The sequence below is a fragment of the Streptomyces virginiae genome, assembly GCF_000720455.1.
In the GTDB taxonomy this organism is placed as follows: Bacteria; Actinomycetota; Actinomycetes; order Streptomycetales; family Streptomycetaceae; genus Streptomyces; species Streptomyces virginiae.
On sequence record NZ_JOAK01000009.1, the window covers coordinates 173,015 to 284,155 of the forward strand.

The 111,141-nt window shown below is 73.1% G+C and carries 102 protein-coding genes and 2 pseudogenes (1 of these 104 running past the window's edge); 52 read left to right on the top strand and 52 right to left on the bottom strand.

The window, feature by feature from the left end; all coding sequences use genetic code 11:
* The 4 genes from IG86_RS0116400 to IG86_RS0116415 form a co-directional block, all read right to left on the bottom strand.
* Positions 1-545, bottom strand: partial view of a polyprenyl synthetase family protein gene (locus IG86_RS0116400; RefSeq protein ID WP_030820761.1) — the 5' portion only. It extends 490 nt beyond the left edge of the window; the window shows 545 of its 1,035 coding nt (coding positions 1-545); the start codon lies at positions 543-545; its stop codon lies off the left edge, out of view.
* Positions 538-888, bottom strand: coding sequence for a hypothetical protein (locus IG86_RS0116405; protein ID WP_051785218.1), 351 nt, complete (start codon positions 886-888; stop codon positions 538-540). The genes IG86_RS0116400 and IG86_RS0116405 overlap by 8 nt, the downstream gene beginning before the upstream one ends.
* Positions 889-1,102: 214 nt before the next feature.
* Positions 1,103-3,367 carry an alpha-N-acetylglucosaminidase gene (locus IG86_RS0116410; protein WP_030897497.1) on the bottom strand — a complete coding sequence of 755 codons (2,265 nt, stop codon included), beginning with the start codon at positions 3,365-3,367 and terminating at the stop codon, positions 1,103-1,105.
* A 28-nt stretch (positions 3,368-3,395) separates the two neighbouring features.
* Complete coding sequence (locus IG86_RS0116415; RefSeq protein WP_234316028.1) at positions 3,396-5,084, bottom strand: alpha-galactosidase; 1,689 nt, start codon at positions 5,082-5,084, stop codon at positions 3,396-3,398.
* A gap of 155 nt (positions 5,085-5,239) precedes the next feature.
* On the opposite strand from IG86_RS0116415, the gene IG86_RS0116420 reads away from it, so the two are divergent.
* Entirely contained in the window at positions 5,240-5,881 is a 642-nt protein-coding gene (locus tag IG86_RS0116420; protein WP_030897500.1) for a TetR/AcrR family transcriptional regulator, read from the top strand.
* A gap of 14 nt (positions 5,882-5,895) precedes the next feature.
* Positions 5,896-6,873, top strand: a complete 978-nt coding sequence (locus IG86_RS0116425; protein ID WP_030820771.1) for a serine/threonine dehydratase — start codon at positions 5,896-5,898, stop codon at positions 6,871-6,873.
* A gap of 36 nt (positions 6,874-6,909) precedes the next feature.
* Here IG86_RS0116425 and IG86_RS0116430 read toward each other — a convergent pair whose 3' ends face one another.
* Positions 6,910-7,383 carry a universal stress protein gene (locus IG86_RS0116430; RefSeq protein WP_030820773.1) on the bottom strand — a complete coding sequence of 158 codons (474 nt, stop codon included), beginning with the start codon at positions 7,381-7,383 and terminating at the stop codon, positions 6,910-6,912.
* Positions 7,384-7,573: 190 nt separating this feature from the next.
* On the opposite strand from IG86_RS0116430, the gene IG86_RS0116435 reads away from it, so the two are divergent.
* Positions 7,574-7,939, top strand: coding sequence for a hypothetical protein (locus IG86_RS0116435; RefSeq protein ID WP_030820775.1), 366 nt, complete (start codon positions 7,574-7,576; stop codon positions 7,937-7,939).
* A gap of 5 nt (positions 7,940-7,944) precedes the next feature.
* Here IG86_RS0116435 and IG86_RS41235 read toward each other — a convergent pair whose 3' ends face one another.
* Positions 7,945-8,763: an AraC family transcriptional regulator gene (locus tag IG86_RS41235; RefSeq protein WP_244305897.1), complete on the bottom strand. Its 819-nt coding sequence runs from the start codon at positions 8,761-8,763 to the stop codon at positions 7,945-7,947.
* Complete coding sequence (locus IG86_RS44400; protein ID WP_051785220.1) at positions 8,700-9,002, bottom strand: hypothetical protein; 303 nt, start codon at positions 9,000-9,002, stop codon at positions 8,700-8,702. The genes IG86_RS41235 and IG86_RS44400 overlap by 64 nt, the downstream gene beginning before the upstream one ends.
* Before the next feature lie 201 nt (positions 9,003-9,203).
* On the opposite strand from IG86_RS44400, the gene IG86_RS0116450 reads away from it, so the two are divergent.
* From IG86_RS0116450 to IG86_RS0116485, 8 genes are all read left to right on the top strand, one after another.
* Complete coding sequence (locus IG86_RS0116450; protein WP_030897508.1) at positions 9,204-10,619, top strand: serine hydrolase domain-containing protein; 1,416 nt, start codon at positions 9,204-9,206, stop codon at positions 10,617-10,619.
* 330 nt (positions 10,620-10,949) lie between these two features.
* Complete coding sequence (locus tag IG86_RS0116455) at positions 10,950-12,287, top strand: ABC transporter substrate-binding protein (RefSeq protein ID WP_234316030.1); 1,338 nt, start codon at positions 10,950-10,952, stop codon at positions 12,285-12,287.
* A gap of 14 nt (positions 12,288-12,301) precedes the next feature.
* Positions 12,302-13,177, top strand: coding sequence for a carbohydrate ABC transporter permease (locus tag IG86_RS0116460; protein WP_045936531.1), 876 nt, complete (start codon positions 12,302-12,304; stop codon positions 13,175-13,177).
* The gene (locus IG86_RS0116465; RefSeq protein WP_030820785.1) at positions 13,174-14,022 is read left to right on the top strand and encodes a carbohydrate ABC transporter permease; all 849 of its coding nucleotides are present in this window, start codon (positions 13,174-13,176) and stop codon (positions 14,020-14,022) included. Before IG86_RS0116460 ends, IG86_RS0116465 begins: the two co-directional genes overlap by 4 nt.
* 73 nt (positions 14,023-14,095) lie before the next feature.
* Positions 14,096-17,125, top strand: coding sequence for an alpha-mannosidase (locus IG86_RS0116470; protein ID WP_030897510.1), 3,030 nt, complete (start codon positions 14,096-14,098; stop codon positions 17,123-17,125).
* A gap of 313 nt (positions 17,126-17,438) precedes the next feature.
* On the top strand, positions 17,439-19,463 hold the full coding sequence (locus IG86_RS0116475) for an NADPH-dependent 2,4-dienoyl-CoA reductase (RefSeq protein ID WP_030897512.1): 2,025 nt from the start codon (positions 17,439-17,441) through the stop codon (positions 19,461-19,463).
* 46 nt (positions 19,464-19,509) lie between these two features.
* Complete coding sequence (locus tag IG86_RS0116480; protein WP_030897514.1) at positions 19,510-19,923, top strand: PaaI family thioesterase; 414 nt, start codon at positions 19,510-19,512, stop codon at positions 19,921-19,923.
* A gap of 81 nt (positions 19,924-20,004) precedes the next feature.
* Positions 20,005-20,457: an SRPBCC family protein gene (locus IG86_RS0116485; RefSeq protein WP_030820796.1), complete on the top strand. Its 453-nt coding sequence runs from the start codon at positions 20,005-20,007 to the stop codon at positions 20,455-20,457.
* 14 nt (positions 20,458-20,471) lie between these two features.
* Here IG86_RS0116485 and IG86_RS0116490 read toward each other — a convergent pair whose 3' ends face one another.
* The 5 genes from IG86_RS0116490 to IG86_RS0116510 all read right to left on the bottom strand — a co-directional run bounded on the left by IG86_RS0116490 (position 20,472) and on the right by IG86_RS0116510 (position 26,408).
* Positions 20,472-22,043 carry an alpha/beta hydrolase gene (locus tag IG86_RS0116490; protein ID WP_030820798.1) on the bottom strand — a complete coding sequence of 524 codons (1,572 nt, stop codon included), beginning with the start codon at positions 22,041-22,043 and terminating at the stop codon, positions 20,472-20,474.
* 154 nt (positions 22,044-22,197) lie between these two features.
* A complete protein-coding gene (locus IG86_RS0116495) occupies positions 22,198-22,794 on the bottom strand; it encodes a hypothetical protein (protein ID WP_051785221.1) in 597 nt (198 codons plus the stop codon).
* Positions 22,795-22,924: 130 nt separating this feature from the next.
* The gene (locus tag IG86_RS0116500; protein WP_030820802.1) at positions 22,925-23,953 is read right to left on the bottom strand and encodes an SCO0930 family lipoprotein; all 1,029 of its coding nucleotides are present in this window, start codon (positions 23,951-23,953) and stop codon (positions 22,925-22,927) included.
* 137 nt (positions 23,954-24,090) lie between these two features.
* Complete coding sequence (locus IG86_RS0116505; protein WP_234316031.1) at positions 24,091-25,509, bottom strand: NADH-quinone oxidoreductase subunit NuoF family protein; 1,419 nt, start codon at positions 25,507-25,509, stop codon at positions 24,091-24,093.
* A gap of 29 nt (positions 25,510-25,538) precedes the next feature.
* Positions 25,539-26,408 (bottom strand): hypothetical protein, encoded by an 870-nt coding sequence (locus IG86_RS0116510; RefSeq protein ID WP_063761535.1) that lies wholly within the window; start codon positions 26,406-26,408, stop codon positions 25,539-25,541.
* A gap of 764 nt (positions 26,409-27,172) precedes the next feature.
* Between IG86_RS0116510 and IG86_RS0116515 the strand changes: the two genes are divergently transcribed.
* A complete protein-coding gene (locus tag IG86_RS0116515; RefSeq protein WP_385872635.1) occupies positions 27,173-28,306 on the top strand; it encodes a PucR family transcriptional regulator in 1,134 nt (377 codons plus the stop codon).
* A 446-nt stretch (positions 28,307-28,752) separates the two neighbouring features.
* Here IG86_RS0116515 and IG86_RS0116520 read toward each other — a convergent pair whose 3' ends face one another.
* The 3 genes from IG86_RS0116520 to IG86_RS0116530 all read right to left on the bottom strand — a co-directional run bounded on the left by IG86_RS0116520 (position 28,753) and on the right by IG86_RS0116530 (position 32,019).
* Entirely contained in the window at positions 28,753-30,135 is a 1,383-nt protein-coding gene (locus tag IG86_RS0116520) for a DUF1996 domain-containing protein (protein ID WP_030820812.1), read from the bottom strand.
* 9 nt (positions 30,136-30,144) lie between these two features.
* On the bottom strand, positions 30,145-30,786 hold the full coding sequence (locus tag IG86_RS0116525) for a DUF4142 domain-containing protein (protein ID WP_037848045.1): 642 nt from the start codon (positions 30,784-30,786) through the stop codon (positions 30,145-30,147).
* Positions 30,787-31,020: 234 nt separating this feature from the next.
* Positions 31,021-32,019 carry a helix-turn-helix transcriptional regulator gene (locus IG86_RS0116530; protein WP_030897525.1) on the bottom strand — a complete coding sequence of 333 codons (999 nt, stop codon included), beginning with the start codon at positions 32,017-32,019 and terminating at the stop codon, positions 31,021-31,023.
* Between the two features lie 96 nt (positions 32,020-32,115).
* Here IG86_RS0116530 and IG86_RS0116535 point away from each other — a divergent pair, with 96 nt between their 5' ends.
* Positions 32,116-32,517 carry a RidA family protein gene (locus IG86_RS0116535; protein WP_030820818.1) on the top strand — a complete coding sequence of 134 codons (402 nt, stop codon included), beginning with the start codon at positions 32,116-32,118 and terminating at the stop codon, positions 32,515-32,517.
* Positions 32,518-32,587: 70 nt separating this feature from the next.
* Here the strand turns inward: IG86_RS0116535 and IG86_RS0116540 are convergent, their stop codons facing one another.
* Together IG86_RS0116540 and IG86_RS0116545 are read right to left on the bottom strand one after the other, a co-directional pair.
* Positions 32,588-33,280, bottom strand: coding sequence for a sigma-70 family RNA polymerase sigma factor (locus IG86_RS0116540; RefSeq protein WP_045936528.1), 693 nt, complete (start codon positions 33,278-33,280; stop codon positions 32,588-32,590).
* Between the two features lie 211 nt (positions 33,281-33,491).
* Positions 33,492-34,193, bottom strand: coding sequence for a hypothetical protein (locus IG86_RS0116545; RefSeq protein ID WP_234316032.1), 702 nt, complete (start codon positions 34,191-34,193; stop codon positions 33,492-33,494).
* Between the two features lie 194 nt (positions 34,194-34,387).
* Between IG86_RS0116545 and IG86_RS0116550 the strand changes: the two genes are divergently transcribed.
* On the top strand, positions 34,388-35,599 hold the full coding sequence (locus IG86_RS0116550) for an MFS transporter (RefSeq protein WP_030897528.1): 1,212 nt from the start codon (positions 34,388-34,390) through the stop codon (positions 35,597-35,599).
* The gene (locus IG86_RS0116555; RefSeq protein ID WP_051785222.1) at positions 35,596-36,696 is read left to right on the top strand and encodes a hypothetical protein; all 1,101 of its coding nucleotides are present in this window, start codon (positions 35,596-35,598) and stop codon (positions 36,694-36,696) included. Before IG86_RS0116550 ends, IG86_RS0116555 begins: the two co-directional genes overlap by 4 nt.
* Positions 36,697-36,810: 114 nt before the next feature.
* Here the strand turns inward: IG86_RS0116555 and IG86_RS0116560 are convergent, their stop codons facing one another.
* On the bottom strand, positions 36,811-38,319 hold the full coding sequence (locus IG86_RS0116560) for a DUF4246 domain-containing protein (RefSeq protein ID WP_030897533.1): 1,509 nt from the start codon (positions 38,317-38,319) through the stop codon (positions 36,811-36,813).
* Between the two features lie 80 nt (positions 38,320-38,399).
* The gene (locus IG86_RS0116565) at positions 38,400-39,596 is read right to left on the bottom strand and encodes an acyl-CoA dehydrogenase family protein (RefSeq protein ID WP_276329188.1); all 1,197 of its coding nucleotides are present in this window, start codon (positions 39,594-39,596) and stop codon (positions 38,400-38,402) included.
* A gap of 202 nt (positions 39,597-39,798) precedes the next feature.
* Here IG86_RS0116565 and IG86_RS0116570 point away from each other — a divergent pair, with 202 nt between their 5' ends.
* Both IG86_RS0116570 and IG86_RS0116575 read left to right on the top strand, forming a co-directional pair.
* On the top strand, positions 39,799-41,631 hold the full coding sequence (locus tag IG86_RS0116570; RefSeq protein WP_030897539.1) for a CoA transferase: 1,833 nt from the start codon (positions 39,799-39,801) through the stop codon (positions 41,629-41,631).
* Positions 41,628-43,286 carry an AMP-binding protein gene (locus tag IG86_RS0116575; RefSeq protein WP_030820836.1) on the top strand — a complete coding sequence of 553 codons (1,659 nt, stop codon included), beginning with the start codon at positions 41,628-41,630 and terminating at the stop codon, positions 43,284-43,286. Before IG86_RS0116570 ends, IG86_RS0116575 begins: the two co-directional genes overlap by 4 nt.
* Before the next feature lie 530 nt (positions 43,287-43,816).
* Here the strand turns inward: IG86_RS0116575 and IG86_RS0116580 are convergent.
* From IG86_RS0116580 to IG86_RS0116590, 3 genes are read right to left on the bottom strand one after another with little or no spacing between them, the layout of a single operon-like run.
* Positions 43,817-44,623, bottom strand: a complete 807-nt coding sequence (locus IG86_RS0116580; RefSeq protein ID WP_030820838.1) for a metal ABC transporter solute-binding protein, Zn/Mn family — start codon at positions 44,621-44,623, stop codon at positions 43,817-43,819.
* Entirely contained in the window at positions 44,581-45,450 is an 870-nt protein-coding gene (locus IG86_RS0116585; RefSeq protein ID WP_030820841.1) for a metal ABC transporter permease, read from the bottom strand. Before IG86_RS0116585 ends, IG86_RS0116580 begins: the two co-directional genes overlap by 43 nt.
* A complete protein-coding gene (locus IG86_RS0116590) occupies positions 45,447-46,082 on the bottom strand; it encodes a metal ABC transporter ATP-binding protein (protein WP_030820844.1) in 636 nt (211 codons plus the stop codon). Before IG86_RS0116590 ends, IG86_RS0116585 begins: the two co-directional genes overlap by 4 nt.
* 250 nt (positions 46,083-46,332) lie before the next feature.
* On the opposite strand from IG86_RS0116590, the gene IG86_RS39985 reads away from it, so the two are divergent.
* Both IG86_RS39985 and IG86_RS0116600 read left to right on the top strand, forming a co-directional pair.
* On the top strand, positions 46,333-47,751 hold the full coding sequence (locus IG86_RS39985) for a tyrosinase family protein (protein WP_051785223.1): 1,419 nt from the start codon (positions 46,333-46,335) through the stop codon (positions 47,749-47,751).
* Positions 47,752-47,798: 47 nt separating this feature from the next.
* On the top strand, positions 47,799-48,566 hold the full coding sequence (locus IG86_RS0116600; RefSeq protein WP_157854837.1) for a DUF2182 domain-containing protein: 768 nt from the start codon (positions 47,799-47,801) through the stop codon (positions 48,564-48,566).
* 6 nt (positions 48,567-48,572) lie between these two features.
* Here the strand turns inward: IG86_RS0116600 and IG86_RS0116605 are convergent, their stop codons facing one another.
* Together IG86_RS0116605 and IG86_RS0116610 are read right to left on the bottom strand one after the other, a co-directional pair.
* Positions 48,573-48,989: a VOC family protein gene (locus IG86_RS0116605; RefSeq protein WP_030897545.1), complete on the bottom strand. Its 417-nt coding sequence runs from the start codon at positions 48,987-48,989 to the stop codon at positions 48,573-48,575.
* Between the two features lie 84 nt (positions 48,990-49,073).
* On the bottom strand, positions 49,074-49,730 hold the full coding sequence (locus IG86_RS0116610) for a DUF2278 family protein (protein WP_030897548.1): 657 nt from the start codon (positions 49,728-49,730) through the stop codon (positions 49,074-49,076).
* Between the two features lie 189 nt (positions 49,731-49,919).
* On the opposite strand from IG86_RS0116610, the gene IG86_RS0116615 reads away from it, so the two are divergent.
* Positions 49,920-50,339 (top strand): TOBE domain-containing protein, encoded by a 420-nt coding sequence (locus IG86_RS0116615; RefSeq protein ID WP_030663451.1) that lies wholly within the window; start codon positions 49,920-49,922, stop codon positions 50,337-50,339.
* Positions 50,340-50,377: 38 nt separating this feature from the next.
* Here IG86_RS0116615 and IG86_RS45515 read toward each other — a convergent pair.
* Positions 50,378-50,473, bottom strand: a pseudogene (locus IG86_RS45515) (molybdopterin-dependent oxidoreductase); the annotation flags it as partial.
* 215 nt (positions 50,474-50,688) lie between these two features.
* On the opposite strand from IG86_RS45515, the gene IG86_RS0116620 reads away from it, so the two are divergent.
* A complete protein-coding gene (locus IG86_RS0116620; protein ID WP_030897552.1) occupies positions 50,689-51,141 on the top strand; it encodes an iron chaperone in 453 nt (150 codons plus the stop codon).
* 77 nt (positions 51,142-51,218) lie between these two features.
* Here the strand turns inward: IG86_RS0116620 and IG86_RS0116625 are convergent, their stop codons facing one another.
* Both IG86_RS0116625 and IG86_RS0116630 read right to left on the bottom strand, forming a co-directional pair.
* Entirely contained in the window at positions 51,219-51,644 is a 426-nt protein-coding gene (locus tag IG86_RS0116625; RefSeq protein WP_051785225.1) for a DUF732 domain-containing protein, read from the bottom strand.
* A 139-nt stretch (positions 51,645-51,783) separates the two neighbouring features.
* Positions 51,784-52,089, bottom strand: coding sequence for a hypothetical protein (locus IG86_RS0116630; RefSeq protein WP_030820865.1), 306 nt, complete (start codon positions 52,087-52,089; stop codon positions 51,784-51,786).
* A 156-nt stretch (positions 52,090-52,245) separates the two neighbouring features.
* On the opposite strand from IG86_RS0116630, the gene IG86_RS0116635 reads away from it, so the two are divergent.
* Positions 52,246-52,659 carry a hypothetical protein gene (locus IG86_RS0116635; RefSeq protein ID WP_051785226.1) on the top strand — a complete coding sequence of 138 codons (414 nt, stop codon included), beginning with the start codon at positions 52,246-52,248 and terminating at the stop codon, positions 52,657-52,659.
* Here IG86_RS0116635 and IG86_RS0116640 read toward each other — a convergent pair.
* Together IG86_RS0116640 and IG86_RS0116645 are read right to left on the bottom strand one after the other, a co-directional pair.
* Positions 52,622-53,086: a GNAT family N-acetyltransferase gene (locus IG86_RS0116640; protein ID WP_030897561.1), complete on the bottom strand. Its 465-nt coding sequence runs from the start codon at positions 53,084-53,086 to the stop codon at positions 52,622-52,624. The two genes, IG86_RS0116635 and IG86_RS0116640, sit on opposite strands and share 38 nt — an antisense overlap.
* Positions 53,087-53,217: 131 nt before the next feature.
* Positions 53,218-53,634, bottom strand: a complete 417-nt coding sequence (locus tag IG86_RS0116645; RefSeq protein ID WP_030820874.1) for a VOC family protein — start codon at positions 53,632-53,634, stop codon at positions 53,218-53,220.
* A 192-nt stretch (positions 53,635-53,826) separates the two neighbouring features.
* On the opposite strand from IG86_RS0116645, the gene IG86_RS0116650 reads away from it, so the two are divergent.
* The 3 genes from IG86_RS0116650 (at position 53,827) to IG86_RS44405 (ending at position 55,672) form a co-directional block, all read left to right on the top strand.
* Positions 53,827-54,486: a DUF4232 domain-containing protein gene (locus IG86_RS0116650; RefSeq protein WP_030897563.1), complete on the top strand. Its 660-nt coding sequence runs from the start codon at positions 53,827-53,829 to the stop codon at positions 54,484-54,486.
* Positions 54,487-54,597: 111 nt separating this feature from the next.
* A complete protein-coding gene (locus IG86_RS0116655; RefSeq protein WP_030820880.1) occupies positions 54,598-54,873 on the top strand; it encodes an isoamylase early set domain-containing protein in 276 nt (91 codons plus the stop codon).
* Positions 54,874-55,081: 208 nt separating this feature from the next.
* A complete protein-coding gene (locus IG86_RS44405; protein ID WP_051785227.1) occupies positions 55,082-55,672 on the top strand; it encodes a DUF5133 domain-containing protein in 591 nt (196 codons plus the stop codon).
* On the opposite strand, the gene IG86_RS0116665 is transcribed toward IG86_RS44405, so the two are convergent.
* Entirely contained in the window at positions 55,630-56,670 is a 1,041-nt protein-coding gene (locus IG86_RS0116665; protein WP_078905930.1) for a nucleoside hydrolase, read from the bottom strand. The two genes, IG86_RS44405 and IG86_RS0116665, sit on opposite strands and share 43 nt — an antisense overlap.
* Positions 56,671-56,867: 197 nt before the next feature.
* Here IG86_RS0116665 and IG86_RS0116670 point away from each other — a divergent pair, with 197 nt between their 5' ends.
* Entirely contained in the window at positions 56,868-57,647 is a 780-nt protein-coding gene (locus IG86_RS0116670) for a VOC family protein (protein ID WP_030820887.1), read from the top strand.
* 150 nt (positions 57,648-57,797) lie between these two features.
* Here the strand turns inward: IG86_RS0116670 and IG86_RS0116680 are convergent, their stop codons facing one another.
* Positions 57,798-58,247: a methyltransferase gene (locus IG86_RS0116680; RefSeq protein WP_107056246.1), complete on the bottom strand. Its 450-nt coding sequence runs from the start codon at positions 58,245-58,247 to the stop codon at positions 57,798-57,800.
* 38 nt (positions 58,248-58,285) lie between these two features.
* Here IG86_RS0116680 and IG86_RS42985 point away from each other — a divergent pair, with 38 nt between their 5' ends.
* The gene (locus tag IG86_RS42985; RefSeq protein WP_157854838.1) at positions 58,286-58,456 is read left to right on the top strand and encodes a hypothetical protein; all 171 of its coding nucleotides are present in this window, start codon (positions 58,286-58,288) and stop codon (positions 58,454-58,456) included.
* A gap of 28 nt (positions 58,457-58,484) precedes the next feature.
* Here the strand turns inward: IG86_RS42985 and IG86_RS0116690 are convergent, their stop codons facing one another.
* From IG86_RS0116690 to IG86_RS0116710, 5 genes are all read right to left on the bottom strand, one after another.
* Positions 58,485-59,282: a VOC family protein gene (locus IG86_RS0116690; RefSeq protein WP_030897572.1), complete on the bottom strand. Its 798-nt coding sequence runs from the start codon at positions 59,280-59,282 to the stop codon at positions 58,485-58,487.
* Positions 59,283-59,318: 36 nt separating this feature from the next.
* A complete protein-coding gene (locus IG86_RS38785; RefSeq protein WP_157854839.1) occupies positions 59,319-60,068 on the bottom strand; it encodes a hypothetical protein in 750 nt (249 codons plus the stop codon).
* Positions 60,069-60,143: 75 nt separating this feature from the next.
* Positions 60,144-60,449 carry a mycothiol-dependent nitroreductase Rv2466c family protein gene (locus IG86_RS45520; RefSeq protein ID WP_420894089.1) on the bottom strand — a complete coding sequence of 102 codons (306 nt, stop codon included), beginning with the start codon at positions 60,447-60,449 and terminating at the stop codon, positions 60,144-60,146.
* Positions 60,450-60,663: 214 nt separating this feature from the next.
* A complete protein-coding gene (locus IG86_RS0116705; protein WP_385873243.1) occupies positions 60,664-61,698 on the bottom strand; it encodes an ABC transporter substrate-binding protein in 1,035 nt (344 codons plus the stop codon).
* Between the two features lie 253 nt (positions 61,699-61,951).
* Positions 61,952-64,798, bottom strand: a complete 2,847-nt coding sequence (locus IG86_RS0116710; RefSeq protein ID WP_078905922.1) for a SpoIIE family protein phosphatase — start codon at positions 64,796-64,798, stop codon at positions 61,952-61,954.
* Between the two features lie 175 nt (positions 64,799-64,973).
* On the opposite strand from IG86_RS0116710, the gene panD reads away from it, so the two are divergent.
* Genes panD through IG86_RS0116725 form a run of 3 tightly spaced genes read left to right on the top strand, consistent with a single transcriptional unit; the run spans position 64,974 to position 66,398 of the window.
* Positions 64,974-65,393, top strand: coding sequence for an aspartate 1-decarboxylase (gene panD, locus IG86_RS0116715; RefSeq protein ID WP_030897579.1), 420 nt, complete (start codon positions 64,974-64,976; stop codon positions 65,391-65,393).
* 13 nt (positions 65,394-65,406) lie between these two features.
* Complete coding sequence (locus IG86_RS0116720; protein ID WP_030897582.1) at positions 65,407-65,766, top strand: GNAT family N-acetyltransferase; 360 nt, start codon at positions 65,407-65,409, stop codon at positions 65,764-65,766.
* Positions 65,763-66,398, top strand: coding sequence for an aspartate/glutamate racemase family protein (locus IG86_RS0116725; protein WP_051785229.1), 636 nt, complete (start codon positions 65,763-65,765; stop codon positions 66,396-66,398). The genes IG86_RS0116720 and IG86_RS0116725 overlap by 4 nt, the downstream gene beginning before the upstream one ends.
* A 313-nt stretch (positions 66,399-66,711) precedes the next feature.
* On the opposite strand, the gene gndA is transcribed toward IG86_RS0116725, so the two are convergent.
* Entirely contained in the window at positions 66,712-68,157 is a 1,446-nt protein-coding gene (gndA, locus tag IG86_RS0116730; protein WP_030897589.1) for an NADP-dependent phosphogluconate dehydrogenase, read from the bottom strand.
* A gap of 184 nt (positions 68,158-68,341) precedes the next feature.
* Here gndA and IG86_RS0116735 point away from each other — a divergent pair, with 184 nt between their 5' ends.
* The gene (locus IG86_RS0116735) at positions 68,342-69,643 is read left to right on the top strand and encodes a transglycosylase family protein (protein WP_030897592.1); all 1,302 of its coding nucleotides are present in this window, start codon (positions 68,342-68,344) and stop codon (positions 69,641-69,643) included.
* Between the two features lie 102 nt (positions 69,644-69,745).
* Here IG86_RS0116735 and IG86_RS43610 read toward each other — a convergent pair.
* Positions 69,746-70,480 (bottom strand): annotated as a pseudogene (locus IG86_RS43610) (DMT family transporter); the annotation flags it as partial.
* Between the two features lie 290 nt (positions 70,481-70,770).
* Here IG86_RS43610 and IG86_RS0116745 point away from each other — a divergent pair.
* Complete coding sequence (locus IG86_RS0116745; protein WP_030820910.1) at positions 70,771-72,258, top strand: SDR family NAD(P)-dependent oxidoreductase; 1,488 nt, start codon at positions 70,771-70,773, stop codon at positions 72,256-72,258.
* Here the strand turns inward: IG86_RS0116745 and IG86_RS0116750 are convergent.
* Positions 72,230-72,760 (bottom strand): HD domain-containing protein, encoded by a 531-nt coding sequence (locus IG86_RS0116750; RefSeq protein ID WP_420711491.1) that lies wholly within the window; start codon positions 72,758-72,760, stop codon positions 72,230-72,232. The two genes, IG86_RS0116745 and IG86_RS0116750, sit on opposite strands and share 29 nt — an antisense overlap.
* A 328-nt stretch (positions 72,761-73,088) precedes the next feature.
* Between IG86_RS0116750 and IG86_RS42990 the strand changes: the two genes are divergently transcribed.
* Both IG86_RS42990 and IG86_RS0116760 read left to right on the top strand, forming a co-directional pair.
* On the top strand, positions 73,089-73,262 hold the full coding sequence (locus tag IG86_RS42990) for a hypothetical protein (RefSeq protein ID WP_157854840.1): 174 nt from the start codon (positions 73,089-73,091) through the stop codon (positions 73,260-73,262).
* 187 nt (positions 73,263-73,449) lie between these two features.
* Positions 73,450-74,433 carry an NAD-dependent epimerase/dehydratase family protein gene (locus tag IG86_RS0116760; RefSeq protein ID WP_030897598.1) on the top strand — a complete coding sequence of 328 codons (984 nt, stop codon included), beginning with the start codon at positions 73,450-73,452 and terminating at the stop codon, positions 74,431-74,433.
* Here IG86_RS0116760 and IG86_RS0116765 read toward each other — a convergent pair.
* Positions 74,419-75,858, bottom strand: a complete 1,440-nt coding sequence (locus IG86_RS0116765; protein ID WP_030820916.1) for a lipase maturation factor family protein — start codon at positions 75,856-75,858, stop codon at positions 74,419-74,421. The genes IG86_RS0116760 and IG86_RS0116765 overlap by 15 nt on opposite strands.
* A gap of 203 nt (positions 75,859-76,061) precedes the next feature.
* On the opposite strand from IG86_RS0116765, the gene IG86_RS0116770 reads away from it, so the two are divergent.
* The 5 genes from IG86_RS0116770 to IG86_RS0116790 all read left to right on the top strand — a co-directional run bounded on the left by IG86_RS0116770 (position 76,062) and on the right by IG86_RS0116790 (position 82,125).
* Positions 76,062-77,342 (top strand): DUF6777 domain-containing protein, encoded by a 1,281-nt coding sequence (locus tag IG86_RS0116770; protein WP_051785230.1) that lies wholly within the window; start codon positions 76,062-76,064, stop codon positions 77,340-77,342.
* A gap of 7 nt (positions 77,343-77,349) precedes the next feature.
* Positions 77,350-79,413, top strand: a complete 2,064-nt coding sequence (locus tag IG86_RS0116775) for a SpoIIE family protein phosphatase (RefSeq protein ID WP_030897603.1) — start codon at positions 77,350-77,352, stop codon at positions 79,411-79,413.
* A gap of 164 nt (positions 79,414-79,577) precedes the next feature.
* Positions 79,578-80,831: a tetratricopeptide repeat protein gene (locus IG86_RS0116780; RefSeq protein WP_030820925.1), complete on the top strand. Its 1,254-nt coding sequence runs from the start codon at positions 79,578-79,580 to the stop codon at positions 80,829-80,831.
* A gap of 20 nt (positions 80,832-80,851) precedes the next feature.
* Positions 80,852-81,712, top strand: coding sequence for an Fpg/Nei family DNA glycosylase (locus IG86_RS0116785; RefSeq protein ID WP_030820928.1), 861 nt, complete (start codon positions 80,852-80,854; stop codon positions 81,710-81,712).
* A gap of 26 nt (positions 81,713-81,738) precedes the next feature.
* Positions 81,739-82,125, top strand: a complete 387-nt coding sequence (locus tag IG86_RS0116790; RefSeq protein ID WP_030820931.1) for a hypothetical protein — start codon at positions 81,739-81,741, stop codon at positions 82,123-82,125.
* A 3-nt stretch (positions 82,126-82,128) separates the two neighbouring features.
* On the opposite strand, the gene IG86_RS0116795 is transcribed toward IG86_RS0116790, so the two are convergent.
* Positions 82,129-82,593, bottom strand: coding sequence for a hypothetical protein (locus tag IG86_RS0116795; protein ID WP_045936538.1), 465 nt, complete (start codon positions 82,591-82,593; stop codon positions 82,129-82,131).
* A gap of 230 nt (positions 82,594-82,823) precedes the next feature.
* Positions 82,824-83,363: a sigma-70 family RNA polymerase sigma factor gene (locus IG86_RS0116800; protein WP_030820935.1), complete on the bottom strand. Its 540-nt coding sequence runs from the start codon at positions 83,361-83,363 to the stop codon at positions 82,824-82,826.
* 302 nt (positions 83,364-83,665) lie between these two features.
* On the opposite strand from IG86_RS0116800, the gene IG86_RS0116805 reads away from it, so the two are divergent.
* Positions 83,666-84,862 carry a CapA family protein gene (locus tag IG86_RS0116805; protein ID WP_030897605.1) on the top strand — a complete coding sequence of 399 codons (1,197 nt, stop codon included), beginning with the start codon at positions 83,666-83,668 and terminating at the stop codon, positions 84,860-84,862.
* Between the two features lie 56 nt (positions 84,863-84,918).
* Here IG86_RS0116805 and IG86_RS0116810 read toward each other — a convergent pair whose 3' ends face one another.
* Positions 84,919-85,380, bottom strand: a complete 462-nt coding sequence (locus IG86_RS0116810) for a universal stress protein (protein WP_030820939.1) — start codon at positions 85,378-85,380, stop codon at positions 84,919-84,921.
* An 83-nt stretch (positions 85,381-85,463) separates the two neighbouring features.
* Between IG86_RS0116810 and lysX the strand changes: the two genes are divergently transcribed.
* Both lysX and IG86_RS0116820 read left to right on the top strand, forming a co-directional pair.
* On the top strand, positions 85,464-88,766 hold the full coding sequence (lysX, locus tag IG86_RS0116815) for a bifunctional lysylphosphatidylglycerol synthetase/lysine--tRNA ligase LysX (protein WP_030897606.1): 3,303 nt from the start codon (positions 85,464-85,466) through the stop codon (positions 88,764-88,766).
* Between the two features lie 90 nt (positions 88,767-88,856).
* On the top strand, positions 88,857-89,771 hold the full coding sequence (locus IG86_RS0116820; protein ID WP_030820945.1) for a polysaccharide deacetylase family protein: 915 nt from the start codon (positions 88,857-88,859) through the stop codon (positions 89,769-89,771).
* 32 nt (positions 89,772-89,803) lie between these two features.
* Here IG86_RS0116820 and IG86_RS0116825 read toward each other — a convergent pair whose 3' ends face one another.
* On the bottom strand, positions 89,804-90,466 hold the full coding sequence (locus tag IG86_RS0116825; protein ID WP_030897607.1) for a class F sortase: 663 nt from the start codon (positions 90,464-90,466) through the stop codon (positions 89,804-89,806).
* A gap of 513 nt (positions 90,467-90,979) precedes the next feature.
* Here IG86_RS0116825 and IG86_RS0116830 point away from each other — a divergent pair.
* Positions 90,980-91,360 (top strand): hypothetical protein, encoded by a 381-nt coding sequence (locus tag IG86_RS0116830; protein WP_308217981.1) that lies wholly within the window; start codon positions 90,980-90,982, stop codon positions 91,358-91,360.
* Positions 91,361-91,477: 117 nt separating this feature from the next.
* Here IG86_RS0116830 and IG86_RS0116835 read toward each other — a convergent pair whose 3' ends face one another.
* On the bottom strand, positions 91,478-92,134 hold the full coding sequence (locus IG86_RS0116835; RefSeq protein ID WP_030897608.1) for a hypothetical protein: 657 nt from the start codon (positions 92,132-92,134) through the stop codon (positions 91,478-91,480).
* Between the two features lie 183 nt (positions 92,135-92,317).
* Positions 92,318-93,088 carry a bestrophin-like domain gene (locus tag IG86_RS0116840; RefSeq protein ID WP_030897609.1) on the bottom strand — a complete coding sequence of 257 codons (771 nt, stop codon included), beginning with the start codon at positions 93,086-93,088 and terminating at the stop codon, positions 92,318-92,320.
* 1,075 nt (positions 93,089-94,163) lie between these two features.
* Here IG86_RS0116840 and IG86_RS0116850 point away from each other — a divergent pair.
* Positions 94,164-94,994 (top strand): SAM-dependent methyltransferase, encoded by an 831-nt coding sequence (locus IG86_RS0116850; protein WP_030897611.1) that lies wholly within the window; start codon positions 94,164-94,166, stop codon positions 94,992-94,994.
* A 98-nt stretch (positions 94,995-95,092) separates the two neighbouring features.
* Positions 95,093-97,234, top strand: coding sequence for a putative bifunctional diguanylate cyclase/phosphodiesterase (locus tag IG86_RS0116855; protein ID WP_037942613.1), 2,142 nt, complete (start codon positions 95,093-95,095; stop codon positions 97,232-97,234).
* A 72-nt stretch (positions 97,235-97,306) separates the two neighbouring features.
* On the opposite strand, the gene IG86_RS0116860 is transcribed toward IG86_RS0116855, so the two are convergent.
* Positions 97,307-98,386 (bottom strand): FAD-dependent monooxygenase, encoded by a 1,080-nt coding sequence (locus tag IG86_RS0116860; protein ID WP_030897615.1) that lies wholly within the window; start codon positions 98,384-98,386, stop codon positions 97,307-97,309.
* Positions 98,387-98,491: 105 nt separating this feature from the next.
* Between IG86_RS0116860 and IG86_RS0116865 the strand changes: the two genes are divergently transcribed.
* Positions 98,492-99,145: a TetR/AcrR family transcriptional regulator gene (locus IG86_RS0116865; protein WP_030897617.1), complete on the top strand. Its 654-nt coding sequence runs from the start codon at positions 98,492-98,494 to the stop codon at positions 99,143-99,145.
* Between the two features lie 28 nt (positions 99,146-99,173).
* On the opposite strand, the gene IG86_RS0116870 is transcribed toward IG86_RS0116865, so the two are convergent.
* Entirely contained in the window at positions 99,174-100,052 is an 879-nt protein-coding gene (locus IG86_RS0116870; protein ID WP_030820971.1) for a LysR family transcriptional regulator, read from the bottom strand.
* 72 nt (positions 100,053-100,124) lie between these two features.
* On the opposite strand from IG86_RS0116870, the gene IG86_RS0116875 reads away from it, so the two are divergent.
* From IG86_RS0116875 to IG86_RS44410, 4 genes are all read left to right on the top strand, one after another.
* On the top strand, positions 100,125-100,820 hold the full coding sequence (locus IG86_RS0116875; RefSeq protein WP_030820973.1) for a succinate dehydrogenase: 696 nt from the start codon (positions 100,125-100,127) through the stop codon (positions 100,818-100,820).
* 2 nt (positions 100,821-100,822) lie between these two features.
* Complete coding sequence (locus IG86_RS0116880) at positions 100,823-102,772, top strand: fumarate reductase/succinate dehydrogenase flavoprotein subunit (RefSeq protein WP_030820976.1); 1,950 nt, start codon at positions 100,823-100,825, stop codon at positions 102,770-102,772.
* The gene (locus IG86_RS0116885) at positions 102,769-103,515 is read left to right on the top strand and encodes a succinate dehydrogenase/fumarate reductase iron-sulfur subunit (RefSeq protein WP_030820978.1); all 747 of its coding nucleotides are present in this window, start codon (positions 102,769-102,771) and stop codon (positions 103,513-103,515) included. Before IG86_RS0116880 ends, IG86_RS0116885 begins: the two co-directional genes overlap by 4 nt.
* A 127-nt stretch (positions 103,516-103,642) precedes the next feature.
* Entirely contained in the window at positions 103,643-104,293 is a 651-nt protein-coding gene (locus tag IG86_RS44410; RefSeq protein ID WP_234316338.1) for a hypothetical protein, read from the top strand.
* A gap of 49 nt (positions 104,294-104,342) precedes the next feature.
* On the opposite strand, the gene IG86_RS0116895 is transcribed toward IG86_RS44410, so the two are convergent.
* The 3 genes from IG86_RS0116895 to IG86_RS0116905 form a co-directional block, all read right to left on the bottom strand.
* Positions 104,343-105,038 carry an alpha/beta hydrolase gene (locus tag IG86_RS0116895; protein WP_030820982.1) on the bottom strand — a complete coding sequence of 232 codons (696 nt, stop codon included), beginning with the start codon at positions 105,036-105,038 and terminating at the stop codon, positions 104,343-104,345.
* Between the two features lie 42 nt (positions 105,039-105,080).
* The gene (locus IG86_RS0116900) at positions 105,081-107,504 is read right to left on the bottom strand and encodes an excinuclease ABC subunit UvrA (protein ID WP_030820984.1); all 2,424 of its coding nucleotides are present in this window, start codon (positions 107,502-107,504) and stop codon (positions 105,081-105,083) included.
* 88 nt (positions 107,505-107,592) lie between these two features.
* Positions 107,593-108,588 (bottom strand): LLM class flavin-dependent oxidoreductase, encoded by a 996-nt coding sequence (locus IG86_RS0116905; protein WP_030820986.1) that lies wholly within the window; start codon positions 108,586-108,588, stop codon positions 107,593-107,595.
* Between the two features lie 110 nt (positions 108,589-108,698).
* Here IG86_RS0116905 and IG86_RS0116910 point away from each other — a divergent pair, with 110 nt between their 5' ends.
* Positions 108,699-109,193 carry a phosphatase domain-containing protein gene (locus tag IG86_RS0116910; protein WP_030820988.1) on the top strand — a complete coding sequence of 165 codons (495 nt, stop codon included), beginning with the start codon at positions 108,699-108,701 and terminating at the stop codon, positions 109,191-109,193.
* 58 nt (positions 109,194-109,251) lie between these two features.
* Here the strand turns inward: IG86_RS0116910 and IG86_RS0116915 are convergent, their stop codons facing one another.
* On the bottom strand, positions 109,252-109,467 hold the full coding sequence (locus IG86_RS0116915) for a dodecin (RefSeq protein ID WP_030663252.1): 216 nt from the start codon (positions 109,465-109,467) through the stop codon (positions 109,252-109,254).
* Positions 109,468-109,631: 164 nt separating this feature from the next.
* Here IG86_RS0116915 and IG86_RS0116920 point away from each other — a divergent pair, with 164 nt between their 5' ends.
* Positions 109,632-110,894, top strand: a complete 1,263-nt coding sequence (locus IG86_RS0116920; RefSeq protein WP_030820990.1) for an extracellular solute-binding protein — start codon at positions 109,632-109,634, stop codon at positions 110,892-110,894.
* Positions 110,895-111,141: the final 247 nt, after the last annotated feature.

A 111,141-nucleotide genomic window follows, 5' to 3' on the forward strand; every position in this document is an offset into this window, starting at 1 on the left:
AGGGACTCCGCCACCAGCGGTTGCCGGTGCGCTCGCGCATCGGTGCGCAGCACCTCCAGGAACTCGCCGGCCATCGTCTCGCGCAGCAGGGTCGACCAGAGCGGAACGGTCCGGGCCAGGTAGGCGCCGGGCAGCCCGCAGGAGGTGAAGACGTGCCCGGCGTACCCCATCAGCAGGTCGCCGAGGATCATCGCGAGGGCGGTGGAACGCTGCCCGTTCGCGGCGAAGGCGGCGTGCGCGGTGAGCTGCCCGTGCCGCATCCGGCTGTCGTCGATGATGTCGTCGTGGGTGCAGGCCGCCGCGTGGACGAGCTCCATCGCGGCCGCGGCCCGGATCACCCCTTCGCAGTCCGGCTGCCCGGCCGCCCGCCACCCCCAGTACAGGAACGCGGCCCGGATCCGCTTGCCGCGGGCCAGGGACCGGCGTAACTGCTCCGAGAGCGGCGTGAGTTCGGCGTGCAGGCCGAGCAGGGCCCGCTCCTCCTCGTCGGCCAGCCGGACCAGCACCTCGTCGATGCGTTCCTTGAAGCCGGTGTGGTCATGCACAGGGGCGGCCCTCGGAGGTGGTCCGCTCCGCGGCGCGCCGGGCCATGGTCTCCAGGTAGTTCTCGTTGCCCATGCCCGCCCGGCGGGTGGCCAGTTCGCCGCGCTTGCGCAGCTCCACCACTCCGTCGGTGAGCAGTTCGCGCAGGTCGGCGCGGCGCAGCGCGTCCTGTGCGCGGTCGGCGGTCTGCCGCAGCTGGTCGAGGGCCAGGTCGGCCACCCCGGCGGCGAGCAGCGTCAGGAGTTCCAGGGACGCGGCGGCGGAGCCGGCGCCCGCGGACCGCTCCTGCCGCTGCCGCTCCTGTTCCCGCTGGTGGGCACTCTGGTCGTGTTCGGTCTGGGACATGCTCGGGTGCACTCCTGGTCGCGTCGTGGCATCGGAAGGGGCGGCCACCGGATTCCTCCGGTGGCCGCCCCTGGTCTTCTCCGGGCCAGTCAACCGAGTGCCGTCCCCGCACGACGAACCGCGGCCGGGGATCTCCCTCGCACGAGCGCGGACTTTCCTCCTGGAGGGTGATCATCACCGCGTTGGACGATCACCACCGCCCCGGTGGTGTAGGTCAGCCGGTGGCCGCGGCCGGGAGGGCCGCCGCCACGGCCGTGGCCAGCCGGTACGGGTCCCCGCCAGGCCGGTCCGGGTGCCGGGTGGTCCGCCCGGCCCATTCCTCCTCGAAGGCGTGCCAGTCGATCTCCCGCGGCGCGGCCCCGCCGACCAGTGCCTCGTCCAGCGTCGCGAAGTAGGCCGTCCACCGGCGGGCGTACAACTCCGAGATCAGGCCGCTCCATTCACGGTTGGCGTAGTCGTGCAGGAAGCCGCCCTCGCTGGTGCTGCGCCGGCCCCACACGCTCAGCAGCGAGCGGGCGTCGTACTCGTACCGGTCCTGCTCGGCCCGGTCGGCGCCGTGGGAACGGGCCCGGGACAGCCACGTCCCGAGGAGGAGGTTCGGGTCGGAGCCGGTCACCTGGTCGAGCAGCCGCATCCCGTCCTGCCACTCGGCCGTCAGCGTGCGGAAGCGGGCCAGGTCCTTGGCCTCGTAGGCCGCCTTGATCTTCGGCAGCAGTACCCGCGAGTGGTTGGCGAGGGCCTGCCGCGCGGTGTCCACCAGGTCGAAGCGGTACGCGCTGGAGCGGCGCAGCGCCGGATCCACCCTCAGCAGGTGGTCCAGGGCCCTGCGCACCGAACCGGCCGGATACCGCATGGACTTGGGGCTCCAGTACGCCGCCCCCACCGCGGACAGGCTCGGCCGGGCGCTGAACAGGCTGTCCTGCGACTCCGACCACAGCCCCGAGGAGGTGCTGTACGGGCCCTTGCGCAGCTCCTCCCAGGCGGCGGCGGCCTCGGCGTCGGGGCGGCCGTAGCGGCGGGCCGCGAAACCGGCGAACCACGTGCGCTGGTCGATCGGCCCGGCATCCCAGGCGAGGTCGGTGAAGAGGTCGAACGCCGCCGGATTGGTCCCGGTGGCCTCCGGCAGGTAGGCGATCCCGGTCAGCGCGCTGTTGTTCTTGGCCCGCCAGGGGCCGAAGCGTTCCAGCCACACCGAGGTGTTCGCGCCGATCGTGGTGTGTCCGCCGAAGTTGTAGATGGTGCCCATCGCGTACGGGGCGCCGCCCCACCGGGTCTCGCGGTCCAGCCGGTTGTACCGGTCGGACAGCCCGTCGAGGATCAGCAGTTTCGAGGTGTCGACCCCGGCCAACAGCTCCGCGGTCGGGTCGTCCTGCCAGCCCAGAACGGCCCACAGCGCCCCCGGGTGGGCGGCGTGCAGCGCGCCCTGGATGGCGCCCGCCGCCGCGCCGACGTCGACGGAGCCGGTTCGGCCGCCCTCGTGCAGCGGGCTCATCCGGTACATCGAGCTGTCGCCGAACACCGCGCGCTGCTCCGCGTAGTAGGCGGCGGCCAGCTTGGTGAAGACCGGCGAGGCGGGGTCCAGCCAGTCCGGGCGGTCGAAGCCCGCCCAGTCGCCCTGCGCGACCGTGGCCGCCCCGGCGTTGCGCGCGGCGAAGCCGGCCGGCACGGTGCCGAAGTAGCCGGGCAGCACCGGGGTCATGCCGAGGCCGCGCAGCTGCTCGGCGATCCGGCCGCCGAGCTCGGCGCGTTCGCGCATCAGCCGCTCGGTGACCGGGCCGCCGAAGCCGCTGAGGTTCTGCAGCAGCCACCAGCTCTGGTGGCCCGGGCCGGGGATCCACTGCCGCAGCTCCTCGGCGGAGTATCCGAACCGCTGGAGCGCCCGGTAGTACGGGTACTCCGCCCCGACCTGCACGAACACCTCGTTGATGCCGTGCAGGGCGAGCAGGTCGATCTGCCGCTGGTGTTCCTCGAAGGTGCGGTACGGGCCCGAGTACCCGTCGTCGGTGTCGTTGAGGGCGTACCGGTGGGGGACCTGCGCGCTGCGGGTGACCGGCGCCGGTACGGCCGGCAGCCGGGCGGGCAGCATGCCGATGCTGTCGCCGGGCCAGCCGATGTCGGCGCCTGCGACGTGCTGGAGGTACCAGCCGACGCCCGTGAGCAGGGTGGCTCCGGTGCTGCCGCGCACCGTGACGGCCCCGGCGGTCCCGGACACCGTGAAGGTGTCGGCGCCGGCGGCCGGGTCGGGCACCAGGGTGAACTGCCCGGCGTGCCGCGGGAGAAGCCGCTCCAGGGCGGCGCGCGCGGGCGCGGTGTCGAAGGTCGCGGCACTGGGGGCACCGGTGTGCGCATGCGCCCCCGCCAGGGGCCGTACGTCGGCCCGTGCGGGCGATCCCGCGCAGATCACGGCCAGCAGCGCCGCGGGGAGCGCGGCGAGGGCGACCGGGCGGGTGGCGGGCAGGCGGCGCCCGCTTCGTGGCATCGGGTTCCTCATCCGTTCGCTCGGGTCGTCAGACCGGCAGGGACCAGGCCTGGTCGACCCGGTGCTCGCCGCAGGGGGTCAGCCGCAGCCGTTCGGCCGGGGCGTCGGGAGTGGCGGCCCGGGCGGGCGCGGTCAGGCACAGGCCGCCGGCCTCCTCCACGAGGGTCCCGTCGCGGCGGTGGGACCAGCTCTGGCCGGGCTGCCCGCTGTTCCCCGGTGCGCAGTCGGCCAGCTCCACGAGGCCGTCCTCGCCGGCGGACAGGCATTCGCCGGCCAGCCGCAGGCGGGAGTCCTCGCCCAGGAACCACCGCTGGTCGGGGGCTCCGGTGCAGCCCGCCATCACGACCGCGCCGACACCGCTGGTGTTGGCCCCGTCGGCGCACCGGGCGCCGTCACCGACGATCTGCCCGGTCGGCACGGCCTCGGAGCAGCCGCGCGGGCTGAGCCGCCACACGGCGGTGTCGTGGCCGGCCAGCTTCCCGGTCAGCGCGTCGGAGACCTCGGTGCGCGCACCGCTCCACAGGTCCTGGGCGTCGGCCGTGCAGTCGTTCAGGCCGATCTCGTCGAGCGGGACCCTGATGTCGCGGGTGTTCGCCGAGCGGTTGAGCACGGCCACCGCCCGGTCGCCGTTCGCGAGCGGACGGACCAGGATCTCGAAGGTGGCGTTCGAGGAAACGACGGCGCCCTGACGGCCCATCGGGTCCTGGTCCAGCGCGATCAGCCGGGTGTTGCCGAGGGCGGCGAGCCCGGCGGGGGTCAGCTTCGAGACGTCGGAGGACAGGATGAAGGGGGCCGCCATCATGGACCAGAGGGCGACCTGGCTGCGGCTCTCGGCCGCCGTGAGGCCGGGGGAGCCGGCGATCAGGAAGTCGGGGTCGTTCCAGTTGCCGGGGCCGGCGTACCGGCCGAGCCAGCGGTTGTAGCCGTAGTTGCCCAGCACCGAACTCCACCGCGAGGTGGCGGGCGTGGCCGGGTTGTAGACCTTGATGTCCTTGCCCTCGCGCCACAGCTGGCCGGTCTCGCCGACCCAGCCGAGCACCTTGTGCCAGTCGGAGCCGCCCCACTCGCCCTGCTGGAAGTAGGCGGGCGCGGAGGCCGACAGGACCATGTCCCGGCCGCTCTCGCGCAGTGCCTTCGCGACGGCGTTGTAGGCGTCCCGGTAGGCCTGCTCCTTCGTGCGGCCCTCCGGCACCCACAGGTTGCAGCCGTCCATCTTGACGTAGTCGACCTTCCAGGACGCGAACTGCCGTGCGTCCCGGGCGTAGTGGTCGGCTCCGCCGCCCTCGGGGGAGCCGCTGCCGGGGTACTTCTCGCACGTGAGGGAGCCGGCGTCCTGGTAGATGCCGAACTTCAGTCCCTTGGCGTGCAGGTACTCGCCGAGCCAGGCCATGCCGTGCGGGAACTTGGCGGTGTCGACCACCAGGTTGCCCCGCGCGTCGCGGCTCTTGGTCATCCAGCAGTCGTCGACGGTCACCGTGTCGTAGCCCTTGGCGGCGAGCCCCGTCGAGACGAGGGCGTCGGCGTTGGCGACCACCTTGGCCTCGTCGATGTCGCACATGTAGTGCGCCCAGTTGTTCCAGCCCATGGGAGGGGTGAGCGCGAGCGGGGTGTCCGAGGTCGCCCGGGGCTCGGCCGCCACCGGGGCGGGGGAGAGCGCGAGGGCGAACAGGGCGGCCGCGGTCAGGCAGGGGAGCGTTGCGCGCAGGCGAGGCGGCACTGGGTCTCCTTGACGGATGGACAGTCGTGCGACCAGTGCAGCGAGGCGACTACTCAGTGTCAACACAAGTCGCCGGTTGTCGTGTGATGACCAGCAATATGGCTGCAATTGATGTCACACCAAAGAGTCGATACGTCGTATGATACGGTGTATCTATGCCGAGGAGATCCGAAGCCCTGGACCGTGCGACCCCCGAGGCCGTCGCCGTCGCCGCCCTGCGGATCCTCGACGAGGAAGGGCCGCAACGGCTCAGCTTCCGCACCCTCGCCGACCGGCTCGACGTCTCCCACGCCACCGTCCAGCGCCGCTGCGTCGACCTCGCCGGACTGCTCGACCTGTGCACCGAGCACCTGGCCGCACAGCTCCCCGAGATCCCCGCCGGCACCGACTGGGCCGAGGCCACCGAGCAGCGGTTCCGCGCGCTGTACCTGCTGCTCACCGCCCACCCCGGCCTGCTCGTGCTGCGCGGCGGCCGGCCCTGGCTCGGCTGGCAGCTGCTGGCCCGGCTCGTCGAGCCCGCCCTCGCCGACAGCGTCGCCGCGGGGATGACCGTCACCGGGGCGTTCACCGCATACCGCCGCATGTACCTGCTCACCCTGGGCAGCGCGGCCTTCGTGGACCACCGGGATCCGGCCGGCGTCACCTCCGCCTCGCGCGCCGCCCTGGCCGCGCTGGATCCCGAGGAGTTCCCCGTGCTCTCCGGCGGACTGCCCGACGTACTGCCGGCCCTGACGGACCACGAGGTGTACTACGGCGCCTTGCGCCAGCTGATCGAGGCCGCCCGGCCCGCCACCTGATGGGGAGACCGACCATGGAACGTCCGCAGCATCCGCAGCATCCGCGGCATCCGCAGCAGCTCGACTACGCCGCCGTGCGCGCCGCCGCCGCGCGGATCGCCGGCGGGGTACGGCCCGTCACGGTGGCGCCCGCGGCCGACGGCGTCTGGTACGCCCTGGAGTACCTCCAGCACACCGGTACCTTCAAGGCGCGCGGCGCCCGCAACTTCCTCGCCGCCCACCACGAGGCCGGCGCCCTCCCGGCCGCCGGTGTCACCATCGCCTCCGGCGGCAACGCCGGGCTCGCCTGCGCCTGGGCGGCCCGCGCGCTGGCCGTGCCCGCGACGGTCTTCCTGCCCGCCAACGCCCCGCGCGTGAAGGTGGAACGGCTGCGCGGCTACGGCGCCGACGTCCGGCTCGTCGGCGACCGGTACGCCGAGGCGCAGGCCGCCTGCCAGGAGTTCGCCGCCGCGAGCGGCGCGCTGAGCAGCCACGCGTACGACCACCCGCTCATCGCGGCCGGCGCCGGGACCCTGCTCGACGAGATCCGCGAGGCCCTGCCCGGGCTGGACACCGTGGTCGTCGCGGTGGGCGGCGGCGGACTGTTCGCGGGAGTGGCCACGGCCGCGCGCGAACACGGCGTACGGGTGGTCGCGGCCGAACCGGAGAACTGCCGGGCCCTGAACGCGGCCCTGGAGGCGGGCCGGGTCGTCGACGTCGCCGTGGACTCCGTCGCCGCCGACTCCCTGGGGGCCACCCGAGTCTCGGCCGACGCACTGGCCGCAGCGCAGGAGAAGGACGTGACGTCGGTCCTGGTGGCGGACGAGGCGATCACGGCGGCGCGGCGCGCCGTGTGGGAGGAGCACCGGATCGTGGTGGAGGCGGGCGCGGCCACCGCCCTGGCGGCGCTGCGCGGCGCGCCGGAGCCGCTGGGGGAGCGGGTCGCCGTCATCCTCTGCGGGGCCAACACGGACCCCGGGGACCTGACGGACCCGGCGGACCCCGCGGCCTGAGGCCGCCGCCCGCCCGGAGCCCGGGCGGGTGGGCGGTCAGTCGCCGGCCTCGGCCTCGCCCTCGCGGACGACCACGACCGTGCCGGCGGAGTACTGCACGACCTGCTGGCTCACCGAGCCCAGCAAGGCGCCCTTGAACCCGCCGTACCCACGGGTCCCGACCACCGTCAGGTCCGCCTCCTTCGAGGCGTCCACCAGGACCTGCGCCGGCGAGCCCTGCTCGACGCGGCGGAAGACCGGCACGCCGGGGGAGGCCCCGACGGCCGCGGTGACGGTGTCCGCCAGCTTCCGGCGGGCCGCCTCCTCGGCCGTCACCGCCTCCTGCTCGGCGAACTGGGCCTCCGCCATGCCGATGGCGAAGGGGTTGCGGTTCCACTCCCAGGCCATCACGGCGTGCACGCGGCCGCCGATCAGCCGGGCCTGCTCCACGGCCCAGCGCACGGCCTCCTTGGAGTGGTCGGAACCGTCCACGCCGACGACGATCAGGGGCTCGACGGTGTGCTCGCTCACGGTGGGTTCCTCTCGTTCCGCCCGGAAGGTCGATCTTCTCCCTGTATACACGCAACGCCGCGCCGACCTCGAACGACGATCGTTGCGGCGGGTGACGACTTTCGAGGACAGCCCGCGGCCCGCGTCCCTTGCGAGGGTGTGGACGTCCAGGCGATCACCGCCGGACGTGAAGCGACTTGGAGGAACGGGCGTGGCTCAGCGCAAGGGTTGTCTGATCGGCTGCGGAGTGGCGCTGGTGCTGGGCATCGGCGTCCTCGCCGCGGTGGTCTTCGGCATGGGGAAGTTCCTCGACATGGCCGAGAAGACCGTGGTCGACCCCGCGGTCTACGAGGGCGTGAAGGCCGGCGACACGGAGAGCGACGTCCGGGCGAAGCTCCCGTCGGGCGAGAGCTTCGTCAAGGAAGCCCTCAAGGAGGGCGGCCCGGTCGAGCCCGAAGGCAGCACCTGCGCCTGGTACATATCCGGCGCCGACACCGAGCTGGGTTCGGAGACGGTGCTCCGCTTCTGCTTCAAGGACGGCAAGCTCGCGGAGAAGACCAAGTACCCCATGAAGTAGGCGCGTCAGCCACCGCTGCGAGGGGCGGGCGCCGCGAGTCCCGCCGCGTTGCGGATGTCCCGGGGCGCCCGCCCGTCCCACCGCCGTACCGCCCGGCGCAGCGCGCGCATGTCGCTGTAGCCGACCCGGGCCGCGATCACCTGGAGCGGCACGTCGGTGGTGCGCAGCAGCTCCATCGTCCGTTCCTGGCGCACGGATTCGACCTCCTCGCGCCAGGTCGTGCCGAGCTCCCGCAGGCGCCGCTGCAGCGTGCGCGGGCTCATCGCGAGCCGCCCGGCGACGTACTCCAGGTTCACGCTGTCCTCCCGGAAGGCGCCTGCGAGGACCATCCGGAAGCTGTCCTGCCAGAGCATCACCGGCTGGGCGGCCGCCAGGGTCAGCCGGGCCTGGTGCGCCAGGAGGCGGTCCAGGCCCGGCTGCGCCTTGGGCAGCGGCGCGCGCACGTCGTCGTCGTGGAAGGTGATCGAGTTGTACGGCGCCTCGAAGTCGATGCGGGTGGTGCCGAACAGCTGCGCCAGCCGGCGGTACTCGCGCGGCGCGCCGTGCGTGACGCAGACGCGCAAGGGGGCGAGGGGCCGGCCGGTGGCGGCCCGCGCCCGGGTCAGGAACATGGCCAGCGCGAACCAGTCGATGGCCTCCACCACGTCCGGCCCCCAACTCCCCGTCGAGTGGCGGACGGTGAAGGTCCGCCCGTCCTCCTCGATGAGGAGCTTCTCGTTGGCCGGGTCGGCGATGACGGCGTTGTACTCCACCACCTGCCTCAGGGACTCCCGCAGACTGGGACCGCTGGTGACCAGGTAGTCCCACAGGCCGAACGTGCCGATCGGGGCCTCGTCGTGAGCAGCGCCCCGACCGCCGACCCCGCCCCGGACAGCGTCAGCTCCTCCCACACGGAGAGCGCCGACGGGGTCGAGACCCGGGCCAGGTCGTTGCCCAGCACCTCGGGGCCCAGGTCGTGGAACCGGGCGAACCTGTCCATGCCCGCGCCCGTCCTGCGCAGGGCGTCGACGACGAACCGGGCGAGGTGCACGGAGATGGTTCCGCGGGCGTTGTGAGACTGCATGGGGCGGTGACGCTACCAGTCCGCCGGCCGAACTTCCCGGCCCCGCGCGCAGCTTGGCGCAGGCGCGTACCCTGGCGGCCCGAAACGCTCCCCACCTGGCGGGAAACCGGTTCCCCGGTTGGCGCCGGGGGTCCCCTCGCTGACGCGTGCGGGTCCTTATGACCGCCCGCGGGACCCGCCTACGGTGACGTCGACCACGGCATGACCAACCGAGTCGAAGGATCCGACGTGACGTTCTCACCTGCCCACTGGCAGAGCCGCCTCGACGCGTTGCGCGCCGCCCACCACGTACCCGGCGCCACCCTCGCGGTGTTCGCCGACGGACGGATCCACGAGCTGGCGAGCGGCCTGCTGCACCGCGGAACAGGGGTGGAGGCCACCACCGACTCGGTGTTCCAGCTCGGCTCGATAGCCAAGATCTACACCGCCACCCTGGTCATGCAGCTCGTCGACGCCGGCCGACTGGACCTGGACACACCCGTCTGCGAGATCCTGCCGGAGTTCTCCCCGGCCGGCGCCCCCGGGTCCGACAAGGCGATCACCGTGCGCCGGCTGCTCAGCCACACCAGCGGCCTCACCTGTGACTTCACCTACGACAGCGGGCGCGGCGACGACTGTCTGGCCGAATATGTGAGGGCCGCCCGGAACGTGGCGCTCGACTGCCCGCCCGGCACCGCCGTCTCCTACAGCAGCGTCGGCTACAACGTCCTCGGCCGCATCGTCGAGGTCGTCACCGGACGCACCTGGGACCAGGCCCTGAAGGAGCGGATCGTCGCCCCCCTGGGCCTGACCCACACCATGACCCTGCCCGAGGAGGCGCTGGCCTTCCGTACGGCGATGGGCCACCTGCCGGGCGACGGGCCGGAGCCCGAACCGGCGCCGGTCTGGGACATGATGCCGCGTTCGGCAGGGCCGTACGGGCGTGTCCTGGCGAGCGCCGCCGACGTGCTGAGGCTGGCCAAGATGCACCTCGACGGCGGCGCCACCGCGGACGGCACCCAGGTCCTGGGCGCCCGCGCCGTCGCGGCCATGCAGCGCTGGGAGGTCGACGTCCCCGACCGGTGGACGGTGAGCGCCGACGGCTGGGGGCTGGGCTGGTCGCTGTACGACTGGAACGGAGTCCCGGGGTACGGCCACGACGGCGCCTCCGTCGGCCAGTACGGCTACCTGCGCGTCGTGCCCGGCGCCGACGTCATCGTCGTCCTGCTCACCAACGGAGGCGGAGCCCGCCGCCTGTACGCCGACCTGTTGCGCGAACTCCTCGCGGACCTCGCCGAGGTCCGGACGCCCCCCTCCTTCGCGCCGCCCGCACACCCGCCGACGGTCGACATGACCCCGCTGCTCGGCACCTACCGGCGCGAGGGCGTCGTCATCACGGTCACCTCCGGCTCCGGCGGCTCCCCGCACCTGCGCTACGAGTTCGTCGACGGCATGCGGGACTTCTCGCCTCCCCTGGAGCTGGACCTCACCCCGCTCAGCGCGACCGTCTTCGCCGCCACCGGGGCCGGCCCCTCCTTCAGCGAGGACTGGATGCCGGTCGTCTTCGCCGCCCTCGTCGACGGCACCCCCTGCTGCTACATCGGCATGCGCTGCGCCCCCCGCACATCCCCCCACTGACCGCCCCCCGATGGAGGCTTCGCCGGGTGGAGGTAAAGCGCATTAGCGCGGGCCCGGGGGAAAGGGGCGACAAGGAGTCAACATTGGCGGGCGCGGCGGTCCGTCGTCGAATCGACCCCAGGATCGGCGGGCTTTGTACTAAAGCGCATCAGTCCAGCTCGAAGGTGGGGGACCGCGCTTTCCGTCGCAGTCCGCTGCGCGCCCTCGCGGGAATCGGTACCCGTCGTCATCGGCCAGCGTCAAATCGGCCTCATTGACGAGGTCTTGCCTTCCAGCGACGGTGGGCACCGCCTCCGGCGACGAGGCCGGACTTCTGCGAAGGCGGCGACGATGACCCGTTCGAACCCGATCCGTACGGCTGTTGCCGCGCTGGCTGCCGGCGCGCTGATGTCGACCGCCGCGTGCGGGCTGGGCGGCGCCGGCGCCGGGGATGCCAAGGAGGCCGAGAGAACGGGAAAGGTGGCCGGCGAGATCACCTTCCGTACCCTCCAGCTGAAGCCCACCTTCACCGGCTACGTACAGGCCGTCATCGACGCCTTCGAGAAGAAGTACCCCGAAGTGAAGGTCAACTGGGAGGACGTGCCGGGCGACGGCTACAACGAGAAGCTCGTCGCCGACGCCCAGGCGGGGGCCCTCCCGGACGTGGTCAACCTGTCCACCGACTCCTTCCAGCTCCTCGGCGACCGGGGCCTGCTCGCCGACGTCGCGAAGCTCGACGGGGACACGGCCGGACAGTACGTCCCCGGCGCCTGGGAGCAGTTCAAACTCCCCGGGAGGGGCGACAGCGTCTACGCCTACCCCTGGTACGTGACCCCGGAGATCCTCACCTACAACAGGGAGCTCTTCGAGAGGTCCGGCCTGGATCCGGCCGTGCCGCCCACCAGCGTGGAGCAGTTCTTCGACTACGCCGAACAGATCGCCGCCCGGTCGGACGGCCAGTACTCCGCCTTCATGGCCGACCCCAAGGGACGGTTACCGGGCGACTGGCAGAAGATGGGCGTCCCCCTCCTCAGCCCCGCGAAGGACCGGTTCACCTTCGCCACCGACAAGGCCGTCGAATGGGTGGAGCGGATGAAGGACCTGTACGCCAAGGGCGCCATGCCCAAGGAGTCCCTCCTCAAGTCCGACGACATCAACCAGCTCTACGGCGGCGGCAAACTCGTCTTCGGCCCGGGCTCCCCGGGATTCGTCAAGGACGTCAAGCGCAACGCCCCGCAGGTCTACGCCAAGACGCAGGTCGCGGGCGCCGTCACCGGCCGGCTCGGCCACATCGGCATCTACGCCCAGTCGCTCGGCATCAGGAAGGACACCGAACACCCGGACGCGGCGGCCGAGTTCGCGAAGTGGGTCACCAACGGCCCGAACCAGGTGGAGTTCTCCAGGAAGGCCACCATCTACCCCTCCAACGCGCAGGGCCTCGCCGACCCGTTCTTCTCCGACAGGGGCGACGGCAAGGACGCCGAGACGCTCGCCCGTGCGGTCGGCGCCGACCAGCTGAAGAGCGCCGCCCTCGACGCCAACACCCCCGTCCAGTGGACCAACCAGGTCGGGGACGCCGTCGTGCGCGAGGTGCAGAAGGCCGTCAAAGGTGAGCAGGACGCCCGGACGGCGGTGAAGAAGGCCGAGGAAGCGGCGAACCGGCTCCTCGCCGACGCGGCCCGCCCGTGACGGCCGACACCGGGCTGCCCCACCGCACCTGGTGGACCCCGTACCTCTTCCTCGCCCCCGGCCTGGCGATGGTGCTGCTGTTCAGCCTGTGGCCGTTCGTCAACACCGTCATCCTCTCCTTCACCGACGCCCGCATCCTGCGCGGCGGCGGCTTCGTCGGCCTCGACAACTACCGGCGTGCCCTCGCCGACCCCGACTTCTGGGTCGCCACCGGCAACAGCGTGCTCTACCTCCTGGTGGTCGTCCCCTGCCTGGTCCTCCTGCCGCTGGCCCTCGCCGTCCTCGTCCAGGCCAAGATCCCCGGCATCGGCTTCTTCCGCTCCGCCTTCTACACCCCGGTGATCGCCTCCGCCGTGGTCGTCGGGCTGATCTGGCAGTGGGTCCTGCGCAGCGACGGCCTCGTCAACACCGTCTTCCGGCGGCTCCACCTGGTCTGCGAGCCGGTCCCGTTCCTGACGGACAGCACGATGCTGCTGGTCTCCGCGATGATCGTGACCGTGTGGAAGGGCCTCGGCTACTACATGGTCTTCTACCTGGCCGCCCTCGGGAACGTCCCCGCCTCCCTGCACGAGGCCGCCGCGATCGACGGCGCCGGCCCGGTCCGCCGCTTCTTCAGCATCACCGTCCCCCAGGTGAAACCGATGATGCTGCTCGTCGGAACCCTCTCCGCCATCTCGGCGCTGCGCGTCTTCACCGAGATCTACATCCTCGGCGGGGAGAGCGGCGGGCCCGGCGGCGGAGCCCGCACCCTGCCGTTCCTCATCCGCCAGGTGGGCCTCGGCTTCTCCGGCGAGACCGGCTACGCCTCCGCCATATCCATCCTGCTGTTCCTCCTCACGCTGGTCTTCAGCCTGTTGGGCCGCCGTCTGACCAAGGGGGACGAGGCATGAGCCCGGGCGCTGCACACCCCGGCCGCGCGCGCCGCCGGCTCGGCCTGGCCGCCCGGTACGGCACGCTCCTGCTCATGCTCGCGGTCATGCTCGGCCCGATCGTCTGGCAGTTCCTGACCTCGATCCGCGGCCGCACCGAGAACGTGTACGACGGCGTACTGCCCGCGCAGCCCACCTTCGACAACTACGTCCGTGTCGCCGAGTCCTTCCCACTGCTCCAGTACGTCGGCAACACCCTCGTCGTCGCGGTCCTCGCGATCACCTCGAACCTGCTCTTCGCCGCGATGGGCGGCTACGCCCTCTCCCGCGCCGCCTGGAAGGGCCGCGAGGTCGTCTTCACCGTCCTCGTCGCCACCCTGATGTTCCCCTTCGAGTCCGTGATGATCTCGATGTTCCTCACCGTCCGTGAGATGGGCCTGGTCGACACCCTCGTCGGGGTCTGGCTGCCCGGCGCCGTCTCCGTCCTCAACATCATGATCATGCGTGCGGCCTTCCTCGCCGTGCCCAAGGAGGTCGAGGAGGCCGCCGTCCTGGACGGAGCGGGCGAGTGGACCCGCTTCACCCGGGTCTTCGTCCCCTCCGCCAAGGGCGCCCTGGCCGTCGTCTGCATCACCAGCTTCATGGGCGCCTGGGACGACTTCCTCTGGCCGCTGCTGGTCCTCACCGACAGCGACCACTACACCCTCCAGCTCGGCCTGAAGACGCTGGCCGGCGCCACCACCGTCAACGACCAGCGGCTCATCGCCGCGGGCGCGATGGCAGCGCTCCTGCCGATGATGCTCCTCTTCTTCGCCCTCCAGCGTTTCTTCTTCAAGGGCGTGGGCGAGGGAGCCGTCAAGCTGTGAGCCGGACCGTCCGACCGACCCGCAGGCCCTCCGTACCGACCGACCACCACCTCCGGGAGCAGGAGCAGCTGTCATGCATGACGACCGCAGCATCACCGAGCACCGCCTCCGCCGGGTGCTCCACGAACGCATCAAGCCCGCCGTCCACTCCAGCCCGCTCCCACTGACCGTCGAGCGCTGGGACGCCCCGGGCGAGCCGGTCCCCGTCGCCGACGGCCTGGCGGCGCCCTACGAGCCCTGCGCGCCCGGCGACGCATGGGGCCCGGCCTGGGGCACCACCTGGTTCAAGGTCACCGGAACCGTCCCCGCCGGATGGGCCGGCCGGACCGTGGAGGCCGTCCTCGACCTCGGCTTCGACCGGATGATGCCCGGCTTCCAGTGCGAGGGCCTGGTCCACCGGGCCGACGGCGGCGAGATCAAGGCCCTCAACCCGTACAACGACTGGGTGCGCGTGGCCGACCGCGCCGAGGGCGGCGAGCGGATCGAATGGTACGTCGAGGCCGCCGCCAACCCGGTCCTCGTCGACCACCGCGCCACCTACGAGGGCGACCTGCGCACCAGTGGCGACCAGCCCCTCTACCGCCTCGCCCGGATGGACCTCACCCTCTTCGAGACCGAGGTCTGGGAGCTGGTCCAGGACCTCGAAGTGCTCTACGAGCTGATGACGCAGCTCGCCGCCGACGACGCCCGCCGGTACGGGATCCTGCGCGCCCTCGGCGCCGCCCTGGACGCGGTCGACCTCACCGACGTATCCGGCACGGCGGCGGCCGCCCGCGCTCGCCTCGCCGGCGTCCTCGCCGCCCCCGCCAACGCCTCCGCGCACCGCATCAGCGCGGTCGGCCACGCCCACATCGACTCCGCGTGGCTGTGGCCGCTGCGCGAGACCGTGCGCAAGGTCGCGCGGACCACCTCCAACATGGTCAACCTCATGGACGAACACCCCGAGTTCGTCTTCGCGATGTCGCAGGCGCAGCAGCTCGACTGGATCAAGACCCACCGGCCCGAGCTCTTCGAGCGGGTCAAGAAGAAGGTCGCGGACGGGCAGTTCGTACCGGTGGGCGGCATGTGGGTGGAGTCCGACACCAACATGGTCGGTGGCGAGGCGATGGCCCGCCAGTTCCTCTACGGCAAGAAGTTCTTCCTCGACGAGTTCGGCATCGACACGCACAACGTCTGGCTGCCGGACTCCTTCGGCTACACCGCCGCCCTGCCGCAGATCGTCAAGCTCTCCGGCTCCCGGTGGTTCCTGACCCAGAAGATCTGCTGGTCCCAGGTGAACAAGTTCCCCCACCACACCTTCTGGTGGGAGGGCATCGACGGCAGCCGCGTCTTCACGCACTTCCCTCCGGTCGACACCTACAACTCCGACCTCGGCGGGGCCCAGATGGCGCACGCGGCCCGCAACTATCAGGAGAAGGGACGCGGCTCACGCTCCCTGACCCCCTTCGGCTGGGGGGACGGCGGCGGCGGACCCACCCGCGAGCACCTCGCCCGCGCCCGGCGCCAGCGCGACCTCGAAGGCTCGCCGCGCATCGAGATCGAGCGGCCCGACGCCTTCTTCGAGAAGGCCCGCGCCGAGTACGAGGACGCGCCCGTCTGGGCGGGCGAGCTCTACCTGGAGCTGCACCGCGGCACCTACACCTCGCAGGCCAAGACCAAGCAGGGCAACCGGCGCAGCGAATCCCTCCTGCGCGAAGCCGAGCTGTGGGCGGCGACCGCCGCCGTCCGGGTGGCGGGGTACGCCTACCCGTACGAGGACCTGGAGCGGATCTGGAAGACGGTGCTGCTCCACCAGTTCCACGACATCCTGCCGGGTTCCTCCATCGCCTGGGTGCACCGCGAGGCCCGCGAGACGTACGCGAAGGTGCGCGAAGAGCTGCGGGGCATCACCCTCGCCGCGCAGCAGGCACTGGCGGGGGAGGGCACCGGGGAACTGGTCTTCAACTGCGCCCCGCACGCCCGCCACGGCATCCCGGCGGGCGGAGCGGGCCGCCCGGCGCAGCCGCCGGAGCCGGTCACCGCCGAGGAGCGGCACGGTGGCGGACACGTCCTGGCCAACGGCAGGCTGCTGGTGGAGATCGACGGCCGCGGCCTGATCGTCTCCGTCTACGACCTGGAAGCGCGCCGTGAGGCGGTCGCCCCGGGGACCGCCGCGAACCTGCTGCAGATCCACCCCGACTTCCCCAACATGTGGGACGCCTGGGACGTCGACGAGTTCTACCGCAACAACGTCACCGACCTCGACGGGCTGGACGGCATGGAGGTCACCGAGAGCGGGCCGCGCTCGGCGACGGTACGGGTCACCCGCTCCTTCGGCCGGTCCACGGCGGTCCAGCAGGTCACCCTGCGGGCCGGGGCCAGGACGGTCGACATCGTCACGGACGTCGACTGGCACGAGACGGAGAAGTTCCTCAAGGCCGCCTTCCCGCTGGACGTGAAGGCCGAACGGACCGCTTCCGAGACGCAGTTCGGGCACGTGTACCGGGCCACCCACACCAACACCTCATGGGAGGCGGCCAAGTTCGAGATCTGCGCCCACCGCTGGATCCACGCGGAGGAGCCCGGATGGGGGGTGGCCCTGCTCAACGACTCCACGTACGGGCACGACGTGACCCGCGACGTACGGGCCGACGGCGGGCAGACCACCATCGTACGGCTCTCCCTGCTGCGGGCCCCGCGCTACCCGGACCCGGAGACCGACCAGGGCGCCCACACCCTGCGGTTCTCGCTCGCGCCCGGCGCCGGGATCGGTGACGCGGTCCGCGAGGGCCATGCGCTGAACCTGCCCGAACGCACCGTGCGGGGCGCCGGCCCGGTCGCCCCGCTGCTGGCGGTGGACTCGGACGCGGTGGTGGTCGAGGCGGTCAAGCTGGCCGAGGACCGTGGCGGGGACGTGATCGTCCGCCTCTACGAATCCCTCGGCGGTCGTGCCACGGCCACCCTCACGGCGGGCTTCCCCGTCGCGGAGGCGATCGAGAGCGACCTGCTGGAACGGCCCCTCGCGGGCACGGCCGTCACGCATCCGGCCCCGGGGGCGGACGGCGCGGTGGCCCTGACCCTGCGCCCCTTCCAGATCGTCACGCTCCGCCTCCGCCGCCCCTGACCGCCGCCCGTGGGACACGCCCCGGACCGGACGCCGTCGCCGGGTCGCCGTCGCCGGTCCAGGGCCGCCTCCCACGCCTGCGGGGAGGGGTGGCGGTGGCGGTGGCCGTCGGCGCCCGCGCGGCAGCGCGTCCCGTACCGGGCCCGGCCCGGGCGGGCTACGGCGTGAACTCCGCCACAGGCGCGTGAGGACCGGGCCCCGGGGGACCGGGAAACGAGGGCCCGGCGCCCCCACCAGGTTTTGCACCTAGTTGCAAAACCTGGCCCGCCTCGCTAGAACAGGTTCATCACCCCCGCGCGAGGAGGCGCCCCCCATGAGTTCCCAGAGCCGGTACCCGCACCTGCTGAGCCCCCTGGACCTCGGCTTCACCACCCTGCCGAACCGCGTGATCATGGGGTCGATGCACACCGGCCTCGAAGAGCACCAGGGCGGCTTCGAGCGCCTCGCCGCCTTCTACGCCGAGCGCGCCCGCGGCGGCGCCGGCCTCATCGTCACCGGCGGCATAGCGCCGAACGACGCCGGCCGCCCCTTCGAGGGAGGCTCCCGCCTCACCACCGAGGAGGAGGCCGCCGAGCACCGGGTGATCACCGACGCCGTGCACGCCGAGGGCGGGAAGATCGCGATGCAGATCCTCCACTTCGGCCGCTACGCCTACCACAAGGACCTGGTCGCGCCCAGCGCCATCCAGGCCCCCATCAGCCCGTTCGTCCCGAACGAGCTCTCCGACACCGAGGTCGAGCGCACCGTCGAGGACTTCGTCCGGGCCGCCCGCCTCGCCAAGCTCGCCGGCTACGACGGCGTCGAGATCATGGGCTCCGAGGGGTACCTGATCAACGAGTTCATCGCCGCCGCGACGAACAAGCGCACCGACCGCTGGGGCGGCGCCTACGCGAACCGCGTCCGCTTCCCGCTGGAGATCGTCCGCCGCACCCGCCAGGCCGTCGGCGAGGACTTCATCCTCGTCTACCGCCTCTCCATGCTCGACCTGATCCCCGGCGGCTCCACCCTCGACGAGGTGGTCCACCTGGCCAAGGAGATCGAGGCGGCCGGCGCCACCATCATCAACACCGGCATCGGCTGGCACGAGGCCCGCATCCCCACCATCGCCACCTCCGTCCCGCGCGGCGCCTACACCTGGGTCACGAAGCGGCTGATGGGCGCGGTCTCCGTCCCCCTCGTCACCAGCAACCGCATCAACACCCCGGAGATCGCCGAGGAGCTGCTCGCCGACGGCCGCGCCGACCTCGTCTCCCTGGCCCGCCCCTTCCTCGCCGACGCCGACTTCGTCGCCAAGGCCGCGGCCGGTCGACCCGAGACCATCAACACCTGCATCGGCTGCAACCAGGCCTGCCTCGACCACACCTTCAGCGGCAAGATCACCAGCTGCCTGGTCAACCCGCGCGCCTGCCACGAGACCGAGCTGGTGCTCTCGCCCACCAAGCTGAAGAAGCGCGTCGCCGTCGTCGGCGCCGGCCCGGCCGGCCTCGCCTGCGCGGTGTCCGCGGCCGAACGCGGCCACGCGGTCACCCTCTTCGAGGCCTCCGGCCACATCGGCGGCCAGCTCGACATCGCCCGCCGCATCCCGGGCAAGGAGGAGTTCGAGGAGACCATCCGCTACTTCGGCACCCAGCTCGCCGCCCACGACATCGACGTCCGCCTGGACACCCGCGCCGACGTCGAGACCCTCCAGGGCTACGACGAGGTCGTCGTCGCCACCGGCGTCACCCCCCGCACCCCCGACATCGAGGGCGTGGACCACGCCAACGTGGTCAGCTACCTCGACGTGCTGCGCGACGGCGCCCCCGTCGGCGAGCGCGTCGCCGTCGTCGGCGCCGGCGGCATCGGCTTCGACGTCGCCGAGTACCTCACCGACAGCGGCGAGGGCGCCTCCCAGGACCCGGACGTCTACTTCCGCCACTGGGGAGTGGACACCGCCTACACCGGCCCCGGCGGGCTCACCGCCCCCGAGCGGCCCGCGCCCCCGCGCCAGGTCCACCTGCTCCAGCGCAAGGCCACCAAGGTCGGCGCCGGCCTCGGCACCACCACCGGCTGGATCCACCGCGCGGAGCTCAAGCACCGCGGGGTCGTCTCCGTCGCCGGGGCCTCCTACGACCGCATCGACGACGAGGGCCTGCACATCACCGTCGGTGACGAGCAGCGCCTCGTACCCGCCGACACCGTCGTCCTGTGCACCGGCCAGGAGCCGCGCCGCGACCTGTACGAGGCGCTGCGCGCGGCGGGTGTGGACGCCCACCTGATCGGCGGCGCCGACGTGGCGGCCGAGCTCGACGCCAAGCGGGCCATCCGCCAGGGCACCGAACTGGCCGCGAAGCTCTGACCGCAAGGGGATTGTGGCGGTCCGGGCGGGCCGCCACAATCTCCCGGTGACGTTCTCTCCCGCAGACGCAGACAAGATCCTCGCCGACAACTTCGCCCCCTGGGTGCTCGCCCTCGGACTGACCGTCCAGGAGACCGGCGACCGGCACGCCGTCCTGCGGCTGCCCTGGTCCGAGGCGCTCGCCCGCGACGGCGGCGGTCTCTGCGGTCAGGCCATGATGGCCGCGGCCGACACCGCCACCGTCATCGCGATCTCCGCCGCGCGCGGCGGGTACGGCCCGATGACCACCGTCCAGCAGTCGACGAGCTTCCAGCGGCCGGTGGTGGACGCCGACGTGCTGGTCCACGTACGGGTCACCAAGCTCGGCAAGCGCATGGCCTTCGCCGACATCACCCTGACCCCCGACGGCGCCGACGAACCGGCCGCCACCGCCTCCACGGTCTACGCCCTGCTCGGCTGACCGCCGCCGCGCGGGTCGGGGGCCGGTCTGGGAACATGGCACGGGTAGTCGCACCGAGGCGAGTCGTACCGAGGAGCGCTCATGTCCGGACAGTTCGAGGCGAGCGTCGAGATCGACCGGCCCGTCGAGCGGGTCTTCGCCTACCTCGCCGACGGCCGCAACGACCCCGACTTCAGTCCGCGCGTCCAGCGGATCACCAGGACCCCCGACGCCCCCACCGCGCTCGGCACGGTCTTCCGCAGCACGGTCAAGGACGCCGGGATGAAGACCGCCCGTGAGTTCCGCGTCACCGGCTTCGACCCGCCGTACCTGATCCGCTGGACCGAGCAGAGCCGCAACCTCGTCACCGCTGAGGGCGGCTACGACCTCGAATCCCTCCCCGGCGGGCGCACCCGGGTCCGGATCTTCAACACCCTCGAAGGGCACGGCCTCGGCAAGCTCCTCGTCGGCCTCGCGCTGAAGGCCGCACGCAAGGACGCCCCCGACTTCGGCCGCCGGATCAAGGCGGCCGCGGAGGCGTCCCTCACGAACTGAACGTCCGGCCCGGGTCAGAACCGCCCGGGAGCCCCCGGGAAGGGCACCGGCTTCGCCGGCGCGGACCCCCGCTTCTCGGCGGCGGCCGGCGGGTTCTGGCAGCTCACGTCCTGGGCGGGCAGCCGGCCCGTGGTCAGGTAGGCGTCGACCGGGGCGTTGGCGCAGGAGGCGGGGTCGAAGAGGTACACGCCGTGGCCCTCACCGCCGCCCGCCAGCACCATCCGAGAGCCCTTGAGCGCCCGGTGCAGGCCCTGGCCGCTGGTGAGCGGGGTTTGCGAGTCCCACTCGTTCTGCACCGTCAGCACGTTCGCCTTCTTGCGCATCGGCGTCGCCGACTCCACCGGCCGGTCCCAGAACGCGCACGGCTTGATGTTGGACGCGAAGTCCCCGTACAGCGGGTACTTCACCTTGTCCTTCGCCGCGTCGCGCTCGTACTGCTCCGTGTAGCGCGGCCAGCTGCCGGTGTCCCCGCAGACCACGGCCCAGAAGACGGCCGTGCCGTTGTCCGAGGCGGGCTCTTCGGCCGTCCGGCCCAGCAGCTTCAGCTTCAGCGCCTGCACGTCCGTGCCCGCCGCCTGCGGCTTGCCCTCGGCGGCGGCCTTCAGGGCCGCCACCAGCGGCGTGGCCTGCGCCGGGTAGAAGAACACCCCGCGCGCGGACCGGATCATGTCCCCGGTGACCTTCGAGCCGTCGAAGTCGATGGGCTCGCGGTCGGCGCGCTCCACCAGCCCCCAGAACGTGTCGGAGACCGCCTTGGGGGTGTCGCCCAGCCCGAACTCGCCCGACCGCTGCGCCGCCCACCGCGTCCACCGCGCGAAGGCGGGCTCGGCCTCGGTGGCCCACACCTGGATCATCCCGCGCCAGATCCGCTGCGGGTCCACACCGCTGTCGAGCACGAAGCGGTCGGTGCGCTCCGGGTACATCTGCGAGTACACCGCGCCGAGGTAGGTCCCGTACGAGTAGCCCAGGTACGAGATCTTCCCCTCGCCCAGCACCTCGCGGATGGTGTCCATGTCGCGCGCCGTGTTGCGGGTGGTGATGTGCGGGAGCACCGCGCCGGACTTCTCACGGCACTTGTCGGCGACGGTGCGCGCCCACGTCACGTCGGCGGAGAAGGTCTCCGGACGGTAGGGGCGGTCGAAGCTCTGCTCGGCGTCGTCCAGCCCGCAGGTGATGGGGCTGCTGGCACCGACGCCGCGCGGGTCGAAGCCGATCAGGTCGTAGCTCTCCCGCACCTCCTTGGGCATCAACCCGTTCATCAGCAGCGGCAGATCGAGCCCCGAACCGCCGGGGCCGCCCGGGTTCAGCAGCATGGCGCCGTGCCGTTTGGCCGGGTTCTCGCTCTTCATCCGGGATATCGCGATGTCGATCGTGCGGCCGTCGGGACGCCTGTAGTCGAGCGGGACCTTGATCGTGGCGCACTCGTACGAGGCCGGCTGCTCGGGGCTGCACCGCTGCCATGCGGGCTTCTGGCGGAGGTGTTCGGCAGCGGGAGCCGCGGCCGCCTGCGTCGAGGCCAGCAGGGGGACGGTGGTGGCGATGAGTCCGGCAGTGGCGAGCAGCGGTGCGAGGCGTTTCAGGCGCACGAAGCCGTTCCTTTCGGAGAAGTCGCTTACGCCTCAACCTTGTTGCACCGAAGTGCCCGGCCGAATCATCCCGAAGGGTCGTGCCGTGTGCTCCTCACGAATGAGCCGATATCAGGACACTGGCCGACGCGCCGTCGCCGGGCCGGGCGCCGACTCAACCGCCTGCGGCGGGAGTCGACTCGTGGCCGGTGTGCTCGGAGGAGCCCGAATGCCCGGAGGGGGGCGTGCCGGCGGAGGGTGTCGCGGCACCGGAGGGTGTGGCGACTGCGGAGGGCGCGGAGTGCCCGGCGGGGCCCGAGTGCTCGGAGGAGGGGCCGCCGTGGTCGGTGCCGGTCTCCACGGAGCCGCCGAGGCGTTCGCGGAGCGCGTTCAGGGCGTCCGTCGACTGGGTGGTGACGACCCACCGGTCGCCCACCAGGTAGACCCCGCCGTACGCCCGTGCCTCGTCCAGCCAGGCGCGCAGCCCCTTCTGGGCGGCGAACGTGGCCATGCGGTAGGCGCCCTGCCCGGTCTCACAGCCTCCCTGCCGCAACTCGTCGGCGTCCACGCTCACTTCGGCGGTGCAGCCGATGGCCGTGGCGATCTCCTCGATCGAGGTGCCCGGAGCGGCCGGGGAGGCCGCCTTCGCCGAGCCGGCGGGCGCGGTCGTGTCGCCGGCGCACCCTCCGCACAGCAGCACGGCGGCGCACGCCGCGGCGACGGCCGCGAACGACGGGCGGATCCGGTGGGCGGGGCGGGCGGTGGACGGCATGGGAACCTCGCGGGCTGATCGGGAAAAGGGGTCGTGGTGCCCGGGAGGGGAGGGGCCCGGGCACCACGCGTTTTTCGGGGGTGTGACGCTGTTCGGCGAAACGGGGAGCCCTTGGGGGAGGGCTCGTGCCTCAGCCGGTGGCCGTCACCTTCTTGCCCTTGTCGGAGACCGCGAACCAGACGCCCTGCTTGCCCTGTCCGTTGATGTCCCCGGCTTCCTTGTCGCCGGTGAACGTGTACACCGGCCAGCAGTCGATCGTCAGCTGTTCGGTGCCGTCAGGCCGCTTGAAGGTGCCCACCAATTCGGCGGGAATTCCCTTCACCAATTCCTTGTCGACGGCCTTGGCGGGCTTCCACGTGTTCAGGCAGGCATCGAGGCAGTTGGTCTTCATCGGCCAGGCGCTGTCCTTGTCGAACCGGTAGAGCGTGCGGCCCTCCGCGTCCGAGAGAATGGGGCCGAGCTTGGTGTTCCGGTTGACGCTGATCGGGTCGGCCTTCGCCGCCTCCTGCCCGCCGGCCTGGCCCGCACCGGAGCCCGCGCCGGCGCCCGCACCGGAGCCCGCGCCGCCACCCGCGCTCGGGTCGGCGCCGGACCCCGCACCGCCGCCGGCCTTCGCCGGCTTGCCGTCGGGCGCCAGCACGTGCCAGGTCCCGCCGACCCCCTCGCCGAGGGTGTCGCCCGCCTTGGTGTCCTTCGCGTAGCGGTACACGGGCCAGCCGGCCAGCGTCAACTGCTTGGTCCCATCAGCGCGTTCGACCGATCCGAGGAGCGACTTGTCGATGCCCTCACCGGCCGAGGCGTCGTCCGCGGAGACCGCCGGCCAAGCGGTGGCGCAGTCCCCCTCGCAGTTGGACTTCGGGGGCTTGGGCGTGTCCTTGTCGAACCGGTAGAGCGTGAAGCCCGCGCTGTCGGTCACCGTCGATCCCAGCTCCGCGGAGGCCTTCACCTTCAGCTCTCCGGCCGGGCCGGCCTTGACGGCGTCGGCCGCGGGGACTGCGCCCGACCCGCCCCCGTACCCGTCGTAGCCGGACCCCGCCTGTTTGCTGTCGCCCACCGGCTGGACGGAATCCCCCTTTCCCGCGGAATTTTCACCGCTGCCGCATGCGGCGGTCAGCATCAATACCGCGACGGCCGACCCGGCGAATACTCCACGACGCATTTTCTTCACGATCTCTCCTTCAGGTCAGGATTCGCGTTCTCGTGCCTTGGGTAATTTCTACGGGGCCGGTCGAGGAGAATGCCGATATCCTTGAGAATTTGTCAGATCGCGCCAACATTGAACCCGGGGGAGATGGTTCAGTCCTGGATGCGCAGCGCGAGCGCGGGACAGCGCCGCACCGCACGGAGCGCCTTCTGCCGCAGCTGTGCGGGCACGGGCATGGACGCCTGGTTGGGGTACCCGTCCGCGTCGAGCCGCACGACGTCCGGAAGGATGTCCACGCACAGCCCGTGGCCCCTGCACAGGGTCCAGTCCACCACCAGCCTTTCCTCCGGGGTCTCGTCCTTCGGCAGGGGCAGCGCCCCCACCACCCGCCGGCCGCAGCCGCTGCCGAGGGCGTGGTCGCGGAACTCGTCCGGGAACGCCGCGAGCGCCGAGGCCACGAAGGCCGCGGTGCCGTCCGGATGGCTGCAGGCGCCGCGGCGCCGTACCACCTTCATCCGGGCTTCGATGGTTTCCAGCGCGGTTCTGCCCCCGCCCCTGACGGCGTCGTCCAGTACGTCGGCCAGCGCGGGCAGTCCCCGGAAGCAGGGGCCGCACTGACCGGCGGTCTCGTCCGCCATCCACCGGGTCACCTTCGCCACCTCGCCGGCCGGACAGGTGTCGTGCGGCAGGGGCAGCACGGCTCCCGCCCCCAGTACCGCGTCGAAGGCGGCGAGGGACCCCCGGGACAGGTCGGCGATGCGAGCGGACCCCGGATCCAGCCACTTGCCGTGGTAGCCGCCCACCAGGACTCCCTGACCGGGATCGAGGCCGCACAGTTCCAGGACGTAGGCCAGCGGGGTCCCGAGGGGTGCCTCGACGACCGTGGAACCGGCGATGGTCAGCATCACGGTGCCGGGCTCGGACGCCAGGCCGACCGAGCGGTAGTCCAGCGCGCCGAGGCGTGCCGCCACGGCGAGCTGGGCGTAGGTCTCGGTGTTCGAGAACAGGGTGGGCATGCCGCCCAGGCCCCGCTCGCTGGTCCGGATCTTCTGTCCGGAAGGCAGCGTCGGCCCGCCGTTCAGGCCGTTGACCATGGAGGTGCTCTCTCCGGTCACGAAGCGTTCGGGCAGAGCCTGCACCCGCACCTGGCGGCCGGCGGGGCCGCGTTCGGCGACGGCCGCGCGCAGCGACTGCTCCACGTCGGGCCGGGTGACGCCGATGACGACATCTTCGGCGCCGACCGCGGCGGCGGCCAGCAGGGCTCCGTCGAGGACCAGGTGCGGGACGTGCAGCAGCAGCGCCTTGTCCTTGAGGCAGCTGGGCTCGCCCTCACTGGCGTTGACGACGACGGCGGTCCCCGTGTCGCGGCCCTCGGCCGCGGCCATGACGGCGCGCAGCTTCCGGGCGAAGGGGAAACCGGCCCCGCCGCGGCCGCGCAGGTCGATGTTCTCGGCGAGCTCGACGAGCTCGTCCGGCCGGTAGCGCGGCATCTGGCCGTGCGTGGTCAGATGCGCGACGCGGTCGAGCCGGGGAGCCTGGTCGAGGCCGGCCAGGAGTCTGGGAGCGCCCACGCAGCCGAGGCTGGGGCGCTTGAAGCCGCTCACAGCCGCCACTCGCGGGTGGCGAACTGGTCCCCGTCCATGCCGGTGGTGGCGCCCAGCCCCAAGCCGACGTCCATGTAGGCGCCGGCCGGGTCGGCCGCGTACACGGCGGTGAGAGCGGGGCTGTCGTCCTGCGGCGGTGCGGCCGGCCCGGTGAACTTCTCCCGGGAACCGGACGTCCGGGCGCGCGATTCCCGGCGCGGCCGGGGGACGGCGGCCACGACGGGCTGCTGCGGAACGCCGATCGGGCCGGGGGGACCTGCCGGCTCCTCGGCCATCCTGGCCTTGAGCCGGAAGGCGAGGATGCCGGCGACACCGAGCAGGCACAGCGCGTAGGACACCGTGACGTAGAGGTCGGCGGCGCGCCCCGCCTTCAGCCCGTGGACCAGCGAGGCACCCCACGCCGGATAGGCGGCGAAGTGCAGGGCCCGCCACCACAGGGAACGGCCCTTGGTGGCGAACACGCTGCGCACCGCGCCCGAGACCGCGACGGCGACGAACAGATAACCGGCAAGGCTCCCGAGCCCGACCAGCACGGGCTGTTCGATGTCGGTGAACGGCACTGCCGCGGCGGACGCGGTCGTCCGCTGCTCCGCGACCTTGACCCATATGTGCAGGGCCAGGAAGCCGAGGCCGGACACGGCGAGGCCGCGGTGCACACCTTGGGCCAGCAGCCGGTGACCCGATTTCAGCAGTAGCCGGTCGGTGGAGACCACTCCCCACAGGACAGTGGCGGTGAGCGAGACGAGCGACAGCACTCCTGCTCCGAAGTCGAGGAAGTCCCAGAACTGGGAGAAGGCGCCCGCGCGGGCGGCCACGGTGACGGAGACGATGGCCGCGCCGACGGCGCAGATCGCGCCAGGACTCATCCGTCCGGGCGTGGGCAGGAGTGAGGGCCGCCGAACGGCCCTCCGTCCGGCGGCCGGAGCCGATGCCGCGTGTCGGCTCTTACGGCGGGCCCTGTGTGGGCGAGGCATGTGCGGCTGGGGCAAGGGCATCCAGGTCTCCTGTGCGCCTGGGCTCCGAGCGATCCACCTGGCGCTCGGAACCCGGGGGTCGTTGTCGTTCTCTGCCCGGCCGCGCTGTGAAACTCCGCGCCGGCCGAGGGAACTTGGGGCCGGAGTGCAGCAGCATCGTGGAGCTGCACATCAGCTCCACAGGATTTATCGAAACGTGATAATTTCTCGCAGCGCGTCTCCGACGCATCGAACAACACCGGAAGATTCCCCTCCAGCGGAGGTTGCGACAGGCCACCGCGCCGCCCGCCACCTACGCGTCCCGGAGAGCAAAATCAGAGCAAAATCCCGGGACCGCGGGTGGTCGGACCTCTCCAGGAGGGAGTACGAGGGCCGCAACTCTCGTGTCAGACAGAGAAGTTGACGCGAGGCGCAACCTCGGCGGGTCTGCCGCTCTTCCCCGGGCAGGCCTCACCCCGGCACGAACGAGGAAAACGATGTGCGAACTTCTGAACCGCATCTGGTCCCGCCCCCGAGGCGAGTGGACGCGCGTCCTGCGCAGGGAACTTCCCGCACTGGCCGCCGAGATAGTGGAGGAGCTTCTGCATGGAATTCCGGAATTTTCCGCACTTATCGATGACAACGATGCCATTGATGCAGAGTTGCTCCGGCAGAGGGTGGAAGAGGCACTCCTCACCACTCTCGGCTACAAGGAGCGATCCCGGGAACAAACGGACGAGTGCCAGGATCTGGCGGAGAACCAGGTCGAAACCGAGCTCGCCCCCGAGCTCGAAACCGCGGGCCGGAGCACGGCCGGCAGCAGAGAGGCGGCGCACGAGTGTGAAATAACGCACGAGGGCCGGCGGGACGACATCCGCGAGGAGGCCCGCCCCGGGTCACGCGACGGGATCCGTGAGGGGATCCGTGACGGGATCCGAGAGACGGCCCGGGAGCGCCTCCGGGTGAACAACCGTGAAGAGACGGAGGAGGAGGCCGTTGAAGGCAACCGGCCGGGCGAACGGGCCCGCCAGGAGCTGTTCAGGACCCTCACCGACGACCGCGTCGCGTCCGACAGCTCCCTCACCGAGCTCGCCGAGGCGGCCGGATGGCCCCTCCCGCTGGCCGTACGGGCCATTGTGCCGGCCACGCCCGGCGAGGCGCAGCAGCTCGCGGGCGTCATGGAGGACGCCCTCGTCGGGATGTTCGCGGGCCGGCCGTGCCTGCTGGTCCCGAGCCCGGACCCGGAGGTCCGCGTACCACTGGAGCACCTGCTGCGCGGCCGGTTCGCGGCCGTGGGCCACGCCGTTCCGCTCCGCGACACGGCCTCGTCCCTGCGCTGGGCGCTGCGTCTGGCGGCGCTGACGCCCAGTCGGCCGGGCCTGGAGGCCAGGGCCGTCTTCGTCGACGACCACCTCTCGACCCTGCTCCTGCTCCAGGACGAACCCCTCGCCCATGCTCTGGCCGCCCGCTGGCTGCGGCCCCTCGCGGACCTGACCCCGCGACAGAGCGAGCGGCTGGAGGTGACCCTGCTCGCCTGGCTCGAGGGCGGCGGAGCCCCCGAAGCCGCCAAGGCCCTCAGCGTGCACCCGCAGACCGTGCGGTACCGCATGCGCCAGCTGGAAAAGCTCTTCGGAACCGGCCTGCGTGATCCGCGGACCCGGTTCGAGCTGGAGATGGCCCTGCGCAGCCGCCGCCTGATGGCCCAGGTGCGGCGCCAGCACTCACGCGTGACCCGCAGGACGGCCCGCGTGATCCAGGCGGACTTCACCCCGCTCGTCGTCGGCCGCATGGCCCGCGTCAACGGCCTCTGACACACAAAACGCCCGGCCCGGCCCCGTGACGACGGGGCCGGGCCGGGCGTTTTCGTGTCCCCGGGCGCACCACCCACCCCACGGCCCACACCACCGTTCACAGCCCACGTCCGTCGCCGACCGTGTCCGTGACGGGGGGCCGGCTGCGTCGAGCGGTGCCGGGCGGTGCCCGGCGGTGCCCGGCGGTGCCGCGGTATCGGGCGGTGCCGGCTGACGCGGCCGGGCCGGGTGGGGCGGGTGGGGCGGGTGAGGCAAGAAGTGGGGCCGGGCGGGCGTCCGGGCCCCCGGTCCCGCCCTCCGTAACGGGGCCGTGGGCCCGGAACACAAAAGAGGTGTTGGTCCGAAGCGGCCTTCGGACCAACACCTTTCCCGGGGCGGACGCGGGGTGAGGAAGGGGGGAGCGCCCGGCCCCGGGAGCCGATGGGGGCAGAGCCCCGCAGTGAGCGTCAGCGGCAGCTGCGCCCGTCGTTGATGCAGCTCACGGCCTTGTTCATCAGGCCGTTCGACATCACGTTGATGAAGTCGCCGTGGTCGGTCACGGGCTTGTGGAGCTGCTCGGGGAAGCTGTCCACGGCGAACCGCTGGCCCGGCGCCACCCCGTAGACGATGCGCTGCACCAGCTGCGGAATGGCGGTGAAGCCCTTCTGGCAGCGACCGTTGCGGTCGGGGAAGGCCACGTGGGTGCGGTGGTTGGCGCTGTCGGCGTTCCGGCCGTCCCAGCAGCTCTGGAAGGTGAAGGTGCGCACCACGTCACTGCCCTTGGGGCAGATCGGGTACTTGTCCTTCAGCTGCCGGTTCTCGAAGCCGGTGCAGCTCCAGGAGGCGTTGGCGTTGGCGTTGCCGTTGGAGAAGGCCTTGGCGTCACCGGTGATGATGCGCATGAAGCGGGGCATGGCCTTGACCTTGCCGACGGGGCTTCCCTTGAAGTCGATCGTGACCTGCTTGGGCTTCAGGATCGTGCCGACGTTGCCGTCCTGGCCGCCGCCGGGCGCCTTCGCGTCGCGTTCGGCCTTGCCGTCGCGCAGTCGCAGCACGGGCCAGTAGTAGGTGGACTGGTCGCCGTTGTTGCAGGTGGTGCCGGCCTTGGCGAGGCTGTCGTTGGTGGAGAAGGCGTCGGTGGACACGTTGCCCACGTAGTCGTGCATGTGGTGGGCGCCGTTGGAGACGCCGGGTGCGACGATGACGTTGTCGGGGTTGAAGTGGCCGTTGTCGTTGCGGCCGCACTGGACGCTGAAGGAGCCGTTGGAGGCGCCGCCCTGGGCCTTCGGCTTGTTGACGTTCGGGCGGACCTTGGTGATGTTCACGAAGTCGCTCTTCGCCGGACCGCTCTTGCTGCCGGCCGCGGCGGACTTGGCGTCGGCCCCGGCGTTCAGCGCCGCCGCGCCGGCCCCGCCGTCTTCCTCCGCGGGTGCCTTCTTCATCTCGCAGGAACTCAACTGCGCTATTTCCTTGGGGGGTTCGCCCACGCGGTCGATCGCGTCGGACACGCCCTTGATGGTCTTGTCCCGCTGTCCCTTGAGCTCGCCGAGGAGGGCGTCGCCCTGTGCCTCGCCGGCGGCGAGGCGCCGGTAGGCGTCCGCCACCTGGTCGTCCAGCTTGGCCAGGTTCGCGTCGACCTCGGCCTTGGCCTGCTCGGGCACGGCGGTGAGCTTGTCCCCGACGTCCGGACAGTCGATGGTGGTCATCAACTGCGCCTTGCGGTTGCCGTCCTGGCCCGCGGACGCGTTGCCTGCGACGACGGCGACGCCGCCGCCGCCCAGCACGAGCGCGGAGACCACTCCCACGAGCTTGGTCGTCAATCGGGGGCGCTTGTGGCCCTTTTGCCTCATGCGATCACTTCACTTCGTCGGTGGGACATTGTCGGAGAGCCCGTCGAAGTCGACCAGCCCGGTGTCCTCGAGGACCGTGATGTGGTCCAGGACCGTGGCGTTGGCGGACGTGGCGAGGGCTCGCACCATGGAATTGCGGGTCTGCGCCCGGATCCCGGCCAACAGGCCGAACACCTTTCCGTGTGCTCGGCGCAACAGCTGGGTGAACAGTCGTTCGTACTCGTCTCCCTTGGCACGGTTCATCTGGCCCAGCCAGTCCTGCTGCTGAGCGGAAGGCTGGTTGGGCAGGTCGATGCCGAGGGCCTGGCCCACCTGGATGACCTGCCGGTCCAATTCGGTGTGGCCGTCGACGAGGTGGTCCCCGGCCGTCCGGATCGCGGGGCGCGTCCCGCGCTGCTGGGCCTGCCGCCCGGCGGGCAGCTCCCACAGCCCGGCGAGGCGGACCTTGCGGACGAAGTCCCGGTCCGCGGCCGTCAACGGCCCGTAAGCCGTGCTCACCGTGCCGAGGCCGTCGTCGTCACCCGCCGCCGGTGCGGCGACAGCGGCCGTGGCCCGGCTGCCGAACTTGTCCACGGGGACCAGCAGGGCGATCAGGGTGAGCGCGAGGGCGGTGATGACGACGCCGCTCGCGATCGAATACCTGGTGGCCATGGACCAGCCTCGAGTGGTTCTCCGCCGCAATGACAGCAATGTGCCTCCTTGCTCCGTGGGGCCGGGAAGGTGGCGGGGCAGGGAGGTTCCGCAAGCGTCGTGCGGTGCAACACCCGCATTCCCGGGGGTGGCACGGACGGTAGTGCCCGGCGTGACGCCCCTGCCGGAGGACATCACCATCGGACAAACACTCTGGCGCTTTCCGGAAAGGCTGATATCTTGCCGCGCCGGCGCCTACGGGACCGACGGCTCCGACGGCGGTGCCCCGTAACGGGCGGCGATCGCCGTCGCGCGCGCGTGCAGCCAGTCGCGCAGCCACTGCGGGGCCAGGACCTCCGCGCCCGGGGCGAGCTGCCACAGAGCCCATTCGGCGTGCCTGCGGTCCTGGAAGGCGACCTCCAGCCGCAGGCGGCCGTCCGCGTCCGCGTCGGCCCCCTCGGCCAGGACGGCCACCGCGCCGCCCACCAGCTCCTCCCGCCGCGCCGCGTCCACCCGTACCAGGACGGCGACCTGGTCCGGGCCGGCCCGGAACCGCCTGCTGCGCTCCTGCCAGGCCAGGTCCAGATCGACCCGATCCGGTCGCCGGGCCGGTTCGGCCAGCTCCTGCGCCTCCCGCACCCGCGACAGCCGGTAGGTGCGGTCCGCGCCGTCCCGCGTGGCCAGCAAGTAGCCCTGGCCGCGCACCGTGACCAGGCCGATCGGGTCCACCGTGCGCCACTCGGGTGCCCGGTCCGCGGCCGCGTAGTGGATGCGCAGCCGGTGTCCGGCGAACACCGCGCGCCGGATCGCGGTCACCACGGCGTCGGGCAGTTCCTCGGTGACCAGACGCCTCGCGAGGGCGTCGGTCTCCGGGTCGATCAGCAGGCGCCGCGCCGCGCCGGCCGCGGTCGCCCGCTGGCCCTCGGGCAGCGCGTCGACCACCTTGCGCATGGCCGAAGCGAGCGCCGAGCCGAGGCCGAACGCCTGCGCCCCGCGCCGCGATCCGGCGACCAGCAGGGCGAGCGCCTCGTCGTGGTTCAGCCCGGTGAGCTCGGTCCGGAAACCGGGCAGCAAGGTGAAACCGCCGTGCCGGCCGCGTTCGGAGTAGACGGGGACGCCGGCCGCGGACAGCGCGTCGATGTCGCGCAGCACCGTGCGGGTGGACACCTCCAGCTCCTCGGCCAGCGTGCTCGCCGACAGCCGGCCGTGTTGCCGCAGCAGCAGTACCAGGGAGACCAACCGATCGGCGCGCACCAGAAAACGCTACCGGAAATACACGACACTCGATGTCGTGATTGGTTGCGAGGCTTCACCACGACACAGCACGTCGCACACGAGAGGTGAACCCGCATGGCACACGCCATCGTCAATCCGGACGGCCTGCACGACCCGGCCCCGTTCGGCTACAGCCACACTGCCACCGTCCCCGCCGGTTCGGAACTGGTCCTCGTCGCCGGTCAGTACGGATCGGGCCCGGACGGCGCGGTGGTCTCGGCCGACTTCGGGGAGCAGGTGGAGCGGACGTTCCACAACATCGGCGTGGCCCTGGCCGCCCACGGCCTCGACCTCGGCCACGTCGTCCAGCTCCGCACGTACGTCGTGAACCACGACGTCACCAGGCTCGGGCCGATCGCCGCCGCCGTGCAGGAGCGCTGGGGCGGCAAGCCGCCCACGCAGACCCTCATCGGGGTCGCGGCCCTGGCCACGCCGGACGTGCTCTTCGAGGTCGAAGCCGTAGCCGCCCGGCCCTGACCCGGGGCGCCCCGCCGCGCGGCCGTCCCGGGCCCGGAGCGTACCGGGCCCGGGACGGCCGCCTTCCGGATCAGGCGGACGAAGCCGCGAGCACCACCTCACGCACCCGCGGGGCCCGCTCGGGCTGCGCGGCCGGGGCCTGCGGCTCCGGTGCGGCCGTGTGGGTGTCCGTGAGGAGGGCGATGAGCGAGGTACGGGCCCGGGCCACGCGGGAGCGGACCGTGCCGATCGGGCACCCGACGGCCTCGGCCGCCTCCGCGTACGGCAGACCCAGCAACTGCGTGAGGACGAAGGCCTCCCTTCGTTCGGACGGGATCGCGGCCAGCAGCTCCGCCAGCGCGATGCCGTCCTCGAAGCCCGGTACGTCGTACGGCTGGGCCTGCTCGGCGGCCGTCTGCCAGTCGCAGCGGTCCGACAGCCGCGGCCGGGCGGCGGCATGGCGGAGGCTGTCCACGACGGTGCGCCGGGCGATGGACAGCAGCCAGGTCCGCGCGGAGGAACGGCCCTCGAACCGGTGGAGGCCGGCGAGCGCACGCAGGAACACGTCCTGGGTGAGGTCGTCGGCCGCCTGGGTGTCGGCGCTGAGGTAGGCGACGTAGCGCCAGACGTCGCGGTGGAGGGCGCGCACGAAGCGGTCGGTCTTCGCACGGTCGCCGTCGCGGGCGGCGAGCGCCAGCCGGGTCACCGCCGCGTCGGAGTCCTCCGTGTGCCGGGCGGGACGCTCGCCGGTGGTACAGGACTGGGTGGTCAGGGCAGGAGTCATCGCCAAAGGTCCTTATGTGCAAGGGGAGTCCGGCGCCGCGCGAGCGGCGGAGCCGGTGAGGGGCACGGCCTGCCCGGAGGCATGGCCGAGGGCCCGAGGCGCGGCATCCACGTGTCACACGCGTGGCACGAGGTGCACGAGGTGCGTCAGTGGCATGCGAGGCGTGCGCGAGAGCGGTCGCGGACGTGGATGCGGCTCGGGTGACCAGCTGTCAGAGGACAGCGGTCGCCGTCGGCGGACCCCTTGAGGTGATGGCATGGACGAGGAACAGCCGGCGCGGTGCGCGCGGCCGTCGCCGCCGGCGCACCCGCAGGCGCGGCCGGTGCCCGACGGCGGCCGGACGCAGCAGCAGGCACAGCGGGACCCACAGCCGCGCGGCCACGGCCCGCAGCACGCGGAAGAGGGCGCGCTCGCCGTGGGCGAGCCACAGACCGCACAGCACGGCGGCCAGCAGGTGGACGATCAGCATCCCGGCCGGTGACATGAACGCCGCAGGCATGGCCGTGGATCCGTGCCCACCGCCCGCCATGTGCATGGCCGGCGAGGCCGAGGCGGCATCCGCCGTCCCGTGCATGGCGTGGTGCGCGTGCACGGGCGCTTCCGCGGCCGCGGACTCCGGCGCCGGCCCCGCCAGGGACCGGGCCAAGGACTGGGCCAGGGAGAACCCCGAGTGGAGCACGGCCTGTACGGCGACTGCGGCTCCCGTGACGGGGAGGATCCCGCGCTCACGGCCGGCGAGGGACCAGGCCGTCACCGCGGCCGCCCCGAACCCGACGGGCAGCGCCCACCAGGGCACCGCCGTACCCGACATGAGCACGTGTCCGGTAGCCGCGAGCAGCACGCAGAGGGCTGCGAACATCGCAGCCCGCAGGGCGCGTAAACAGCGGACGACCGGCTCCATGGCGGGGCTCATCCTCGCACCGGCCTCCCGAGCCGCACACCGGGGTGCGCACTTCCCGACAAGTTTCCGCAGCCCGACCATGCCACAGCCGGACCGCCTGCCTCGTGTGGTGCAGGGCACAGCGGAACGCGGGAACCCGCCCGCCGTTCCACCCGACTGACTACCCGTTCGAACAAGGAGTTCAACGTCACAGGAAGGGAGACTTCGTGGCGTCGGAGGGAACGGCGACGGCATCGCCGACGGAGAAGGACGACGGGGCGGGCGGACGGCTGACCGCGCTCCTCACCTGCGCCATGGCGTTCTCGATGCTGCAACTGTTCCTGCTCGGAGCGCTCGGCCCGCGCCTCGTGGACGAACTGGGCGTATCACCCGCCCTGCTGGGTCTGACCACCACGATCGGCTTCGGAACGGCGGCCGCCCTGTCCCCGGCGGGCGGCCGGATCGTGGACCGGATCGGCCCCCGGCGCTCGCTCGTCGCGCTGCTGCTGCTCTCCGCGGCCGCACTCGCCCTGATCGGCGCCGCCCCCGGCGCCGGCCTGCTGCTCGGCGCCGTCGCACTGGGCGGCGTACCGCAGGCCCTCGCCAACCCGGCCACCAACAAGGCCGTTCTGCGCGCCGTCCCGCCCGCCCGGCGGGGCGCCGTCACCGGCCTCAAGCAGTCCGGCGTGCAGCTGGGCGCCTTCGCGGCCGGGGCGCCGCTGGCGGTGCTCGCCGGCGGGATCGGCTGGCGGGGCGCTGTGTGGACGGGCGCGGTGGCCGCCCTGCTCACCGGGCTGTGGGCGCTGCGGGTCCTGCCCGGGGACCCCCCGCCGCCGCCCGCGGGTCCCCGTACGGAACTCGTCCCGCGCGCGATGGTGGCCTGGCTGGCCGCCTTCTCCCTGTTCCTCGGCGCGGGCATCGCCTCCGTGAACACCTACCTCGCCCTTTTCGGTGCGCAGCGCCTGGGCATGGGACCGACGACCGCGGGCGCCCTGGTCGCCGTACTGGGAGTGGCCGGGATCGCCGGCCGGGTGGGCTGGTCCAAGGCCGCCCGGCCCGGACGTGCCGAATGGCTGCCCGGCTGGCTCGCGCTCGGCGCGCTGGGCGCCGCCGCCCTGCTGGGGGCCGCCCTCGTGGTGGGCCCGCTGGTGTGGGTCGGCGCGGTGGCCGTCGGCGTGTTCGCCGTCTCCGGCAACGCCGTCTCCATGGTGCTGGTCCTCCAGCGGGCCGCCCCCGGCCGGGCCGGACAGGACTCCGCGCTGGTCGGGGCCGGGTTCTTCGCCGGATTCGCCCTGGGCCCGCCGCTGTTCGGGCTGCTCGCGCAGAGCGGGCGGTACGGACCGGGCTGGCTCCTGGTGGCGGCGGAGTTCGCGGTCGCCGCGGCCGTCGCGTTCCTCTGGGCGGTACGGGACCGGGCGCGGCGCGGAGGCGCGACGTGAGCGCGGCGACCGGCCGGCCCCTGGCGGCGGTCGTGGAGCGGGTCGCGGTGACCGCGGCGGAGGTGGGCCGCCGCTTCCCGCTGTACGCCGACCCGGCCGACGGGCGGTGGACCACGACCGGCCGCGGGTCCTGGACCGGAGGCTTCTGGGCCGGGCTGCTCTGGCTGCGGGCGCGGTACACCGGTGCCGAGTGCGACCGGCGGGCCGCCGCCGCGTGCACGGGCCGGCTCGCACCGTGGACGGGGGCGGACACCGCCACCCGCGGCCTCATCTTCTGGTACGGGACCGCCGCGGCCGGCGACGACGCCGAAGCCGCCGCGATCCGTGCCGGCGCGGCCGGGGCCTGCCTGGCGGCCTGTGACCCGGACCTCGGGATCCTGCCCTGGGGCGACGCCCTGGGCGGGCCCCGCCTGCTCGCCCGCGTGGACGCCGTACCCGGCACGGTGCCGCTCCTCGCGGGCGCCGGACCGGGCGGGGCGGCCGCCGCGGCCGCCCACCTCCACCGGCATCTGGACCTCTGCCTCGGGCGGCCCGGCGGCGCGGACGACGACGCATCCGCGTGGTTCCGGCCGGCCCTGCGCTTCGAGACGGACACCGCCCGGTGGCGGCCCTGCGAGGATCCGCCGCCGGGCTGGAGCCGGGGACGGGCCTGGCTGCTCCTGGCGGTCGCCGACGCCATGCTGCGTCCGGCCGGCGCGGCGGGCGACCGCGCACGTCTCGCCGACGCGGCCGCCCTGCTGCTCACGCGCGGCGAACTGCTGACCGGCCCGCCCGTCCCACCGGCCGACACCGCGCTCCCGGACGGTCCCCGCGACACCTCGGCCGCCGCGATCACGGCGGTCGCCCTGCTGAAACTGGCTCGGACCCCCGGCCCCCGCGCGGAGCAGTACGCGCTGCGGGGCGCGGAGATCCTCGACCACCTCGTCCGGTCCCACCTCACCGACGGGAGCGGCGGCCGCCCGGCCGGGATGCTGCTGGACGGGTGCTACGACGCGGCCGCGCGGCTGGCGGTCCGCCACGAACTCGTCTGGGGCGACTTCTTCCTGGCCCTCGGCCTGGCCGCCCTCCACGGGATCGTCGACATCACCCGCGTCTAGGGCGTCTCTTTCGGATCTTGCCGGGCCCGCGCTGCCCGGCACCGGACAACGCGGGCTCGGCCGGCAAGATCCGAAAGAGACGCCCTGGAACCCTCCCTCGGCGCTCTCGCCCGCTCAGTGCTCGCAGAGGGAGAACTCACGTTCGTAGAGCTGCTCGTTGTGCTCGTCGACGAAGAACTTGCGTTCCTGCATGAGCTGTTCGCGGTACGCCTTGGCCTGTTCCAGCGTCATCGTCGAGGTCTCGGACCAGGGCTGCTGCGGCGGCACGTCGGAGGTCGAGACGATCCTCTGCGACGGGTCGACCAGGAAGAACGCGAGGATCTTGCGGTGTCCCGGCCGTGCCGGATCCGTCAGGCGGAACGAGTCGACGCGGTGTTGCAGGACGTTGGGGAACGCCAGGCACCGGCCGGCCGGGGTCGCTGTCGATCCCAGCGCCTGGTTCAGCGCGTCCTCGTCCTCCAGGCCGTAGACCTCGCGCAGGCCGTTGTCGTCGTTCTGTTCGTAGTCCGGGTCGTCGAGCGCCGCCCGGAAACCCAGCCGGCTCTCGGTGATGTTCTCGCTGTCCCAGTAGTAGAGGGCGGTCGAGACGATCCGCTCGTTCACCATCCCCTCGACGTGCCAGGAGCCGCCGGAGTACTCGGGCTTGTCCGGGGTGAGGTGAATGGTGGCGAGCTTGACGATGACCTGGAGGCCGCGCCCGCGCAGATCCACCCGGGCGGACGGCCCGGGCAGCTCGGGCGCGGTGAAGTCCGGGGCGTCCGGGACGACCGGCCGGCGGTTCTCCCACCACTCGTCGTGGGCCTCTTCCCACGCATCGCGGGCCTCCCGGTAGGCCGCGTCGTCGCTGTAGGAGGACCTGTGCGGGTACTCCGGCTCCGAGTCGTACCACCCGTAGGGGTCCGCCTCGATCCGCAGGGGCCGCGGATGGCGCAGATCCGTGAGCACGTTCTCCAGCAGCGGGCGCATGCGCGCGAACACGTCGGGGAGGACCGAGAGGAGTTCGGCATGGGTCTCGGGGTGGACGTTGTTGACGTAGGAACGGAAGGCCACATCGCCCTCGTCACTGACGTCGACGTCCGTGGGCAGCCACTGGAACCTCTCCGAGAACTCGTACTTCGACCAGCGGTCCGTCGGGTTCTGCCAGGCACTCTCGGGAGCCCCGCTCGCCTCCCGCACCAGGCAGAACAGCGAGGGATGGACCAGGTCCAGCACCTGGCCGTCCGATCCGGGATGCCAGTCCTTGTCGGCCTCCGGGACCTCCTCCAGCACCCGGACCGCCTCGCGCAGCCGGGACCTGAGCGTGTCGTCGACCAGCGTGTCCGACTGCCACACCCCGTCGACGGCGGACACCTCGACGCCGGTTCGCGCGTCCCGGAGCGCGGCGTAGTGGCGCAGTTCGTCCAGCACGTAGCGGACCTGCGCCTCGGTGAGGCCCTGGGCGACCGCCTCCCGCGTCCACCGGGCGACGATGCCGGCGTCGTTCATCTTGTCGAACCACCCCGGCTTCGCCCTGATGAGCGCGCTGCACTGCATCATCTGGAGTTCCCGCAGTGTTCGGGGCTTCGCGAACGGTATGGAACGTGCAGTGTTGAAGGGCAGCGGGAAGGCGGACATGCCGGTCAATGCTCTCGGTCCTCCGAGTCGGTGTGCGGTGGCCGGAAGGATACTTCAGCGCACTGACACCGCCGCCCGGCCGGCCGCCGCTACGCGCTGCGGCCGTAGCCCCGCAGGACGCGGCGCGCCACCGAGGTGATGTGGAGTTCGTCCGGCCCGTCGAGGATGCGGGCCGCGCGCCCGGTGCGGAACAGTCCCGGGAGCGGGGTGTCCGGGCCGAGTCCGGCGGCGCCGTGGACCTGGATCGCGCAGTCCGCGACCTGCTGGAGCATGCGCGCGGCGGCGACCTTGGCGAGCCCCACCTCCGTACGCGCGTCCAGCCCGGCGGCGATGAGCGCCACCGCCTCCCGGACGAGGGGACGCGTGGTGCGCAGGGCCAGCAGGGCGTCGAAGACGTGGGCCTGCACCAGCTGCTGGTCGGCGAGCGGCCCACGTGATCCGCCGTGCGTGGCGGCCCGTTCGCACATCAGGTCGAAGGCCCGCTGGGCCTGGCCGAGCCAGCGCAGGCAGCGCAGCGTACGGCCGAGCTGGAGCCGTTCACCGGCGATGGCGAGGGCGTCACCGGACTCGCCGAGGAGGTGGTCGGCCGGGACCCGCACCGCGTCGAGGGCGATCTCGTACTGGCCCGTCACGCCCAGCACGGGCAGTTCGCGCACCACGCGGAAGCCGGCGGAGCCGGTGGGTACGAGCAGCAGGGACAGCCCCTCGCGGTCCCCGTCCGCGCCGGAGGTACGGGCCATGACGGTCACCAGGTCGGCGCCCGCGGCCCCCGAGGTGAACCACTTGCGGCCGGTGACCCGCCAGCCGCCGTCCGGGAGCCGCTCGGCGCGGGTGGCGGTCCGGAACGGGTCGGTGCCGGGCACGCCCGGCTCGGTCATCGCGTAACAGGTGCGGAGCTCGCCGGCGACCAGCCGCTTCAGGTACGCCTCGCGGACGCCGGGCCGCCCGTACCGGTCCAGCATCCGCACGTCGAGCAGCGGGGCGGAGCCCAGCGCGGCAGGACCGTGGTCACTGGCCCCCTCGGCCTCGGCCAGCTCGGCGTACGCGGCGAAGGACAGCCCGCCACCGCCCAGTTCGACCGGGAGCGGCAGGGCCCAGAGCCCCTCGGCCCGGGCCTCGGCGCGCAGTTCGGCCAGCGCCCCGGCGGCCGCGGGCCCGCCCCCGTCCAGCACGGACTCCCGGGGGAACACCCGGTCCCGGACGAACCGGGCGACCCGTTCCGCGGGCGCGCCCGGCTCCGCCGCCCGCCCTGCGGCTCCGCCACCGTCCGTACGGCGATCTTCCACTGTCCGCCTCCTCTTTCCCGGGAACTTCCGGGACGCGTGCGGTCCGCCGGAGAGTTTCGGCAACCCCCGCCAACTCGCGGGAACTCGCACGAACGGCCGACCGACTGTCTGTTCGTGGAACTGGTCGGGCGCGGAGGCTCCCGGGTTCCCGAATCCCGCAAGACCCCGGCTGCGGCCACCGCCGCGCCAGGAGAGGAGAGGCATGGCGTCACCAGCAACCACGCAGACGGTCCGGCCGCTCGACACACTGCGCTTCGACGCCTCGGGCCCGCCGCAGATCACGAGCGTCGTCACCGACCACCTGCGGCTGCTCGGCGCACGGACGGACCGCCCCGTCCACGTGGACGCGCCCGCCGTCGGCACCACGCTCGCCGGCGGCGGCTTCGCACCGGCGCACGCGGCCGCCACCTGGGCGGATCCCGCGAGCGGGCTCGCCGACGAGGCCACGGTGCAGGCCGCCACCGGCATCATGGCCGTGCACGGGCGACGCGACGGCACCCCGCGCGGACTCGCCGTCGACTACGCCGCCACGGCCACCGCCGTCCTCGCGGTACAGGGCCTGCTCGCGAACCTCGTGGGCCAGGCCCGCGGCGCGGCACCCGCCCACGTCACCACCGGAGCGGACCGGGCCGGACTGCTCGCCGTGTCCCAGTACCTCGCGGCCGCCGGCGCCGACGAGGGCGAGGCGGCCGAAATAGCCGCCGGCGGACCGCCGTTCACCTCCGCCGACGGGACCGTCTTCGAACTGGAGACGCTCGACCCGGGAGCCTGGGCCGCCTTCTGGAAGGCCCTGGAGGCACCCGCGGACGCCCTGCGCGCCGGCTGGCGGCCCTTCCAGTTCCGCTACGCCACCGCCTGCGCCCCCCTCCCGGCAGCCCTCCACACCACGGCCCGGTCCCACGGCTGGGACCGGATCCGCCGGGCCGCGGCCGCCTCAGGTGCCGAAGTGTGCGCGCTGCGCTCCCTCGCGGACCGGGCCGCGGAGCACGACGGCGCCGCCCCGTGGTCCCTCACGCCGTCGACGGCCTGGGCCGCCGGGAGCGCCGGGAGCGTCCGGGCCGCTGGTGCCGCCGGCGGTCTGCCGGCACCGCCGGCCGCCGGGTCCCTGCGGGAGTCCGCCGGACCCCTGGCCGGGCTGACCGTGCTGGAGGCCGGCCGCCGTATCCAGGCACCGCTCGCCGCGCACCTGCTCGGGCTGCTCGGCGCCGACGTGATCCGCATCGAACCGCCGGGCGGCGACCCGCTGCGCGGCATGCCCCCCGCCTGTTCAGGGATCTCCGCCCGCTGGCTCGCCCTCAACCGCGGCAAGCGGGCCGTCGAGATCGACATCAAGGCGGAGGCGGACCGCGGGCGGCTGCGGGACATGGCGGCGCACGCCGACGTCTTCCTCCACAACTGGGCGCCGGGCAAGGCCGCCGCCCTCGGCCTCGACGCCGACGACCTCGCACGCGTCAACCCCGCGCTCGTCCACGCGTACACCAGCGGCTGGGCCGGCCGGCTCGACGACGCCCCCATGGGCACGGACTTCATGGTCCAGGCCCGTACCGGAGTCGGCGAGGCCGCCCGCCCCGACGGCGAGCCCCCCGCGCCCTCGCTGATGACCCTGCTCGACGTCCTGGGCGGACTGCTGGGCGCCGAGGCCGTCCTCGCCGGGCTGCTCCTGCGCGAACGCACGGGCCGCGGCGTACGGGTCGACTCCTCCCTGCTCGGCGCGGCCGACACGCTGACCGGACCCGCCCTGCGCCGGGCGGCCCGCGGGCAGAACCCCCGGCGGCCGGCCGGGTTCCGGTACCCGCTGGCCACGGCCGACGGCTGGATCGCACCCGCCGACGCCGATGCCCGCGCCGCGGCCGGCCACGACCTGCGCGGCCTGCCCACGGCCGAGGCCCTGTCCCGGCTGCGCCGGCACGGCCTGACAGCGACCGCCGTCACCACCGAACTGTCCGACCTGCACCACGACCCGCGATTCGCCGGCTCGATCAGCCGCGACGCGCACGGCGCCCCCGCAGTCCCCGACCCCTGGAGCTTCGCATGACCGCCGACAGGCTCGTACTGCGTGACCTGCTGCCCGCCGAACTCCGCCGCGCCTGGGTGGTCGACGGCACCTGCCCCGACCTCGACCTCTACAGCCTCTTCCGCGCACGCCAGATCGCCGACCTGCACCGCACCGCCGTCGTCGACGCCAGGGGCAAGCTCTGCTACACCGCCCTCGACCGCAAGGTCCGATGTCTGGCGACGGGCCTGAGGGACCTCGGGATCGGCCCGGGCGACGTGGTCGGCGTACAACTGCCCGACGGCCGGAACGCCGTCATCGCCGACCTGGCGCTGGCCGCGCTCGGAGCGGTCGCGCTGCCCTTCCCCGTGGGCCGGGGCGTACTGGAGGCGGAGTGCCTGCTGCGCCGCGCCGAGGCCGTCGCCGTCATCGCGGCGACCGAGCACCGCGCGTTCCGGCACGCGGCCGATCTGCGCACGCTGGCCGGGGCACTGCCGCGGCTGCGGCACGTCATCGCCGCGGGGCGGCCGGACACCATCCCTGAAGGAACGATTCCGCTGGCGGAGCTGCTGCGCAGCGACCCCGGCGGCTTCGTCCCCGCCCGGCCCGACCCCGACAGCGCCGCACGCATCCTCGTCTCGTCCGGCTCCGAGGCGGAGCCCAAGATGATCGCCTACTCGCACAACGCGCTGGCCGGGGGCCGCGGCAACTTCCTGGCCTCCCTCATCCCCGACGGCACCCCGCCGCGCTGCCTCTTCCTCGTCCCGCTGGCCTCCGCCTTCGGCTCCAACGGCACCGCGGTCACCCTCGCCCGGCACGGCGGCACCCTCGTGCTGCTCGACCACTTCAGCGCGGACGCCGCGCTGGCGGCGGTGCGCGAACACCGGCCGACGCACGTCCTCGGCGTGCCCACCATGGTCCGCATGATGCTCGAACGCCTCGACGGCAGCGGCGGGGAACTGCCTTCGCCCACCGCGCTGGTCCTCGGCGGCGCACCGCTCGACGAGACCACGGCGGCCGCCGCCGCGCAGGCCTTCGGCTGCCCCGTCGTCAACCTCTACGGCTCCGCCGACGGCGTCAACTGCCATACGGGACTGGGCAGTACGGTGCCCCCCACCGACGGTTCCGGCGTCGTCGCCGGCCACCCCGACCCCCGGGTCGCCGAGATCCGCATCGCCGACCCCGACACCCACGAGCCGCTGCCCGACGGCGCCCTCGGCGAGATCATCTCGCGCGGCCCGATGACCCCGCTGTGCTACGTCGGCGCCCCCGAACTGGACGCCCGCTACCGCACGCCCGACGGCTGGGTCCGCACCGGTGACCTCGGCTACCTCGACGCCGAGAGCGTCCTGCACGTCGTCGGCCGCCTCAAGGACATCGTCATCCGCGGCGGGGCCAACATCAGCCCCGCCGAGGTGGAACGCGAACTCACCGCGCACCCCCAGGTCCGGGACGTGGCCTGCGTCGGCGTCCCCGACCCGCTGATGGGGGAGCGGCTCGCGGCCTGCGTCGTGGCCCGCGGGGCACACGCCCCCACCCTCGCATCCCTCGGCGAACACCTCGCGGGACGCGGCCTGGAGCGGCGCAAACACCCCGAACGCCTCCTGGTCGTCCCGGAACTCCCCCTGACGGCGGCCGGCAAACCCGACCGCGCGGCCCTCCGCAAACGCCTGACGGAGAGCAGCGCCCTCGTGTAGAAGGGCCGTCGGGGCACGCCGGGCCGCGCCGGGGAACACCGGCCGAGCGCCGCCGCGGGGCCCCGGTTCTGACAGGACGACGCCGGGGCGGGTCGGGCTTCGACCGCCGCCGGCCAGATCTCGATCTCCACGTCGCCGTCGCCGACGCAGAAGGTCGCCCACCTGCCAGGTGACGGACCGTTCGCCGTCGCCGCAGCGCAGGAACACGGCCCGCTCGGCCCGGCCGGGTCCGCCGCGGGCGCGACCAGGCCGCCGTGGCCGTCCGGGTGGAAGGGGCCGACGGCGGTGAGATCGGGCGCGTGCACGAGCGCGCCCGCCGCGTCGACGAGCGCCACCCCCGTCCCGACCGGGGCGCCGCCCGTATCGGGCACGGCGTACGGCGCGGACGCTACGGGGCGGTGCGGTGTCACGGACTTCTCCAGGGGCGCGTACGGGGCCGGACGTCATCGTGGCCCCGTGCCGCCCTGCCCCGATACAGGGGAGGGGCCCGGCGGACGTCCCACCGGGCCCCTCCCGCTACCCCCTGAGGATCAGGGGGTACCCATGGCCTTCTTCAGCTCCGCCGCGGCGTTGCGGTAGACCGGCAGCAGATCGAGGTCGTCCCCCGGGTAGTTGACGATCTTCACCTGCTTGGCACCGGAGTCCGGCAGCACCGCGCCGGTCGACATGTGCGCGTTGTCCAGCACCAGCGACGGCTTCTTCGCGGCGAGTTCGGCGAGCTGCGCCGGGGTCACGGCCTCCGGCCCGTAGGTGCCCACCGTGGTCGCGCCCGCGAGCTTCGCCGACCACGCGGTGAAGACCTGGGTCACGACGGAGGGGCTGCGGCCGCCGGGCCAGCCCGCCTGGAGCTCCTTGTTCAGCTTCGTGTACTCGGCGTCGAAGCCGGTCTTCCACTGCGCGGCGGCGTCCGCCGTGCCGAACAGCCCCGCCAGGCGGCCGACTTCGGCGGACACCTTGTCGGGGTCGTTGTCGAGCTCCACCTCGACGAGCTTCGCCTTGGACCCCGCCGCCTCCTTGATCTTCGCGGCGTACGGCTCGAACGGCGCGTACAGCACGAAGTCCGCCTTGGCGACGGCGGCGAGGTCCGAGGGCTTGGGGTCGTAGTCCGGGGCGTGGTGGACGGACTGCGGCACGATGACCTTGATGTCCTCCGCGCCGGCGGCCTTCGCGAAGGCGCCCTCCCAGGTGGTCGTCACGACCACGGACGGCTTGCCGGTGCGCGGCAGCTCCGGTCCCCCGCCGGACGTGGACGAGGCGTCGTTCCCGCAGCCGGCGGTCAGGAAGAGGGCCGCGCTCAGTGCGAGGACGGCAGGGATACGGACGCGGGTGCGCGCCATGAGCTGATTCTCCGTTCGGGTATGAAATGCACCGCGAGGACCAGCGCCCCCGCGGTCAGGACGAGGACCGGGCCCGGCGGCCAGTCCAGCCACAGGGCCAGCAGGAACCCCGTCAGGTTCACCGCGACGCCGATGCCGACCGCCCACAGGGTGATCGACTTCAGCGAGCTGCCCAGGCGGCGCGCGGCGAGTGCGGGCAGCAGGGTCAGCGCGTCGACGAGCAGCGCGCCGGTGAGTTTGATGGCCCCGGCGACCGCGACGGCGACCAGGACCAGGAGCACGGCCGTCAGAGCCCGCACCGGGACGCCGGAGCACAGGGCGAGCTCGCGGTCGTAGAGCAGCAGGCCGATCTCGCGCCGCCGCCACCAGAACAGGCCGGGCACGGCGACCGCGAGGACGCCGAGGACGACGAGGTCGGGCGTGCCGACGGACAGGATCGACCCCCACAGCAGGGCGAACGCGCCGGAGGCGTTGACCCCCGACACGGCCAGCAGCAGCAGCGCCGCCGCGATGGCCAGGCTCATCAGCAGCCCCATCGCCCCCGAGAGGCCGTCCGGTGTACGGGCGAGCGGGGCCACGCCCGCGCCGGCCAGCGCGCAGGCCACCAGCGCGCACAGCATGGGGTCGAGCCCGGTGAGCAGGCCCACGGCGATGCCCAGCAGGGCCACGTGCATCATCGCGAACCGGACCGGCATGATGTCGAGTCCGACGATGACGACGCCGACGACCGGCAGTCCGACGGCGGCCAGCAGCAGTGCCGCTCCAGCCCGTTGGACGGGCAGCAGCTGCAGCAGTTCCCCGAGGTCCGCGGTGGCCAGCGTGGTCACCGGACCTCCCGCAGCCGGCCCGCGGCCATCTCCAGCACGCGGTCGCAGCGGTCCGCCAGGGCCCGGTCGTGCGTCACCACGATCAGCGTCACCGGCAGTGCGGTGAGCACGTCCGCGGCCTCCGCCTGCCCGTCGAAGTCGAGGGCGGCCGTCGGCTCGTCCGCCAGGAGCAGCTCGGCGCCCGCCGCCACGCACCCGATCGCCCGGGCCAGGTACATGCGCTGCAACTGGCCGCCGGAGAGGGTGTGCAGGGGCCTCCCGGTCAGCGCGCCCACCCCGAGCCGGTCCGCGGCCTCGGCCGCTTCCGCCGGGGCGTGGCTGCCGGCCAGCAGCTCGCTGCCGAGCAGGGGGAACCGCCCGGCGGCGGGCTTCTGCGGGATCCAGGCGCAGGCCCGGCGCCGCCAAGCCCATTCGGCGGGGGAGCGGCCCTCCCGGCCGCCGACCAGGATCGAGCCCGCCATCTGGCGGTGCAGACCGAGGACGGCACGCAGGAGGGTGGATTTGCCGGACCCGTTGGTGCCGGTCAGCGCCACGCGCTCACCGGCGGCGATCTCCAGGTCCACGTCGGAGACGGCCTCCACCCGGCCGTGCCGGCAGACGACCCCCCGTATGCGCACGTCCAACCCGCCCATCACACGCCCCTCGATCGTCTCCGACTGCGCGGGACGGCGCGGCTCCGCCTCCCACGTGCCAGTAGTCGGACGCGGGGCGTCCGGGGTTCCCGCCGGTCCGGAACCGATTGCGCCGGGCCGGGGGCGGGGTGCGCAGGGGGCCCTTTCGGGCCCGCCGCCCGCGCGCCGGTTCGATCACGACATGCACTTTCGGTAGGTTTCCTCCGGGTTCGTTGCGGTTCCTCCCGGTCTTCGGTGGAAGGTGGACACGATGGGCAGCCCTCAGCAGGTGGCGCACGTGCGCAGGAACGTGTGGACCCTGCCGGCCGGCGACCTGACGCTCGCCCACTACGCGGCGGCCGTCGCCGAGATGAAGACACGGGACCCCGACGACCCCACCGGCTGGACCTACCAGGCGGCCATCCACGGGACGAACACGACGCCTCCGATGCCGCTGTGGAACGGCTGCAAGCACGGCTCCTGGTACTTCCTCCCCTGGCACCGGATGTACCTCTACTACTTCGAGCGGATCGTCCGTGCCACGGTCGTGCAACTGGGCGGCCCGGCCGACTGGGCGCTGCCCTACTGGGACTACGACGCCGACCGGGAACAGGCCCGGATCCCACCGGCCTTCCGCGACGAGGACGGCGGCGCCAACCCGCTGTTCGCCGAGCGGGCCAACCTCGTCAACGAAGGCGAACCCCTGCCCTTCGAGATCACCTCCCCGGCCTACGCCATGGGACGCACCCACTTCGTCGGCGAAGCCGAGTTCGGCGGGGGCATCACACCCAACGGCAGCACCTTCTGGAACCGGAAGGGCGCCCTGGAGGACACCCCGCACAACGCCGTGCACAGCCACATCGGCCGCTGGATGGGCAGGACCGGCACGGCCGCTCTGGATCCCGTCTTCTGGCTCCACCACGCCAACATCGACCGCCTCTGGTTCGTATGGGCCGGCCGCCCGGGGCACAGCAACCCGGACGACCCGCGCTGGATCACCCAGGAGTACAAGTTCTTCGACGCGGACGGCAGCCAGCAGAGCCTGGCGGCCTCCGACGTCCTCGACACCGCCGGCCGGCTGGGCTACACGTACGAGCAGCCCGTGCCGATCTCCCCTCCGGTCCCGCTCCCGCCGTCCGTGACGAGGTCCCCCGTGCCCGAGATGCCGAGCGGTCCCGGTCCCTCGGGGCCGACCCCGCCCAAGCGGCGCGAGATGGCCGGCTCGTCGGAGCAGCCCCTGCTGCTCGTCGGCCGCGCCGCGAGCGTCGCCGTACCGATCGACCGGCGGACCACCGGACCGCTCGGCGCGGCACTCGGCGTCTCCGGCCCCGACAGCGACCGGCGCGTGTACCTCAACGTCGAGGACATCGAGGGCGAGACCAACCCCGACAAGGTCTACGGCATCTACGTCAACCTGCCCGAAGGCGCCTCCCGCGAACAGGCGGAGGGCCACCGGGTCGGCAACCTGTCGTTCTTCGGCATCGAGCGGGCCCAGGACCCCCGGGGCGACGAGCACCCGCACGGCCTGCGGGTGAGCGTCGAGATCACCCCGCTCGTGCGCAGGCTCCAGGCCGACGACGCCTGGGACGAAGCCCGGCTGCAGGTGACGTTCCGTCCGCTCGGAGCGGCGCCGGAGGAGGGCGAGGACCCGCCGGTCGAGATCGGGCGCGTCAGTCTCAGCTACACCTGATGGTCCTGGAGGGCGGGGCGAGGGCGCGGTCCCCGCGGACCCCGCCCGTGCCGCGGTGGCCGCGGCCGCGCGTCACCCTGCTCCACGAGCTGGCGGCCGTCGCCGCCTGGATCGCCGTGATCGCGCTGACCCTGACGGGTGCGGTGCACGGGGCCCGTACGGCGGCTCCGGCCCCGGTGGGCGAGGCACCGCACCACCACATGACCCCGTCACACACGGCCCACGCCGTACCCGGCGCCGGGGTCTTCGGGGGCCTCACGACGTGGGCGCTGATGTGCGTCGCGATGATGCTGCCGGCCGCGCTCCCGGCACTCGCCCACGTGGGCGCCAACAGCCTGCGGCGGCGTCGGCAGCGCGCGATGGCCGGCTTCGCCGCCGTCTACCTGCTGGTGTGGACGGGCTACGGAGCGCTGCTCCTCGCGCTCGCCCCGCTGTGGTCGCGGCTGCCCGGCGACGCCGTACTGGCCTGCGCGCTCGCGCTCGCGTCCGGCTGGCAGCTGACGGTCCACAAGCGGCGCGCCCTGCGCGACTGCCACCGCTCCTCCCCGCTGCCCCTCAGCGGCCTGCGCGCCCTGGCGGGCACCGGCCGCTTCGGGCTGCGCCACGGCGGGGCCTGTCTGCGGTCGTGCTGGGCGCTGATGCTGGTGATGGCCGTGGCCGGCGGCGGTCCGGGCATGCTCGGCTGGATGGCGGCGCTCACCGGGACCGTCACCGCGGAGCGGTTCGCCCGTACCCCTAGGCGCTCGGCGAACCTCGCCGCCGCGGCCCTCGCGGCGGCCGCACTGGCGGTCGTCCTCGCACGGGCCCTCACCTGAGGGGGCTCAGGCCGGCAGGTCCTGGAGGTTCAGCTGCCAGGACACGCCGAAGCGGTCGTTCACCCAGCCGAACCGGGCGCTGAAGCCGTACGAGCCCAGGGGCATCAGCTCCTTGCCGCCGTCGCCGAGGGCCGCGTAGAGGCGGTCGAGCTCGGCCGCGGACCCGCACTCCACGAAGAGCGAGACCGCCGGGGTGAAGCCGAACTCGTGCTTGACGTAACTGTCGATGCACATGAACCGCTGTCCGGCGAGCGAGAACGTGGCGCGCAGCACGGTGCCCTCCTCGCCGGGACCGTCGGCGCCGTAACGGGTGATGTCGATGACCTCGGAGTCGTCGAACAGGGAGGTGTAGAAGGTCAGCGCCTCCTCCGCCCTGCCCTCGAACATCAGGAACGTGGTGATCTTCTGGGGTGCCGAGGCCATCGAGCCTGTCCTCCGGGTGACGGGGTGGGAGCTTCGGGGCCGAGGCTGGAACACGCCACCGACCATGCCGCTAAGGGCAGCGGCCTACACCGGGTGTCCGTCGGCGTCCGTGTGGTCCTTCTGGGTGGAGAACTTGTTCAGGAACACGTCGTACCGGCCGTCGGGGCGGCGGGTCAGGGTCGCCCCGTCCTGCCAGACGCCGTTCTCCGGCCACCACGGGCTGCCGAGCGGGTCGCCCTGGTTCTGGTGGATGTTGTGCACGCCCAGGCCGGTGTCGAAGGGTTCCCCGAAGACCAGCACCGGACGGCCGACGACGAGCATCGGCTCGAAGGCGAGCGCGGCGTCGAGATTGGTCCCCGAGGTCCAGGGCCGGGAGGTCTTCACCAGCCGATCGAGCAGCTCCCGCAACCGCTCGGGCAGCCACGAGGGCCAGGTGGGTCCGCCCCGCAACCCCGGATGGCGGATGTAGTCGAGGGCGCCGGACCCGGCCGTACGGGCCAGCTCGTGGTACCCGGGCGCCAGTGCGGCCACCGGGCCGAGCGCGGCGGCGTCCACCGTGAACACCTTCCACTGCACCCCGGTCGCCGAGTCGTGACTGTCCACGTCGACGGCGCACTTGTAGCGGCCGCCCGGCGCGTCGACCCGGAGATTGACGTGGAACCACGCCCCCTCCGTGTCGGGGGTGTCCCGGAAGTGCTGGTGCAGGGTCCCGGAGAGGACTCCGTAGTGCGCGAAGGGCATGGACCCCAGTGAAGCACCGGGCCGCACGACGGGCACCGCGACGCGCGACGAGGCAGGTGCGAGCCAGGAGGGTGGTTGTGGTCGGCGGACGAGAGGGGACCGGAGCGGGGCCCGGCCGGTCCGCCTACCGTCGATCACGCGCGGTCCGTTCGGCCCGTGCACCGTGTTCACACAAGAGGTCGAACCTTCATGAGTCTCAGCATCCGCAACCAGATCGCAGGCACCGTCACCGCCGTCACCGTCGGCGAGGCCATGGCGGCGGTCAAGGTCCGGCTGGAAGGGGGCCAGGACATCACCGCGGCCATCACCGCCGACGCCGTCAAGGACCTCGGTCTCACCACGGGCTCCGCGGTCACGGCCCTGGTCAAGGCCACCGAGGTGGCCCTGGCCACCGGCGCGGTGGAGAACATCTCCATCCGCAACCAGCTCACCGGCACGGTCGTCGACGTGGCCACCGGCCCGGCCATGGCCGCGGTACGCGTCGACGTGAACGGCGGCGGCCTGACCGCGGCCGTCACCGCCGACGCCGTCGAGGCACTGGGCCTGGCCGCCGGCTCACCCGTCGTGGCGCTGATCAAGTCGACCGAGATCTCCCTCGCCACCGCCTGACCCGTCCTCAGACGTCCGGCGCCCGGGGGGCTTACCGATCAGGCCGGGCTCGCCAGCGCGCCGAACGACACGTGGGTGACGGCGCTGACGTAGCGCGCCCCGCACCGGTCCGACGGGACGACCAGCGCCGAACCAGGTCGTGGACCGCCGTGTCGTGATGGGTGTGCGGATTGCGCTTGCGGAATGTATCAGTCGGATAAGGCCGCAAGTGAGCCGTATTCCAGGAATTAACCTGGCAACTGCGGTACTTGTCGGTAGCTTCGTACGTTTGCCCGGGCCGATGCCGGTGCGCCGGGATAGGGTCCCCTCAAGTCCCGCACATGCGAGGTCCTCAAGGGGGAGATCAGCCATGAGCAGCACCGAAAGCGCCAAGCACGAGGGATTCACGGCCGAGGAGCGGGCCGCGATGAAGGACCACGCCCAGGAGCTGAAGACGGCGGCGCGCCGCAGCTCGCGCGCCGACAAGGCGGCGGCCGCCGAGCAGGACGTGCTCGCGAAGATCGCCGAGATGCAGGACTCCGACCGGGTCATGGCCGAGCGCGTCCACGCCGTCATCACGGCCTGCGCCCCGTCGCTCGCGCCGAAGCTCTGGTACGGGATGCCGTCCTACGCCCTGGACGGGAAGGTCGTGGTCTTCTTCCAGAGCGCGGAGAAGTTCAAGGCCCGTTACGCGACCCTCGGGTTCAGCGACCTGGCGAAGCTCGACGAGGACACGATGTGGGCGGCCGGCTTCGCCCTGACCGAGGTGACGCCCGAGGTGGAGGAGCGGATCGCCGCGCTCGTGAAGCGGGCGGTGGGCTGAGCCGGGGCCGCGGCGGCCGACCCGGTCCGCCGTCGTGAACGACGGCGGACCGGGCCGGGAACCGCGGTCGCGTCCCGTCAGTAGGTGGGGCAGATGTTGGCCTGGACGGTGGCGAGGATGAGCGCGCTCTTGGTCGGGCCGAAGCCGTTGGGGTGGTCGGGACCGAGGAAACGCCGCTCGACCTGGGCGACGCGCTCGCTGGGGTCCTTCTCGTCCTTCATGGCGGTGCACTGGTCGCGTCCGCGGCTGATGGCCTTGTCGTCATCGCCGTTCACGATCTCGGGGTCTATGCCGCCCAGGGTGGCGAGGTAGATGACGCGCTTGTCGCCGGTGGGCGCGGGCGGTACGCCGGCGGCGTCCGCGGGGCCGGTGGCGCCGGGCGGGGCCGAAGGCGTGCTGGCGACCGGCGCGGGTCGGGCGTCGGCCTCGGGCTCGCCGGCGCAGCCGGTGAGGGCGAACAGTGTGACGGTGGCCAGCAGCGTGGCGATCTGGGGTGTGCGCATCAGGACATGGTGAGCGCCCGCCGCCACGGAGGGCATGCCCGTGACGCAGCTGTGACGCACAGAGCGCCGAAGGCGGCCCGCGCGTGGAGCAGTCGGGGCCGCCGGGCGGGTGGCGGTTCCGGGGTGGGGGCGCGAACGGCTATCGGATCGGCTCGGGGACGGTCAGGACCACCGTGCGGCCGTCCGGGTCGGTCAGGGTGTGCCGGCCGGGCGTCCGGCCCTCTGCGTCGCGCGTCGGCGCCGTCAGGCCGAGGCGCAGGTAGCCGGTCTCCGGGCGGCGCGTGGCCGGATAGAGCTCCAGCACGCCTCCGTCGGCGAAGGTCGCCGCGTAGTGGTCCGGCCCGGTGCCGTGCTTCTCCGGTACGAGGTCGAGGCCGAGGCCCGCGTAGAACGCGCGGCACTCCTCCAGCCGGGTCGTGTGGATCACGAGCAGGTCGATGGTCATGAGGCACCGCCCGCGGGGTCGGCGGGCCTGTGGTGTCGGACGATGAAGCCGGGCATCCGTTCCCTTCCGTCGCGTGTGACCTCCCGTCAACTTAAGCTGCCCGGTGTGCCGTCCGGTGGCCGGGGCCGGCCGCCGACGGCGTGAGGGGGAGGGGCGATGGGACGGATGCTGTTCGTGCTCCGGTACCGGAACGGGGAGCCGGAGCCCTTGGGCACCCCTGTGCTGCGGGAGGTCCTGGGGCCGTACGCGGTCGCCGCGGACGCCGACTTCCGTGACGGCGTGCTGATCCGGACCACCGACGGCCATGACGTGGAGATCGACGTCAACGAGGTCTGCCTCGCCGTCAGCCGCTTCCCGCCGGGGCAGTTCTTCGACGTCCTGGCCCGCCTCGTGGACCGGCTCGGGGCGAGCGTGGTCCCGATGGACCGGCCGGCGGTCCTGCGGCGCGAAGAGGACCGCGCGCACCTCCCCCCGGCCGGACGGCGGGAGGCCGTCGTCGTCGCCATGACCGGCCGCGCCCTCGAAGCCGCCCTCACGGACGGGGGCGGGCCGGGGGCATGTCGTAGGTGACCCACATGGTGCGCGTGGCCACCTGGTCGTACTTGGCCCTCGCCCGGTGGTTGTCGTCCGCGGTGATCCAGCGCACCACGCTCCAGCCCCGTTCGGCCGCGAGCTCCCGCAGCGCGCCCAGCAGCAGGTCGGCGGCGCCCGAACCGCGGTGCTGCGGCGCCACGAACAGGTCGTCGAGGAAGCAGCCGACCGTCGCCGAGAGGGGTCGGGCGAAGGGGCGGTAGTGGGCCAGGCCCAGGAGCCGGCCCGCGGTGTCCTCGGCCACCAGGGCGCTCACCTCGTGGGCCGGATCGGTCACCCACGACCACACCGTGGCGGCCGCCTCCTCGGTCTGCTCCACCTCGTAGAAGTCGGCGTAGCCGCGGTACAGGACGCGCCACTGCGCGAAGTCCCCGGGCCGTAGGGCGCGCACGGTGATGTCGGACATGGGGCTGGACTCCTGTGGTCGAGGGATACGGAGAATCGATCATCGTGGAGTCCGGCCGAGGAGGCAGCTGCCGCGGTGTCGAAACCGGGACGGCCGACATCGCCGCCGTGGACGATGGCGCGGCGGCCCGGTCAGCCCTCGGGCGTGCTGATGTTGACGAGCCAGGTGATGCCGAAGCGGTCCGTGCACATGCCGAAGACGTCGCCCCACATCTGCTTCTCCAGCGGCACCGAGACCGTGCCGCCGCCGCTGAGCGCGTCCCAGTAGCCGCGCAGTTCGGCGGCGTCATCCCCGCTGAGGCTCACCGAGATGTTGTTGCCGGGACTGTGCTGCGTCCCCGGAGGGTTGTCGGCTCCCATGAGCGTGAAGCCGCCGGTGGTCTCCAGCATGCCGTGCATGATCCTGTCGGCGGCGTCGCCGGCGTCCGCGCCGCCGATGTCGCCGTAGGTGTTCAGCGACAGCGTGCCGCCGAAGACCTCCTCGTAGAACTCCATGGCCTGCCGGGCGTCGCCGTCGAAGCTGATGTACGGGTTGAGTCGCGAGGGCATGGCATGTTCCCTTCGTGCTGATCTGCGGTGATTTTCAGGTTAGGTGAGGCGGGAGCGGCGCGCCGGTCATCGTGGTGGACTCGGCAACGCCCCGTCACCAAGCTGTGAAGCTTCGGCGGGATGCTGGTGCCAGGCCCGCCGGTACCGGCCCGGCCCAGCCCGCGCTCGCCGCGCCTCATCTGGGGGAACACCATGAGCACCGTTCGCAGAACCGCCGTCGCCCTCGCCGCCCTGTCCGCCCTGGCCCTGACCGCCTGCGGGCCCACCGGGGACGACGCGGCGGGCGGTACCGGCACGCCGTCCGCCGGCGCGACCCCGAGCGCGTCGGCGTCCGCTTCCGCCGCGCCGTCGAAGTCCGCGACGCCGGCGGCGAAGCCGGCCAAGCCGACGAAGTCCGCCGGGTCCCCCGGCGCGAGCGCGCCGGCAGACCCGGACTTCGACGTCTTCCCGTGCAGCACCTACGACGTGACGTTCACCGCGAGCCTGGCGGAGCCCACGACCAGCAGCTACCTGCTGAAGATCACCAACAAGGGGACGAAGGCGTGCAGGGCGCTCGGGCACCCGGTCGTGACCTTCGGCGGTCTGGACGGGCAGGCCACGGAGCGCGGCAAGGCCCCCGGCATCGAGGACGCGATCCGGCTCGACCCGGGCGAGTCGGCCTACGCCGGGCTCATGGGCGGCGCCGCCGACGGCACCGGCAAGACCGTCGACTCGATCGCCATGACCATGAACACCGAGTCCGACCTGGCGCAGACCCCGCTCAAGGCGGCCACTCCGGGCCTGTACGTCTCCTCCACCAAGAACTCCGTGACCCCCTGGGTGGACAACGCCGAGGACGCCCTGAGCCTGTAACCCTGACGGGTGACACTGACCGTGCTGCGGCGGGTCGCGGGCGGGGGTGGCGGGGAGCCGTCAGGAGACTGCCGGGAAGTGGGGCCGTCCAGGACGCAGAAGGAGCACTTCATGCTGGAAAGACAGCGTCGCAAGAACACCACCGACGTCACCTTCGTGCTGCCCGGGGGCGACCCGCCCGGCCCCGTCAGCGTCGTGGGAACCTTCAACGACTGGCAGCCCGGCGCCCACGTACTCCAACCCCGGCCCGACGGCATGCGGGCGGTGACGGTCGCGCTGCCCGCCAAGGCCACGCACTCCTTCCGCTACCTCGCCGCCGGCGACTACTGGTTCGACGACGCGGCCGCCGACGGGCACGACGGCGCCAACAGCCGCCTGAACACCTGACGTCCGCCCGCTGAGCTGAGCGGCACGCTCCGCACCGGCACGCCCGCCGCTGCGGAGCGTTCGCACGACTCGGTCGAGGTCAACGCGCGACTCCGGGAATCCCCACATCGGGGGATCCGCTCCCCGCCGCCCGCGTGTGCGCGCCGGCCGCTCCCGCGGAGGTGCTACACAGCGGCATCCACCCGGAGCAGACCCGAGGAGCGGACGGATGATGCAGAGCCCGGCGGGCCACCGCCGCACGGAAGGCGGAGCCGCCGTAGCGGGCGGGTACGCGGACACGGACGCGGAAGCGGAAGCGGACGCGGACGACGCCGCTGCCCCGGCCGCGCTCGCCGGTGCGACCGGGATGGTGATGGCCCTGGTGCCCTGCACGGCCGAGAGTGCCCGGCGCGTCCTCGGCGACGCGGCGCGGGCGGCGGGCGTCACCCTCGCCCTGATGGCGCGCACCGTCATCGCGACGCGCACCTGCCCCGCGGACGTGGACCCGGACTGCGAGCGGGCGCTGCGCGCGGAGATCGGGCACGCCCGCAGCCCGCAGCCCCCTTCACCACCCGCGCCGGGAACGCTCCTGCCGGCCCCGGACGTTCTGCGCGGGCACCTCAACCACCTGCGGGCCCTGCGCCGCCGTACGCTGGCCGCGCCCGAGGACCCCGGGCTGCGCGCCGCGCTCGAGGACGCCGCGTACACGCTGTGCGTCCTGATGGGACAGCGCAACGCCCACGGCGCCCTGCTGGCCGCCGAGGAGCGGGTGGCCGCTCACCGGCTTCCCCCCTGCGCGGCCCCGGGCGGGCCCGCCTGATCCGTACCACCGCCGCCCAGCGTCGCCACGGCCGCCAGCAGCCGGTCCCAGAACAGGTCGGCCCGCAGCCCGACGGCCACCCGGGCGTTCGCCGCCAGCCCCAGCGTGCCGTGCAGGTCCACCACGGTCGCCCCGCGCGTGTGCCGGCCGTGGAGTTCCACGGCCACGTGCGCGTCCACGCAGGTGACCAGCCCCGGGTCGATGACCCGGGCGACCGCGACCGGGTCGTGCACCGGGGGAGCGGGGAAACCCCACAGCCGCCGGTAGGTGCCCGCGAAGAAGCCCAGCAGCTCGGCGCAGATCCGCCCGAGGTCCGTGTCCAGGGCCTCGAAACGGGCGACGACCTCGGGCGTCGCGAGGGCCTGATGGGTGACGTTCAGGCCGCACATGGTCACCGGTACGCCGCTGCGGAAGACGATGTCCGCGGCCTCCGGGTCGGTGTGGATGTTGAACTCGGCGGCCGGGGTCCGGTTCCCCCGGTCCGTGGACCCGCCCATCAGCACGATCTCCCGGATCCGGCCCGCCAGCTCGGGGTACCGGGTCAACAGCAGGGCGATGTTCGTCAGGGGCGCCGTCGGCACCAGGGTGACCGGCTCCGGGTGCCCGGCCAGGATCCGCCGCAGCAGCTCCACCGCGTGCTCGGGCTCGGCCGCCAGGGACGGCTCGGGGAAGCGTGGGCCGTCCAGCCCCGACACCCCGTGCACGTCCTCGGCGACCCGCAGCGGCTCCACCAGCGGTCCCGCGCACCCGGCGGCGACCGGAACTCCGGTGATGCCGGCGACGCTGCACACCCGCAGGGCGTTCAGGGTGGTCTTCTCCACGGTCTGGTTGCCCGCCACCGTGGTGACGGCCAGCAGGTCCACTCCCGGGTCGCCCGCGGCGAGGAGGATCGCGAGGGCGTCGTCGTGCCCCGGATCGCAGTCGATGACGACGGGAACGGGAACGGGAACGGAAGCGGGAACGGAAGCGGGAACGGAAGCGGGAACGGGAACGCTCACGACGGACACCTTTCCTCGGACCGCCGCCTGCCGCGGCGCGGGCCACCTGGTCGGCTCCCGGGTCCAGTGTGCGCACCGGGGAGTCCCGCGCAGCACAGAATGGTCCGTTTCGTCTGTTTGTGTTAGGAGTGGGTCCGGTGGGGCACCCGCCCTGCGACGGGACCGAATGCCGGGGCGGCGATCGGAGGAGCGGTGCGATGACCACGAACAGCCGTGACGTGTTCGGTGCGCCCTGCTGGGTCAACCTCACGGCCCCTGGTCTCGCGGAGGCGGAGGAGTTCTACGCCGGCGTGCTGGGCTGGACGTTCCGTGCCACCCGGCTCGGCGAGAACTTCCGCGTCGCCCTGCTGGACGGCCGGCCCGTCGCCTCCGTCGGCGCGCTCGCCCCGAGGCTCGGCGTGCCGACCGCGTGGACGCCGTACTTCGCCGTCGACGACGCCGAGGTGACCTCCGCCCGCGTCCGTGAGCGGGGCGCGACGATGGCCGTCGGGCCGCTCGCCTTCGCCACCGGGAGGGCCGCGCTGGCCGCCGACCCCTCCGGAGCGGTCTTCGGTTTCTGGGAGGGCGAGGTCGTCCAGGAGTGGCACGCCGGCCAGGAGGACGCCGCCGCGTGGGTCGAGCTCCGTACCCGCGACGCGTTCGCCGCCGCGGTGTTCTACGGGGAGGTCCTCGACTGGGCCTGCGAGCGGCCCGGATGCTGCGACGTCGCCTACGAGGACGACCACGTGGTGGTGCGCAGGGGCGGCCAGACCGTCGCGCGGATCGACGCCGGAGCCGTGGAGAACGCCCCCGACCCGCAGGTCCGGCCCCGCTGGCACGTCCATTTCGCCGTGGCCGACCTCGACGGCGCCGTCGACCGCGCGGTCCGGCACGGTGGCGCCGCCGTGAGTCCCGTACGGTCCTCCCCGGCGGACCGCCGCGTCACCCTCAGGGATCGGACCGGAGCCCTCTTCACCGTCAGCGAGACCGTCGGCTGAGGCGGAGCCGGCGGCGTCAGCGGGCGGGTGCCGGCTCCCACAGGCGGTGGCCCCAGCCGATGTCACGGCGCGCGGCGACGCACAGCCCGGCCAGCGCGGCGAGCCGCTCGAAGTCCCCCTCCGTGCGCACGCCCGAGCCGAACGCCGCCTTCAGCCGGGCACGGACGCGGTGCTCGCGCTCCGCGAGAACGCCGCCGCCCCTCGTCGGCGAACTGCTCCAGCAGCCGGCACGGCAGGGACGGTGCGGTCGCCCGCCGGGACCGGGCCGCCGGGCGGCACCGGCTCCACGCGGTCGCGCACCGCGGAGTCCAGCACCCGGTCGGCGACCGTGCGCAGCGCCGACGGCAGCGCGGCCACCCGGACCCGCCGACCGGGGAAGGCCGCGGCGAGGGCGCCCGCCACGGCGCCGGCGCCGCCGCCGGCCGGCGTGACCGACTCCGCGGCCGCCCCGTCGTAGCCGGTCCGCACCCCCGCGGCGATCCACAGGGCCTCGTCCTCCACGGCCTCCCGCGCGGACGCGCCCAGCCGCTCGTCCGCGGCCGGCGCCACGGCGGGAGGGGCGCCGGCCGCGGTACGGAAACGGGCCCGGCCGGTGCGCAGCCTCTCGGCAGGCCGGACAGCGACAGGTCCAGCGCCGCGTGCGCCCCGCGCAGGTCGTACTCCTCCAACGAGTGCTCGTCCTCGACGAGTTCCTCACCGATCGGGGTCAGCCGGTAGCCGTCCGGGCCGGACGCGAAGACCTCTGGGCGGCGGGCATCGCGATCGTCTTCGTGCCCCTGGCCATGCGGGCGTACCGCTCCCGGGTCTGACGGGCCTGCCGTCCGGTGGCTTCCCGGGTCAGTCCGACGACGGGGCCAGCACCACGAAGTCCGCGCCCGCCGGGTCCAGGCAGACGGCCAGCCGCCCGACGCCCTCGGCGTCCTCCGGGCCCATCTGGACGCTGCCGCCGTTCCCGGTGACCGCGGCGACCGCGGCGTCGCAGTCCGTGACGGCGAAGACCGGGTGCCAGTACGGCTTCCCGCCCCCCGGGGCGAGGTGCTCCGCGGGCAGTTCCATCACGCCGCCGTGCATGCGCTCGGCGGCCAGCCCGGCGGGGGTGACCAGGGAGTACGTGCCTGCGCCGCCCGGCAGTTGCATGTCGCTGTACCACCAGCCGAAGACCTTGCCGTAGAAGTCCTTGGCCGCCGCCGCGTCACTCGTGTAGAGCTCCGTCCACGACAGCGAGCCCGGCTCGTCCACCAGATCGACGCCCTTGCTCGTTCCGGGCTGCCACACGGCGAACTGGGCTCCGAGCGGGTCGCTGTACTGGGCCATCCGCCCCCACTCGTCGAGGTCCCTCGGCGGCACCCGCACCGTGCCGTCGGCGCGCTCGACCGCCAGCGTGGTGGCGTCCGCGTCGGGAACGCTGTAGTAGATCATCCAGGCCGGGCGGGCACCCTCCTCGGTGAGCTTCCCGAGCCCGGCGACGATCTTCCCGTCCTTGCGGAACATCCCGCCCTCCATGTCCTCCCCCTCGCCCATGGACTCGTAGTCCCAGCCGAGGACGGCGCCGTAGAACGTCGCCGCGGCGGGGACGTCGGGAACGCCGAGGTCGATCCAGCAGGGGGAGCCGGCGGCGAAATCAGTGGTGATCATGGTGTTCCTCTCGCGCGGCGCGTTGCCGGAGCCGCGCTACTGGAGCTTGGACAGGTCGACCGAGTCGGCGGGCGCGGGCGGCTTGGGCCGCACCGGCTCGTCGAAGTCGGAGAAGGTGGCCTCCACGCGCTCGCCGGAGGCTTTGGCGCCCTGGATGCGCAGGAGGTAGGGCTCGTCCTGCGTCGACACCTCGTAGGTGCCCGTGTCACCGCCGCGCTTGCCGGTGACCGTGATGGCCGGACGGCCGTCGACGGTGGTGGTCGAACCCTTCGTCAGCTGCTCGTTCACCGGTTTCGAGGAGAACTCCCTCTTGAAGTAGTCGAGATCGCAGAACTGGGCGAAGTCGCGCAGCAGGATGTTGTCCGTGGTGCCGTGCAGGTAGCGGCCGTTGATGAGCGCGATCGCGTCCTCGGCCGCGCCGCCCGGTACCTGGGCCCGCAGCAGCTTGTCGTCGAGCTTCATCCACACGTCGTTGCCGCGTTTGATGACGGCGGCCTTGCCGGAGCCGCCGGGCGGCGTGACGGAGCCGACGCAGTTGCCCGCCTCGTCGAACCGGATGTCCAGAGCGGTGGTGCCGGCCCCCTCGGTCACCTTGGCGACCATGCGCATGGAGGTGACCTCCGACATGGCCTTGCGGGAGGCGTCGGCGATGGCCTGCGCGCTCTTGCCGGCCATCCCGTTGTCGTCGGCCAGGGCGGCGCCCGTGCCGGCGCCCGTGAACACGATCAGACAGACGGTTCCCGCAGCAGTGCGGCGGACCGCGGCTGCTGCCCGGGGTGCGGACATCGGGCGTCACCTCCCTCGGGGCTGCCGCCGGCCGGCGCCACGTCACGCCGCCCTCCGGCGCGGCCGCTCACCGGTTCAGCGTAGATCCGCACCGTGAACGCCGCAGCCCGGGGAGGAGGCCTCAGCCGGCGTCGGCGGGCTCGAACCGGGGCTCTCGGCGACGGCCTGCGCGTGCGAGGACCGGACCGCCCGTCGCAGGCGGTGGAACCGGCGGCCTCCGCGATCTCCTGCGGCAGCCCGGCGTCGGCCAGTGCCCCCCGTCAGGTTCCCCCGGTCGCCCGGGAGGTGGAAGCGGGTACCCACCGCCGTGAAGATCTCACCGAGCGCGCGCCGGCCGAACCGCTCCTCCGCCGCGGCACAGACCCGCACCGGCGCCCACACGCGGTCCTCCCACTCGCCCTCGGGGTCGCCCGTCGGTGCCCGCCCGGCACCGACAGGCTCATCACCCGCCAACGGACGGTCACCGGGCGCACCTTGGTGACTCCACCAGCCACCGCGAGGTGATCCAGGTGTACGGGCAGACGGGGTCGAACCAGAAGTCCACGGTCCGCTGTTCGGTCATCCGCCCGGCACTCCTCGACGTCGCGCCCGCCCCTCAGCCGGAGACGGCTTCGGCCCAGCCGCGGTCGACGGTACGGGCCGCCTTCTCCTGCTGGGCCTCCGTCGGGAACGTCGGCGTGCCCTCGACCGTCGGCAGCTTCTCCGCCGCGGCCTTGTCGAGGGTGCCGTTCTCCTCCATGGCCTCCATGAGGACCGGGCGCGCGTAGGCCCTGAGCCGGATGTTCTGCCCCTCCGGGCTGAAGAGGTACTCCTGCCACAGCCTCGCCGCCGCGGGGTGCGGGGCGTCCTTGCTGACCCCCTGCGCGTAGTACTGGGCGAAACTGCCGTCGAAGGGGATGGCGGTGCGCCAGTCCACGTCCGCGCCCTTCCTGCGGAAGTCGTCGGCGTATCCGAGGTTGAGGAAGTCCCAGTCGATGCTGATCGGGGTCTGCCCCTTCTCGATCGTGGCCGGGGTGGATTCGACCGGGATGAAGTTGCCGTTCTTGCTCAGCTCGGCGAAGAAGTCGATACCGGGCTGGATGTTGTCGAAGGAGCCCCCGTTCGCCAGGGCCGCCGCGTACACCCCGGCGAAGGCGGAGCCGGACTTGGTGGGGTCGCCGTTGAGCGAGACCTGGCCCTTGTACTCGGGCCTGCGCAGGTCGGCGAAGGTCGAGGGGCAGGTCTTGACGCGCTTGGCGTCACAGCCGATCGAGACGTAGCCGCCGTAGTTGTTGTACCAGCGGGCCCGCGGGTCCTTCTGCGCGTCGGGGATGTCGTCGTACGGGACCACCTCGTACGGAGCGAGCAGGCCCTGCCGCGCCGCGGCCGGGCCGAAGGTGCCGCCCACGTCGATCACATCGGGGGCGGTCCCGTCGCGCCGGTGCTCCTTGAGGGCGTTGACCTCGTCCTGACTGGAACCCTCCGGATCCTCCACCCGCACCTCGATGCCGTACTTCTGCTCGAAGCCGTCGATCAGCGCCCCGTAGCCCGCCCAGTCCCTCGGGAGCGCGATGGTGTTGAGCGCCCCCTCCTTCCTGGCCGCCGCGGTCAGTGCCGCCATACCGCCGGCGTCCGCGGCGGAGGTGGCCACCGCCGGTGCCCTGGGCGTGGCGGGGGGCCTGTCTCCGCAGGCGCCGAGGGGCCCCGCTGCGAGGGCGAGGCAGGCGGCGACGGCGGCTGTCCGGAGACGAGGTGCGGGCACAAAGGCTCCATAACGGGCGGCACGTACTGATCCAGGCCAGCGTACGTGCGCCAGCCGCGCCGGCGCAGTCCCGGCGGGTCGTGCCCACCGCCTGTCCTCCGGCCGACGTACCGAATCCGTCCCGCAACGCGCCGGGGCCGTCTCAGAACGCCTCGTCGTCCCAGGCCGCGAGGAGCGCCGCCCCGAGGTCCTCCCCGGCCGCGGAGGGCTCGACGTGGAGGGCCTGCTCACTCCAGATGATCTTGCCGCGGGCGGTGTAGCGGGTACCCCACCGCTCGGCGAACTGGGCGACGAGGAACAGCCCGCGCCCTCCCTCGTCGGTGGCCTCGGCCCGGCGCAGGTGGGGAGAGGTGCTCGACCCGTCGGACACCTCGCAGATCAGGCTGCGGTCGTACAGCAGCCGTACCCGGATGGGCTGCGACCCGTAGCGGACGGCGTTCGTGATCAGTTCGCTGAGGATGAGCTCCGTGGTGAAGGCGATCTCCTCCAGGCCCCATTCCGCCAGCCGCCGCGCGCAGGCGTTGCGCACCGGGGACACCGCCGCCGGATCGGACGCCACCTCCCACTCGGCGATCCGCTGGGGGTCCAGCCGGCGCGTGCGGGCCACCAGCAGCGCGATGTCGTCGCTCTGCCCGCTGGGCAGCATCGCGCCGATCACCGCGGCGCAGGTCTCCTCCGGGGTCCTCGCGGGCCCGGCCAGGGCGGCGCCCAGCGCCGCGAGCCCGGTGTCGACGTCGCGGTCACGGCTCTCCAGCAGCCCGTCGGTGAAGAGCACCAGCTGGGCGCCCTCGGGCACGGTCAGCACCGCGGTCTCCATGGGCATGCCGGCGCCCAGACCCAGCGGCGGCGATACCGGCAGCTCGGGGAAGGACACCGTTCCGTCGGGGTGAACGACGGCGAGCCCCGGGTGGCCCGCGGTCGCGGCGGTCACCTGCCCGGAGACCGAGTCGTAGACGGCGCACAGGCAGGTGGCGCCGGTCAGGCCCTGCCACTCCTGCTCACCGGCGCCCTCGTCGGTGTCGATGTGGGCGACCAGCTCGTCCAGATGGCTCAGGAGCTCGTCCGCGGGCAGGTCGAGCGTCGAGAAGTTGTGCATGGCGGTGCGCAGCCGGCCCATGGTCGCGGCGGCGTGCAGTCCGTGCCCGACGACATCGCCGACCACCAGCGCCACCCGGGCGCCCGGCAGCGGGATGACGTCGAACCAGTCGCCGCCCACCCCCGCCTGCGCGGGCAGATAGCGGTGGGCGACCTCGACCGCGGACTGGTCCGGTACCCCCCGGGGCAGCAGGCTGCGCTGCAGCGTGACGGCCATGGTGTGCTCGCGCGTGAAGCGGCGGGCGTTGTCGATGGACAGCGCCGCCCGGGCGGTCAGCTCCTCGGCGAAGGACACGTCCTCCTCCTCGAACGGCGGGGAGGGCTCCACCCGCCAGAAGCCCGCCATCCCCAGCAGCACGCCGCGGGCCCGCAGGGGGACGGCGATCACGGAGTGGACGCCCTGGTCCAGCATGCGCCGGGACCGGGCCGGGTCCTGGGCCATCCAGTCCCGGCTGGCCCGCAGGTCCGCCACGCGCACGGCCTGCTCGCCGGCCACCCCGATCGCCATCGGGCTGGTCGGGACGAACCGGATCAGCTCGCCGACCTGATAGAGGGGATGCGGGCCCTGCGCGGCGACGACGGCGGTGCGCCGCATCTCGGTGCCCGGCTCGGGCGGCTCGTCGCCCTGCAGCACCGGGTCCAGCAGGTCGACCGAGGCGATGTCGGCGAACCTGGGGACCGCCACCTCCGCCAGCTCCCCGGCGGTGCGCTCCACGTCCAGCGTCGTACCGATGCGCACCCCCGCGTCGTAGAGCAGCTTCAGCCGCTCGTGGGCCACCTCGGCCCGGCCGGACAGTGCCCGCAGCTCGGTGGTGTCCCTCAGGGTGACCACGGTCCCCGCCTGCCCGAAGGGGGCGGTGGGCCGGATGTTCACCGCCAGCAGCCGGTCGGCCGCCATGTGCAGCTCGTCGGTCGCGGAACGGCCCGCCGCGATCGACGCGGCGAGCCCCTCCTCCAGGCCCAGCTCCGTGACGGGGCGCCCCTCCGCGTCCCCCGGCAGGTCCAGCAGCCGCCGCGCCTCGTCGTTGGCCAGCAGCAGGCGCCCGCCGCCGCCGATGATCAGCACACCCTCCCGTACCGCGTGCAGCACCGCGTCGTGGTGCTCGTACATCCGCGTCATCTCGGCCGGCCCCAGGCCGTGGGTCCGGCGCAGCAGCCGACGGCTCACCAGCGCGGTGCCGCCCGCGGACAGGGCCAGCACCAGGGCCGCGGTGCCGATGACGACCGGCAGCTGCCGGTTCACCATGCTCTGCACGTTCGAGACCGTGACCGGGGAGGCCACGACGGCGATGACCCGGCCCTCGGCGTCCTTGACCGGAACCGCCGAGACCACGGACTGCCCCAGGGAGCCCTCGAACGTCTCGGTGAAGGACTTCCCGGCCGCCGCCCGGGAGAACGGGCCGACCACCCGCTTGCCGATCTGCCGCGGGTCGCTGTGGGTGATGGTGAGCCCGTCCAGCGTGTAGACGTTGATGCCGTCGACCCCGGCGATCTTCCGGGCCGCCTGGGCGCTCGGCTGCAGCAACGCGCTCGGGTTGGGACTGCGCAGGGCGGCGACGATGCCGGGGGACTCCGCGAACGTCCCGGCGGCGGCGAGCGTACGGTGCCGCGCGTCCAGCATGGCGTCGCTGCGGGCCTGCACCACGAGCGCCACCACCGCGGCGGCGACGAGCAGAACCACCACGACGAGCTGGAGGAGGAACACCTCGCCGGCCACGCTGCGCGCGCTCAGCAGGGACGACAGCCGCTGCGGCCGCCGCACCCTGCCCGCCCAGGGCTGGGCGGGTTCCTGCTGCTCCTGCTGATGTCCTGAGCGGGGACCTTGAGAGGCGGCGGAGGAGCGTTTGGCCGAGCCGGGCAGCACACGCCGGAGATGTCCCAGGAAGACGCTCATAATCCATCTTCTAACCTCTGCCGCCCGTCGGCAGCGGGGAGCGCCGCCGACCTGCCGGAGCGCGGCCACGAATCCCCCGGGACGGCTGACCCGGCGAGCGAAGCGTTGTAGGCTGCGGAGAACGCCCTTGACCTGCATAAAGCGGGCAGGGAGCCGACAATCCGGGAGTTTCTCCATGCTGCGTACGATGTTCAAGTCCAAGATCCACCGGGCCACCGTCACCCAGGCCGACCTGCACTACGTCGGGTCCGTGACCGTTGACGCCGACCTGCTGGACGCCGCCGACCTGCTCCCCGGGGAGCTCGTCCACATCGTGGACATCACCAACGGCGCGCGGCTGGAGACCTACGTCATCGAGGGCGAGCGCGGATCCGGCGTGATCGGGATCAACGGCGCCGCCGCGCACCTCGTGCACCCCGGCGACCTCGTCATCCTCATCAGCTACGCACAGGTCGAGGACGCCGAGGCCCGGGCGCTGAAGCCGCGCGTCGTGCACGTCGACGCGGACAACCGGATCATCGAACTGGGCTCCGACGCCTCCGCACCGGTACCGGGCACGGACCAGCGGCGCAGCCCCCACGCCGTGGCCGTCTAAGGAGCCGGGGACCATGCCGCAGAGCCCGAACACCCCGATCGCGTTCCAGGACGAGCGGGCGGCCGAGCGGCTGCTCGCCGTCGAGGACGGCGAGGCCGTCGGGTACATCGCCTACTTCGTGCTCGACCGGCCGCCCCACGCCCTGGTGGCCGTGCACACGGTCGTCGAGCCGGGCCACGAGGGCCGGGGCATCGCCGGAGGGCTCGTGAGGACCTTCTACCAGCTCGCCGAAGCCGAGGGCGTGCCCGTGGTTCCGCTCTGCCCGTACGCGGCGAGCTGGGCCGCCAAACATCCCGACGCGGCGCCCGACGCCCCGGCCGAGGTCGTGGCGGCGGCGAAGGCACAGCTGGCCGCCGCCTCCGGCCGCCGGTGACGGTCCCCGGCCTGACCCTGCTGCACACCTCGCCCGTGCACGTCCCCGTCTTCGACGGGCTGCGCGACCGGCACCACCCGGGTGCCGTCCTGCGGCACCTGGTGGCGCCGGAGCTGCTGGACCGGGCCCGCGCGGACGGGCCGCGGTCCGTGGCCCCGGCCCTGCGGGAGCTGCTCGCCGCGGCCGGGCCCGGCCCGGTGCTGGTCACCTGCTCCACCATCGGGGCGACCGCCGAGGCACTCGCCCCCGCCCTCGGCGCCCCGGTGCTGCGCGTGGACCGGCCGATGGCGGCCGCGGCCGTGCGCACCGGCCCGCGCATCGCCGTCCTCGCCGCCCTCGCATCGACGCTCACCCCGACGGCGGAACTGCTCGCCGAAGAGGCCGGCGGGCGGCCGGTGTCGGTCGTCCCGCACCTCGTCCCCGGCGCCTGGGAGAGCTTCGAGGCGGGGGACACCGCCCGCTACCTCTCCCGGGTGGCCGAGGCCGCCGACGCCGTCACCGGTGCGGACGTCATCGTCCTCGCCCAGGCCTCCATGGCGGGCGCCGCCCTTCTGGCCACGACCGCCACCCCCGTGCTGTCCAGCCCCGCGCCGGGCCTGGCGGCCGCGCTCGCCCTGACGGCCGAGGCGTAAGGGGCTTCTCGCCGATCATGCCGGGCTCACGGCTGATCCGCCTGATCGACAAGCGACCCCCTGGGGGCGTACGGGACGCAATCGCGGGAAAGTGCCGTACATGGTGCGAAAACTCGAAGCGACGCAGCCGCCGGCCCCCGAGCCCGACCCGACGCCGGCGCCCACCCCGTTCCCGGACCCCGAGCCGATCCCGCGCCCCGTTCCGCCCGTGCCCGGCCCCGTCCCGGAGCCGGACCCGGTGCCCCCGCCGCCGGGACCCGCGCCGGTACCCCAGCCCGGGCCCTGGAGCTAGAGGGTGTCCGGCGGGCGTCCGTCAGTCCGTGCGCACCTCGGAGCGGTCACCGCTCCAGAGGGTGTGGAACGAGCCCTCGCGGTCGGTCCGCCGGTAGGTGTGCGCCCCGAAGAAGTCCCGCTGGCCCTGGGTGAGGGCCGCCGGGAGCCGCTCCGCGCGCAGCGCGTCGTAGTAGGCCAGTGAGGCCGCGAAGGCCGGCACCGGGATGCCCGCGCCCACGGCCGCCGTGATCACGGAGCGCCAGCCCTCCTGCGCCGCTCCGATCTCCTCGGCGAAGCGCTCGTCCGCCAGCAGGCTCGGCAGGTCGGGCCTGGCGTCGTAGGCCGCGCGGATCCGGTCGAGGAACGCCGCCCGGATGATGCAGCCGCCGCGCCACAGGGAGGCGACCGCGCCGAGGTCCACGTTCCAGCCGTACTCCTCGCTGCCGGCCCGGATCTGGTGGAACCCCTGCGTGTACGAGACGATCTTCGACGCGTACAGGGCCTCCTCCACCTGCGCGGCGAACGCGTCCGCCGCCTCCGGCGACAGCGCCGCGGCGGCCGGTCCCGCGAGTCCGCGGGCGGCCGTGCGCAGGTCCGCGTGGCCCGAGACGGCGCGGGCGAACACGGCCTCGGCGATTCCCGACACCGGGACCCCCAGGTCCAGGGCGATCTGCACGGTCCAGCGGCCGGTGCCCTTCTGCTCGGCGGCGTCGGCCACGACGTCCACGAACGCCTGCCCGGTCGCGGCGTCGGTGTGGGCGAGCACCTCCGCCGTGATCTCGATCAGGTACGAGTCCAGGCGGCCCCGGTTCCAGTCCCGGAAGGTCTCCGCGATCTTCGCGGGGGAGTAGCCGGCGACCTCGCGCAGCAGGTGGTAGGCCTCGGCGATGAGCTGCATGTCGGCGTATTCGATGCCGTTGTGCACCATCTTGACGAAGTGTCCGGCGCCGTCGGGGCCCACGTGCGAGGTGCAGGGCGTGCCGTCGGCGGCCTTCGCCGCGATCTTCTCCAGCAGCGGGCCGAGGGACGCGTACGACTCCTTCGAGCCGCCCGGCATGATGCTCGGCCCGAGCAGCGCGCCCTCCTCGCCTCCCGAAATGCCCACGCCCACGAAGTGGATGCCCTGCTCGCGCAGTTCCCGCTCGCGCCGCCGGGTGTCCTCGAAGTGCGCGTTCCCGCCGTCGATGATGACGTCGCCCTCCTCCAGGAGCGGGGCGAACTCGCGGATCACGGCGTCGGTCGGCTCCCCGGCCTTCACCATGATGACGATGCGCCGGGGGCGCTCCAGCGCGTCGACGAACTCCTTGGCCGACTCGGCGGCCACGAACGCGCCCTCGTGACCGAACTCCTCCACCAGCGCCGTCGTCCTGGCGGTGGTGCGGTTGTGGACGGCCACGGTGAATCCGTTGCGGGCGAAGTTGCGGGCGAGGTTGCTGCCCATGACTGCGAGGCCGGTGACGCCGATCTGGGCCGTGCTGGTGCTCATCTGTGCGCTCCTGCGTGCTTCGGTGTGCGGGCTGTGCCGACGCTACCCCGCCGTCGGCCGTGCGGCGCCGAGGCCCGTCGAGTCCTTGTCAAGTTCCGCTGAAGAGCGCCCCGTTGCTCCCTTGTCATGCAATGATCCCGACGTTACGTTGTGCGATTCCTGATGTCTTCGATGGGGGGCTCCCATGGGCGTACGGGGCCGGCACCGCCGGTATCGGCCGAGCAGCATCAACCGGGCCTCGCTGGCCGTCACCGCCGGGGGCGCCGGCATCGCGCTCCCGCTCATGGGCGCCGGAGTCGCCGACGCCGCCTCCGTGGACACCTGGAACAAGGTCGCCGCCTGCGAGTCGACGAACAACTGGCGCATCAACACCGGCAACGGCTACTACGGCGGACTGCAGTTCAGCCAGAGCACCTGGCAGGCCTTCGGCGGCACCACGTACGCCCCGCGCGCGGACCTGGCCACCAAGGACCAGCAGATCGCGGTCGCCGAGAAGGTCCTCAAGGGGCAGGGGCCCGGGGCCTGGCCCCACTGCGGCAAGGGCGCCGGGCTCACCCGGGGCGGCCCGTCGCCGGTCCTCGCCGCGCAGGTCCCCGCGCAGCCCGAGGCGCGTTCGCAGCCCCGGACCCAGGACGTGCGGACCACCCCGGTGCAGGCCAGCACGCCCCGCCCGACCGGAACCTCGGTCCTGCCGAACCCGTACGTCGTCGCGCCGGGCGACTCGCTCTCCGCGATAGCCACCGAGCAGCACGTCGAGGGCGGCTGGCAGGCGCTCTACGAGACCAACCGGGCCGTCGTCGGCGACGACCCGAACCTGATCTTCCCCGGCCAGCGCCTCACGATGCGGGTCACCACCGCCCCGCCGGCCCCGCCCGCGCAGAACCCGGAGAAGCCGCCGCGGACCGCCGAGCCGGTCAAGCCCGGGGAGCCGGCGGCGGAGAAGCCGGCGGAGAAGCCCGCGCCGAAACCGGTGGAGAAGCAGACCCCGAAACCGGCCGAGAAGCCCGCCGAGAAGCCCGCGGAAAAACCGGCCGGGAAGCCCGACACCCAGCCCGCCTCAGCGCAGCAGAAGCCGGCCGCGAGCGGGTTCTCCGCTCCCGTCGACGCCGCCCTCGGCACCGCCTACCGGGTCTCCGGATCGTCCTGGTCCAGCGGCTACCACACCGGCGTCGACTTCCCGGTGGCCACCGGCACCACCGTCAAGTCCGTCGGACCCGGCCAGGTGGTCTCCGCCGGCTGGGCCGGCGCCTACGGCTACCAGGTCGTCATCCGGCACACCGACGGCCGCTACTCCCAGTACGCCCACCTCTCGGCCCTCGGCGTGAAGGCCGGCCAGCAGGTCTCCGGAGGGCAGCGCATCGGCCGCTCCGGCTCGACCGGCAACAGCACCGGCCCGCACCTGCACTTCGAGATCCGCACCGGTCCCGGCTACGGCTCCGACATCGACCCGTTGAAGTACCTGCGCGGCCACGGGGTCCGCATCTGACCCGCGCCGCCCCGGCGGCACGGCCGTGAGCAGGACGAGGCCGGCCGCCGCCAGCACGGCGCTGGCCAGTGCCGCCGCCGTGCCCGCGGCCCCGTAGCGGAAGCCCTCGTCGAAGAGCGTGATGCCGACGGTCGCCGCGACCACGGGATTGACCACCGTCACCGTGGCCAGCGGCGCCGTCAGCCCGGCGCCCCGGTAGGCCGCTTGCGACAGCAGCAGCCCGCCCGACGCCAGCACGGCGATCGCCGCCAGGTCCGACCACAGGCCGGCCGGCGCGCCCGCCTCGACGTTCTCCGCGACCGACTTGGTGAACACCGAGGCCATGCCGAAGGCCGTACCGGCCGCCGCGGCCAGCAGCACGCTGTGCAGCACCACCCGGTGCATCCGGTGCGCCGCCAGGAACAGCGCCGCCACCGCCGCCCCGGTCACCACGAACAGCAGGCTCCGCTCGCCGTCCGCCAGCGGCTGCTCCGCCCGCCCGGCCCCGCCCGTCAGCGCCAGCAGCCCGGCCAGTCCGACCGCGGCCAGCACCGCGCCGCGCCACGCCGCCGCGCCCGCCCGGCGCCGTACGAAGACGGCCGCCATCGGCAGCGCGAACACGATGGTGAGGGCCCCGAGCGGCTGGACCAGGCTCAGCGGCCCGTACGCGAGCGCCACCACGTGCAGCAGCGCGCCGAGGCCGTTCAGCCCGACCGCCACCCACCAGCCGCCGCGGCGCAGCGGCGCGTACCGCCGGTCCGGCGTGCTCGCCGCGACCCTCTCCTGGACGATCGCGCCACCCGCGTACGCCATGGCCGACACGAGGCAGAGCAGGACCGACAGCGCCAGTGCACTCATAAGCTCCACAATGCCCGACCCATCTGCGCTATTCCTCCGCCCACAGGTGGTCACGAGTCATACTCCCGACGTAGTACGGGAGTACGCAGCGCGGGCCTTCCACCAGCACAGCGCCACCCCTACCGTGCCCCACGGTCACCACGTGGATCCGTACGGTGACGGCCTGTTCGCGATGCGTGAGGCGCCCGACCTCGGGTTTGGCTCGGGGCGCAGGGGATCCGTACAGTTTCCCTTTTGAGGACCTCCGCAGCAGGCGGATGCGGACGAGTGATCAAGGAACGGCAGCGGCCATGACGGTGACCGAAGACAGCCACGACCAGGCTCAGGCCTACGGACCGGGCATCGACCCCGAGCGGCTGGCGCTCTGCCTCGACGTGCTCGCCGAACTCGACAAGATCGACGTCGACCACCCGGACGCCATCGCCGTCCGCCGCGCCACGGCCGGGGTCTACCGCACGGTCAAGCAGCGCCGCCGCCAGGAGCGCCGCGCCGCCAAGACCGCCAACGACAAGGCCGTCACCGAGGCGACCGCGACCGGCTCCGCCGAACGCATCGACGACGAGACCGAGGGCATCCTGCCCTCCTCGGTCACGGAGGCCGGCCGGATCGCCGGGATACTCCAGCGCCCGCGCTCCTGCTACGTCTGCAAGACCCGGTACGTCGAGGTCGACTACTTCTACCACCAGCTCTGCCCGGGCTGCGCCGCCGAGAACCGCACCAAGCGGGAGGCCCGCGCCGACCTCAACGGCAAGCGCGCGCTGCTCACCGGCGGCCGGGCCAAGATCGGCATGTACATCGCGCTGCGGCTGCTGCGCGACGGCGCCCACACCACGATCACCACGCGCTTCCCCAAGGACGCCATCCGCCGCTTCAAGGCGATGGAGGACTCGGCGGACTGGATGCACCGCCTGGAGGTCGTCGGCATCGACCTGCGCGACCCGGCCCAGGCCGTGGCCCTCGCCGACCAGGTGGCCGCGGCCGGCCCGCTCGACATCCTGATCAACAACGCGACGCAGACGGTGCGCCGCCTGCCCACCGCCTACGCGGCGCTGGTCGAGGGGGAGTCCGCCCCGCTGCCCGCCGGTGAGCTCCCCGCCCACCACGTCATCGGCGCCTTCAACTCCGGCGCGGTCGACGGCCTGGCGGCGCTGCCCGTCGGCGTCAGCGGACTCGAGGCGCAGAAGGTCGCCGACCTCGCGCTGGTCGCGGGCAACGCCAGCCTGGAGCGGCACCTCGCCGGCACCGCCATCGACGCCGGCGGCCTGCTGCCCGACGTCGTCGACAGCAACACCTGGGTACAGACCATCGACCAGATCTCCCCGGTGGAGCTGCTCGAGACGCAGCTGTGCAACTACACCTCCCCCTTCATCCTGATCAGCGCGCTCCGGCCGGCCATGGCGGAGGCCGCCCGCAAGGCCGCGGGCGGGCGGGCGTACGTCGTCAACGTCTCGGCGATGGAGGGCGTCTTCAGCCGCGGCTACAAGGGCGCCGGGCACCCGAACACCAATGCCGCCAAGGCCGCGATGAACATGGTGACGCGGACCAGCGGCCAGGAGATGTTCCAGACCGACCGCATCCTGATGACCTCGGTCGACACCGGCTGGATCACCGACGAGCGCCCGCACTTCGACAAGCTGCGCCTGGCCGAGGAGGGCTTCCACGCGCCGCTCGACCTGGTGGACGGCGCGGCCCGCGTCTACGACCCGATCGTGCGCGGCGAGGCCGGCGAGGACCTGTTCGGCGTCTTCCTCAAGGACTACGCTCCGGCGAACTGGTAGCCCCGGCCCCCCGGCCCGCGCCCCGGCCCCCAGGGCCCGGCACCGACCCCCTCGGCAGACCGAGGGGGTCGATCGCGTTCCCGGCCGCCCGGCGGGCCCCGGCCGCGACCAGCTCCAGCAGCGGGCGCCAGTCCTCCGGTACACCCGCGTCCAGGCCGCAGGCCGCCGCCGTCTCGCGGGCCTGGCGCAGGGTGGCCACCGCGTCCGCGTCACCGCCCGGCCCGTCGGCCCCGTCCGCCCCGTCCGCCCCGTCGGCCGCCCCGGCCGGCGCGTGCAGCCGTACGAGTCGCGCCACGCGCTCACCCAGCAGGGGGCGCACCGCCTCCGCTGCGAGTACGGCGTGTCGCGCTCCGTCACCCGGACGGAGCATCTGGCCCATGTCGTGCAGCAGGCCCGCGAGCTGCAGTTCCTTGTCGGCGGGATGCGAGCGGCGAAGCAGCGCCGCCGTCCGCAGGGCGCGGTCGTCGCGGCTGCCGCGCAGCAGCTCCATCAGCTCAACCACGCTTGTGACGTACGGCACTTCGGCCTCCGGCACTCCGGACCTCGCCACCGCCGACCCCCTCCGTCGCGCCTCGCGCATCCGGGTCCGAGCACACCACCCGTGACGTGCCCGCCGACCCACGACTTGCTGAATTCGGGACGAAACTAAGAGGGCGCAGCGGATTTTGCCTTCCTATCGAGCGGAGGTCCGCTCATATGTGTACCCTGGGGCATCAAGACGGCCCCCATCCGGGCCGCGCTCCACTAAGGCGCCACCGCGTCCGGAACCCTTGATCCCTTGCCCGGCTCGCGGTCAGCCTGCCGGGTTACGCGACACAGAGGAGTGCGCGGTGACTGAAAAGACGCAGCCCGAACCGAAGTTGCTGGAGCGGACCGGATCGCGTGCCAAGACGCGGTCCGACGAACTCGGAAGCCTCGAGGTCTGGGCGCGCTCCGCCCCGATCCGGCTGGCCGGGTACGAGGACGACCTGGCGGAGGCCCACATCCTGCCCGGCATCGACTAGTCCGCGAGGACTGCCGTACCCACCCGCAGAGCGGTGACAAGCGCCCCCACGTGCCCACCCGCACCGGGGGCGCTGCCCTGTCCGGCCGGTCCCCGTTCCCGCCGGTCCCCGTCCGCTACGCCCTGAGCGTCATCGCCGAGAGCGATCACCGGTTCCGCGGCCCGTCCCGCCGGTCCAGGGTGAGCACATGAAGCTGCTGATGCTGGGTGGTACCGAATTCGTCGGACGCGCGATCACCGAGGACGCCCTCGCCCGGGGCTGGGAGGTGACCGTCTTCCACCGGGGGCACCACGCGCCCCCGCCGGACACCCGTGCCCTGCACGGGGACCGCACCGCACCCGGGGGCCTGGCCGCCCTCGCCGAGGGGGAGTGGGACCTCGTCGTCGACACCTGGGGCGGCGCCCCCACGGCGGTGCGCGACAGCGCCCGCCTGCTGAGCGGCCGTGCCGGAAGGTACGCGTACGTCTCCAGCCGCTCGGTCTACTCCTACCCGGCCCCCGCCGGGCAGGGCGAGGACGGCCCCCTCGTCGAGGGCTCGCCGGACGCCGGGGCGACCGCCTACGCCGAGGACAAGAGGGGCGGCGAACTCGCCGCGCTGGACGCCTTCGCCGACCGTGCCCTGCTGGTCCGCGCCGGGCTGATCCTCGGCCCCTACGAGAACGTCGGCCGGCTGCCGTGGTGGCTGAACCGCATCGCACGCGGCGGACCGGTGCTCGCCCCCGGCCCGCGCGGACTCCCGCTCCAGTACATCGACGTGCGCGACCTCGCGCGCTGGACCCTGGACGCCGCCGAGGCCGGGCTCGGCGGCCCCTACAACCTGGTCTCGCCGACCGGGCACGCCACCATGGGCGCCCTCCTCGACGCCTGCGCCGCCGTCACCGGCCGGTACGCCGAGCTGCGCTGGACCGACCCGGCACCGATCCTCGACGCCGGCGTGGAGCCCTGGACAGAGCTGCCGGTCTGGCTCCCCGAGGGCGAGTCGTACGACCACATGTTCGGCGGCGACGTGACCAGGGCGCTGGAGGCCGGCCTGAAGTGCCGGCCCGTCGAGGAGACCGTGGCCGACACCTGGGCCTGGCTGCGCACCCTCGACGGCCGGGCCCCGCAGCGGGCCGACCGGCCGGCCCCCGGACTCGACGCCGAGCGGGAGGCCGCGCTACTCGGGCTCTGACAGCCGGGCGTCCGCGAGCCGGGTGGGCGGGAGGTACTCGCGCACCAGCGTGCGGTGCCACCAGGCCCCGCTCTCGCGCAGCTCCCGCCAGGTGGTGAAGCGGTAGCGGTAGAGCAGGGCGCGCACATGCACGGGCGGGGCGTCCGGGAACGGGTTGTGGCGCAGCAGCCGCAGCGTGTCCCGGTCGCCCGCCAGCAGCCGCTCCACGAACGGCCCGAACCAGTCGCGCGCATAGCCGGGGGAGATCGCCGCGAACCACATCAGCCAGTCCAGGCGCAGGTGGTAGGGGGCGAACTGGCGCGGCAGCCTGCCAGGTTCGCCCGGCTTGCCCCTGAATCCGTACTCCTTCCAGTCGCCGTCCTCGCGCGGCACGCGGTCCGCGGTGCCCTCGACCGCCACCTCCATGCGGACCCGCCCGACCGATCCGAAGGCCCCGTAGGTGTTGACCAGGTGCAGCGCGTCGAAGGACCGGTTCATCACCTGGCGGCGCGAGACCATGTTGAGCACCGGGTGACGGCTGAGGAACAGCACCAGGGCGGTCACCGCGCAGACCAGCACCACGAACCACACGGGGGCCGGCCGTGAGGCGGCGGCCGGGGGCGGTCCCGCGAGCCCGGTGAAGTCCACGGCCGACACGGCGAGGGTGATCGTCAGCCAGTTCAGCCAGGCGAAGTTCCCCGACAGCACCAGCCACAGCTGTGTCGCGATGACGGCCCCGGCGGCGTACGAGGCCACCGGCTGCGGGGTGAACAGCAGCACGGGGACGACCAGCTGTGTCACGTGGTTGGCGGCGCACTCCACCCGGTGCAGCGGTTTCGGCAGATGGTGGAAGAACCAGCTGAGCGGCCCCGCCATCGGCTGCGTCTCGTGGTGGAAGTACAGGCAGGTCAGCTTGCGCCAGCAGGGGTCGCCGCGCATCTTGATCAGCCCGGCCCCGAACTCCACGCGGAAGAGCACCCAGCGCAGCAGCCACAGCACCAGCACCGGCGGCCCGGCCCGGGCGTTGCCGAGGAACACGGCGAGGAAGCCGACCTCCAGCAGCAGTGACTCCCAGCCGAAGGAGTACCAGGTCTGGCCGACGTTGACGATGGAGAGGTACAGCACCCACAGTGCGGCCCACATCGCCATGGCCGCGGCCAGCGGCACCTCGTCCCCGGCTCCGGCGGCCAGGGCCGCCGCCAGCGCGGCGCCGGTCCAGGCGCAGCCCGCGAAGAGCCGGTCCGAGTAGCGCAGTTGGAACAGGCTCGGGGCGCGCCGGAAGGGCACGTACCGTACGTAGCGCGGTACGGGCAGCATGCCGTGCGCCCCGATCAGGGCCCGGAACTGCAGGGCGGCCCCGACGAAGGCGACGAGGTAGACACCGGCCAGGGCTCGCTGGAAGACCAGCCGGGCGAGCCAGTACCCGGGCGCCGTGAACCAGTCCATCGTCTCCAGTATCCGGCGGGTCGGGTGGCGCCGGCCAGCCCGCGCAGCCGGCGGCCGATCCGGCGGGCTGGCCTTGAGCGCGTTCAATTCGCAGTGGCGCGCCTGTGGGGTCCCCTGAACGCGTTCAAGGTGTTCTCCGGTTGCGGCTCGTCCGCGGATGCGGCAGACAAGAGGAAGTAATCGGGGCGAAAAGGGAGAAATTCGTGAACGGACCGTCACTTCCGACACCTCGTCAGGCGTCGCGTCGTCAGGCACCGGCCGGCGCCGCCCTCTTCGCACTGCTCGGCCTGTTCGCCGTGGCCTGCGGCGGACACGACGAGCCGACCAGCGCCGCAGGACCCGAGAGCCAGGAGGTCTACCTCCAGCCGGTGGCCAACGTCGGCCCGGACCCCTTCACCTCCTCCTCGGCCACCAGCGAGTCGGCCCCCGTCCAGCCCCCGCTGCCCAACCCCACCGGGCAGGGCATCCGCACCGTCAACGCGGCCACCCCCGGCCTGTACGGCGGCACCCAGCGGCTCGGCAGCTGCGACGTGGAACAGCAGGTGAGCCACCTGACCGAGGACAGCGCCAAGGCCCGGGCCTTCGCCCAGGCGTCCGGCATCGAGGAGGCCGGCATCCCCGACTTCCTGCGCGGGCTGACCCCCGTCGTACTGCGCGCCGACACCCGCGTCACCAACCACGGATTCCGCGGCGGGCGCGCCGACGGCTACCAGTCCGTCCTCCAGGCGGGCACCGCCGTCCTCGTCGACGAGCACGGCATGCCCCGGGTCCGGTGCGGCTGCGGCAACCCGCTGGGCTCGCCGCGCGCGGCCAAGGGGAGCCCGGTGCACAAGGGCGACCCGTGGAACGGCTACCAGCCCAACCAGGTCGTGGTCATCGAGCCCACCACCCACGTGATCAACAACCTGGTGATCGTCAACATCGCGGACAACACCTGGATCGAGCGCAAGCGCGGTGACGACGGCGCCCAGGACCGGACCCCGCAGGCCCTGCCCCCGTACGACCCGGCCGACGGCATCCCGAACGGCCCCGCCGCCGCGTCCGGTGCCGCCTCGGCCGAGCCCTGCCCGAGCGCGGCCGGATCCGGTCCGGCGGACTGCCCGTCGAACCCGTCCTCGCCGAGCTCGCCGGGCGGGAACGCGCAGCAGAGCCCCGGTGTGCCCCTGAGCCCCTCCACCCGGCCGCGCCAGCCGCAGCAGCCGCAGAAGCGGCCGCCGGCGGACCTCCCCCCGGACACCCCGTCCGACCAGCTGACGCAGGACCCGGCCGATCCGGCGCTCCCGCCGTGGCCCGGCGGATCGACCCAGCCCGGCGATCCCCAGGACCCGTACGCCGATCCCTACGCGGACCCCTCCACGGGCCCCTCCACGGATCCGAACGCCGACCCCTACGCCGATCCGTGGACGAACCCCTCCGCCGACCCCTACACCGACCCGGACCTCATGCCGACCGCCGACCAGGGCCACCCGCTGGAGAGCGCCTGACCGGCCCGTGTGTCATGGTGGACCGGTGCCGACCACCGTATCGCTGCCGGACGACTGGCCCGCACACCCGGACCGGTCGCTCTCGCTCAACCGCATGGGAAGTTTCGACTGGGACCTGGTCACCGGTCTCATGCACATGGACGAAGCGGCCCTCGACGTCTTCGACACGAACCCCGACGAGTACGACGGCCGGCCCGAGTCCCTCTCCCCGCGCGTCCCGGCGGCCGAGTCGGCACGGCTCGACGCCATGGTCTCCTCCGCCCTCAAGAGCGAGGTCGACAGCTACGGCGCCTACTTCCGCATCCGCTGCCGGGACGGGCGGCTGCGCTGGACGCACACCCAGGGCCGCGTCATGCGCGGCCCGGACGGGCGGCCCCACCGGATCATCGGCATCGTCCGGGACGCGACCGAGGAACTCAGCCACTCGGCGGAACGGCTCGGACTCGACGAGGAACGGCGCCGGCAGACCTCGGTGGTCGAGAGCACCACCGCCGCCCTCGCCCACGCCCGGACCGTGCAGGACGTCATCGACGCGCTCGGCGACGCCCACGGCCTGGAACGGCTGGGTTCGATGGGCATGGTGATGGGCCTCGTCGAAGCCGGCCGGATCCACCTCGTGGCCGAAGGCCCGGAGGGCAGCTTCGTCCCCGGGACCCGCTACACCCGCATCGACGAGCAGTACCCGATGAGCGAGGTCGTCCGCTCCCTCCAGCCGCGCTTCCTCGACTCCGCCGAGGAATTCGCCCAGGACTACCCGGCGCTCTGGACGAAGATCTCCTACATGCAGATCTCGGCGGCCGCCTATCTGCCGCTCATCGCCCAGGCCCGCCCGATCGGCGCCATCGGACTGCTCTACCAGGACAAGGACGGCTTCACCCAGGAGGAGCGCAACCTGCTCGTCGCCCTCGGCAGCAGCATCGCGCAGAGCCTCCAGCGGGCCATGCTGCTCGAACAGGAGCACGACCTGGCCGAGGGCCTCCAGCAGGCCATGCTGCCCCGGCGGATCCCCGCGGTGCCCGGCGGGGAGATCGCCGTACGGTACCGCTCCGCCCGGATGGGCCAGGACATCGGCGGCGACTGGTACGACGTCATCCCGCTGCCCGGCGGCCGGGTCGGCGCCGTCATCGGCGACGTCCAGGGCCACGACACCCACGCGGCCGCGGTCATGGGCCAGCTGCGGATCGTCCTGCGCGCCTACGCCGCCGAGGGGCACTCGCCCGGCACGGTCATGGCCAGGGCCTCCGTCTTCCTCCACGAACTCGACACCGAACGCTTCGCGACGTGCACCTACGTGGAGGCCGACCTCTCCACCGGGGTGCTCCAGGTGGTCCGCGCGGGCCACATCGACCCGCTGCTGCGCACCCGCGACGGCGACTGCCACCGGCTGCCGGTGGGCGGCGGCATGCCGCTCGGCCTCTCGGCGGAGTTCGGCCGGCTCGAATATCCGGTGACCACCGTGGAACTCGATCCGGGAGAAACGCTCCTGCTGTGCACCGACGGCCTGGTCGAACACCCCGGCGCCGACCTCGACGACGGCATCCACCTGCTGACCTCCCACATCCGCAACGGCCCCGCCGACCTCCAGCTCCTCGCCGACCGGCTGTGCGAGATCGTCACCGAACGCGGCGGCGACGACGACATGGCGCTTCTCCTGCTGCGCCGCCGGCCCGCACCCGCCCCACCCGGCGGCGGCCGGCTGCAGCAGCACGTGGCACCGGGCGACCCGGAGGCCCTGGTGGCCGCCCGCCACATGATCGGGGCGGCGGTGCGCGCCTGGGGCGCGCGGGAACGGGCCGACGAGATCGAGCTGGTCGCCGACGAACTGATCGTGAACGCGCTCATGCACACGGACGGCCCCGCCATCGTGACCCTGCGCATCCTGGCGGGCCACCAGCGCAGACTGCGCGTGGAGGTCGCCGACCGCTCCAGCGCACTCCCGCGCCGACGGGAGGCGGGCGACTCCGGGGTCTCGGGCCGGGGCCTGATGCTGGTGGACCGGCTGGCGGACGTGTGGGGCGTGGAGCCGCGCGGCAGCGGCAAGTGCGTGTGGTGCGAGTTCGTCATGGGCTAGGGAGTGTCCGCAAAGTAGCGTCGGCCGCCCGGAGGGCGCGCGTGCCGGACCCCGCCGCGCAGGCGGGACTTCGCGGACACGACCTAGGGGGTGTCTCGCCGATCGTGCCGGGCCGGTGAAAGTCCGTTGCGGTGCCGGCGCGGGGTCCGTGAGGATCGGGGGCGATGACCAACGCCATGGACGAAGTACGCCGTTTGATCAAGCAGGACGATCTGCCCGGAGCGGTCCGGTCCCTGCGGCCGCACGCCGAGACGGCACCGATCGCCGAACTCGCCGAGGCCACCAGGGCCCTGGCCGACAGGGCCGGGTTCGAGGACCTGGCCGACGCCGCCCGCAAGGCAGCCGAACGCACCCACGAACCGCAGGCCCTCTACGACTTCGGGTACGCCTGCGTCGAGCGCGGCATCGCCTTCCTCGCCGTCGCACCGCTGCGCGAGGCCCTCAGGCTGCTCCCCGACTCGCGCACGCTCCTCGCCGAGCTGGTCTCCGCCCTGGAGGACGAGCACCGGCACACCGAGGCCGCCGCGCTGCTCGCCGCCCGCGGCGACCGGCTGCCCGCCTGGCCCGAGACGTACCTCCTCGTGCACAACACCCTGTTCGCCGGGGACCTGGACACCGCCGAAAGCCTGCTGCCGGGTCTGCCCGCGCCCGAGGACCCGCAGTGGGCGCCCGCCCGGGAGCGCCAGGCCCGCCAGGTCCTGCGCAGCGGCCAGTCCCGCCGCGCCCAGCGGAGCGCCGGACACCCCGACCCGTTCGGCCCGGCCGACCTGCGCGGCTGGCACTACGGCCTCACCGGCGGACTGCTCGGCACCCTGTCCCCGTACGGCTGGGACGGCGGCATGACCGGCCGGTACGCCTACCTCGGCGACACCCACGAGCTGTGCCGCCACGGCCTGGCCCGCCTGGGGCTCGTCCTGGAGGCCGCCGGGCGCCGCCCCGCATGCGTCTCGCTGCTGCCCGGCCGGTCCGAGCGGATCCTCGGTCTCGCCGCCGCCGCGGTGCTCGGCCTGCCCGCCGTCCCGTACCGGCCGGACCGCACGGACACCCTCGTCGTCGCGTACGACCTGACCAAGGCCGACCCGGACCTCGTCCGCACCCTGCACGCGCGCACCGACGGCCAGGTCCTGTCCGAGCACGCCACCTGCTGGACCGAGCCGCCCGCGGTGAGCGCAGACTTCAGCACGCTGCTGTGCCAGTTCGTGGTCCCGCCCTGGCGGGACGACGAGCGGCCCGAGGAGGAGATCGCCCGGGACGTCGCCGCGGCGGACCCCGCCCCGGACTGCGGCGACGGAGCAACCCCGCCCGACCCGGACGAGGCCTTCCGCGCCTTCGCGGCCGGCGTCGCCCCCGGCTGGCTCGCGGCTCCCCGGGACCGGGTCCCGTCGCCCGGCCCCGTTCCCAGCTCGCGCTTCGCCTGAGGCGGCGGCAGGCTGGGACCATGCCGGAGCTGCCCGAGGTCGAGGCCCTGCGGGAATACCTCGACGAGCACCTCACCGGGCGGGTGGTCGAGCGCGTCCTCCCGCTCGCGGTGAGCGTGCTCAAGACGTACGACCCGCCGCTGACCGCCCTCGAAGGACAGCCCGCCGGAGCCGTCGCCCGTCACGGGAAGTTCCTCGACCTGCGGATCGGCGAGCTCCACCTCGTCACCCACCTGGCCCGGGCCGGCTGGCTGCGCTGGCAGGAGTCCCTGCCGGCGCAGCCGCCGCGCCCCGGCAAGGGCCCGCTGGCGCTGCGCGTCGTACTGGAGGGCGGGGACGGCTTCGACCTCACCGAGGCCGGGACCCAGAAACGGCTCGCCGTGTACGTCGTCCACGACCCGCTGGAGGTCCCCGGCATCGCCCGCCTCGGCCCCGATCCGCTCGCCGGGGACTTCGACCGGGACGCCTTCGCCGCGCTCCTCGCGGGGGAGCGGCGCCAGATCAAGGGCGTCCTGCGCGACCAGAGCGTGATCGCCGGGATCGGCAACGCCTACAGCGACGAGATCCTGCACGTCGCCCGGGTGTCGCCGTTCAAGCTCGCCTCCTCCTTCGACGAGGAGCAGGTCACGCAGCTCCACGCCGCGGTCCAAGACACCCTGCGCGAGGCGGTCGGCCGGGCGCACGGGGTCGCCGCCGGGAAACTGAAGGCCGAGAAGAAGAGCGGGCTGCGCGTGCACGGCCGGGCCGGCGAGCCGTGCCCGGTGTGCGGGGACACGATCCGCTCGGTGTCCTTCGCCGACTCCTCGCTGGAGTACTGCCCCACCTGCCAGACCGGCGGGAAGCCGCTCGCCGACCGGCGCCTCTCGCGCCTCCTCAAATAGCGGGGCGCTGCGTAGACTCCGGCACCATGGCCGAGGAGCAGCAACAGGCGCCGCCCCGGCGCGAGATCGTCACCGGGGTGCCCCGGGGCGCCCGCCGCCGGGCGCCCGTCCACACCCCGGCCCGTTCGGAGATCTCCGAGCAGACCACCCTGGGGGCCACCTACGTGCGGGCCCTGATGCGCAGCCAGCTGCGCGCGGGCCTCGGGGCGCTGGCCGCGCTGGTGTCGCTGGTGGGGGCGCTGCCGCTGGTGTTCGCGGTGCCGCGGGCGAGGCCCGGCCCGCTCGTGTGGCTGGTGCTGGGGCTGCTGGTGTATCCGGTGATGTGGCTGATCGCCCGGTGGTACGTCCGCCGGGCGGAGCGCAACGAGGCCGATTTCACGGGCCTGGTGATGGATCCGGCCGACAGGTCGTAGCCGTCAGAAGAGGTGCATCGCCAGGTGGCCCAGGGGCAGCCCGAGCTGCCAGGCGGGGGTCCACACGCGCGCGTTCTCGTCCAGTCCGGGCGGGTTGTCGGCGTGGCCGTGCCGCCCGGGATCGAGATTGGTCGCGAACAGTTCGGTGCCGTCCAGCCAGCGCCAGGCCGCCCGGGCCAGTTCCAGGTCGGGGTCCTCGCCGCGGCCGCGTTCCCGGGCCGCCTCGCCGAGGTCGAGGAAGCGGGTGTGCACCCAGTCGCGCCAGGGGTGTCCGTACGCCGTCAGCGACAGCCACTCGTCGAGCTGCGAGACCACGCGGATCCCGGAGAGCTCGCCGGCCGCGTCGGAGAGGTAGATGGTCAGGGCGAGCGTGTCCCGTCCGGCCCGGAACTCCAGGGTGCTGACCGGGATCAGCCGGCCCGTCCGCAGCAGTTCGTCGGCGATGTACTCGGCGTAGAGCCAGGCCATGGGCACCGCGAGCCCACCGTCACTGGTGCCGTTCGTACCCTCGGGCTGCACCGTTCCACCTTCTCCCGCGCGTCGAGCGTCCCGTCGTCAGCCCCGAGCCTTCACCGAGCGGCTCTCGGAGCGGGGGATGTTTACTCAACTTGGACGGTGTTCTGTCGAATTTGATGCGCTTTATGTCCGGTCCGCATCCCTTCACGGCGTTCCGGGACCCGTTCGCGGACCCGCAGGGCTCAGGCGCCGAGGCCGTAGCCGTACCCCTGGAGGCCCTTCTTCAGGGCGCGCAGGGCGTAGTAGGTGCGGGACTTGACGGTACCGGCCGGGATGCCGAGCTCGGCGGCCGCCTCGGCCACCGACCGGTCCCGGAAGTAGACCTGGAGGAGCACCTCGCGGTGCTCCGGCCCCAGGGACCCCACGGCCCGCCGCACGTCGATCGCGGTGACCGACCCGGCCACCGCGTCCTCGGCGGCGGGTGCCTGCTCCAGCCCCTCGGGGTCCACTTCCAGCGGCCGTGACAGCCGGGCCCGCCGGGCGTCGATCGCGAGCCGCCGGGCCACCGTGAACAGCCAGGGGCGCATGGAGTCGTGTCCGCTGGCCAGGGCCTCCGGGTGCTGCCAGACCCGTACGAGGGTCTCCTGCACGAGGTCCTCCGCGCGCTGGGCGTCGCCGGCGGTGAGACCGACCAGGAAACCGAACAGGGCCCGCCCGTGGTCGCGCTGGAGTTCGGCCAGGGCCTCGGGATCCGTACGCGGGAGGGTGGGGGAGAGCGGCACGAGTGGCTCCTTCCGGGCTGCGCGGGGGTCCTTGGGGGTGGCGCCACGTCCACCCTGACCTGCGCAGAGCCGGGCTGGAACCGTCATACCCCGGCGTTGCGCCCAAGCACCCGGGTGGTCCGACGGGCGGCCGTGCCGGGCGGTGAACGGTCGAACGGCGCGGCGAACGGCAGGCCGTGCCGTGTCCGCCGTCCGAGTGGGTTCGACGGCGGGCTGCGGATCCGCTTCTTGACTTACTGCGTGTTGTTATATGGATTGCAGATGATGACATGTCAGATAGTCGTATAAATGGGAGCCGACTGATGACCACGCGCACCCGGCCGAGGGCGGTCGCCCTGCTCTCCGCCCTCCTGCTGTCAGCGGCGGCGGGATGTTCGGCCGCCGGGGACACCGCACCGGCCCGACTGGGGGACTCCGGCCCGCCGGCCCCCTCCAGCGCCGGCGGGGCGACCGCCGCCAAGGGCTTCACCCTGGTCGCGAGCGGCGACGTACTGCCGCACACCTCGGTCATCCAACGCGCGGCGGACGACGCGCAGGACGACGGCTACGACTTCCGGCCGATGTTCTCCGGCGTCAAGGCCGTGGTCTCGGGGGCCGACCTGGCCCTCTGCCACATGGAGACCATCTACGGTGAGGAGGGCGGACCCTTCTCCGGCTACCCGGCCTTCAAGTCCACGCCGGAGGTCGCCGACGGCCTGAAGGACGCCGGCTACGACGGCTGCTCCACCGCCTCGAACCACACCCTCGACGACGGCGCCGCCGGGCTGCGCCGCACGCTCGACCGCTTCGACAAGGTCGGCCTGGGGCACGCCGGCTCGGCCCGTACGGCGGTCGAGGCGGCCAAGGTGACCACGTACACGGCCGGCTCGGCCAAGGTGGCGCACCTCGCGTACACCTACGACACCAACGGCTACCCGCTGCCCGACGGCCAGCCGTGGGCGGTCAACCTGATGAAACAGGACAAGATCATCGCCGATGCCCGGGCCGCCCGGAAGGCGGGCGCGGACGTGGTGCTGGTGAGCGTCCACTGGGGCACGGAATGGCAGACCGAACCGGACGAGACCCAGCTCTCGCTGGGCAGGGCGCTGACCGCCTCGCAGACCGGCGGCCGGCCCGACGTCGACCTGATCCTCGGCACCCACGCGCACATCCCGCAGCCCTACGAGAAGGTCAACGGGACCTGGATCGTCTACGGCATGGGCGACCAGGTGGCGGGGGAGATGTTCAACTACACGGGCGCGCGGGACATGCGCGGCAACTACGGCTCGATCGGCCGCTTCACCTTCGCCCCGCCGGCCGCCGCCGGGCAGCGCTGGCAGGTCACCAAGGCGGAGTTCGTGCCGCAGATGATGGACCTGTCCGCCGGCCGCGTCGTCCACCTCCCCGACGCCCTGGCGAAGAACCCCGGCCGGGAGGACTACGAGGCCGCCCGGGACGAGATCACCGAAGCGGTCCTCAGCCGCGGCGCCGCCAAGGACGGTCTGGCAGTTGCTCATTAGGGGCTCGGTTCGCCTCCGGGGCGGCTCTTCCGCCCGTACGCGGGCGGCGGGCCCGGTCAGGGGACCACGGTCACCGGCCAGCGGCCCGCCTTGACCAGGCGGATCGCCACCGAGCCGACGATGCGGTGGCCCGCCTGCTCCGAGGCGCCGACCACCACCGCGTCCGCCATCAGCTCCTGCGCCGCGCTCACCAGGCCGGCGTAGGGGTCGCCGCGGAAGGTGTGGAACTCCCAGCGCACCTCGTAGACGCCCTTGAGCCGCTCCGCCGACGCGCGGATCTCGGCCACCAGCCCCTCCGCGATCTCCCCGGTGGTGTCGGCCACGGGCGCGCCGAGCGCCGCCCCGGCCGGCACCACCGGCTGGACGTACACCAGCGCCAGCAGGGCGTTCTGCCGCCGGGCCAGTCCGGCGGCGTAGGCCGCGGCCCGCAGCGAGGACTCGGAACCGTCCACGCCGGCCAGGATCACCTTCGGGCCGTCGGTACCGCGTTCGAATCCCGTGTTCACGTGCTCCGTCACCCTGCGAGGATAGGCGGTGCCGTGCCGGACGCCCCCACCCGCTCGGCGCGCGCACCGGCGCACCCCTCCCTACAGTGCGAACCATGAGTGCCACCGTGGAGGAGACGCACGGAACCCGGAACCGCTTCCTGAACCGGGTGCCCGACGCGTTCGGCGCGTTCTTCGGGACGATCGGCCTGCTGTGCGCGCTGCTCTCGCTCTCCCCGACGCTGCGGCGCCTCCTGCGGCACGTCGTGCGGTTCCTCGACCTGATCGTCGTACCGGTCAGCGCCAACCTCGCCTACGCCGTCTTCCTCTTCCTCTTCGCCGCGGCCCTCGGCACCCGCAAGAAGGTCGCCTGGTGGATGGTCATCACCTATCTGGCCCTGCTGATCGTCGACGACCTGCTGGACATCGCCGTCGGCGACTACTGGATCGGCGTCTCCTCGATGGCCCTGGCCGTCGCCGCCATGGCCGTACTGATCGCCGCCCGCAAGGAGTTCTACGCCGCGTCCCGGCCCGGGGCGCTATGGCACGCCCTGATCGTGCTGGGCCTCGGCATGCTCGCCGCCGTCCTCCTGGGCTGGGCGCTCGTCGCCCTCTTCCCCGGCTCCCTGCCCCGCGGCCAGTGGCTGGACTGGGCCGCCAAACAGGTCTTCGGCGGCCTCTTCTCGGCCCGGCAGTTCGACGGCCGCCCGCCCAGGCCCCTGTACTTCCTCCTCGGCCTCTTCGGCGCCGTCGCCCTGCTGAACGCGGCCGCGACCCTCTTCCGCTCCCAGCGCCTGACCGCCGCCCTGCACGGCGACGAGGAACCCCGCATCCGGGCCCTCCTCGGCGCGTACGGCCGGGCCGACTCACTCGGCTACTTCGCGACCCGGCGCGACAAGGCCGTCGTCTTCGCCCCCAACGGCAGGGCCGGCGTCACCTACCGCGTCGAAGCCGGCGTCTGCCTCGCCAGCGGCGACCCGGTGGGCGACCCGGCCGCCTGGAGCCCCGCCATCGACGCCTGGCTCGCCGTGGCCGGCCGCTACGGCTGGCAGCCCGCCGTGATGGGCGCGTCCGAGGACGGCGCCACCGCCTTCGCCCGCTCCGGGCTGAGCGCCCTCCAACTGGGTGACGAGGCCATCCTGCACGTCGCCCACTTCGACCTCGACGGCCGCGACATGCGCGTCACCCGCCAGGCCGTCAACCGCGTCAGGCGCGCCGGCGCGACCACCGTCATCCGCCGCCACTCGGCCCTGTCCGAGGACGAGATGCGGACCATCATCGACCGGGCGGACCGCTGGCGGGACACCGAGACCGAACGGGGCTTCTCCATGGCCCTGGACCGGCTCGGCGACCCGGCCGACGGGGACTGCCTGCTGGTCGAGGCCTTCGACGACAGGGGCGAGCTGATCGCCCTGCTCTCCTTCGTCCCCTGGGGCAGGGACGGCATCTCCCTCGACCTGATGCGCCGCGACCGCACCGCGCCCAACGGGGTCATGGAGTTCATGGTCGCCGAACTGTGCGCCGCCGCCCCCGGCCTCGGCGTGCGCCGGATCTCCCTCAACTTCGCCGTCTTCCGCTCCGCCTTCGAGGAGGGCGGCCGCATCGGAGCCGGTCCCGTCCTGAAGGTGTGGCGCAAGCTGCTGCTCTTCTTCTCCCGCTGGTGGCAGCTGGAGGCGCTGTACCGCTCGAACGTCAAGTACGGCCCCGAGTGGTACCCGCGGTTCCTCTGCTACCAGGACGCCGGCTCGCTCGCCCGGGTCAGCCTCGCCTCCGGCATCGCCGAGGGCTTCGTCTCCGTACCCAGCCTGCGCACCCTGTGGGGCAACGGCCATCCCAAGGGCGTCACCGCCCCCGCCACCACCGAGGGGCTGCCCCCGATCGACTCCCTGGGCCTGGACGCCGTGGGGGAGGAGCTCCCGGGCGTGCCCGTCGAGCGGCTGCCCGAACAGGTACGCGTCCGCCACGCCAAACTGGACCGCATCCGGGCCTCCGGCACCGACCCCTACCCGGTGGGGATCCCCCTGCGGACCCACACCGTCGCCCGGCTGAAGGCGGCCCACCCGAGCCACCCGCCCGGCGCCCGGACCGCCGAGCAGGCCACCCTCGCCGGGCGCGTGATGGTCGTACGCGACCTCGGCGGCGTCGTCTTCGCCGTCCTTCGCGACTGGTCCGGCGACATACAGCTGATCCTCACCCGTGACGAGGCCGGCGCCGAGGTGCTGGACTCCTTCACCTCCCAGGTCGACTTCGGCGACCACGTGCTCGTGACCGGCGAGCCGGGCGCCAGCAGGACCGGCGAGCTCTCCCTCGTGGTCCGGTCCTGGCAGCTCACCGGCAAATGCCTGCGCCCCCTCCCCGACAAGCGCAAGGGCCTCGCCGACCCGGAGGCCCGCGTCCGCCGCCGCTACCTCGACCTCGTCGCCAGCCCCGAGGCGCGCGACGTCGTACGGGCCCGCTCCGGCGCGGTCCAGGCCCTGCGCCAGGGCCTGCTCGACCGCGGCTACCTGGAGGTCGAGACCCCGATGCTCCAGCAGATCCACGGCGGCGCCAACGCACGGCCCTTCCGCACCCACATCAACGCCTACGACCTCGACCTGTACCTGCGCATCGCGCCCGAGCTGTACCTCAAACGGCTCTGCGTCGGCGGCATGGAGAAGGTCTTCGAGATGGGCCGCACCTTCCGCAACGAGGGCGTCTCCTACAAGCACAACCCCGAGTTCACGATGCTGGAGGCCTACCAGGCCTTCGCCGACTACGACGTCATGCTCGACCTCACCCGCGAGCTGATCCAGTCGGCCGCCACCGCGGCCTACGGCTCACCGGTCGCGCACAAGGCGGGCGCCGACGGCAAGCTCGTCGTCCACGACATCTCCGGGCCCTGGCCGGTCAAGACCATGTACGGGGCCATCAGCGAGGCCCTCGGCGAGGAGGTCGACGCCGACACCGACGAACACGTGCTGCGCCGGCTCTGCGACCGCGCCAAGGTGCCGCACGGACCGGAGGACACCCGCGGCGACGTGGTCCTGGAGATGTACGAGCGGCTGGTGGAGGAGCGGACGAAACTCCCCACCTTCTACAAGGACTTCCCGACCGACGTCTCCCCGCTCACCCGCCAGCACCGCAAGGACCCCCGGCTCGCCGAGCGCTGGGACCTCGTCGCCTTCGGCACCGAACTCGGCACCGCCTACTCGGAGCTGACCGACCCCGTCGAACAGCGGCGCAGGCTCACCGCCCAGTCCCTGCTCGCGGCCGGCGGCGATCCGGAGGCCATGGAACTCGACAACGACTTCCTGGACGCCCTCGAATACGCGATGCCGCCGACCGGCGGCCTCGGCATCGGCGTGGACCGCCTCGTCATGTTCCTCACGGGCCTGACGATCCGCGAGACCCTCCCCTTCCCCCTGGTACGGCGCGGCTGACCGATGTGCGGCTGCTCCGCACGAGTGAGCGGGGCGGGACGCGTCCGTGCCTCTCGACATCCGCGCGGATGTCGTTGATACGTAGTAATAATGAAAAAAGACGAGCCGACAGTAGGACGGCGCGTGCTCCTGCGCACCGCCGTCTTCCTCGGAGTCGCAGCCGCCGGACTGATCACCACCGGCAACGGCAACGAGGGCGGTACGCCCGGATCATCCGGCGTACCGGGCGCGGGCAGCGCACCGGGGCCCGCTGCCGGGCCCGGCCCGAACCCCGCGGCGGGGGCGCCCGGATCGCTTCCCCGGGCCCTGCCCGAGAAGTCCTACCGGCTGCGCCCCATGACGGCGGACGCCCCCGCCCGTCCGGCGGCCGTGAAACCGGCCGTGCGGACCCGGCCCATCCTCGAACTCCCGGCCGACGCGAGCACCCACAGCTCGATGGTGCTCACCTTCGACGACGGGCCGGACCCCCGCTACACCCCGGCCATCCTCGACACCCTCGGCCGCCACGGCGTGCGCGCCATGTTCTTCGTCTGCGGCGAGATGGCCGCGGAGAACCGGGACCTGCTGCGCCGGATGGTCGCCGAAGGACACGTCATCGGCAACCACACCTGGACCCACCCGCTCATCCCCAAGCTGAGCCGGCCCGCCCTCGCCGCGGAGATCGGCCGCACGAGCGAGGTCGTGCAGCGGGCCGTCGGCGAGGCACCGCAGTGGTTCCGGGCACCCTACGGGGCGTGGAACCGGGCCGCCTTCGAGATCGGGGCCGAACTGGGGATGGAGCCGCTCGCCTGGACCGTGGACAGCCTGGACTGGGAGGAGCCCGGCGTCACCACGATCGTCTCCCGGGTCATGCGCGGCGCCGGCCCCCGGGCGATCGTGCTGTCGCACGACGCGGGCGGCAACCGGACGCAGAGCGTCCAGGCCATCGCCTCCTACCTGCCCCAACTGCTCGCGCGGGGCTACCGGATGACGCTGCCGACCCTGTCCGCCGTGGCGCCGCGCTGAGGGAGGGGCCGGGGTTGCCCCCGGCCCCTCCCTCAGCGGGACTCGACCATCCGGGCGAAGACGACCACGTTGCCGTCGTACCCGCGCGCCTTGGAGTAGCCGCCGCCGCAGGTGATGACCCGGAGTTCCGCGTGCCCGGTGTCCCCGTACACACGGGCTCCGGGGAAGGCCTCCTTGGAGAACACCTCCACCCCGTACACCTCGAACACCGCCGTGCGCCCGTCGTAGCGCTCCACCTCGATGTGGTTGCCCGGCTTGACCGAGCCCAGGCCGTAGAAGACCGCCGGGCCCTGCGCGTTGTCCACGTGGCCCACGATCACCGCCGAACCCCGCTGCCCCGGCGAGATGCCGTTGAGGTACCAGCCCGCGAGGTTGCGGTCCTGCGGCGGCGGGGCGTCGATCCAGCCCTCCGCGTCCAGCCCGACCGTCATCACCGGCGCGTCCACGCTGATCGTGGGGATCCGGATGCGCTGCACGGAGGAGTGCTCCAGCAGCTCCATGTCCGCGAGCGGCGTCGGCGGATTCGCCGGCAACTGGTCGGCCGTCACCGCGACGGCCGAGGCCGCGGTGGGCTGGGGCGGTCCGTCGTCGATGTTCACGCCGTTTCGCACCATGGCGAGGCCGGTGAGCATGACCAGGGCGAGTACGCCCCACGGTGAGCGTTTGCGCGACTGCCCTGTCTCGTCCTCGCCCATCGTTCTCCCTTCCCGACGCGGGGGTCCCGACCCGCGTTCCTGTCCCACCCCTGTACGCCCTACTTCACGCACGCTAAGGCCGGGGCGGCGGGTCGGCGAGGGGGGAGGGGCGAACGGGTGGCCGCGGCCGCGGAGGGGCCCCGAGGGGGCCGGAAGGGATGCGCCCATCCAGGTAATCGTCACATAAATGCCTGACGGGTCGTGACCTGCGGATCCGTCAGCTCGTCCGTCCGCGCTTCGGCGTGTCGCTCAACCGGGCGGCCCAAAGCCGGAAATGCGCGGATTGCGGTGCGACCCGAGGGTTCGACGTGGGAGGCGTTCTCGTCGATCATCCGGGGCCGACGCTCCGGGGCGCTTTCCGCTGGAGGTTCCACCATGCGTGTCTTGCGCGCTCTTACCGTGACGGCGGCAGCCTGTGCCGTCCTCGGCCTCAGTGCCCCGCTCGCCTCCGCGAACCAGGACCCCGGGGGCCGGGGTGGGAATGGGGGTGGGAACGGCCCCAGCAACATCTCGGTGAACCCGTTCGCCGTGCACCAGGGGTCCACGATGCAGGTGAGCGCGGCGGGCTGCGGTCACGGCGGTACCGTCACCTCGCACGGGAACTTTTCGCCGGCCAACCTGTCCGCCGGATCGATCGGGTTCGCGACCGTCCGGATCTTCAACCACGCCTCTCCGGGCACCCACACGCTGTCGGTCAAGTGCAACGACAGCAATCTGGTCGCCACGGCCCGGTTCCGGATCCTGGAGGGCAACCCCTCGCAGGGCGGCATCGGCGGATCCTTCGGCCCGTCCACCGCCGAGACGGCCATCGGTGCGGGCCTGGTCGGTGCCTCCGCCCTGGGTGCGGGCGCGCACGTGATGCGTCGTCGCCGTCCGCTCCGCGGCCGGAGCTGACCGTCGGCCTCCCCGGTCGCCCACCGTCCGCCCCGGCCACCGCCCGCTCCCGCCGGTCGCCCCGCGTCCTCGCCGAGGACCCGGGGCGACCGGCGGTGCAGGGGCGCATGCGGGGGTTCAGTGACCGCGGCGGGATGCCCTGCGGCGCAGGGCGTACGCCGTCCCGCCCGCGGCGGCGAGGAAGAGGCCGGCGCCGGCGCCGAGTTCCACCGGGTCCATCCCGGCCACGCTGCCGCCCAGGCCGCCGCGGACACCGAGGGCCGGGCCGGTCGTGACGGGGGCAGGAGCCGTGGCGGTGCCCGTCCGCGTGGAACTCGTGGTGGGTCTGGCCGTGCCGCCGGCGATCGTCAGGTCGGCCGAGCCGGTCTCCCCGTTGCACGTGAAGGAGACGGAGTACAGGGCTCCGGGCCGGGCGTCCCGGTCGACGGTGACCCGTACGGTCTGGCCGCGCGAGATGCTCACGGTGTCGAAGACGCCGGAGGAGGCGGTGGAATAGGCGGCGTTGCAGCCGCTGACCGCGAGCACCACCTGGCCGCCGGGGGCGACGGTCGAGGGGGTGAGGGTGAAGCCGAAGGAAGTGACCTGCCGGGCCCGCTGGTCGGCGTGGCTCTCGGCGTGCTTCCCGGCGTACTTCTCGGCCCGGGGCATGGACCGGGCTTCGGACCGGGCCTCGGCCGCGGACGCGGCGGGCGCGCCGAGGGCTCCGAGGGTGAGTACGGCGAACGTGGCGCCGGCACTCAGCAGGGCGGTGGCGGAGGTACGTATCGCACCCATGGTTGATTCTCCGGATCCCCGAGGAGCAGCCGCGGAACGGTTTCCGCACGTGGGGGGTCGTGCGCCTCGATGTCCGCCACGCTAGGCGCGGGGGCCGGTGCCCGCGATCAGGAACGGGCGAATGGGGCATGGGCCTGGGCCGAACCGGGGACAGGCGGCCCGTCCCCGGTTTGCCGGGCGGCGTCAGCCGCCGAGGTCCAGGTGGGAGAACTGCGTGAGGAACGGCTCGGCGGTGGCCGAGATGCCCCGCCCGAACGGCGCGTCGAAGTCCCAGATCAGGAACAGCAGGAACGCGATCAGCGCGCTGAACAGCCCGGCCAGCAGCATCTCCCGGAACGAGCGCCTGATCTGCAGGGTGAAGATCAGGCCCACCGTGACCAGGGCTCCGGTGATCAGTCCGAACCAGACCACCCCCGGCATGGTGGCCCCGGCGCTCGCGCCGCGTGCGCTGCGGGCGTCGTCGGCCACCGCGACCTGGTCGACGAGCGGCTGGTAGGCCTGGCCCTCGTGGTCGGTCCGCGGCTCGTAGTCGGTGACGTCCCGGCGGATACGTTCCAGCAGCTCCCCGCCGCGGTCCGTGAGTTCGCCGTCGTCGGCCATCGCCTTCCACTCGGTGTCCACCACGAAGGTCACGTAGGCGTCGACGTCGGCCCGGATCCTCGCCCGGACCTCGGCCGGGTAGACCTGCGAGCGGACGCTGATCTCGTGCAGGGCCTGCGCTTCCTGGCGCACGTATTCCTGGGCGGCTCCGCGGCCCTCCCAGACGCCCGCGATCGCCAGGCCCAGCACGATCGCGTAGATCACCCCGATCATCATCGTCATGTACTCGATGACGTCCGGGGTCTCGTTCGGATCGTCGTCCTCGCCGATCCTGCGGTGATTGAAGAAGGCGATGGACAGCACCACGGCACAGGCCGCGGCCATCGCGAGGGACAGGACGAGCCATTCCGACAAGATGACTCCAGATCTTTTGACGGTGGGCGGATTACCGCGGCCGCAGCGCGACGATCGCGAGCACCGCGGGAGCCGCGGTCAGCAAGGTGAAGGTCACCGGCGAGATGTGGTGCTCGGCCGGTTTACGGGCCTCCGCGTGATACGCCGGGCGTGCCACCGGTTTGCGCGGCGGCGCGGCGACCGCGGGGGCCGGCGGCGGTGGCGGTGCGGGCGCCTTGGCCGCACGGGGCGGGGCGGGCGCCGGCCTCGGCGGGGCCGGTGCGGGCACGACGGGCCTCGGTACGGGCCCGGGCGCTGCCCGGGGTGGCGCCGGAGCGGGCTTCGGGGGAGGGGGCGGCGGGGTCGGGACCGGTTTGGGCGTGGGCTTCGCAGGTGGCGGCGTGGGCTTCGGCTCGGGCGGCGGGGTGGGCTTCGGAGGCGGCTTCGGCGGACACGGCGGTGGCGGCGGCGGTGGTGGGCAGTCGGGGTCGCCGTGGTGCCCCCCGCCGCGGCCGCCACCACGGTGTCTTCCGTGGTCGGAGCGGTGGTCCGAGCGTCGGTCCGAGCGGTGCTCGCCGCCGTGATGTCCACCACCCGGGCCGCGTCCGCGGCCGTCGCCGGAAGCCACCGCGACCACTGGGGCGGTGGTCGCGCCGTCGCCGGGGTCGGTCGTCGCGTAGGCGCTGCTATCAGCCACGGCCGGCGTGACGGACAAGGCCGCCCACAGCAGGACCGGGACCGCCAGCAGGCGCCTGGCACAGGCTCTGTTCACCCGGGGAGCATGGGCCCGCGCGCCCCCGCGCACGCGAGGCCCGGCCCCGGTTCGCCTGAACGGGTGGAGTGCCGACCGGAAAGGTTTGAGCCAGCTGCGGGGCGGCCTCAGCCGAGTGCGATCATCATCTGGTCAATTCCCAAAAGGGATTTGTCGGTACTGGTCATTTGCCGGGGGCGCCGCCGGGCGCCTTTGGTGTGTGACGAAGAACGGATCGCCAATTTCCGCTTTTGCTCGCCCTGTTGGTCAATGATCAGTACATTCGGCTCGGACAGGAGTCCGACCCCGCACGGACCGCCGCAGGAACAACGCTTGGAGATCCCGATGGAGCGCCCCGCCTGGGCCCCGCCAGGCATCGACATCTCGGTGCCGAGCGTGTCCCGCATCTACGATTACTACCTTGGCGGGTCCCACAATTTCGAGGTCGACCGCCAGGCGGCCCGACGGGCCATGGAATTCATGCCGGGACTGCCCAAGATCATGCAGGCCAACCGGGCGTTCATGCGCCGTGCCGTCCGGCACGCCGTCGCCGAGGGCGTCACGCAGTTCCTCGACATCGGCTCCGGCATCCCCACCTTCGGCAACGTCCACGAGATCGCCCAGGCGGCGAGCCCCGGGGCCCGCGTGGTCTACGTCGACCACGACCCGGTGGCCGTGGCGCACAGCCACGCCGTCCTCCTGGACGACGAGCACACCGGCGTCGTCGCCGCGGACCTGCGCAAGCCCAATGAGATCCTGGCCGCCCCCGAGGTCGGACGGCTCCTGGACTTCGACAAGCCGGTCGCCCTGCTCCTCGTCGCCGTCCTGCACTTCCTGGAGGACGCGGACCACCCGTACGACGCCGTGGCCCAACTGCGCGACGCGCTGGCCCCCGGCAGCCTGCTGATCCTCACCCACGCCTCCTACGAGGGCATCCCGCTCACGGAGGAGGTCGCGGGCGGCGCCGTCGGCGTCTACCGTGACATCCGCAACCCCCTCGTCATGCGCACCGGGGAGCAGATCGCCCACTTCTTCGAAGGGTTCGACATGGTGGAGCCCGGGCTGGTCTCCATGCCCGACTGGCGCCCGGACCGATCCGAGGACGTGGAGGACGGCGAAACGCCGGAGGACCCCTACGCCTTCTCGGGCTACGGCGGCGTGGGACGCAAGGCGTGAGACTTCCGGCACAGACGGCGGGCGCGCCGAACACCGTCGCGGCGCCCGCGGCCGCACCCGCGCCGACCGCGCAATCCGCGGCGGCCCCCAACGGCGGCATCGAGGACCGGATCTCCCGATTCGCCACGATCTGGGGACGCGCGATCTTCCCGGTCACCGCGACCTCGCTGACCCGGCCCGAGTTCGAACGGCACCTCCTACCGCTCACGCGGACGCTCACCGAGGCCCTGCACGCCCGGCCCTTCGACGCCGCCGTCGCCCAGCGGGTGGGCGCCGAACTGGTCGCCGTCCACTGCACCGACCCCGAGGCCCTGGCCGGCACCCTCGGCGTGATCGAGTCCTACCTGGTGCTCTACTGCGGACCGGACGGACTCGAAGGCGCCGGCGTGGAGGCCACCGCCGAGTACCACTCGCGCTGCGCCCGGCTCCAGCACGCCATCGCCGCCGGTTACGCCCGGGCGCTGCGCGAGCGCACCCTCAGCGAGCAGGAGGCCATCGCCCGCTCCGCGCTGACCGCCCGCACCGACGCCCAGCAGGCCCTGCACGCGAGTGAGGAGCGCTTCCGGGCGGTCTTCGAGGGCGCGGCCGTCGGCATCGGCATCGCCGACCTCGACGGCAACGTCCTGGAGGTCAACGACACGCTGCTGCAGATGTTCGGCGGGCTGGAGGGCCACGTCCGCAGCCGCAACGTCAGCGAATGGGGCCATCCCGACGACACCCCGCACGTCTGGCGGATGTACGGCGAGCTGGTGCGCGGCGAGCGCGAGAGCTACCGGGTGGAGAAGCCGTACTACCGCCACGACGGCACCGTGCTCTGGACCAACCTCACGGTGTCGCTGCTGCGCGACGCCGACGGCAAGCCGCAGTACCAGCTGGCGCTGATGGAGGACACCACCGAACGCCGGCTGCTGAACCTGCGCCTGCGCTACGAGGCCACCCACGACGCCCTCACCGGACTGCCCAACCGGACGCTGTTCTTCGAGCGCCTGGAGAAGGCCCTCAGCGGGGCGGGCGGTGACCGCTACGGCCTGTGCTACCTGGACCTCGACGGCTTCAAGGCGGTCAACGACAGCCTCGGCCACTCGGCGGGGGACCGGCTGCTGGTGGAGGTCGCCGACCGGCTGCAGAGCTGCGCGACCGGCCCCGGCGAGGTCGTCGCCCGGCTCGGCGGCGACGAGTTCGTCGCCCTGACCACCGGCTCCGACACCGAGGAGCAGGTGACCGAACTCGCCGTCCGCATCCTGACGGCCCTGTCGACGCCGATCCGGCTGGAGGGCCGGGAGCTGTCGGTCCGGGGCAGCATCGGCATCGTCGAGGGCCGCGCCAAGGAGCGCACCCCGGCCGAGGTGCTGCGCAGCGCCGACATCACGATGTACCGGGCCAAGGCGGCCGGCGGCAACCGCTTCGAGTTCGCCGACGCCGAGGCCGACGCCCGCGCGATCACCCGGCACGGACTGACCAACGCCCTGCCGGCGGCGCTGGAGCGCGGCGAGTTCTTCATCGAGTACCAGCCGCTGGTCCACATGCGCGACGGCACCGTGCACGGCGCCGAGGCGCTGGTGCGCTGGTCCCACCCGCAGTACGGGGTGCTCGGCCCCGACCGCTTCATCCCGCTCGCCGAACGGACCGGGCTGATCGTGCCCCTCGGCCGGTGGGTCCTCGAAGAGGCCGTCCGCCAAGCCCGCGTCTGGCAGCACGAGCACGGGGGAGCGGCCCTGCGGATCAACGTCAACCTCTCGCCGACCCAGCTGCACCACCCGGGTCTGGTCGCCGACACCGTGGCGGTGCTGGAGAAGTCCGGCCTCGCTCCGGGCGCGCTGTGCCTGGAAGTCACCGAGTCGGCCCTGATAGGAGCAGACGACGAACTGCTGGAGCCGCTGCGCCGGCTGGCCGAACTCGGCGTGGACATCGCCCTCGACGACTTCGGCACCGGCTACTCCAACCTGGCCAACCTGCGGCGCCTGCCGGTCAGCGTGCTCAAACTCGACCGCTCCTTCACCCGGGGGATGCAGCAGCAGCCCGCCGACCCGGTCGACCTCAAGATCGTGGAGGGGATCGTGGCCCTGGCCCACAGCCTCGAACTCGCCGTCACCGTCGAGGGCGTCGAGACCGGCGCACAGGCCGCCCAGCTGCGCGCGCTCGGCTGCGACACCGCCCAGGGCTGGTACTACGCCCGCCCCGGGGCCCCCGACCGCATCCACACCCTGTCCCTGTCCGACGCGGTGCCCACTCCCTCCTGACCGCTGCCCGGGCCCGTGGCGGCCCGGGCCGGGCGGTCCCGGCCGTGCCCGGCTCCAGCGGGTGGCGCCAGGTCAGTCCATGCCGACCTCCGTCCCGCGGCCGGGGGTCCGGACGGCCTCCACGACCCGCTCGTACCGTTCGGCCGTGTCGGCCAGCACTCCCGCGGCCACCGCCAGCCGCTCCGCCTCGTAGGCGTCGAGCGCCGCGTCCGCGTCCGGCCCGGCGAGGGCGGCGGACAGGGCCCGGCCGAGCGCCGCCGCGTCCTCGATGCCGGTGTTCATGCCCAGCCCGCCGGCTATGGGGTGCACGTGCGCCGCGTCCCCGGCGAGCACGACCCGGCCCTCCCGTATCCGCGTGGCCATGCGGACATTGACCCGCCAGGAGGAGAGCCACGTGGCGCCTTCGAGCCGGATGCCCGGCATCCCGGCGCACCGGTCGAAGATCCGTTGGAAGCTTTCCAGGGAGGGCGGCACCGGTTCGCCGTGCCCGTCGAGCTCGGGCGAGGCCTGGAGCTGGAAGGAGTCCGTCCCCGGGATCGGGCAGAGCAGCATTCCGCCGCCCTCCGAGGTGAACCACTGGTGCCAGGCGTCCCTGCCGAGCCCCGGCGCCCTGACGTCACCGATGACCATCGCCGGCTCCGTCTCGCCGTTCCCCTCGAAGGGGATGCCGAGCAGCTTGCGGGTGGTGCTGCGTCCGCCGTCGCACCCGGCGAGATAGCGGGCCGTGATCACGCTTCCGTCCGCCAGCTCGGCGCGAACCCCTTCCTCGTCCTGGGTGATGCCGACGAGCTCCGCCCCGTACTCGACATGCACGCCCAGTGCGGCGAGCCGGTCGCGCAGCGCCCCCTCGGTCTGCCACTGCCCGATCAGCAGGCCGGCGTCCGCCGGGGTGGGGGTGTCGTTGATGTGCTCGCCGTCGAAGTACTTGCGCAGGACCACCCCCGCGGTGCCGGTGGCGATCACGGGCTCGGCCATGCCGAGCTCCTGGAAGATCGCGAGACTGCCGGCCCGGAGCCCCTTGCCCCGGGACTCGCGGTGCGGTGCGGTGCGCCGCTCGATGACGCGGACGGCGAATCCGCGCAGGGCGAGGTGACAGGCGAGCGTCAGGCCGGTGGGGCCGGAGCCGGCGATCAGTACATCGGTGGGGTTCATCGGAAGTCCTCTCCTCGTCGATGTCTCAAGGAAAGCGGCTCCCGAAGCAAAAAGCAACCCGGTTAAAAAAATTACCCGGTATCTCATTCGTGCTACGCTGTGCGCATGGAGAACACGACGGGTCTGCGCGAGAGCAAGAAGCTGCGTACGCGCCGCCAGCTGGCGGCCACGGCGCTGGAACTCTTCCTGGAGCGCGGCTTCGACGCCGTGTCGGTGGCGGACGTCGCCGCGGCGGCCGAGGTGTCCAAACCGACCCTCTTCCGGTACTTCCCGACCAAGGAGGACCTCCTCCTCGACCGCTTCGCCGACCATCAGGACGAGGTGGCGCGCATCGTCCGCGACCGGCCCGCGGGCCGGACGCCGGTGGGGGCCGTGCACACGCAGTTCCTGACGGCCCTCGCCGAGCGGGACCCGATCACCGGGCTCTGCGACCACCCGGGGGTCCTCGACTTCCAGCGGCTGCTCTACTCCACCCCCAGCCTGGAGTCCCGCCTGTCCCACTACACCGACCGAGAGGTCGAGCTGCTCGCCGCCGCGCTGGTGGCGGAGTCGGTGCCGCCGCTCGCCGCCCGGCTGGCGGCCGCCCACCTGGTGGCGGTCCGCCACGAGCTGGGGCGGGAGAACTTCCGGCGGCTCGATGCCGGGCAGAGCGCCGACGAGGCCCACCCGGCCGCCGTGGCCGACGCCGACCTGGCCTTCGGCATGCTCGCCGACGGCCTCGACCGGACCCTTCCCGCGGCTGTGCCCGCCCCCGCCTGAGGGCCCCCGGGGCGAGGGCCCGGGAGCGTCACGCCGTCAGCATCCGCTGCAGCTCCCGCGCCGCCCGCGGGGGAGCCACGTCGGTGCGGTGCGCCAGCGCGATCGTCCGGCGCAGCGGGGACCCGGCCAGCGGGGTCGTCCGCAGCCCCGGGCCTGCGCCCGCCACCACCATGGCCGGGACCACCGCGACGCCCAGCCCCGCCCGCGCGAAGCCGAGTACCGCGTCCATCTCGCCGCCCTCCACGGTGAACGACGGCTCGAAGCCCTCCGCCCGGCAGGCGGCCACGGTCAGCTCCCGCAGGTCGTAGCCGTGCCGGAACATCACCATCGGCTCGTCGCGCAACGCCGCGATGGTCAGCTCCTTGCCCCCGCCGGGCGCCGGAAGCTTCGTCGAGGACACCACCACCAGGTCCTCCGTCAGCAGCTCCACCGTCGTCAGGGCCGGCGCCGAGGGCGGCAGCGGCAGGGCGATCAGCGCCAGGTCCAGAGCCCCGCGCGCCAGCTCCCGTACGAGGTCGAGCGAACCGCTCTCCTCGATCAGCAGCTCGATCCCCGGATGCGCCGTGTGGAAGGCGCGCAGCACGCCCGGCAGCAGGCCCGTGCACACGCTCGGGGTGGCCCCCAGCCGGATCCGCCCGCGGCGCAGCTGCGCCAGTTCCTGCACCTCCAGCCGCGCCGTGTCCGCGTCCGCCAGGATCCGCCGCGCCAGCGGCAGCAGCGCCTCGCCCGCGTCCGTCAGCGTGATGTTGCCCCGGGCGCGGCTGAAGAGCTCCGCCCCCAGCTCCCGCTCCAGGGCCTTGATCTGCTGGGAGAGCGACGGCTGGGCCACGTGCACCCGTTCCGCGGCCCGGGTGAAGTGCCGGGTCTCGGCGACGGCGACGAAGTAGAGGAGCTGTTGGAACTGCATAGGCCATGTCTATCAAGATGACCGGCATCATGTCTTGGACCTTTCGGGTCCTTCGTCCCTACCGTCGAAGACATGGCTCTGGCAACGCGCACCCGGACGAGCGTCCCCTCGCTCTGGGGCTCCACCATCGGAAAGAAGACCGTCATGGCGGTCTCCGGGCTGATCATGCTCGGCTACCTCGTCGTGCACATGCTCGGCAACCTCAAGATCTTCTTCGGGGCGGACGAGTTCAACGGCTACGCCCACTGGCTGCGCACCCTCGGCTCGCCCTTCCTCCACCACGAGTGGGCCCTGTGGATCGTCCGCGTGGTGCTCCTCGCCGCCGTCGTCGCCCACGCCGTGTCCGCCTACCAGCTCAGCCGGCGCGACATCAAGGCCCGCCCGGTCAAGTACGTCCACAAGCGCCGCCGCGCGAGCTACGCCACCCGCACCATGCGCTGGGGCGGCGTCATCCTCGGCCTGTTCATCGTCTGGCACCTGCTCGACCTCACCACGCTCACCGTCAACGAGCGCGCCTGGGCCGGCCACCCCTACGAGAACGTCCTCGCCACCTTCTCCACCTGGTACGGGAACACCATCTACATCGTCGCGATGGCCGCGCTCGGCCTGCACGTCCGGCACGGCTTCTGGAGCGCGGCCCAGACCCTCGGAGCCGGCCGGGCCAGGCGCGAGCGGACGCTGAAAACCCTCGCCAACGGCCTGGCCGTCGTCCTCTTCACGGGCTTCGTGTCCGTCCCCGTCGCCGTCATGACCGGAATGGTGAACTGACCGTGAGCAGCTACGCACACCACACCACCGGCGAGCCCGTCGCCGACACCAAGGCACCCCAGGGCCCCATCGCCGAACGCTGGGACCGCCGCCGCTTCGAGGCGAAGCTCGTCAACCCCGCCAACCGCCGCAAGCACACCGTCATCGTCGTCGGCACCGGCCTGGCGGGCGGATCGGCCGGCGCCACCCTCGCCGAACAGGGCTACCGCGTCGTCCAGTTCTGCTTCTCCGACTCCCCGCGCCGGGCCCACTCCATCGCCGCGCAGGGCGGCATCAACGCCGCCAAGAACTACCGCAACGACGGCGACTCGGTGCACCGCCTCTTCTACGACACCGTCAAGGGCGGCGACTTCCGCGCCCGCGAGTCCAACGTCCACCGCCTCGCCCAGATCTCCGTGGAGATCATCGACCAGTGCGTGGCGCAGGGCGTCCCCTTCGCCCGCGAGTACGGCGGCCTCCTCGACACCCGCTCCTTCGGCGGAGTCCAGGTCTCCCGGACCTTCTACGCCCGCGGCCAGACCGGACAGCAGCTCCTCCTCGGCGCGTACCAGGCCCTCTCCCGGCAGATCGCCGCGGGCAACGTCGAGATGCACGCCCGCACCGAGATGCTCGACCTGATCGTCGTCGACGGCGTCGCCCGCGGCATCGTCGCCCGCGACCTGATCACCGGAGAGATCTCCACCCACTACGCCGACGCCGTCGTGCTGGCCAGCGGCGGCTACGGCAACGTCTTCTACCTCTCGACCAACGCCATGAACTCCAACGCGACCGCCGTCTGGCGGGCGCACCGGCGCGGCGCCTACTTCGCCAACCCCTGCTTCACCCAGATCCACCCCACCTGCATCCCGCGCACCGGCGACCACCAGTCCAAGCTCACCCTGATGAGCGAGTCCCTGCGCAACGACGGCCGCATCTGGGTCCCCAAGGCCAAGGGCGACACCCGCCCCGCCGCCGACATCCCCGAAGCGGAGCGCGACTACTACCTGGAGCGGATCTACCCCTCCTTCGGCAACCTCGTGCCCCGCGACATCGCCTCCCGCGCCGCCAAGAACGTCTGCGACGAGGGCCGCGGCGTCGGCCCCGGCGGGCAGGGTGTCTACCTCGACTTCGCCGACGCCATCCGCCGCATGGGCCGCGACAAGGTCGCCGAGAAGTACGGCAACCTCTTCGACATGTACGAGCGGATCACCGCGGAGAACCCGTACGAGGTCCCCATGCGGATCTACCCCGCCGTGCACTACACGATGGGCGGCCTGTGGGTCGACTACGACCTGCAGACCACCGTCCCCGGCCTCTTCGCCATCGGCGAGGCCAACTTCTCCGACCACGGTGCCAACCGCCTCGGCGCCTCCGCCCTGATGCAGGGCCTCGCCGACGGCTACTTCGTGCTCCCCTCCACGATCAACGACTACCTCGCCCGCCACCCGCACCAGGACGCCGTCGACGACACCCACCCCGAGGCCGCCGCCGCCGTACGGGAGGTCCGCGACTGCCTCGCCAAGCTGCTCTCCGTCGACGGCGACCGCACACCGGACTCCTTCCACCGTGAGATCGGCGAGCTCATGTGGGAGTACTGCGGCATGTCCCGGACCGAGGAGGGGCTGCGCAAGGCCCTCGCCCGGATCCCGGAGATCCGCGAGGAGTTCTGGCATCGCATCAAGGTCCCCGGCAGCGGCGAGGAGTTCAACCAGTCGCTGGAGAAGGCCAACCGCATCGTCGACTACCTCGAACTCGCCGAGCTGATGTGTCTCGACGCCCTCCACCGCGCCGAATCCTGCGGCGGCCACTTCCGCGAGGAGTCCCAGACCCCGGACGGCGAGGCCGCCCGCCGCGACGAGGAGTTCGCCTACGCCGCCGCCTGGGAGTACCAGGGCACCGGCGCCGCCCCCGTCCTGCACAAGGAAGACCTCGTCTTCGATTACGTCCACCCCACCCAGCGGAGCTACGCATGAAGCTCACCCTGCGCGTCTGGCGCCAGCGCGGCGCCGACGCACCCGGCCACATGGCCTCGTACGAGGTCGACGGGATCTCCGAGGACATGTCCTTCCTGGAGATGCTCGACACCCTCAACGAGGACCTCATCCTGCGCGGCGAGGACCCGGTCGCCTTCGACCACGACTGCCGCGAGGGCATCTGCGGCGCCTGCAGCCTCGTCATCAACGGCGACGCCCACGGCCCCGAGCGCACCACCACCTGCCAGCTCCACATGCGGTCCTTCGACGACGGCGACACCATCGACGTCGAGCCCTGGCGGGCCGCGGCGTTCCCCGTCGTCAAGGACCTCGTCGTGGACCGGGGCGCCTTCGACCGGATCATCCAGGCCGGCGGCTACATCACCGCCCCCACCGGATCCGCCCCCGAGGCACACGCCACCGCCGTGCCCAAGGCCGACGCCGACTTCGCCTTCGAGCACGCCGAGTGCATCGGCTGCGGCGCGTGCGTGGCGGCCTGCCCCAACGGCTCCGCGATGCTCTTCACCTCCGCCAAGGTCAACCACCTGGGCGTCCTCCCACAGGGCTCGCCCGAACGCGAGACCCGCGTCCTGGACATGGTCGCCCGCATGGACGAGGAGGGCTTCGGAGGCTGCACCCTCACCGGCGAATGCGCCACCGCCTGCCCGAAGGGCATCCCACTGCCGTCGATCGCCGCGATGAACAAGGAGTGGCTGCGCGCGGTCCGCAAGGGCCCCCGCTGACCCGGCGGCGCACCGTCGCCGACCCGGCGCGGGACACCCCCCAGGGCCCTGCGCCGATCGGCTGACCGGCCGGGTGCCCGCCGCGCCGCGCCGCGGCGGCGCCCGGGCCATGGGAGACAGTGGCCCCATGCCAGAAGCCGCCGCCGGGACCGGACCACGCCGCAGAGCCGTACTGGCCGCCGCCCTCGCGCCACTGGCCGCGGCCGGCTGCTCCGGTGAGGAAGCCCCCCGCCCCCCGGCCGCCGGGCAACAGCCCGACGCCAAGGACGCCGTGATCATGGTGATCCGGCACGCGGAGAAACCGTACGCCGGAGACACCGGCTCGGACGCGGACGGCGAGGACGACCCCGGCTCGCTGGCCGGGCGCGGCTGGCGCCGGGCCGAGGCGCTGCCGCGGCTCTTCCCGCCGGCCAAGCGGTCCACGCTGCCCCGCCCCGCCGCCGTCTTCGCCGCCGGCGGCAAGGCCCCCGCACCCGCCCGGTGCCGGCAGACCGTCACCGCCCTGGCCACCGCCCTGCGCACCCCCGTTCGCGCCGAGTTCGCCGTCGGGGCGGAACCCGCCCTGGCACACGCGGTGCTGGCCGGCCCCATGCCGGTACTCGTCTGCTGGGAGCACACCGGAATCCCCCGCCTGGTGCGCGCCCTCGGCGCCCACCAGGTCCTCGGCCTCCCCGCGACCTGGCCCGACCGCTACGACCTGGTCTGGCAGTTCACCCGCCGCAGCGGGCAGTGGAGCTTCCGCGAACTGCCCCAGCAACTCCTGCCCGGCGACGCCTGACCGCCCGCAGACCCCTCAGCGGGGTGTGCGGGCGGTCGAAGTCGTCCTCCTAGGAGCCGAGTTCGTCGGCCGCCTTCTCGATGAGGTCGGCGACCGGGCCGGGCTGGGAGGCCAGTGAGGCGTGGCCCGCGTCCAGCTCGACGATCTTGCGGGGGTTCATCCGCTGGGCCATCCGGCGCTCGTTGTCGGGGTGGATCATGCGGTCCTGGGCGGAGACCTGGTACCAGACCGGCTTCTTCTTCCAGGCCGGTGAGGTCACGTTGTCGCCGAAGGTCGAGCCCAGCGGAGCCTTCTGGGTCACGGCCATGACCAGGGCCTCGTCCGCGTCCAGGTCCTGGCAGAAGCTCTCGTGGAACGTGTCCTGCTTGATCCACAGGTAGCCGTCGGAGTCGGGGGCGATGTTCTCGAACGCCGCCGGCGGCAGCTCCTGACTGAGCTGCCCCGGACTCTCGCCCGCGTCCGGGGCGAAGGCCGCGATGTACACCAGCCCGGCCACGTTCGGCAGGTCGCCCGCCTCCGTGATCACCGCGCCGCCGTACGAGTGACCGACCAGCAGGACCGGTCCGTCGACCTGCCGCACCATCTTCCGGGTGCGCTCGGCGTCGTCCGCCAGCGAGGTCAGCGGGTTCTCCACGGCGTGCAGGTCGGTGAAACCGCGCCCGTGGAGCTCGACGATCACCTTCGACCAGTGGGCGGCTCCGCCCCAGAAGCCGTGGACCAGGACGACAGCGGGCTTTCGTGACATGACGGCGTGCCGTTTCGCTCGGGAACACCCCCTGCGCACACGCTAGGCGGACGCCGTCCCGTCCGCGACCGCGAGCCCGTCCAGCGCCCGCGAGAGATAGGCCGCCGTCCGGCCCCGGCCCGCCGCCGCCACTTCGCGCGGAGTACCCGCGGCGACGATCCGGCCGCCCTCCGCGCCGCCGCCCGGGCCCAGGTCGATCACCCAGTCCGCGCCCGCCACCACGTCCATGTCGTGCTCCACGACCACCACCGAATGCCCGGCGTCCACCAGGCCGTGCAACTGCCGCAGCAGCACCCGCACATCGGCCGGGTGCAGACCCGTCGTCGGCTCGTCCAGCAGGTACAGCGTGTGGTCCCGGCGCTGCCGCTGGAGCTCCGTCGCCAGCTTGATCCGCTGCGCCTCGCCGCCCGACAGCTCGGTCGCCGGCTGCCCCAGCCGCAGGTAGCCCAGGCCGATCTCCTCCAGCGCCCGCAGGCTGCGCGCCGCCGCCGGGACACCGGCGAAGAACCCCGCCGCGGACTCCACCGTCAGCCCCAGCACCTCCGCGATGTTCAGGCCCTCGTACCGGACCTCCAGCGTCTCGGCGTTGTACCGCGCGCCGCCGCACTCGGGGCACGGGGCGTACGTACTGGGCAGGAACATCAGCTCCACCGAGACGAAGCCCTCTCCCTGGCACGTCTCGCACCGCCCGCCCGCCACGTTGAAGGAGAACCGGCCCGCCTTCCAGCCGCGCGCCCCCGCCTCCGGGGCCGCCGTGAAGAGCTTGCGCACCACGTCGAACAGCCCCGTGTACGTGGCCAGGTTGGACCGCGGGGTCCGGCCGATCGGCTTCTGGTCCACCTCCACCAGCCGACGTACGGGGAAACCGGGCTCGGCGATCCGCTCCCCGGCCTCCCGGGCCAGCGCCTGACCCACCAGCGTGGACTTCCCGGACCCCGACACCCCGGTCACCGCGGTGAACACCCCGAGCGGGAACGTCGCGTCGAGGTCCCGCAGGTTGTGCCGGGCCACCCCGCTCAGCCGCACCTCCCCGGTCGGCCTGCGCACCACCCGGGCCGGCTCCGCCGACTCCCGCGCCGCGAACAGGTGCCGCGCCGTGGCCGACTCGGCGACGCCGGCCAGCGCCGCGGGCGGCCCGCTGTGCAGCACCCGCCCGCCGCGCTCCCCGGCCAGCGGGCCCACGTCCACCAGCCAGTCCGCGTGCCGCACCACGTCCAGATGGTGCTCGACGACGAAGACGGTGTTCCCGGCCTCCTTCAGCCGGTCCAGTACCCCGAGCAGCGCCTCGGTGTCGGCCGGGTGCAGCCCCGCCGACGGCTCGTCCAGCACGTACACCACCCCGAACAACCCCGACCGCAGCTGCGTCGCCAGCCGCAGCCTCTGCAGCTCGCCCGCGGACAGGCTCGGCGCGGTCCGGTCCAGGCTCAGGTAGCCGAGCCCCAGCTCCGTGACGGGCCCGATCCGCGACCGCAGGTCGTCGGCGAGGACCCGAGCGGCCTCCCCGTCCAGGGGCGCGCAGGCCAGTACGGCGTCCAGATCCGTCAGCGCCAGCGCCGCGAGCTCCGCGATGGTCCGCCCGGCGAAGGTGACCGCGAGGGCCTCCGGGCGCAGCCGGCGCCCCTCGCACACCGGACACGGCGAGTCGGCGAGGAACCTCTCGGCGCGGGCCCGCAGGGTGGCGCTCTTGCTGTCGGAGAACGTCCGCATGACATAGCGGTGGGCGCTCATGTAGGTGCCCTGGTAGGGCCGTTGGATCCGGTCGGCGTCCCGCACCGGGTGCACGGTCACCACCGGCTGCTCCTCGGTGAACAGGATCCACTCGCGGTCCTTCGCGGGCAGTTCCCGCCACGGCCGGTCCACGTCGTGGCCGAGCGTCTCCAGGATGTCCCGCAGGTTCTTGCCCTGCCAGGCGCCCGGCCAGGCGGCGATGGCACCCTCGCGGACCGACAGCCCGGGATCGGGCACCAGCAGCTCCTCGCTGGTGCGGTGGATCCGGCCGAGCCCGTGACAGGAGGGGCAGGCGCCGGCGGCCGTGTTGGGCGAGAACGCGTCCGAGTCCAGCCGCGGCGCGCCCGGCGGATACGTACCGGCCCGCGAGAACAGCATCCGCAGGGAGTTGGACAGCAGCGTCACCGTACCGACCGAGGAACGCGAGCCGGGGGAGGAGCGGCGCTGCTCCAGGGACACCGCCGGCGGCAGGCCGGTGACGGAATCCACCTTCGGCGCGCCGATCTGGTGGATGAGGCGGCGGGCGTACGGGGCCACCGACTCGAAGTACCGCCGCTGGGCCTCGGCGTACAGCGTGCCGAAGGCGAGCGAGCTCTTCCCGGAACCGGACACCCCGGTGAACACGGTCAGCGCGTCGCGCGGGATGTCCACGTCGACCCCGCGCAGGTTGTGCTCCCGGGCGCCCCGCACCCGTACGTAGGGATCGCGGTCGGTCCGGGGTTCGGTGGCCTGGTGCATTCGTCCCACTTTACGGCCCGGTCGCGCGGGTGAGGTCAGGGCCGGCGCCCCTCGCACGCCTCGGTTGGCTGTCGACGCCACCGGATGCCTACGGCCCGAGGCCCGCGATACGGGCCAGCCGGGTGTAGGAGTCCAGGAGGGCCGTGCGGTCGTACGTGGAGGTGGTGACCAGGAGTTCGTCCGCGCCGGTGAGGTCCGCGACCTGGGACAGTTCCGCCGCCACCTGGTCCTGCGTCCCGTGGATGTGCCCGGTGAGGGCGCCCTCGTACAGTTCCCGCTCCTTCGGGGTCATCTCCAGGGCCTCGACCTCGTCCGCCGGGCGGAGCGGGGGGAAGCTGCCGCGGGTGCGGGAGTACGCGACGGACCAGGCCTCCGGGAGCAGGATGCGCCGGGCCTCCTCGGTCGTCGCCGCGACGGCCACCGTCCCCGAGACCACGACGTAGGGCTCCGTGCCCCGGGCGGAGGGCCGGAACTCCTTGCGGTACCTCTCCACGATCTCGGCGACCCGGTCGCGGCCGCGCAGGTCGCCCACCACCAGCGGCAGTCCCGCCCGGGCGGCGATCCCGGCGCCTTCCCCGGTGGCGAGCACGTACGCGGGTATCCGCAGGCCTTCGGCGGGGCGGGCGTGCACCTCGGGGTGTGCCTGCTGGGTGCCGTCGAGCCAGCCGAGGAGCTCGGTGAGCTGTTCCTCGAAGCGGTCGGCGTCCCCGGTGTCCCGGCCCAGGGCGCGGCGGATGCCGTTCGTGAAGCCGACCGAGCGGCCGAGCCCCATGTCGATCCGGCCGGGGAAGAGCGATTCCAGCACCCCGAACTGTTCCGCGACCACGAGTGGCTGGTGGTTGGGCAGCATGACGCCGCCCGTGCCGACCCGGATCCGGTCCGTCGCCCCGGCGACGGCCGCGGCCAGCACGGTCGGCGCCGAGCCCGCGACGCCGGGCACGCTGTGGTGCTCCGACACCCAGAAGCGGTGGTAGCCGAGGCCCTCGGCCGTCCGGGCCAGTGCCACGGTGTCGCGCAGGGCCTGCGGGGCCGGGTGGCCCCGGCGGGTGCGCGACCGGTCGAGTATCGAGAGTTTTCGGATCACACAGGACTCAACGCCGTGGGGCCGAGGGGATTCCCGCCCGGCCCCCTGCACCCGCGCCCGCCCACGCTCGCGTCCGGGGCCGTGTCGGCGCCCCGCCGTACGCTGGCCGGATGAGTGAGAAGCGCACGTCGCGGCCGTTGGCCGTCTTCGACATCGACAACACGCTGGCCGACACCGCCCACCGTCAGCACTTCCTGGAGCGCCGCCCCAGGGACTGGTCCGGCTTCTTCGGCGCGGCCCCGGCCGATCCGCCGCTCGCGCGCGGGATCGCCCTGGCGGTGGAGAGCGCGGCCGACTGCGAGGTGGTGTACCTGACCGGGCGGCCCGAGCGGTGCCGGGCGGACACGCAGGAGTGGCTCACCCGGCACGGCCTGCCCGAGGGGCGGCTGTGGATGCGCGGCAACCAGGACCGGCGGCCGGCCCGGACGACCAAGCTGGAGGTGCTCGGCCGGATCGCCCGTGGCCGGGAGGTGCGCATGCTCGTGGACGACGACGAACTGGTCTGCCAGGCCGCGCGGGCGGCCGGCTTCCGCGTGGTCGTCGCCGACTGGGCGGCGGAGGCGCCCGAACTCAAGTCCGGCCAGGAGGTCGAGGGCCGGACCTGAGCGGGCGTGGGACGGAGCTGAGCGGGCGTGGCCCGGAGCTGAGCGGGCGCAGGCCGTCTCAGTCCTCGCCCTCGAGCCGGAAGCCGACCTTCAGCCCCACCTGGTAGTGGGCGATCTCCCCGTTCTCGATGTGGCCGCGCACCTGGACCACCTCGAACCAGTCCAGGTTCCGTACGGTCTGGCCCGCCCGGGCGATGCCGTTGCGGATGGCCTGATCGATGCCCTCGTGGGAGGTGCCGACGATCTCGGTCACCCGGTACGTGTGGTTGGACATGGAGTCTCCCGACAGTGGGTCGCTTTTGCCTGGTTCTACGGTGCCCCAGTAAGTCCGGCTCCGCGAACTTTGAGCCAACAATCCCGAGCGAAAGACCCTTGACCGGCCTATTGGTCTATGCCAATTTCGAGCCATCGGAGACCGAGCCCCAGAAGGTGACCCTCTTGAAGATGCGCTTCCTCGCCCTGTGCACGGCCCTCGCGGCCGCGACCGCCCTGACGGGCTGCAGTCAGTTGGCCGATTCGGCCGCAGGGCGGCAGAAGGTGACGCTCTGGCTGATGAAGGGCAGCGCCTCCGAGGACTTCATCGACAGGTTCACCGCGTCCTTCGAGCAGGAGCACCCCGGTCTCGACCTGGACGTGAGGATCCAGGAGTGGACGGGCATCGGCGACAAGGTCAACGCCGTCCTGAAGGGCACGAGCAAGGAGCCCGCCGACGTCATCGAGGTCGGTAACACCCAGGTCGCGCAGTACATCGAGACCAAGGGCCTCTCCGAACTCACCCTTGAGGCACTGCGCGAATGGGACAGCAAGCACTGGCTCAAGGGCCTCTCCGAGCCGGCGAGCGTCAACGGAGCCCAGTACGGCGTCCCCTGGTACGCCGCCAACCGAGTGGTCGTCTACCACAAGGACCTCTTCGCGAACGCCGGGATAAAGACCCCGCCCAAGAACCGCCAGGAGTGGATCCAGGCCACCCAGAAGCTCGACAAGGGCGAGCAGCAGGGCATCTACCTCGCGGGCCAGAACTGGTACGTCCTCGCCGGCTTCGTCTGGGACGAGGGCGGCGAGCTCGCCGTCGAGACGGGCGGCAGGTGGGTCGGCACCCTCGACGACGACAAGGCCCTGGCCGGCATGGAGTTCTACAAGCAGCTCCAGGCCCTCGGCGACGGACCCGAGGCCGCCGACGAGGAGACGCCCCCGCAGTCGCAGGTCTTCGCCCGAGGCCAGGTCGCCCAGATCATCGCCCCGCCCGGCCAGGCCGCCGAGATCGAGGCGGCCAACTCCGCGCTGAAGGGCAAGCTCGGCTTCTTCCCGATCCCCGGCAAGACCTCCGACAAGGCGGGCTCCGTCTTCACCGGCGGCTCCGACCTGATCATCCCGGAGCGGACCGCGAACCGGGAGGGCGCCGTCGACGTGATCACGGCCCTGGTCAGCGAGAAGTGGCAGACCGAACTCGCCCGCACGATGAGCTACGTACCGAACAGGACCACCCTCGCGCACGTGGTCGAGGGCAACGAGGGCGCCACCAACATGGCACCAGGCGCCGCCCAGGGCCGGGCCACCCCGGCCTCCGCCCGCTGGGCCGAGGTCGAGGCGAAGAACCCGATCAAGCCCTACATGACGGCCGTGCTCACCGGCCAGGACCCCAAGCAGGCCGCCCGCGCCGCCTCCGAGGAGATCGGCCGGGTGCTCAGCTCGGACCGCTGACCCGGCGGCGGTGCCCGCCGCGGGAGCCCCACCCCCGAGACGGGGTACCGGCGAGTTCAGCGTCCGCACACCCAAGAGCCGCAGAGCGGTCATGTCGAATCCAGCCGGTCACGGAAGAAGTAAAGGAGCCAGGCCACCACCTGCCGGCCTGGCCCTCCGTGCCCGGTTCAGGAGCCGCCATGACCATCGCACCCCTGTCCCCGTCCCTCTCCACGGCCCCCGCCCCCACCTCCCCGCTCCTCACCCC

Coding starts and splice junctions, on each gene's coding strand:
- IG86_RS0116860 (WP_030897615.1), bottom strand. CDS start 98,386: ATGAACCCCACCGATGTACTGATCGCCGGCTCCGGCCCCACCGGCCTG.
- IG86_RS0116425 (WP_030820771.1), top strand. CDS start 5,896: ATGGAACGTCCGCAGCATCCGCAGCATCCGCGGCATCCGCAGCAGCTC.
- IG86_RS0116615 (WP_030663451.1), top strand. CDS start 49,920: ATGAGTCTCAGCATCCGCAACCAGATCGCAGGCACCGTCACCGCCGTC.
- panD (WP_030897579.1), top strand. CDS start 64,974: ATGCTGCGTACGATGTTCAAGTCCAAGATCCACCGGGCCACCGTCACC.
- IG86_RS0116525 (WP_037848045.1), bottom strand. CDS start 30,786: ATGGCCACCAGGTATTCGATCGCGAGCGGCGTCGTCATCACCGCCCTC.
- IG86_RS0116645 (WP_030820874.1), bottom strand. CDS start 53,634: ATGCCCTCGCGACTCAACCCGTACATCAGCTTCGACGGCGACGCCCGG.
- IG86_RS0116510 (WP_063761535.1), bottom strand. CDS start 26,408: ATGAGTCCTGGCGCGATCTGCGCCGTCGGCGCGGCCATCGTCTCCGTC.
- IG86_RS0116710 (WP_078905922.1), bottom strand. CDS start 64,798: ATGAGCGTCTTCCTGGGACATCTCCGGCGTGTGCTGCCCGGCTCGGCC.
- IG86_RS0116620 (WP_030897552.1), top strand. CDS start 50,689: ATGAGCAGCACCGAAAGCGCCAAGCACGAGGGATTCACGGCCGAGGAG.
- IG86_RS0116410 (WP_030897497.1), bottom strand. CDS start 3,367: ATGCCACGAAGCGGGCGCCGCCTGCCCGCCACCCGCCCGGTCGCCCTC.
- IG86_RS38785 (WP_157854839.1), bottom strand. CDS start 60,068: ATGTCCGCACCCCGGGCAGCAGCCGCGGTCCGCCGCACTGCTGCGGGA.
- IG86_RS0116405 (WP_051785218.1), bottom strand. CDS start 888: ATGTCCCAGACCGAACACGACCAGAGTGCCCACCAGCGGGAACAGGAG.
- IG86_RS0116690 (WP_030897572.1), bottom strand. CDS start 59,282: ATGATCACCACTGATTTCGCCGCCGGCTCCCCCTGCTGGATCGACCTC.
- IG86_RS0116575 (WP_030820836.1), top strand. CDS start 41,628: ATGACCGCCGACAGGCTCGTACTGCGTGACCTGCTGCCCGCCGAACTC.
- IG86_RS0116885 (WP_030820978.1), top strand. CDS start 102,769: ATGAAGCTCACCCTGCGCGTCTGGCGCCAGCGCGGCGCCGACGCACCC.
- IG86_RS0116650 (WP_030897563.1), top strand. CDS start 53,827: ATGAGCACCGTTCGCAGAACCGCCGTCGCCCTCGCCGCCCTGTCCGCC.
- IG86_RS0116900 (WP_030820984.1), bottom strand. CDS start 107,504: ATGCACCAGGCCACCGAACCCCGGACCGACCGCGATCCCTACGTACGG.
- IG86_RS0116805 (WP_030897605.1), top strand. CDS start 83,666: ATGACCACGCGCACCCGGCCGAGGGCGGTCGCCCTGCTCTCCGCCCTC.
- IG86_RS0116780 (WP_030820925.1), top strand. CDS start 79,578: ATGACCAACGCCATGGACGAAGTACGCCGTTTGATCAAGCAGGACGAT.
- IG86_RS0116895 (WP_030820982.1), bottom strand. CDS start 105,038: ATGTCACGAAAGCCCGCTGTCGTCCTGGTCCACGGCTTCTGGGGCGGA.
- IG86_RS44410 (WP_234316338.1), top strand. CDS start 103,643: ATGCCAGAAGCCGCCGCCGGGACCGGACCACGCCGCAGAGCCGTACTG.
- IG86_RS0116485 (WP_030820796.1), top strand. CDS start 20,005: ATGTCCGGACAGTTCGAGGCGAGCGTCGAGATCGACCGGCCCGTCGAG.
- IG86_RS0116655 (WP_030820880.1), top strand. CDS start 54,598: ATGCTGGAAAGACAGCGTCGCAAGAACACCACCGACGTCACCTTCGTG.
- IG86_RS0116450 (WP_030897508.1), top strand. CDS start 9,204: ATGACCAACCGAGTCGAAGGATCCGACGTGACGTTCTCACCTGCCCAC.
- IG86_RS0116610 (WP_030897548.1), bottom strand. CDS start 49,730: ATGCCCTTCGCGCACTACGGAGTCCTCTCCGGGACCCTGCACCAGCAC.
- IG86_RS0116795 (WP_045936538.1), bottom strand. CDS start 82,593: ATGGCCTGGCTCTACGCCGAGTACATCGCCGACGAACTGCTGCGGACG.
- IG86_RS0116495 (WP_051785221.1), bottom strand. CDS start 22,794: ATGCCGTCCACCGCCCGCCCCGCCCACCGGATCCGCCCGTCGTTCGCG.
- IG86_RS39985 (WP_051785223.1), top strand. CDS start 46,333: ATGGGCAGCCCTCAGCAGGTGGCGCACGTGCGCAGGAACGTGTGGACC.
- IG86_RS0116850 (WP_030897611.1), top strand. CDS start 94,164: ATGGAGCGCCCCGCCTGGGCCCCGCCAGGCATCGACATCTCGGTGCCG.
- IG86_RS0116835 (WP_030897608.1), bottom strand. CDS start 92,134: ATGGGTGCGATACGTACCTCCGCCACCGCCCTGCTGAGTGCCGGCGCC.
- IG86_RS0116475 (WP_030897512.1), top strand. CDS start 17,439: ATGAGTTCCCAGAGCCGGTACCCGCACCTGCTGAGCCCCCTGGACCTC.
- IG86_RS0116820 (WP_030820945.1), top strand. CDS start 88,857: ATGAAAAAAGACGAGCCGACAGTAGGACGGCGCGTGCTCCTGCGCACC.
- IG86_RS44400 (WP_051785220.1), bottom strand. CDS start 9,002: ATGCAGTCTCACAACGCCCGCGGAACCATCTCCGTGCACCTCGCCCGG.
- IG86_RS0116640 (WP_030897561.1), bottom strand. CDS start 53,086: ATGTCCGACATCACCGTGCGCGCCCTACGGCCCGGGGACTTCGCGCAG.
- IG86_RS0116545 (WP_234316032.1), bottom strand. CDS start 34,193: ATGAGCCCCGCCATGGAGCCGGTCGTCCGCTGTTTACGCGCCCTGCGG.
- IG86_RS0116720 (WP_030897582.1), top strand. CDS start 65,407: ATGCCGCAGAGCCCGAACACCCCGATCGCGTTCCAGGACGAGCGGGCG.
- IG86_RS0116875 (WP_030820973.1), top strand. CDS start 100,125: ATGGCTCTGGCAACGCGCACCCGGACGAGCGTCCCCTCGCTCTGGGGC.
- IG86_RS0116910 (WP_030820988.1), top strand. CDS start 108,699: ATGAGTGAGAAGCGCACGTCGCGGCCGTTGGCCGTCTTCGACATCGAC.
- IG86_RS0116865 (WP_030897617.1), top strand. CDS start 98,492: ATGGAGAACACGACGGGTCTGCGCGAGAGCAAGAAGCTGCGTACGCGC.
- IG86_RS0116785 (WP_030820928.1), top strand. CDS start 80,852: ATGCCGGAGCTGCCCGAGGTCGAGGCCCTGCGGGAATACCTCGACGAG.
- IG86_RS0116520 (WP_030820812.1), bottom strand. CDS start 30,135: ATGAGGCAAAAGGGCCACAAGCGCCCCCGATTGACGACCAAGCTCGTG.
- IG86_RS0116670 (WP_030820887.1), top strand. CDS start 56,868: ATGACCACGAACAGCCGTGACGTGTTCGGTGCGCCCTGCTGGGTCAAC.
- IG86_RS0116765 (WP_030820916.1), bottom strand. CDS start 75,858: ATGGACTGGTTCACGGCGCCCGGGTACTGGCTCGCCCGGCTGGTCTTC.
- IG86_RS0116420 (WP_030897500.1), top strand. CDS start 5,240: ATGCCGAGGAGATCCGAAGCCCTGGACCGTGCGACCCCCGAGGCCGTC.
- IG86_RS0116465 (WP_030820785.1), top strand. CDS start 13,174: ATGAGCCCGGGCGCTGCACACCCCGGCCGCGCGCGCCGCCGGCTCGGC.
- IG86_RS0116790 (WP_030820931.1), top strand. CDS start 81,739: ATGGCCGAGGAGCAGCAACAGGCGCCGCCCCGGCGCGAGATCGTCACC.
- IG86_RS0116745 (WP_030820910.1), top strand. CDS start 70,771: ATGACGGTGACCGAAGACAGCCACGACCAGGCTCAGGCCTACGGACCG.
- IG86_RS0116760 (WP_030897598.1), top strand. CDS start 73,450: ATGAAGCTGCTGATGCTGGGTGGTACCGAATTCGTCGGACGCGCGATC.
- IG86_RS0116590 (WP_030820844.1), bottom strand. CDS start 46,082: ATGGGCGGGTTGGACGTGCGCATACGGGGGGTCGTCTGCCGGCACGGC.
- IG86_RS0116870 (WP_030820971.1), bottom strand. CDS start 100,052: ATGCAGTTCCAACAGCTCCTCTACTTCGTCGCCGTCGCCGAGACCCGG.
- lysX (WP_030897606.1), top strand. CDS start 85,464: ATGAGTGCCACCGTGGAGGAGACGCACGGAACCCGGAACCGCTTCCTG.
- gndA (WP_030897589.1), bottom strand. CDS start 68,157: ATGAGCACCAGCACGGCCCAGATCGGCGTCACCGGCCTCGCAGTCATG.
- IG86_RS0116455 (WP_234316030.1), top strand. CDS start 10,950: ATGACCCGTTCGAACCCGATCCGTACGGCTGTTGCCGCGCTGGCTGCC.
- IG86_RS0116915 (WP_030663252.1), bottom strand. CDS start 109,467: ATGTCCAACCACACGTACCGGGTGACCGAGATCGTCGGCACCTCCCAC.
- IG86_RS0116535 (WP_030820818.1), top strand. CDS start 32,116: ATGGCACACGCCATCGTCAATCCGGACGGCCTGCACGACCCGGCCCCG.
- IG86_RS0116630 (WP_030820865.1), bottom strand. CDS start 52,089: ATGACCATCGACCTGCTCGTGATCCACACGACCCGGCTGGAGGAGTGC.
- IG86_RS0116470 (WP_030897510.1), top strand. CDS start 14,096: ATGCATGACGACCGCAGCATCACCGAGCACCGCCTCCGCCGGGTGCTC.
- IG86_RS0116540 (WP_045936528.1), bottom strand. CDS start 33,280: ATGACTCCTGCCCTGACCACCCAGTCCTGTACCACCGGCGAGCGTCCC.
- IG86_RS44405 (WP_051785227.1), top strand. CDS start 55,082: ATGATGCAGAGCCCGGCGGGCCACCGCCGCACGGAAGGCGGAGCCGCC.
- IG86_RS0116825 (WP_030897607.1), bottom strand. CDS start 90,466: ATGGGCGAGGACGAGACAGGGCAGTCGCGCAAACGCTCACCGTGGGGC.
- IG86_RS0116635 (WP_051785226.1), top strand. CDS start 52,246: ATGGGACGGATGCTGTTCGTGCTCCGGTACCGGAACGGGGAGCCGGAG.
- IG86_RS0116625 (WP_051785225.1), bottom strand. CDS start 51,644: ATGCGCACACCCCAGATCGCCACGCTGCTGGCCACCGTCACACTGTTC.
- IG86_RS0116605 (WP_030897545.1), bottom strand. CDS start 48,989: ATGGCCTCGGCACCCCAGAAGATCACCACGTTCCTGATGTTCGAGGGC.
- IG86_RS0116735 (WP_030897592.1), top strand. CDS start 68,342: ATGGGCGTACGGGGCCGGCACCGCCGGTATCGGCCGAGCAGCATCAAC.
- IG86_RS0116580 (WP_030820838.1), bottom strand. CDS start 44,623: ATGGCGCGCACCCGCGTCCGTATCCCTGCCGTCCTCGCACTGAGCGCG.
- IG86_RS0116500 (WP_030820802.1), bottom strand. CDS start 23,953: ATGCGTCGTGGAGTATTCGCCGGGTCGGCCGTCGCGGTATTGATGCTG.
- IG86_RS0116570 (WP_030897539.1), top strand. CDS start 39,799: ATGGCGTCACCAGCAACCACGCAGACGGTCCGGCCGCTCGACACACTG.